Origin of the sequence: Paenibacillus herberti, from assembly GCF_002233675.1 — a bacterium.
Classification (GTDB): Bacteria; Bacillota; Bacilli; order Paenibacillales; family Paenibacillaceae; genus Paenibacillus_O; species Paenibacillus_O herberti.
Window position 1 is genome coordinate 701,901 of the sequence record NZ_NMUQ01000002.1, and the last position, 106,233, is coordinate 808,133.

The following is a 106,233-nucleotide window of genomic DNA, read 5'->3' on the forward strand; positions in this document are numbered from 1 at the left end:
GAAGCGAGCTACGGGAGCTGTTTCGGCGTGATCAAGTAACTTTGACTACTTGAAGCGAGCTACCGGAGCCATTTCGGCGCGATCAAGTAACTTCGACTACTTGAAGCGAGCTACGGGAGCTTTTTCGGTGCGCTCAAGTAACTTGGACTACTTGCTTTGGGCTGACGGGGATTTTTGACGCTTTCAAGTAACTTGGACTACTTGAGGCGAGCTACCGGAGCCATTTCGGCGCGCTCAAGTAACTTGGACTACTTGAGGCGAGCTACCGGAGCCATTTCAGCGCTCTCAAGTAACTTGGACTACTTGAGGCGAGCTACGGGAGCTTTTTCGGTGCGCTCAAGTAACTTCGACTACTTGCTTCGAGCTGTCGGAGCCATTTCAGCGCGCTCAAGTAACTTCGACTACTTGAGGCGAGCTACGGGAGCTGTTTCGGCGTGATCAAGTAACTTTGACTACTTGAAGCGAGCTACCGGAGCCATTTCGGCGCGATCAAGTAACTTTGACTACTTGAAGCGAGCTACGGGAGCTGTTTCGGTGCGCTCAAGTAACTTCGACTACTTGCTTCGAGCTGTCGGAGCTTTTTCGACGCATTCAAGTAACTTCGACTACCTGCCTCGAGCTGTCGGAGCCATTTTGGCGCGCTCAAGTAACTTGGACTACTTGCTTCGGGCTGCCGGAGCTTTTTCGGCGCGTTCAAGTAACTTGGACTACTTGCTTCGGGCTGTCGGAGCTTTTTCGGCGCGTTCAAGTAACTTGGACTACTTGGGGGCGCGTTGTGCAGCTACTTCTTGGCTGCAACATCCGGGGTTACTCTATAAAGCGCGGCTAATCGCAAACAAACCCCATCCCTTTAAGAGGGATGGGGCTCGTTATTAAAACAAATTCTAGCGGCAAGCCGCTAAGCAGCTACAAGCTCGCTTGCGCGGCCATGCCGCCTCGGCTCCGCTCGGCGCGGAACCTCCAGCGCACTGCCCGCGCTAGCCGCGGCGCCGTGCCGCGGCAAAAGCCGCCACCCCGCGCCTGCGCCTACCAGCTCTTGCGCGGCTGCGCTGTCGCTTGCGCGCTCTGCGCCGCGCCGCGGCCAGAGCCACCGTCGCCCCGGCGCCAATTGCCGCCGCCGGAAGCGCCGCCCTGCGGGCGCTGCTGCGCTGCGCCGCCACGTCCGGCGCCACCGCCATAGCCGCCGGCAGAGCGCGGACGGCCGCTGCCTTCACCGGCTGTGCGCGCCTGGCCAGAGCCAGACGGCCTTCCGCCGGATGGCCTCGCGCCGCCGCTGCCTTGGCGGCCTTGCGAGCCCGGCTTCCGCGGGCCGCCAGTCATTGCCTTGGCTTCCGCCGCAGCCGAAGCCGCTCCTGACATCGGGAACGGATGCTCCTTCACGACAGGCACTTTCTTTTTTGTAACCTTCTCAATGTCCTTGAGGTACGGAATTTCTTCCCCTTCGCAGAAAGAGATCGCCGTTCCACTCTTGCCCGCCCGGCCCGTACGGCCGATACGATGGACATAAGTTTCCGGAATATTCGGCAGGTTGAACTGCACGACATGGGACAGCTCGTCGATATCGATGCCGCGAGCCGCGATGTCCGTCGCCACGAGTACACGCGTCGCGCCGCTCTTGAAGTTGTTCAGCGCAAGCTGACGAGCGTTTTGCGACTTGTTGCCGTGAATAGCTTGAGCGGTGACTTTAGCATTGTTCAGAACGCGTACAACGCGGTCTGCGCCATGCTTCGTGCGGGTGAACACCAGCACCGACTCCATCGCAGGGTCCTGCAGAAGATGAATAAGCAAATTCGGCTTGTTATCCTTTTCCACGTAGTAGACGGACTGGTCGATCCGATCCACTGTGGACGAAACCGGCGTAATCTCCACTTTGACGGGATTGCGCAGCAGCGATTCCACAAGTCGGTTGATCTCCGGAGGCATCGTTGCAGAGAAGAACAACGTCTGTTTCTGGGCCGGGATGCGGGACATGATCTTTTTAACATCGTTGATGAAGCCCATGTCGAGCATGCGGTCAGCCTCATCCAGCACAAGAATCTCTACATATTGCAGATCAACATGCTTCTGGTTAATGAGGTCAATCAGACGCCCCGGTGTAGCGATCAAGATGTCGGTGCCGCGCGCCAGCTGAATTTCCTGGCCTCGCTGCGAAACACCGCCAACGATCGAGATACAGCGAATATCGGTGAATTGGCTATAGGCACGGATGTTGTCCTCGATTTGGATCGCGAGTTCGCGGGTCGGGGTGAGGATGAGGGAGCGAATGCGGCGTTTGCCCTGAGGTTTGCCGCCTTTAGCGGGTTGGCTGCTGAGCCGTTGGATGATCGGAATGGAAAATGCAGCCGTTTTACCGGTTCCCGTCTGGGCGCAGCCTAGGACGTCGCGTCCTTCAAGCGCTGCCGGAATGGCCTGAGCCTGAATCGGCGTCGGGTCCGTATACTGCTCTTTATCAAGCGCTTTAAGAATAGCGGGCATCAATTTTAAATCAATAAATTTCATTGGGTCTCCTATCGGTTGAATATCTATTTTCACGGTAGCTTAATTCTTCCTTCGTCTATTGCAATCCGCGAATGTTCCTTCCTATCATAACGCAAGGCCGACACGAAATATACTATCCTCCCGCCTATATCCCCTATTTGGCATAACAGGCGGTTTAATGGTCGTGCAACCTATAACGCAATCAAGGGCGCCCCGCATGCAGAGATAACTTCTGCTTTTGGGACACCCTTGGCTGAAAATGGATCAATGAACAGCAGCGCCTGAGCTTTCACCGTTATATTTATGTTCGCGTCGCTTACGGCAGAGCCAAGAACTCGTCCGTGTACAGTTTAAGCATATGATCCAGAGTAATCGGATCGCTGTAGCTATAAGATGCTGGATCGATGGTAATCACTCGGCCGCTCTTCACCGCAGGGATTCCCTTCCACGTCTCGGTTTGGAATACTGGATTATCCAGCCCTTTTGGCCGGCTCAGCACGATATAGTCTCCTGCGTATTCCGGCAGCGATTCACTGGAGATCGTGAACATACCTGGACCGAGTGCATCCTTCTTCGCATTCTCCGTCATCCCCAGGCCCATCGCCTGATACAGCACTTCGGTGCCACGCGCCCAATTGTTGCCGAAAACGTAGAAGCTCTTGGCATCAAATTCAATGACAGAAACGGTCGCGTTTTCGCCAATTTTTGCCTTAACCTGTTTACCCGCTTCTTCGGCGCGCTTTTTGAAGTCATCCGCCCATGTTTGGGCTTCCTTCTCCTTATTAAGCAGCTTGCCGATAGCCAATTGTTGCTCAATATAGTCCAGCTTACCCCAGGTGTAAACTACGGTTGGAGCGATCTCTCTCATTTTGTCGAGATTTTTCATATTTGTACCAGCAATGATCAGATCTGGGTCAAGTTCAATGATTTTCTCCAGATTTTCATCCGTCACCTCAGCTACGCCGCTCAGTTTCTCGGTGAACATCGAGCTTTTGTTCGACCATTGGTCGACACCAACAAGCGGGAGGCCGAGTGAAAGGACATTCGGAGCGTTTGTCAGAGCGACAATGCGCTGAGGATTCAGAGGCACTTCAACCTTACCCGTCTCGGATTCATAGGTAAATGTTCCAGATGCTGCGGGTGATGCCGAAGGTGCTACGCTTGCTGTCGGCTGACTGCCATTATTGCTGGCATTGTTAGTCGAACTATCGCCTTTGCTGCCGCAGGCGCTGAGCACGAGAGTCAGCGAAAGCACAAGCGGAGTAAGCCATTTTTTCATCTGTATAATCCCCTTTTATGTATAAATAATTTGATAATGATTATCAGTGTCAACAAATTCCACTATATCGGCCCAGCTTCGAGCTGTCAATAAAAAAACCAATCTAAAGAATGTTTAACTTCAACCTTCATAGTGGTAATACGGGTAATAGCCCCGCAATTCAAAAAATGGGCAATACGGAACCGGGAGTGGATGGGTCATGGCGGATACGACGGGTAATGCAGGGGATAGTTCAGCAGCAACACGTTGCCATAACAAAAAAGCGATGGTCATCCTCAATCCTTCCTCAGGGAAGGAGAAGGCGGCGGATTACGCACGTGACATTGAGAGCGTATTGCGCTCCAAAGGGTTTGAAGTCGACCTCCGTGAAACGGCGGGCGAGCTCGACGCGACCCGCTTCTGCGAGTCCGCCTGCGAGGAGTGTTACGAGCTGGTCGTATCCATGGGCGGGGACGGCACCTTGCATGAAACGATCAATGGGCTGATGAGTCAGGCTCACCGACCAAAACTCGGCGTTGTGCCGCTCGGGACGGTTAATGATTTTGCCCGTGCGCTGGGCATTCCACTGGAGCCGGAAAAAGCCATCCGCACACTCGCTTCCTCCCGCGTAGCAAAAGTCGATATGGGGCGGATGAACGATTGGCTTTTCTCCAATGTCGTAGCTGCCGGGTCCATCGCAGAAGCGGTGGCAGCGGTCACATCAGAGGAAAAGTCGCGCCTCGGGGCATTCGCTTATCTTAAAGAAGGACTCAAAGAGCTCATCGGCAGGCGCTCCTATCCTATGGAGATCAGTTATGACGGCCAGACATGGGAGGGTGACTCCCCTTTGTTCGTGGCAGCTCTGACCAATTCGGTCGGCGGCTTTGAAAATCTCGCACCGGACGCCTCGGTGGACGACGGGCTGATTCATGGCTTTATTTTTAAGGATTTGGGCGTTTTCAGCACGCTGACCGCCGGCTTGTCGCTTTGGTTCGGCAGCCTGAAAGACCATAAAGATGTTATCTATTTTACAGCCAAGGAGATCAGCATCCGCTCATCGGAGACAGTTCGCACGAATGTCGACGGAGAGGAAGGGCCGAATCTGCCGATCCACCTCCGCATCCTGCCGGGTCATGTACAGGTGATTGTACCGGAGTAATACCTTTCACCTAACTTTGCAGCACCTACTTCCTATAATTCGCAGCTTGAAGCAGTCCGGGGAGATATGCCACAATGAAGACGCAATCATTGTAGGGAACAAGGGCAACGGCATATTGCTTGTCCTATTAAATTGAATGGCCTAGTTCTCGTAGTTCCTGCGCATATGTAGCCGTCCATGAGGACGGCTCGTTTCTCAGAATCAGGTTTAGACCTTCATCATCTATCCGTGCCCGCGCGGCACGGCACACATTCTTATCCCTGGAGGAATCACAAATGAGAACGTTCAAACTGGGCAGCAGCGCCCTTGAAGTACCAGCCGTTGCGGTTGGCTGTATGCGTATCAATGGATTGGACAAGCCGGAGGCGGAGCGCTTTGTGCGGTCGGCGATGGAGCTTGGAGCAAATTTCTTCGATCATGCGGATATTTATGGAGCAGGCGAGTGCGAAGAAATTTTCGCTGATGCGATTGGGATGAACCCAACCGTTCGGGAAGGAATCATCCTGCAGTCCAAATGCGGCATCCGTCCGGGCCGCTTCGACTTCTCTAAGGAGCATATTTTGGACTCGGTGGATAAAATATTGCAACGGCTGCGCACCGATTATCTCGACGTACTGCTGCTGCATCGCCCGGATACACTCGTTGAGCCGGAGGAAGTTGCAGAGGCCTTCGATCAGCTAGAGAAGTCCGGCAAAGTGCGCCACTTCGGTGTTTCGAACCAGAACCCGATGCAGATTCAATTGCTCAAAAAAGCAGTTAAACAGCCGCTTGTTGCGAATCAGCTGCAGCTCAGCATTACGAACAGCAATATGATTTCCCAAGGCTTCAACGTCAATATGCACAATGATTCCGCCGTGAACCGCGACGGCAGCGTGCTGGACTTCTGTCGCCTGCATGACATCACTATTCAACCGTGGTCGCCGTTCCAATACGGCTTCTTTGAAGGTGTATTCCTCGGCAGCGAAAAGTTCCCCGAGCTCAATGCCGCCATCGACGAGCTCGCCGCCCGCTACGACGTCAGCAGCACAACAATTGCGATGGCTTGGCTGCTCCGCCATCCAGCGAACATGCAGCCGGTAACTGGCACGACGAACGTGCAACGGCTTCAAGACTGCATCAAAGCGACTGACATCCGCCTCACCCGCGAGGAATGGTACAGCATTTTCACGGCAGCTGGTAATGTGCTTCCTTAACTTACAGCCCGCTCGGGGATGTAACTTAAGGCTCGGCTCCGGTAGTCTGAAATGCTAACAGGCAAGCCAAGTTCCCTCTTCTCCGCCCTGTCGCCTCCCCTCAGGAGGCTGGAAGGGCGTTGTTGCTGTTCTGGAGCATTTCCCAGTTCAGGGGGTTATACAAAAACACATCCCCCGGTTTTCTGGAGGATGTGTTTCAACATAGAGACTATTTATCCTTTACTGTGGCATCAAACTTCACGATAAAATTCGCTATTTTTGCTTCCAGATTTGGATCTGCTTTAACATTCTTGTTCTGGTAGTAATAGAGAATCACATTGTTATTGTTTACGATGAAGGTGTTATATTTTGAATCCTTATATTGCTCCTGCGTTTTCTTTGCACCTTCCGCATCTTTTTCAAAAAAAAGCAAAAATTTCACCTTTTCATTCAATGTGTAGTCATAATATTCTTCATTCATTTGATCCCCATAAAAAACCTCTAACCCCTCGCTCTTCAACAGATCTCCAACTTCCTTTGCCGTGATCTTGTTTCCGCAAGCGGTCAGGGCTAACAACAAACAAATACAGATGATGAAGGACATGCTTTTTTTCATGATTTTATTTATAACTCCTATGGCTCAATTTCAGATAACAATTAGATTCTCAACGGAAGTAATTATATATAGTATCTCCATCGAGTTTCTAATGGGAATATTTTCTCTGAGCGCGGAGCCAACAGTCTGTTTTGACACCTCTTTCATTTACTTAGAACTAAACGGGTTACTGCTGCAAAATTCTAATGAATCCTCATAGCCTTAGGCGGTCTGAACTCCTCCTCGCAACTGTAATCGCACTAAGCAGCATTAAAAACCGTTCCACCCACATACACCGCAACTACAACTCTAATCGCACGAAACCGCATTAAAATATCTGTCTAGCCACATAAACAGCAACCGCAACTGTAATCGCGCTGAGCAGCGTCGTCAGCAGCACCGCTTCGGCGGCATAATCGGGATCATTGCCGTATTCCAGTGCGAACTGCGCCATGTTGCGCGAGCATGGGTAGGAGCCTGCGATTAGCAGCGCCTGAGCGGTCACACCTTGCAAATCGAGTACCAGGATGACCAGCAACGCAAGCGCCGGGGACACGAGCAGCCGGCCAATCACCGTCAGCGTGAGCGGCAATGAAGGGCGGCGCAGCTTCAGCGAAGCGACCTGAGCGCCGAGCGTGAACAGCGCAACCGCCAGGAACGCGCTGGCGACGTTGTCGATTGGCCGCCACAAGAATGGCGGCAGCTCCAGCCCGCTGGCGCGAAAAGCGATTCCGAGCGCCAGCGCGGCAATGATCGGATTGGTCGCGAGCTGGCGCAGCGCCCCCCATCCTCTCGTTTCGACGGACATGGCGGTAGCCAGGCCGTACGTGTATGTCACGAGATTTTGGAACAGTGTTACGATTACTTGGATTGACATACCGACCGGCTGAGCGGCAAAAACGAGCTGACTAACCGGTAAGCCAAAGTTACCGGAGTTGTTCAGCACAACGCTGTTTTTGAACGTGGATGATGTGCGGCGCTCCAATCGGAAGGCCCGGGAAGCTATCGCTGCGATGAGGATCATGCCAGCATTCTGCAACAGCAGAAACAGAACGACCTCTCCGATAAGCTGTGCCTCAAAGCGGCTTTCATAAATATTCACGAAAGCCAGCGCTGGAAGGAAAACCGAGCTCGTCAGCCGCGACAGCGTGCGGATGTCGAAGCGGTATTTGAGATGCAGGGCTGCACCGGTACCAAGCAACGCGAACACCGGGAAAATTACCTGCAGCAGGATAAGCAGCAAGATGGACATGACTTCCCTTTATCGGAAATCGCGAGGAATGCGCCGGGCCACACCCGTCTCGATAGCCGCGCGGATGACAGCCGCCCGCACTCGGATGACAACCTCCTCGTTGAACACACTCGGAATAATATACTGCTCGCTAAGCTCATCCTCACTCACAGCGGCAGCGATCGCTTCCGCCGCCGCGAGCTTCATCCGCTCGTTGATGGAACGAGCCCGGCATTCCAGCGCCCCGCGAAAAATACCTGGGAAACACAGCACATTATTGATCTGATTCGGATAGTCGCTGCGTCCGGTCGCCATCACCCGTACTAGCGGCTCCGCAAGCTCCGGGTCGATTTCCGGTTCGGGATTAGCCATGGCAAAAACGATGGGATCACGAGCCATGCGCCGCAAATGATCCGTAGTCAGCACGCCAGGACCGGAAACCCCGACGAAAACATCTGCGTCCACGATGACTTCGTCCAGCTTGCCGCGCTCTTGCCCAGGATTGCTGTTATCCGCCAGCCAGCTCCACATCGGATTGCTGTAGGTTTCACCCGCTACGATGGCGCCTTGCCGATCCACAGCGATAACATTGCGCACGCCTGCGGACAGCATCATCTTTGAGCAAGCGACGCCAGCAGCGCCGATGCCAACAACGACAACTTTGATGTCCTCCAGCCCTTTATCCACAATTTTCAGCGCATTGAGCAGGCCTGCTAGCATAACAACTGCCGTCCCGTGCTGATCGTCATGAAACACCGGAATATCGAGCTCTTCCTTCAGCCGCTCCTCAATTTCAAAACAGCGCGGCGAGCTAATGTCTTCCAAATTGATACCGCCGAAGGCGGGCGCGATATTTTTAATCGTACGAATGATGTCTTCCGTATCCCGGGTATCGAGACAAATTGGGAAGCCGTCTACACCTGCCAGCTGCTTGAATAACATCGCTTTACCTTCCATGACCGGCATAGCGCCGTAAGGTCCGATATCACCTAACCCAAGCACTGCTGTACCATCGCTTACAATCGCCACCGTATTACGCTTGATCGTAAGCGAGAATGCTTTGCTCTCGTCCTGATGGATCGCTCTGCATACTTTCGCGACTCCTGGAGTGTACACATGGGACAGTTCTTCGCGATTTTTGACCGGCATCTTGGGTGTGACCTCGATTTTGCCGCCAAGATGCACAAGAAAGGTTCGATCCGAAACGTTCACGACCTTGAGCCCATCCAAGGAAGAGAGATGCTCGATCAGCGCCATGTTGTTATCGTCCGGCACATGAACCGTAATATCCCGGATTGCCGTTTCCTGCGAGGTGCGGATGACATCGGTCGCGATAATATCGCCGCCGCGACTGCCAATCGCCATTGCGATTTCACCGAAGGTGATGGCGGACTTGCGGATTTCCAGGCGGATGATAATTGTTGAGCTGGATGCCATAGATGCTGACTCCTTCCACATGCGTTTATTCTTCCCGCTAGGATAAAAAAATAGGAGAGCGCAGGCCGCTCCCCTCCTTCGCCTCAAACCTTCTTCGCTGATCAACGCTCCTTGCTGCTATAACCTTCTTCGCTACCAGCACTCCTTACCGCTCTAGCCTTCTTCGCTAATCAGCACTTTTTTGCCGCGAAGCTTGAGCAGCAGCGGCACGATGAGCCACAGCACGGCGATGAGCAGAAAGGCGAGCGAGATCGGCTTCGTCAGGAAAATGCTGAAATCACCGTTAGACCCGGTCAGTGCCCGACGCATATTGTTTTCGATCATCGGCCCGAGCACGAGGCCAAGTACGAGCGGTGCCAGCGGATAATCATTTTGCACCAGGAAGTATCCCGCGATGCCGCATCCGATCAGCAGCAGCAAATCGAATGTGGTATACTGCACGGCGTACACGCCGAAGACCGAAATGGCCACAATAATCGGCAGCAGGTACTTGGGCGGCGTCTCAATGATTTTGGCGAATACTTTGACGAGTGGCATATTCAGAATAAGCAGCATCAGGTTGCCGATGAACATACTTGCGATAAGACCCCAAGCGATTTCCGGGTTATCCTCGAACAGAAGCGGACCTGGCTGAACATTGTACATGATGAGCGCGCCCATCAAGATCGCCGTCGTACCGGAGCCAGGAATGCCGAGCGTCAGCAGCGGGATCATCGCACCGCCGGAGGAGGCGTTGTTGGCCGATTCAGGAGCCGCTACTCCCTCGATGGCGCCTTTGCCGAACTTTTCAGGGTGGCGACTTAGCTTTTTCTCCATGATATAGCTGAAAAAGGAAGCAAGTGTTGCGCCAGCGCCCGGCAACACACCGATGAAAAAGCCGAGCAGCGAGCCGCGGGCGATTGGGCCCGCACTATCCTTCAAATCTTGGCGGGTCGGCCGAACGCGGCCAACCTTGACCACCTCTCCGTTCATATAATCCCGGTGGAGAATCGTCTTGAACACTTCACCGAGTGCGAACAAGCCGACGGCAACGGTCAGGAATTCAAGTCCCGTGTACAATACGGGAATATCATAGGTAAAGCGAGCAACACCAGACACATTATCCATCCCAATCGTCGCAATCAACAGCCCTACCACGGTCATGATAAGCGCCTTAGTCATCGACTTGCTGGCGAGACCGCTGACTGCGGCCAACCCAAGCAGCATGAGCGAAAAATATTCAGCAGGCCCGAAGCGAATCGCGATTTCAGACAGCGGCTGCGCCAGCAGTACAAGTCCGATCAGCGAGACAATGCCAGCTATAAACGAGCCAATTGCAGCAATCGACAACGCTGAACCTGCCCTGCCTTGGCGCGCCATTTGGTAGCCATCCAGCGTCGTTACAACGGAGGAGGATTCACCTGGCGTATTAAGCAGGATCGAGGTTGTCGATCCTCCGTACATCGCACCGTAATAAACACCAGCCAGCAAAATAATTGCGCTCGTGGCCGCCGAATCTGGATCCTGCCCGCTCGTAAGCGTAGCCGTAACCGGGATAAGCAGCGCCACGCCGCTCATCGGGCCGATGCCAGGCAACACTCCAACCGCGGTGCCGATAAGCACGCCGACAAAAGCGAAAAGTAGATTTTTCCATTGCAGAGCCGAAACGAAGCCGTCGGCAAGGAATTGCAATACGTCCATGGAGACAGCCTCCTTTTAGTGCGAGTTCAAAAGGTCGCCATTCAGCACCGAGAAGGTTGTGTGAACCAGAAGAAGGAGGAGCGGAGTGTAGGCAAACCTACATGAGCACCGGACTTCGAAGGTGAACACAAGATTCGATGTCGAGTTCGCTTCCTGCTTTACTTCGTGATCAATGGCGGCTTTTTGAACATCCTCTTTTAGCCGATATTCATCCAGACAGGGAAGCCGGGGAGGCTGCCTTCCAGAACTTTGACGAACAAATAGTAAACGCCTATGGAAAACAAGGATGCAACGATCACTGACGTCAGCCACTTGCCCCGTTCAATAACCTGGAAGCCAATCAGGAGAAAAACAAACGTTCCGAACACATAGCCGATGTCTTCCAGAAAGTAAGCATACAGGACAGCTGCAGATACAATGATGAGAAAACGCTTGTAGTCGAGTTTCACCTTCGTGGAAGGGCCGTTGTCCGATTTAGTGCGCATCACCTCATAAAAGAGACGCAAGGCGAGCACAATCAGAAGAAGGCCAAGCCCCAGCGGGAAGATGTCGGGACCGACATTGCTCCCGTAGGAGCTCTCCCCAATTTTGCGGCTTTCCCACACGAAGGCGGCGCCAATTAGCAGGAACGCTACGCTAGCGTATCGGTCGAATGTCTTGTTCATCATGCCTCACCTCGTGTCGGTAGAACCGGATTTATATTTATTTCGCCATGCCGAGCGCAGTCAGCATTTCTTTGATCAGCACTTCTTGCTCACCGAGGAATTTGGAGAAGTCCTCAGATCCTTTGAATTCGGGCTCCCAGGAATTTGCAGCGAGCTCTTTTTTCCAAGCCTCGGATTCATTCAGAGCTTTCAGTTTTTCAGCCCAGTAGGCCTTCTCGTTATCCTTCATTTCCTTCGGACCAAACACACCACGCCAGATTGTGAACTCCGCATCGATACCCGATTCCTTAATCGTAGGTATATCCTTGAAGTCACCGCCAAGCCGCTCAGAAGCGGTAATACCGAGTACTTTGACTTTGCCAGCCTTCAGATACTCGGAAGCACTGGAGATGTCGGTGCCGATTACATCCGCATTGCCACCGAGCAGCGCAGCGATCGCTTCACCGCCGCCATCATAGGAAACGTATTTGACCGACTTTGGATCGATCCCCGCTTTGAAAGCTGGCAGAACGGAAATCAGATGATCCATCGAGCCCGGAGCCGAGCCGCCGGCAAAGGTAATCTTTGTTGGATCTGCTTTCAAATCAGCCATCAACGACTGAATATCGGAGTATTTGGAATCTACCGAGACTACGATCGCTCCAAAGTCCTTCGTCAGTTGGGCTAGCGGTGTCGTATCCTTGTAGCCGTAAGGGGTGTTGCCCTCTTTTTTCAAGTTGTTAATCAAAATTGGAGGTGAACTGACGAACAGCCGATAAGGGTTCTTCGTATCCTGCGTGGCGTACTCCGCCATGAACACTGCACCGCCGCCACCTGGTTTGTTCTCTACGGTCATCGTTTTCTCGACCAGCTTGGACTCGCCAAGCACCTTGGTCAAAGAACGTGCCGTTTTGTCCCAGCCGCCGCCTGCGCCGGACGGTGCAACGACCACAATCGGCTTCGAAGGATAATTATCCGAGCTCCCGCTTCCGCCACCCGAGCTGCATGCCGTCAAGACTACTGCGGACAGAGCGGCAAGCGCGAAAGAGCTCCATTTACGATGTCTAGTGTTCATTCTGTTTCCCCCTTTTGATATCTGAGTTCACATATCGATCAAAATTGATAGCGTTTTCATATTTGGAATGTATCATGCCCAACTGCCGCTCGCCTAGATTGTGAGCATTCGTTGCATTAATCGCATTAGGCTCATTATGATCATTAAGTTCACGGCGATAGCTGCAAACACAAAAAAGGCCATGGCATCCGGGCGCTCGGATCGTCATGTCCTTTGGAGATTATATTTAAATAAGTTGAACTTAGAAGTAGTCATGCCAAGATCGAACGCGCATAAGTGAGAACCGTTTTGAAAAAGAAGGATTCCGTATCCACCTTGCCTACAACGACAGCATTAAGAGCGGCTAAATCAAGCGACTTGAGCTGATCTGTCAAAACCACTCCTGAAAGCTGTTCGTATCCGGCGGCTAGACTTGAATCAACTTTGATCCCGGCAGGCACTTCCACCTCGAAGGCATAACCTTTAGCCTGATTCGTAACAGGTACAACGACAGCAAAATTGGAATAAGACGGATCAATCAGCCCATCCGATAAAATAAGTCCTGGACGGTATCCGGCCTGTTCATTGCCAGCGTTCGGCCTGAATTGCATCCAGACTATGCTTCCACGTTCAACGTTTCCTATGATCGACATTAAATAATTTCATCCCCCATGGGCTCTTCAACATCTCCATGACTTCGAACATCCGATTTAGATGATCCCCGCAAGGAAAGGAAGAGTTCGCGTAATGATTGTTGGTCGTTACTAGCCGGAAATGCAGGCCGCAAAACCAATTCCCCATTATCGGCAACATGAAAGCCAATTTCTGTACCTTCGTTCAGCTTCGCTACTTTACTCACTTCTACAGGAATCCGAAGCGCCAGGCTATTCCCCCAAGTACGAATCGTACCTTTAGCAATAGGTTCAGCTGGAATAGTCAAATGGATCAGCTCCTCACTGCTTTTATGAGTCAAGTATATCATTCCCTTCCCAACATGTATATACATAAGTATATACATCAATATATACATTAGAAGGGGATTTATACCCATGACCTATACAAAGGTTCACGTTTTAAGCTGCGATACCGCAGCGGATCTTTTATCTACAGCATCCTTGGCTGCTGCATTTGCGTCCACATCATTAGTCGATGTGCTATTTTTATAATTGCCTGCGGCCACAATAGCCGACAACAACACTAGCCCAGCCATCTTTGCGGAGTAATTATTTTTCATAATAATCTACCTCTTTCATGGATTCCATTTATTTAACATTTATATTCCATCCGGTTTTGGTTTTCCTAGCGCTCTGCGCATCTGTGAAAGTGCTTGTCCTCGCCTTCCAATGTCTTAAGTATAGAGCCTCAATCTTTAGAGAAGCTTAAAACAACCTTCAATTAAGCTAAAGAATAGGCCCAATGAGTGGTAAGACGCGCTCGAAATGAGTTGTACTAACAAGGGGCCCTCCCCATAGTCAATCATAAAATGACTTAGGGACTGCCCCTTTATGAAAGTTCCTATCGCTGCGCTTTAACACCAGGGAAACTGGAAGCGCCTCTACTTGTCGACGCACATCCTTACGTAACTGAGAGAGCTTATTTCCCCTCAAAACAGGCTCCAAATTATGTAACGGAACTGAGAAGTGTTATTTGAGTCAAAATGATGATTTTCCCAAGAAGTACCCTCAATTAGCGTCTCTCAGTTTCGTTACGCCTCGAAAACCCTCCATTTTGTTGAAATAAGGCTTCTCAGTTCCGTTACGCTACACGAGGGAGGAATTCAAATGAATGGACAAGCGAAACTCAGAGCGCGTAGCTTGACCATTCATATATAAGCGAAAACTCAGAACCCCTCAGAATCGAAAACGATGCACAGCCATCCGTCTTCCGCCTATTTTCTACTGGCGGCCTAAATAACCAAAGGGCAGGCCCTAAATCATCCAAAGATGACTTAGGGCCTGCCCCTCGAAGCAATGCAATCAGCTTCTAGCTTCATCAGGTTGTACTCTGCGTTGTCCTGACGCATAGTCAGCGGCCAGCTCAATCGCAGGCAAAGGAGTCTCTCCCGCCTCCACCATACGGTTCAGCAGCCGAGCTTTCATCACATCGGCAACCTGGCGATGCGAAGCTGCTCCCGCCAGATTCGTCAGCTCATAAGGATCAGCATAAAGATCGTATAAGTACGTTTCTACATAATGATCGGAGCCGGAATATGCGAACGGATCTTTGCCTGGAGCGCCCACCCCATACTTCCACCTTTTTGTCCGCACGGCACGCGCAACCTCCGACTCGCTAATCTGCACAAAAACATCCTCTGGCCAATCCTCCGCTTTACCCTGTACCAAAGGCAGAATCGAACGGCCCTGCATATCTTCCGGAACAGGGATGCCAGCGGCATCAAGCAACGTAGGTGGCAAATCAATCAAGCTAACCAGCTCCTGGACTTGGCGTCCGCCAAAAAAGCCCGGTCCGGTAAACGCTGTTGGCACACGGATAGAAGCATCATGTACGGATCGTTTGTATTCGCCATTGCGTGTTTTGAAATGATTTCCGTGATCAGAAGTGAACAGTACGATGGTATTCTCGTCGAGTTGAAGCGACTTGAGTGCATCAAGAATCCGGCCCAGCGCTTCATCAAGCCGCTTCACCATGCCGTAATACCCGCCAATATGTTGATGCGTTGTTCCTCCTAGAGCGGCCAGGTCGGGCGGCAGCCAGGTGCTGGCATACCGCTCGGCATATCCGTCCGGAGCCGGATAATCGTCCCGATGATTCTGGTGATGAGGCTCCAGGTAGGAGACAAAAAGGAAAAATGGATCTTCCTTATGGCAATCAACGTAGCGAATCGCAGCATCAGTCAACGCATCCACCCGATAGCCGGGAAGCTTGACCGCATTGCCGTTATTGTCATAAAGCGTTGTGTCATAGGCATCCGAGCAAAATTCCAGCACGTCGGCAGCCAGCCATTCCTGATATCCGCCTCTTTTCTCAACCGGAACCGGCTCTTGATGAGCCAAATGCCATTTCCCGATGTAACCGGTATGATACCCGGCTTCGTTGAAGTAATGAGCCAATGTTTTGGAGCCTTCCGGCAAAGGAATGCCGTTCTTAAAACATCCAGTCGTTGTTGCATACTTGCCTGTCTGCAAGCAGGATCGCGCCGGCCCACACACCGGCTGACAAGTGAAAGAATGAGTCAAATGGGCTCCCTTGAGAGCCATTCGGTCAAAGTTCGGCATCAAGCCAAGCGGATTGCCATGCAATCCTGACGTATCCCAGCGTTGTTGATCGGTGAAAAATACGATGACATTCGGCTGCTTACTCAAGTACCTTTTCCCTCCATTAATCTAGGATGATTATTCTTTTACTCCACCTGCGGTCAAGCCCTCAACCATGTAGCGCTGAAGGAACATAAATACGATGAGCAAGGGAATCGTTGCCGCCGCTGCCGCTGCTGTGGCGCCAGACCAGTTGGCCGAATATTCACCAAGGTAGGTCAGGGACAGACCGGGACTAAGCGTTCTTTTGTTAATATCGCTAACAAGCGTTAGTCCGAACAAGAAGTCATCCCAGGCAATGAGGAAGGTATAAATGGCGATGGCCATAATGCCCGGCTTGGAGAGAGGTACGATGACAGCAAACAAAGTTTTGAAGCGGGATGCTCCATCGATCTCAGCCGCTTCCTCCAGCTCTCGCGAAATCCCGTTGAAAAAGGTGCGCATCAGCATAATGCTGAACGGCAGTGAGGCTGAAGTAGAAGCTAAAATGAGCACATAATGAGTGTTCAGCAGATTAAAAGCTTGGTACTGGGAGTAGAGGCCAATGACCAACGTTACCGTGGGGAACATTTGAGCAGACAAAAAGAGGAGTGTTAAAAGATTGCTGCCTTTGAACTTGAACCGCGAGAGTGCATATCCGGCAAAGATGGATACAAAGATACACAAGACGGTGGCGCCGGAAGCGACCAGAATCGTGTTTTTATAAAAGGTAAGAAAGACGGATGATCCTAATATTTCTTTGTAGCTGCTGAAGTCAGGATTTACGGGAAACCACTTAGGTGGAAGCTGCAGCAGGTCGGCGTTTGTATGCAAGGATGTTACGATGATCCAATACACCGGGAACATGAGGAACAGAAGAATGGCTCCTAGAAAGATGTAGCTCCCCAGCTCGGAGGTGCGCGGTGTTGAACTTTGAGGCCTAGTGAATTTGAGGAGCCGTTTAGCGATTTGATTCAAGTGAGAAACCCCCTATCTGTCGTCCCGGTTCATGATGCGGGTAAAGACCATCGAGAAGGCAAACAACAGCAGCAGCCAAATAACGCCGATTGCCGAAGCTTTTCCCATCTCATACTGCGAAAAGGCCGTAATATACGTATGAATAGCGAGTGATGTTGTGGCTCCTGCCGGCCCGCCGTTCGTAAGCGTAAAGAATAAGGTGAACATCTGGAAGTTATTCACGATCATAATGAGAGCAACGCTGCCGATTACGGGCTTCAGCATCGGAAGGGTAATCTTTCTAAATACCTGCCAGCCGTTGGCGCCGTCGATTCGAGCTGCTTCATACAGACTGCTTGAAATGCCCTGCAAACCTGCCAAAAGCATGACCGCAACCAAAGGCGTTTGCCGGAACACCGCCACCACAATGATGGACGAAAGAGCGTAATCCGTGCTGCGCAGCCAGTTGATATTGTCATCAATGATGCCTAAGTTAGTTAGCACATAGTTGAGCACGCCATAATCGCCTTGATAAATCCACATGAAAATAAGTGCGGAGACAATCGTTGGAATCGCCCACGGAATCATAATGATGCTACGGAAAAATCCGCGGAACCGAATATTCCGATTCAATACTATAGCAAGGGACATCCCGATAACTAAATCGAGTATGACCGTAATGACCACATATCTTAAAGTTACGGTTAAGGAATGATAAAAATCGGATGAGCGCAACAGTTCCGTGTAGTTGGCAAAGTTGTTCCAATTTTGTTCAGGAGCAAGCAAGGAGTAGTCGGTGAAGCTCATTAAAACAGACTTGATTAGCGGGCTAATAATGGTAAGTGCCAGCAGTGCAAACGCCGGTAACATCAAGACGGATGCAAAAATGATGTTTTTATGATGCCGGGTTAGTCTCACATTCAATTTCTCTCACCCCATCCAGTATCTTGTGACTCTAAGAAGAAAGGCGGAAGCATAGCGCCGCTCCCGCCACATGCTGATCTCTATTTTTTGTACAGCTCTTTAATTTTGGGCATAACAGTGGCAATGGCTTCATCTGGGCTTTTTCCACCCTCGGTTACCATCACGATCATATCGGTGGAGTTTTTCATCGCATTGTCGAACTTTGGATTTTTGGAAGGGAGCGGTGAAGCTGTTTTCATTTGAGTATTGAATATTCTGGAGTAATCGTCCTCGTTCATTTCTGGCAGCTCGGAGATCGACTTACGCGCCGACATAACCCCATTCAGCTTGTGATAAATGCCCATAGCCTCTTTGGATACGAGGTATTCCACGAATTTAGCAGCCGCTTCTTGCTTCTCACTACCAGCTGTTACGATCAACTGATGCTCCGTGAAGAACGTTTCGCTTTTGCCCGTTTTACTTACAGGTACAGTTGTTACGCCCCACTCTTTATCAAATTCAGCACCTTTGCCGCTCATATTGCGGAAGTTCGTGCGGCCGAAGTCGCCGTCAACCAGCATGCCGAGCGCTCCCGTTGCGAACATAGGTCTAAGATCAGCCATTGCAGCGCCTTGAGGGGATACTTTATTGTCGATGAGATCTTTCATGTATAACAGGGATTCTTTCAGCGCCGTTCCTTGATCGTAAACAATGTTACCTTGATCATCGACGAATTTGCCGCCGAACGAATAACTGATGCGAAGCAGCATATTGCCGGTGTAGGAATCAGAAGCTCCCGTTTCGCCGATGCCATAAATAGGAGTGCCGTTCTCATCTTTGCCGAGAGCTGCAATTTTTTTGGCGTTTTGGATCATTTCATCCCAAGTTGTCGGCGGTTTCTCCGGGTCCAGGCCCGCTTTGGTGTAAAGGTTTTTATTCCAGAACAATGCGCTCGGATGCGGCGCCCATGGCATTGCCATTACTTTTCCATCGAATGTGACACCTGCTTTGCTGGCATCCACGATGTCGTTGATGATCTCTGCATTGAGCAGATCTTGCGCGGGCGCTGCCACATTGGCTCCCACGAAGGCCGGAGTGAAGTTCTGATTGGACATGGTCACATCTGGCGGATTGCCGCCGGCCGAGCTGACCAGAACCTGGTCTTTAAACTGGGCAAACGGGATTCCGATTGATTTCACCTTGATGGATGGATTCGCTTTTTCAAACTCTGCGATCAATTGGTTGTAAGCTTCTTTCGTTCCGTCCTCAACGGAGATCCAGTTAGCAAACGAAATTTCAACAGGCTTGTCCGTTGTGCTTTGAGGAGCAGCAGATTCCTTAGTTGAGTTCGTATTGCTGGCCGTGTTTGACGCCGGACTGGAATTCGATCCGCAAGCCGCAAGCGCCGTCATCAAGCTTAACGCCGTAACGCCCATCGCCATTTTATTCCACTTTTTCATATTGACTCCCCCGCCTTTATGTTCATGATTGCGGCTGTATCTCTGTGCCGTGTTTTCATTATAAGAAAAGAAATGGATCATTTTTGTTCTTATTTTCGGCATCTTTGGTCATGTTTTCACAACAAAAAGCCCAGCTCTCGAAAGAAAGGCGGGCTGTATTCCTCATATTTTCTTACGTTTAAATTCCAAAGGCGTCATGCCGGTTACTTTTTTAAACACCTTGGATAGATAACTGCCGTCTGGATAACCGACGATTTCAGGCAATTGACCGATAGGGATATTCCCTTCTAAAATAAGAGCTTTGATTTTATCGATTCGCACCAGCGTGACGTAGTCATTGTAGCTGCTGCCCGTTTCTTTTTTGAACAGCTCGCTGAGATAGTTTTTGTTCAAATGCACATAATCCGCCGCTTGCTGCAAAGAGGCGCCGTCTGCATATTGTAGTTTCACATAATCACATACTTTGCGGATTGCCTCGCTGTAAGGATGCCGCAGCATGTCGGCGGTTGCAGTGACATCGGATGCACGAGCAAGCAACCAACTCGTCACATGTCCAAACGTAGGCAAGTTGACCATTTCCTCATGCGGGCTATCCCTATCGGGCGAGTGGCCGTTATCACCTGATGCAACGCTCAATCGGCGCAGCATTCGCTGCAGTAAAAAGACAGCTTCCACGCCAAAAGCCTTTACTTCTTTTTCGCTCCATACCATCTTCCTCCCCACATCCTCCAGCACTTCTTGAAGATAGGGAGAGATCATCTCAAATTGATTGGTGTCCAGCAGTTCCGATAGGGTTTGCAAATACTTCTGCAAAGGGGTATGGGCAGCATTCGGCGTCATCGGCTCATCGGAATGCCAGGAAATATTTTTCCTACCGTAAAATCGCTTATGACTCAGCACCGCTCTTGCCTCTTCCAATTGCTGACCTATAGAAGAGAATTGCAGGGCAGGCAAGCTGATCCCGACAGAAACCGATAATCCAAGATGATCCTGCAAGTAGTTAGAGATGCGCTGTGCATACTGCAGCGTCGTTTCCCGCAGCGACTTCTCGGACCAGTGCCCGTAGTTGAACAGCGCGACATAATACTCCTTTTCAAAAACGAAACAGCAGCCGCTCTCCGCCTCTGTAAGCAAAGTCTCATCGATTATGTTCATCACGGCGGAGTCCAGCAGCACAGAGTCCTGAATTTTCACTTGTTCCTTCCGATTAGCTGGATCATCGCTCCGAATGACCATCACCATCAAATGTTTGCTCCGCAGCGGAATACGCAGCGTCCCCATTTTCTCCTCAAACTCGTGAGCGCTGATCTTCTTCCCATACACCAAATCGCTGAAAAATAACGATCGCAGCGCCAATTGATTAACATTAATCGTGCTTTTCAAGCTGTACACTTCTCGGTCGCGCAGTCGTTCCTTCTCGATTTCTTGCTTGACCCTTCCCAAAACCTTGCTAAGATCGGAAGCGGTTATTTCCGCCTTTAGAATATAATCACTCGCGCCCGCTTTAATCGCTTCAGACGCATATTGAAACTCACTGTATGAGCTCAGAATAAGACTTTCAATCGCAGGCCGCTCTTGTTTCAAGATGCGGATGAAGGAGATGCCGTCCATGACGGGCATTTTAATATCGGTAATGACAACGTCGACATCCATCGTCCTGCAAACGTCCAGCGCCTCTTTCCCATTGCTGCATGACGCAACCAGATTTATTGGAAGCTCCGTTTTACTTAGTAGGATCTCCAGCCAGCGCCGGATTTGAGCTTCATCGTCGACAATTACGATATTCAAGTCTCTTTCAACTCCTCTACTCGAATGAAACAAGGCCAGCTAAGCAGAATACAGGTTCCTTCATTACCGGAATAGATCACTTCCAACCCGTATTTATTGCCAAAATGAGTTTGCATCCGGGTATGTACATTATGAATTCCTACCCCGCTTGCAGTAGCTAACAGTCTTTCCGTCAGTGAAGATCCATCCTCCGCCGCATCGGCTTCTATCGCAGAAATTCCGACGCCATTATCCGTAATCCGCAGCTTGATTGTATCCTTGTCCTGCCAGCCCTCAATCGTTATTTTCCCTGGGCCAGTCTTCGGTTCGATGCCATGGAAGATCGCATTTTCCACCAGCGGCTGCAGCAGCAGCTTCAGCGTTCGATAGGAACCTATCTGCTCTTCTACGTGGATATACACCTGCAATTTGTCGTATTGCCGCGCCATCTGTATGTTCACGTAATTTTGCAGGTTGTCGAGTTCCTCGGCAATCGTGATGTATTCACTTTCGTCGGAGAGAGTTTTTCTGAGCAGCTTCACTAGCGATACAATGACTTGATCTACTTTGTCCACCGGTTCTGTGACGAGCATCGAGCGGATTGAGGCAAGCGTGTTATATAAAAAATGAGTACTGATTTGCGATTGCAGATTTTGCATTTCGGTCTTTCTTTTTAACTCCTGCTCCATAATGACGCGGTCCCTTAAATCTTCGATATTCCCGACCATCCGATTGAATTTATAGGCTAGCTCACCAATTTCATCATTGCCCCCAATGTCCGTTCGCTCACTCAGATCGCCCATCTCGACCCGCTTCATGCTCGTATACAACCTGCGAATGGGCACCGATAATCGCTTGGCGATCCAGTAGGACATAAGCACGGAAAGCAGCATTAACACGGCAAGGACGATTAAAGTCAGCCATTGCGACTTGTTTACATCTTGAAGCAGCATATCTAGCGGTGTATAGGACACGAGGGTCCAGCCTGTGCTCTCTACTTTGTAATAGGTTACTAACATCGGTTTGCCGTCTTTGTTTACGTTGAAGTTACCCTCATTCCCAACAAAAGAGCTATAATACGCCGAGTCCAGCATGGAATCGCCGAGCCTTTGTTTATCCGTCGCGGAAATTACGGAGCCCGCTTTATCGAAAATAGTCATTTGCTCGTCTGCGGTAACGGCATCCGCATACTGCTTGTACAGAAAGCTTTCGCCAACATTAATCATCAAAAGGCCGATAGGTTTGTTGTTTTCGAAGTCTTTCAGCAGTCTGACCGCCGATACATATTGATCTTCATCGATCGTCGGTTCGAGACGTTGTGTAGCGTTGGACACCCAAGTAATTCGACCGTCCTGAGCAACGGCTTCTTGGTACCAAGGATACTCTTGCAATGTGTTTATGCCGATACGCGGGCCATTATAGAAGGTGTGCAGCTCCACGTTGTTGAATCCAAAAATGGAGGTGTAATACTCCAGCCACGTATATGCATAGCGATAAGTTACAATCAGCTTGGTCAGGAATTGCTTCTGCAGCCGTTCCTGGTAAGCTTTGTCGCCAGCTGGGCTTAGCAGCAAGGATCGCAGCTCTTCATTGGAAAAATAGATCGTTGAAATCGCATTCAAATCGGAAGCCATGATCCCGATTTTTTGGGAAATAAGTCGGAGGGAGTTCAGCTTAGCCGCCCCTGCTTGTTCTTCAATCGTGTTTCTTGAAATCGTTAAGGAAATATAACTGAATAAACCGAGGGGCAGGACGACCAGCGCCAGGAAGGAGAGGAGCATTTTCTGCTGTACGCTGCTTCGCTTGATGAATAACCACTTAAGCATGAAATTCCCCTCACCTTCCGAAAGTAACTCTAGCATTGGTTTCGGTTTTAATATGGACAATTATAATACAGTCGGATGGTGAGGACTTGCCTCGTTCAACTAACTGTTGTACAAAAGGCTCGCGCTCTCCAGGGTGATGGAATTTTATCGCTTCGTAAAGCTCTGACGTCTTCTCTTGATCAACCGTCGGATCATATATATTCACCTTATCGCTAGCCCTGCACTGTACATCCTTCAATCCTAAGCGGTGAAAATATAACGGGAGTTTCAAGCCGATATTCCCGTCTTTGCCTGTACGCCTAACATCCCGTTCGAATAGCTCTTGAAGCAATCCAAGCGGAATCGCTCGCGACTGCTCAATTCCCTCGAAATAGAAACTGGCATTATTGCTGATCCAATGCGTCTCAAATGCGACTAACATCCCTTCAGGCCTGACACAATGAATCATTTTTTCAAGCATTTTCAGCGGATCGCATTGATGAAGTAGAACCGCGTGGCAGACAGCGAGGTCATATTGTTTCTCTTAATCCGCAGCCAAAATCAATGATTTGGATCGGTTTCTCAATCTTCCAGACTTTATCAACAAGAAATTGAATGTAGTCGTCGTTATAATATAGGTCTACTGATTTCTTTAAATACTCGAATGACTATCCCAATAATACGTCTCCATCCTGCATCTCCTCTTCCTTTTATTACAAGCTGCGGTCGCTAAAAAAATGGTACTGAAAATTCCCATTTAAATATAGACTTATATGTAATTTTGTTCTATCTTATTGTTTATCCATGCCTTTAGCGATGATTCTGACTTGTTTATTTCATTGGTGATTGTTACAAGTATTCCTGAGAATCATCCAGTCCAAAGCGAAAAACCAATCAACATCCACTCCGGCGAGCCGTTTGAACAGCATCGCTTTTCCTTCATAACCGGCATCGCGCCGTACGGGCCGATGTCTCCGAGTCAAATCAGGCGCAGCGAGTTGAGCTTGACCGCACCGGCCTGCTCCTCAATCGTGTTGCGGCAGCTGGTGGGAATAGGAAGTATGGATGAGCCCGCACCATTCTAACGATCTCTCATATGATGCTGATATAGCTCTAATGGGAGGCTTCTTTATGAAATTAGGAACCGTATTAGTTTTGTTTATTTTACTAGTCATTGTTACGAGTGTTTTTTACAGTCCTGTCCAAGAGCGTAGTCCAGAGAACACAGGCCCCGGGATTTTGGCTTCGTCTACATTCTACGTTTATAATGAGACGGCCAACTTTACTATGGCAGGATACGATTTTTCTGGAAGTTTCGAGGAACCGCTTCCTGACCCCAGAAACCATATAATCGTACCGGGTCGTCGATCAATCTTTCAACTCATTGCGCCGAGATGCAGCTATCCCCCTCTTGTTGTCTGCACTGGGTCCGGTGTAGCACCTTTTTCAATAATTAATCCTCAAGGTAATCAATTAGGATACGTTCACGTAAAGTTATCCCTGTTAAAAATATCGGGGGGCCCTCTTACAGGCATTGGTGTGGATGTATTTAGCGCCCCGGTTGTCGCCGTAACGCAGAATGGAAACACCGCGATAATTAGGGATATTTGACCGTCAAATTTCATGCGAGATTTATGCCAAGAAACATTCTAGCTGTTCAATAGAAAAAAGCTCATATATAAGACAGAAATCACCCTGATCTGCACCCCTTGGAATAAACATTGGAACCCTTTTGGGTATGACAAATGCTATCCTAGGTGAACTACACACCACCTTCGCTAACGCTTAGAGGTGGGTGCTTCCTATTCAATAGAACTAACGTTCCAAGTTTTTCTAGGCTCTAAGGGATGTTCCATCCCCAGCATGTACCATTTACATGACTAATTTAAGCAAGTTTTGGCTGCGTTTATATCTCGGTCATGCACCGTTCCACATTCAGGGCATAGCCATTGTCTTACAGCTAAATCCTTTGTTCCAGCATGTTTGTATTCACATACATGAAACAACTGGCTGCTGGCATTTATCTTATTGTTTATCCATGCCTTTTTTATCAACCGGTTACAGCATTTAAGCATGCTGCTTTTTTATTTTCTCAATACCCAAAAGGAGGTGTCCCACAAGCCTATGGCCTGCGGGACACCTCCTTTTGAATCTTACATTTCAAACAGCTTACTTAACTAAACTCTTAAGTAGCTCATTTTTCACTTTCACGCGACGGGACTTGAACAAGAAATAATGAACGGGAGAGATCAAGACTATTATGCTACGCAGTATTATATTAATTATCCTATTATTAATGACAACGGGATGTGAGATGGGAATAAAAAGGGGTGACTTTACACAAGAAGCATTGAAAATTTTTGAAATATTAGAAATTAGTATTGAGCACATCGGATTTCCTCAATCTGAAATAGAAAATATAAACGCTTTTTACGATAAGGAATTTAACCCCAAAGATGAAGATTAAGAAGTTGATAATGCGGGTGCACGTTAATTTTCTTTTGGACATGAATCTTAAAGATAGAGACGACCCGAAAAATAAAAAAGTAGCGGAAGAGCTATCTAATGAACTTAAGAAAATCAGGAAACAACTGTCCTCATCCAGTAAAGAAGAGTAAGCAGCATGACATTGAACCTATTCTTCAATAATACTCAAAAAAAACAAGCTGGCCCCGGTAATCGACCGGGGCCAGCTTTCTTCTACACTAGTTAGTATCTACTACACGGGCTTGATTTATTTAGCAGCCGCCTTCAACCTCTCAAGAAGGTTCATCACAATCTGTGCCGCCTCCGCGCGAGTCGCTTCGCGCTGAGGTGCAAATTGGTTCTTGCCCATGCCTTGCATCAGCGACGCTTCCGACGCTGCCGCTACATAGGACTTTGCCCACGCAGGGATACTCCCAGCATCGGCGAAGGAACTAGTGCTTCCCTCTTGCACCGGAAGGCCAAGTGCGCGAACGGCCATAACGGCCATTTCGGTGCGGGTAATGGTTTCACTCGGAGCGAACTGATCGGCGCTTCGTCCCGATACGATGCCTGCCTTGACGGCGGCGGCTACGGCATCCGCATACCAGGAATCATTCGGCACGTCACTGAACGCTGAAGCTGTTCCACCCGTCTTTAATTGCAAAGCATTGACCAGCAGAGCTGCGAATTCTGCTCGCGTCGTTTGGCGATTAGGACTGAACAGATCAGCTTCTGTTCCCTGTACGATATGCTTCGCGGCAAGAATCTGCAGTGTGCGCTGGGCCCAATGTCCCGCAGGAATATCAGAGAAGCTTTTTTTGTATTCAAGGACAGCATAAGTGCCGGACTGCTCAACATTGAGTTCGACTTGCTTGTTGGCTTTATCGGATACGCCGCCGACGTACTCCCAGCTCTTGGTGTTGGTATCATAGGCGTAAATACCGATAAGCTCCGAATCTACTTCTTTGGAATCGTAAGGAAGCGCGAGTGTAACACCCTCGTTTAAAACTCCCGCTATTGACTGGCTCTTACCCGAAATCAGCAAATTGATGCTAACTTCATAGGCTTGTCCCGAGGCTTTCAGTCCGCTGGTCACACCAGGGGCCTTTGATGAATCCTTGATCGGATTAAGCTTCACCTCAACCGACGCATCACTGCTGTTGCCAGCCTTTTGCTTGAGCGCTTTGACTGCCGCTTCGCTCAGAGTGATGACAACGTCACCTCGTTTTACCTGAATCTCGACGTCATTCAGCTGAATCAGAGAAATGATTGCTTTTTGGTGCTGTGAATTAAGCTCAGCAACAGCTTTTCCTTCCTGAATCTGTACGTTACTTAAAACCGAAGGATCAGGAGTTGCTGTGGCTGCAGGAGTTCCAGTTGGTGTAGAAGTTCCTATTGGTCCTGGCGTTGCCGTTGGTTCTGGTGTTACCGTTGGTCCAGGTGTAGCTGTTGGCCCTGGTGTTACCGTTGGTCCTGGTGTTACCGTTGGTTCTGGCGTCGTTGTCGGCGTCGGGCTAGGCCCGGAAGCAACCATCAATGCCACTTCATCGGAAGAAACACTCTCGCCGTAAGCGTTGTGAGCTTTGACGGCGAAGTAATACGTTCCAGCTTCCAATGCAGCCGTCTCGTATTCCGTGGCGCTACCCGCGTTCAGTACATTCGGGTAAACACCGCTTTCCGTGCCGTACAGCATGCTGTAGCCAGTCGCATCAGCGGAAGCGGACCAGTTCAGCTTCGCTTTTTTGTTTTCAACGGAACCGCTCAAGGTCGGTACGGCGAATGGCGTACTTTTCAGCAGCAAGTAACCAAATTGATCCGGCGCCTTAATGGAGCCGATGCCGCTGTTGTACTCAATCCAGCCGTTGCGTACGTCGCTGTTGCCTGAATTCGGACGGCTGCTGTCGCTGTAGTTGGCCAGGAAGGAAATGCCGAGCTCGGAGCCCTCTTGCGCCGTCACTCCTGCAGGCAGCAGCTCATTCCAAGGAATGGACATTTCATAGACTGTTTTCTTCGTTGCTTCGTTACGGCTCACATGGAACGAACCGGCCGTGAATACACCTGCTTGACGTCCAGCAACAGCATTGAAGCGGTAAGCCAGCATTTGGCCCGTATTGGAGAGGCCAAACGCAATCTCGGAATAGCCTTTGGCTCCCGGCTTATTGCCTCTTTGCGGATCAATCGCCAGCTGAACGCTGGAGCCCTTCCACAGATCGGCTGCATTTGTAATCGCCAAGTTATGCTTTTCCTCGGTAATTTCCATCGCCAGGTAAAGGTTGTTGCTGTCCCAGCTCGTGTAGCCTTTGCCGGATAGCTTTTCAGGCGTCCAGCTTTCCTTGAAGCCCTTTTCCATTTCTTTGACCTGAGCAGCCTTGTTCATCTCAAAACCAACCGAAGTCCACTCTTCCAAGTTTCCGTCGATGGCAGGAGCTTTCGCAACGGAAAGGCTGCGCAATGCGTCATGCTGCTTAATAATGTTCATCGCCTTGGATTCCGTAACCGCGCCGGACTGCTCATGGACGCGGTATTGCAGCGTATGCTGACCTTTGCCCAGTCCTTTGACCGTATAGGTGTAAGGATGCTGAGTCAGCTCAGCCAGACGCTGTCCATCCCCGTAAAGCTCCACTTTGGCGATGTCTCCGAAATTCGCCAGATAAGGCGTCACCGTAAATTCCGCCGTCCGAACCATGTCGCCCTCACGCAGAATATTAAAGTCTACGACCTTCGCCGATGCCGGTGCACCAGGGATTTCTCCTGTTACAGCCGACAGAGCAGCCGATGCCGGACCGTTGTTACCATTGAAGTCTTCTGCTTCAACTTTGTAATAATACGTTTGATTCGACTCCGGACGCTCCCGATCAACGAAAGTGGCCTCTTTCGCTTCTCCCACCATATTGGCGTAGGACGGAGTGAACTCCGGCGTTGTGCTGCGATAAATGTTGTAATGAGCAATGCCGCTTCCCGTATCGGCAGCAGCAGACCAGCTCAACTGCACATATCCGTTGACGGTTGCTGTAACGTTTTGAACGGCAGCCGGCGCGGAATCGTCCAGCTCAGCCACTTGCGATCCCATATCGAATCCAGTTGCGGATTGCCATGAAGCGAGGCTCTCGTAAGCCGTGCCGAATTGGCTGGCGCGGAACGCGCTTCCCTCACTGTACACGCGGTTGTTGTTAATCTCGTTGATCAGCGTATCTTGACCAATGTTGAACACGGACGTGCCCGTAACGCCCGATTTCAAAACGATGTTATTACTGTGAATACGGTTGCCCGAATAGTAGCCGTAAGGGTTGGACGAGCTGTTGATGGCGTTAGTGCCTACTACATCGACAATAATCGTGTTGCCCGCTACTTCGATGTCGTGAAGCCCCGTGGACAGATCAGGACGGCCCGTGAAGCTGCCGAGCGCGATTTGGCCTTTGCCATTGCCTTGCTCGCCTTTGTTGCCTTCCACTTTGTTGTTGTTGATCTTCGCGCCGCGATTACTCATCGTCGTGAAGCCATTGCCCTTGTTGTCATGCGTATAGTTGTACTCGACGGTAATGTTATCGCAATACCAGTCGACATTGATTCCTGCTCCATCGTAGCCGGACTCGGAATCTTTCATCTCGGACACCTCATTGAAGCGAATGACCGAGTCGCGGGAGGAGATGTACCATAAACCGCCAGGCCCATAACCACTGGAGTTGGCTTGTCCACCGGCGCGCACGATGTTGCGCTCAATCGCGGAATCATGGGCGTTTTGCACGACGATGCCCTGGTTGCCCATGTTGTACACTTCATTGCTAACGACGTACAGATTTCCGTAGGACAACTGGGAGCGCAGCTCTTCTTGCTTGACGTTATCCCAGCCGGATGTCGTGATGCCATACCAGCCCAGATCATGCACCTTATTGTTGGAAATGACGATATCATTAGCGATTTCCTTGTAGTCGCCGCCCGGCACCTGTGCCGTAACGACGATTCCATTCGTGTTCGTATCCGGAGACGTGCTGAACACTTCGTTGCCGTCGATTCGCAGCCCCTCGTGAACGCGAGAATTATCGTACTCGATCTTAATGCCGTTCGTCACACTGCCCCAGGCAAGCTTTGAGGAAGGGACAGCTTCAACGGCCAGTCCTTGAATGAGCCAGTGACTCAGGTTGAGGCCAAGAACAACCCCGCTGCCCGGAGCATTCGCAGAGATTTTCGGCTTGTCCCCTGTACCGAAGGATGCAATTGTAATCGGCGTTTCTTTTGTACCCGAGCCCCTAAGCGTCAGCTTTTCATTCCAAGTGTCGCCGGATTTAAGCAAAATACGGTCGCCCGGCAGGAAAGTCATACCGCTGATTTTGCCCATCGTTTTCCAGGCTGCCGCTTCGGTCAGACCGTCATTGGCGTCATCGCCTGTGCTGGAGCTGACGTAATACGTGGTATTACCGTCCGAAATAGCCGGGGGAGCTTCTTTCGCAACGATCACATTGTCATAACTCGCTTTGGCGTTGGAAGTGCGCAGCGCGATATGGCCGGATGCAAACGCCGTATCCTGCGCCGTCACAAGCTTAGAGCCATTTACATAAAGCTCTAGAAACTTGCCTGTTGATACGCCTTTAAGTAAATAGGAGACGCCGCTGCTCATCGTAAACGATGCTTCCCCAAGCGTCGTTTCAACTCCGCCGTCGACTTTCACGATTTGCAGCTTGCCGCTTCCCGCATACAACATGCGGTATCCATCGCCGTTTGCTCCACGGCGCAGCGTTACTCCTGCCGATCCGTCCGCCGCAATTTCGCTTGGTTTAATCTGCGTCTGTACGGAGTAGTTCGTCCAGACATCCTGACCGTTACGCGATTCACCGCCGCCAGCATCCGTCTGGCTGTACAACTCATTGGAGTCGCTTCCCAACACCTTGACGTTGTCGAAGGCAACAACCGTCGCCCACGTAGCAAGGCCGATTTTGCCGGAAGGAAACGGCGCATTGTTGTCCGAAACGTTGAGCACTAGCTCACCGTCACGGTAAACCTTGAAGTTGCTGCCCTGCGCATCCACTTTGATGTTTACATATCTGGACGTATCCAGGGAAGGGCCATTGTACGAGCCGATCCAAGGCTGGTTCGACCCGTCCTGTTTGACCAAACGGATGTAGCTGTCGGACATGTACAGGAAGTAGAAGTGCTGCCCGTCCTGATAACGGAATTTGAGCATGGCCCCCGCGCCGCTGGTCAGCTTGATGTCGGATTCCAAGGAATAGTCCGCCCAGGAAAGCTCGCCTGCGAGCAACTCCGAAGCCCCTTCCTCCCTGGTTTGTTTGTAGGCTTTATACGTATTATCTGTAACGCTCGACCAATTGCCGGCGTTGTTCGTCCATCGATCCGCGTTACCGCTTTCAAAATCCTCCGAAAATAAAAGCCCTGCACCGCCGCTGTTTTTGCCCCATGCTCCGCTAACGGGAGTCCAGGAATTCGAGCCGGCATCATTAAAATCATCCTGGAACAGAATCGGATCGGGTGTTTCGGCCGAAACTACCGTCACGGCTCCAGCAACGCTCATCGTCATAAGCAAAAGAGCCATCATGACCAAAACGACCCGATGATAGATTGCTTTCCGCATCATTATTTTCCTCCATTCAAATTGGTTTAGGCAGATTACAACCCCAATATATCACCCAAATTCGACAATGCGACATGTGGTAAGCGCTTATCCTGTCATGTGGTTTTTGATTGACCTGGTCATGTATAAACAGCAAAAAAAACGAGCGGAAAGCGCGGGCCATGAGGGACTTGCTTTCTGCTCGAATGAAACCAGTGTTATGCGGTTAAGTGCTTCATGCGCTTCCTCTTTCAAGCGCGAGAACTTGAACCTTCCCCTTTAATCCTGGGGATTTATTTTTTAGGACCGCTCTTAAACTAATACAAGTTCAAGTAAGCAGGCCACATGCCTGAATTCCTGCCTGGTATCCTAGTATAACTCATTCCAGGCGGTAAACTGATTTGTGTGAATTGGAAGGGCTGTCCGGAATGATACTCCATTCTAAAACTCATACGACCCAATAAATCTCCAGTCTGGGAATAAGCATTGTATACGGCTGTGGTTTCCCCATACCTGGCATCGTTAATATACATGCGGGATCTACCGGGAAATGCTTTAATTGTCTCGTTATCTAGATCGCGCCGGATACCCTTATTGCTGAAACTTTGTAATATAAAACTATTAGCGGTGTAATTTTCAACTACGTAGCCGAACACAGCTAAGGTTCCAGGTTCAGTCGACTCAGGATCAATCTGGTCAAAGGGGTCTTTGTAGAACGTGTATACGATTACCACTAGTAAAATAAACAACACTAGAGTGATACCAAGACTGGAAACATGGAAACGATTCGAATTTACATCTTTGATACTCAAGCAAATCCCTCCTAAAATATATTTCCATATATTCTATGCAGGTGGAGGGATTTTGGAAGATTACATCTGTCCGTTTTTTATAGCTAAATAATAAAATTGGACTTGCCGCATGGATTGAATCCCAAGAGGCTACGGGATCAGTCCCATCACCGCCGTATGAGCGGCCTAAGCGGAGCCGTTGTTGCCGTTGCGGTCTTCCACCTTGTAGTAATAAGTCGTGTTGGACTTCGGACGAGCGCTGTCCCGGAAGGACGTTCCTGTCGACTCGCCTATCCTACGGGGTGATTGTGATCGGATTCGCTAACGTGCCGGAGCCCTTCAGCGTCAGCTTCTCATTCCAGGTGTCGCCGGATTTAAGCAAAATGCGGTCGCCCGGCAGGAAGGTCATGCCGCTGACTTTAGCCAGCGTTTTCCACGTCGTCGCCTCGGTCAGTCCGTCATTGGCGTCATCGCCTGCGCTGGAGCTGACGTAATACGCGGTATTACCGTCTGATATGGCCGGCGGCGTTTCCTTGGATACCACAACGTTGTCATAACTTGCTTTTGCATTGAAAGCATGCAGCGAAATATGGCCGGACGAATATGCCGTATCCTATGCCGTCACAAGCTTGGATCCGTTTACATCAAGCTCCAGAAGCTTGCCTGCGGATACGCCTTTAAACAAATAGGCCGATGCAATCGATACAGCTTGAGCAATGCTCATCGTCATAAGCAGAAGAGCCATCATAAACGTAAAGACCCGATGATGGATTGTGTTGTGCTCCGCATCATCATTTTCCTCCATTCAAATTGGTTTAAGCAGATTACAACCCCAATATATCACCCAAATTCGACAATGCGACATGTGGCAAGCGCTTATCCTGTCATTTGGTTTTTAATTAACATCAACGTCAAAAAATGAGTGGGTAGCGAAGTCCAAAAAGGACTTACTACCCACTCGAGTAAAGCTTGAATATGCATTTTCACATTTAATTCTGGAATATCTCTATTTTCAGGGCCACTTCTAAATAGATTGCAATCGCAATTGAGCGGGCGCTCCTGAACTACTGCCTTCCCGCGTAGTATATCTGCTATTTGGCGGCGTACTGATGCCTGAGAATCGGAAGGGCGCTCCGTAATCATAGTCCATCGTAAAAGTCAGTTGGCCTACCACAACTCCGGCTGTGTTAAGTGCATTGTATCTGGCAGTGGTATGTCCATACCTACTATCATTTATAATCATAGGGACTATCGGACCATATGAATAGATGGTTTGGTTTGTTGAACTGCGCAGAATCCCCCTATTACTGAAACCGTCGAGTATAAATGTATAAGGGGCTGAACTATCAATCAGAAAGGCTAGAAAAGCAGAGTTGACGGGGTCGAGCGGATCAGAATTAATAGGGTCAATGGCGTCTTGATAGCATGTGGTTACGATTACAACCAGCAAAATAAACAACACAAGAATAATACCGAGACTGGAAGCAGTGGAACGTTTCAAATTCACATCTTCATAACTCAACTAAATTCCTCCTGAAATATATTTCTCGTTTATTTTATGAAGGAGGAGGAAACTTGGAACCTTATATTTGTCCCTAGTATCTAGTGAACAATTACCAGTCAACTACACACCACCTTCGCTACGCTTAGAGGTGGGTGCTTGTAAGTAGTCCTTAGATAGCGACTCCTACGTTCGGCACGCTGACGAGTGCCCTGCTCCGAATATTCAGAGCAGCAACATTGTCGGCTGGAGCAGCGTACTCGCAAGCCTGACAACGGAACCAATCTCTCGTTTTGCGGTTCTCTTTGGCAATGTGCCCGCACTGTGGACATTCTCGGCTTGTGTTGCGTGGATCAACGAGAACGACTGGCACGCCTGCAATCCATGCTTTGTATTCGATATACGAGCGAAGCTGTGCAAATGCCCAAGCATGCTGGTTTCGACGCTGAGCCTTACGAACCGTTATCCGTTCACGAATGCCTGTTAAATCTTCTAGTGCAAGCAGCGAACGGTGCCTTTTGGCTTTCTCTACCATATGCTTGGATATGCAGTGATTTACGTCCCTGGAGAAACGGGCTTCTTTGTGTCTGCGGCGAGCAAGTAGACGTTTAGCGGACTTTGTTCCTTTTGCTTGGAGCTTGGCACGAAGTTTGGCATTCCGATGCCTTACCGCATTAACCGCATCGCCGGAGTGGGATTCTCCCATGCTGTCGGCAGCAATGTTTTTTATGCCTAAATCGACCCCTATAGCGTCAATTGGCTCGTAGGGCTCGTTTGCTGGACGCTCAACTACAAGTAACAGATAAAAAATACAATCATGCCAAACAAGTTCAGCTTGTCCTCGGATATTCTTGCCTTGCATGACGCCCTGATGATAAGGGCTAATCCCCATCGGCACCTTAATGCGTCCATCCAGCGTCAAGATCGAAGCAAGCTCTAGTCCAGTAAACGATAACGTTCTCGCGTCATAGCTCATTGCACCGGTTTCACGAAACGAAATCGTTTTCTCCACGTTTTTCTTGCCTTTGGGCTTCTTGTATTCCTTTTTCTTTTTAGCCTTATCAGCAGTATAAGCATCCGCTACTTTGCGTACAGCTAGAATGGCCATCTGAGACGATAACTGGAATTTATCGCGAACGTCATAGTAAACGAGCTTTTGTAGTTTGATGCGGTTATATTCGGACTGCTCAAAAGCGAACTGACTGATAAAGGTGCAAGCAGCGTTATATCGTTTCATGGTTTCTAGCAATTTTTCATGATGTTCTTGCTCCAACATGAGCTTAATCTTCGTTGTTATCAGCAATTTTCTTCACCTCCTTCATTCCTATGAAGCACGAAATGGGTGATCAAATAGGCGAACAGTCAAAGGAAGCTGAGCTTATCCTACAAGCATGTCATTCATCCCCCGCCTATAGAGGACGGGAGAATCCTGACACTAAGAGTGTTGAACTAATAAATAGATGCCCGCCTCTGAATCCATGGATTAGAAAGCGGGCATCTGCTAGTTCATCCTGAACTAATCGGCGTTGAACAAGTTAAGGAATTAGTCCAGTCACCGCTGTATGGGCAGCCGATGCAGAACCATTGTTACCGTTGTAATCTTCCGCTTCAACTTTGTAATAGTAGGTCGTGTTGGACTTCGGACGCGCATTGTCCATAAAGGATGTACCCGTCGACTCGCCTACCATACTGGTATATGCAGGCGTAAAACCAGCCGTCGTGCCACGATAAATGTTGTAGTGAGCAATGCCGCTTCCCGAATCCGTTGCCGCCGCCCAGCTCAGCTGCACATAACCATTGCTAAGCGTCGATGTCACGTTTGATACGGTGGACGGCAGAGCGTTGTCGAGCCCATATAATTGGGTTCCCGAATCATAACCGGTAGCCGTCTGCCAAGCCGACAGAGTGTTGTATGTCGTGCCGTTTTTACTGGCGACGAATGTCAGGCCATTGCTGCTGTAGATGCGGTTTTCCCAGCTGGAGTCAATGTTGGCGTTCAACGCGAAGCTGAAAACCGATGTATTCGCTACGCCGGATTTCAACACAATATTGTTTCGGTAAATACTGTTGCCCGTCCAGAGGCCGGCAATTGGCGTTACGCCATCATCCGAAAAAGCGGTGTTGATGGCGTTTGTGCCCGCCACATCCACGATAATCGTGTTGTTGGCCACCACCATGTTACGAGCTCCGGTCGAAAGGTCGCGCGCCCCGGTAAAGTTACCAAGCGCGATTTGTCCTTTCCCGTTGGATTGCTCGCCTTTGTTGCCCTTGGCCTTGTTGTTGAGAAACTTTCCGCCATTGTTGCTCATCGTCGTGAAGCCATTACCTTTGTTGTCATGCGAGTAGTTGTACTGGACGGTAATATTGGTACAGTACCAATCGATATTAATGCCCGCTCCATCGTAGCCGGACCCGGAATCCTTCATCTCCGACACTTCATTGAAACGGATGACGGAATCGCGAGAGGAGACGTACCACAGCCCGCCCGGTCCGTAGCCATTCGAATTGGCTTGCCCTGCGGCACGAACGACGTTGCGTTCGATGGCGGAATTGCGCGCATTGCCAACCACGATGCCCTGGTTGCCCATGTTCGTCACTTCATTACCAACAACATACAGATTGCCAAACGTCTCCTGGGAATTGAAGCTTTTGGAGTTAGCCGTATCCCATCCTCCCGTAATGATGGCATACCATCCCAAATCATGAATCTTGTTGTTTGAAATTACAATGTCGTTCGCGACGGCTCCGAAGGTCGATCCCGGAACATAAGCGACAATGTTGATTCCATACGTATTCGAATCTGGAGTGGTGCTATACACCTCATTGCCGTCGATCTGTAATCCCGAGTGGACCGCAGTTGTATCGTAATCTACCAGGATTCCAATCGTTTTGTTCGTATAAGTAAGATTTGCGGATGGTACAGCCTTCACAGCCAGCCCTTGAATTAGCCAGTTGCTCAAATTTTTGCCGTAAATGACCCCGCTGTTCGGAGTGTTGGCCGTAATAAGCGGCTTATTACCCGTGCCGAACGAAGTAATCGTAATCGGGCTGGCTTTTGTGCCGGAGCCTTTCAGCGTCAGCTTTTCATTCCAGGTATCGCCGGATTTCAGCAAAATACGGTCGCCTGGCTGGAATGTGATGCCACTCACCTTGGCCATCGTTTTCCAAGCCGTCGTTTGGCTCAAACCGTTATTGGCGTCGTTGCCCGAGCTGTTGCTGACGTAATACGTGGTGTTTGCGGCGAAGGCAGCTTGCGTCCCCAGTGTCAAAGCTCCGGGAACTGCGCTTGCCAGGAGCAGCAAAAGTGCTGTCATAATTATTACAGCACGTACTTGTAATACGCTCCTCATTCTTCATATTCCTCCATTCAAAGTTGGATTAGGGCGTCTGCCCGTTAAGAACATATCATAATGACATATAGATTCGATATGTGGTAAGCGCTTTCTTTTTCATGTGATTTTTGATTATTCTGACTTTTTAGACGAAAAAAAAGCCTGCGGCTCCCGGTAAGGAGCGGCGCAGGCCCTAGCTTATTGTTGCTTATTCAAAACCGGATAATCCTGCAGCGAGACGCTTGGGGATTCGCATCCATGAAGCTCGAATACGACGATTTCGTTGTTCCCTTTGCGCAGCAGCGGACCTGGGATATACAGCGTCTCTTGCGGAGCGATCTCCCAATAACGACCCAGGTTGAAGCCGTTAATGTAGGCGACGCCTTTGGTCCAGCCCTTCATGCTCAAAAACGTGTCCGCTGGCTCATCAACCGTAAACTCGCCCAGGTAGAAGGAAGGCTGGTTCTTTTCTGATTCGCCATCGACTGAGTCGAAATTCAGCTTGGACAAGTCGTCCAGCGGAAGTGGACGAACCGTCCAGTCGAACAGGAATTGAAGTCCGTGGCGCACGCCTTCCGTGATGCCTTTGGCATCTTTCATTTGCGGTCCGTAGTTGATCCGGCCCATGTTCTCCACGAGAATCGTCAGCTCAACGCCTCCCGCCGGAACATCGAACACAATGTCATGCTCCTTATCCGCACGTTCGATGATGCCTTTGAACTTCCCATCGATAAAGATATGCGCACGGTCGTGAACTTCCTGCAGGTTCAGGCGGCTTGCAGGACGCGGCCCGGATAGATGGGTCGTGTACATGATGAAGCCGTAGTTTTGTCCGAATTGCTCCATCGGTTCCGGGCAAACACTTTGAATCGGCGAGGAAAGCCCATCGAGGGAAGCCAGCAGCTTCGCCTGTCCCGTCATGTTTACGGTGCCGTAGCTTTTTTTGGCGATTGGAGCCGGCAGTTCAAGTGGTCCAAGATCGGTATACTTGCCAATAACTTCGCGAACGGCATGGTACTTCTCCGTGAGATCGCCGCTTTCGCTAAGCGGGGAATCGTAGTCATAACTCGTAATGGTCGGCTGCAGCTTGTCCGGGTAGTTGGCGCCGCTGTAAAAGCCGAAGTTCGTGCCGCCATGGAACATATAGAAGTTAACCGATGCATTCGCAGCCAGCATATCGTCCAGCACTTTGGCTACGTCTGCCGCGTCACGGGTATGATGCTGCTCGCCCCAGTGATCGAACCAGCCGTTCCAGTATTCCATACACATAAGCGGCTGATCGGGTTGGTACTCCAGCAACTTAGCGAAACCTTCTGCCGAGCGGGAACCAAAGTTAACCGTCTCCCACACGCCCTCAACCATGCCGCCTTGCAGCATGAAGTCCTCTGGTCCATCCGAAGTGAACAACAGTACATCCACGCCGCGCTCGATGAGCGCTTGTTTCAGATGGTTCAGGTACGCTTTGTCATTGCCATAGCTGCCATATTCGTTCTCGATCTGCATCGCGATAATCGGACCGCCTTTAGTCGACAAGAATGGCGTAAGGCGTGGAATCAGATCATCGAAATAAGCATCGATTTTGTCCAGGAACGGCTTGTGGTGGCAGCGGAGACGCATGCCCGGATCAGCAAGCAGCCAAGCAGGAAGTCCACCGAATTCCCATTCCGCACAGATGTACGGGCTTGGACGCACGATGACATAAAGCCCCAGCTCTCCAGCAAGCTGGGTGAACTTCTCCAGATCGGCCATACCTACGAAATTGAACTGGCCTTCATTCGCTTCATGCAGATTCCATGGTACATACGTTTCAACCGTATTAAAGCCGCAAGCTTTCAGCTTGAGCAGCCTGTCCTCCCAATATTGGGGCACCACCCGAAAATAATGAATCGCTCCCGATAAAATCCGAAAAGGTTGTTCTCCCAACATCAGCTGTTTTCCTTGAATGGTCAGTTGACTCAAGACTGTTTCCTCCAATACCGATCTATGATGCCCTTATAGTAGCCCCTGCGTTAGATACAGTGAATGCACAAACTCCTCATTTACTTAACCTTTTGTGCCGGAACAATCGTTTCACCAGTATGCTATAATTTGACCTAGAGCATGCTGTACAGGACTGTGCAGGAGGTAGGATCAGTGGATACTATATTTGTATTTCAGAATATTACCAGCACCTTGAAAATAGATGGCTGTCACTTCGGAGTTAAGCCTGAGGCATGGTCTTATCAAAAACATCATCATCATCTGTATGAGCTAATTTGCTGTATGGAAGGAGGGGCCGTTCAGGAAATCAACGGGGAGAAGGTCGAATTGAAAAAAGGAGACTGGATTCTGTTGAAATCCGGGGTCAGCCATACGGTCGCCAATTCCTCCCCTTCACATTATGCTTATTTCGTTATTCACTTTGACCTGGACGATCTGGATGCTCGGAGTCGGCTCGGAGCTGCGCCATTCCGCCTCATTCCAGCGACCCAGGCCAAACAGAGCAAGCTTCCCCATCTTGTCCCCGAGCTGGAGCGACTGATGCAGCAGAAGCTTCTTTCCGAAGAAACATCGTTTTCACCCGATTTTGTCCAGTTTTCTTTGCCGCTGCATCAACGGCTCGCTCTGCAGGCTTACGTCCTGCTGATCCTCCAGGAAATTCTACTCCTCCTGGAAGCTCCTCCGAGTATGGATGCCCGTAATCAGGTTTCGGCCTATGAAGCTGATGTCGCCCATTCCATTGAAGAGAAGCTTACGGCAGATTTTACAACGAATCCGTCGATTACCGCGATCGCATCCGATATGAATATGAGTCGCAGCCAGCTGTCCAAAGTTTTCGCCAAAGTGTACGGAGTATCTCCGCGCCAATATATTAGTCGAAGAAAATGGAGCAAAGCCAAAGAGCTGCTCGTCACCTCGAACCTCACGGTTTATGCGATTGCCGAGCAGCTCGGCTTCAGCTCCGTCAACCATTTTTCCCGCCAATTTCGCAAGTGGACCGGGGTGTCGCCCAATCAATACCGCCATATGCCTATCGAAAAAGGGATTGAGCCCTAACAGAGCTCAATCCCTTTTTTTCGCCACTTTTTTCGCCGCCCTCGCTCAAAACGCTCCTTGCTGGATTCCGCTTCTCGCTTTAACGGATTTGGCGTATTCGGATGGGCTCATCCCGGTAGCACGTTTGAACGCTTTGGAAAAATAATGCACGCTGCTAAAACCCAGCTGACGCGATATTTCCGTAAAATTATGCGCGTCCTCGCGAATGAGCAGCTTTGCTTTTTCGATTTTCATATTCGCGTAATATTCCATAATCGTCTTGCCGGTATGTCTCTTAAACAGCTCTTTGAGCTTCGTATTGGCGATATGCAGGGTGTTGCTAATTTCCGCCAAAGAAAGCTGCGACGATAAACGCTCCTCCATCAGCGCGACGATGGTGGACAGCAGCATCCCTTCATCCTTCTCTTTGGGCATCAATAGCGGCGCCCGTCCATGATCATTTGAAGCGCCATCGCGCAAGAGCAGAATAAGGAACGTCTCCAAGTAACATTTGAGCAGCTGCTCGGAGCCAATCGGTTGGTTAATTTTACGGATCAGCGGGTAGCCAAATGGAAAAGCAAAAGCATTCGCTCCCTCGCTTATAATACGAGCCATTTGGTTGCGCTGTTCACTATCAAGCTGGAATACCTTTTCGGCAAAGTTGTTCATCATGTTGGAATCACAATCAAACGTCAGGACAATGACATTCGGAGCCTTGCCATGCATCGTTGTAAAGCTATGGAATTCATTCGGCTTATGAAAGATAAGGCCGCCTTGCTTCAAGCTATATCGCTTCGTATCGGCCAAAACCTCGATTTCACCCTTGTCAACGTAGACCATCTCCCAGAAGTTATGCCGCTCTCCAGGAAAATAATAGTCCTTCCCGAACTCGAAGTAGTACATCGTAATGATGCTGCGAATATCCAGAAGCAGATTCAAATGGGTTCGTTCCAGATCTACAGTCACGTAGTCCTCATCCCCTCTAAATGACAAATAATGCGTCTATGAGAACAAAGCCAAAGGCAGTGGTTGTTTTTTATAATAGAGCCAGTTTAACAACCGCGCAAGGAGGCAGAGGTCATGAAACTTGGTGTTATCGGTTATGGTAACCGAATTCAGCATATGATCAGTGAAGTAATTGCAGTTGATCCGTCATCAGAGGTAGTTGCCATTGTTGATCCTCAAAGCTCACTCATTCAGGCACAGCAGCAGGAGCGTCTGGTTAACACCTCTTATTATGAAACGCCCGAGGAAATGCTTGCGTCCACCGCGTTTGACGGTATCTTGATCGGCACACGATGTAATCTCCACACCGAGATGGCGCTGAAGGTTTTGCCTACTCGCATTCCTTTGTTTTTGGAAAAACCAGTCTCGACAACGATGGAAGACTTGCGTCGCTTGAAAGCTGGTGCGGACGAGACGAAAGCGCCTGTTATAGTCTCCTTCCCGCTACGGGTGTCACCGATCGTTCAGCTCGTCAAGGAGATCGTTGATTCCGGCAAAATAGGCACCATCGAGCATGTGCAGGCCATCAACAACGTTTCATACGGTGCGGTCTACTACCATAGCTGGTACCGTGATGAGCAAATAACCGGCGGTTTGTTCCTGCAAAAGGCAACTCATGATTTCGATTATATCAATCATGTCCTTGGGCTAAATCCTGTCAGTGTCTGCGCCATGAAATCCAAGCAAATTTTTAAAGGTGATAAACCTGCCGGACTGAGATGCGTGGATTGCGCGGAGAATAAAATTTGCCCAGAAAGCGCCTACCACGATGAAACCGCAAAATGTGTTTTTGGCACCGATACCGGCAATGAAGATTCCGGCAGTGCCTTGCTCTACTATGACAGCGGAATGCACGTCTCCTATTCGCAAAACTTCTTTGCTCGCAGGGGCGCTGCTGCACGTGGTGCACGTTTCCTCGGGTTCAAAGGGACGATCGAGTTCGATTTCTATACCGATACCGTGAAGGTTTACATGCATCATACGGACCGAGTGGAGACTTATAAGGTTGGCGGAGTAGAGAACCATTCTGGTGGAGATAGAGTGCTGGCCGCCGGCTTTGTCAACATGATGCATGGAACGAGTCCATCCAGCAGTCCCCTTGAGGACGGATTAATCAGTGCACTGCAATGTATCAAAGCGAGAGAGTCGGCTGAAACGAGAACCTTCCAAAACATCGATTGGAACTAACCGTTTAGAATGCGAAACAAAGACGATCAAGACTCTGCACTCGGCAGAATTTGATCGTCTTTCTTGTGCGATAATCCTAAAGCCTATTCGCAGCCTACGGCCTTGCCTTAACGGCCTTCTGCCGCCGCTTGTTTGTTTGTTTCTTCGACGAGCTTAGTTCCGCCTTTTTTCAGCCATTCTTCTTTATACTTGGAAAAATCGGCTGGAACGTCCTTGGAGTTTACAATTATTTCTGCAAGCCGTTGATTGACGTAGTCGCCCAATTCCCCGGGCAGGCTTGAATCCAGAGCGTCCTCGGGGATGACCATATATTCCAGAGGGTTCGGCACGGCGTAATCGCCGGTCGATTTGGCCGCTGCAATGATCTCTTCTCGGTTTTCCAGGCCTTCCGGCAGGAAGTCCGTGTTCCAGGATACGAGCGACTTCAAGAGAAAGCCCTTATCCTTGTCCCTCTCTTCCGCTGCCATGATCGGAACCTTTTTGTCGCCTTCGACTTTGTAGTGCACGCCCTCAACTCCGTTCAACACCAGGTCCTGGCCTTCTTCGGATAACAAGTAATCCAGCAACTCAAGCGCCTTTTTCTTCTTATCATCAGGCAAGTCGGCTTTGACCGACGTTTGGAGCCAGAAATTGGGGGATCCGTCCATCCGCTGCTGGCCGTTCGCGCCCTTTAGCGTACCAACCCAGGTAAAGATTGACTTTGGATCCCTGTCCGGATACGCCTTCTTGAGTTTATTGGTAATATCCGTATAGAACCAAGAGTTCAGATTATTGACAATCATACCGACTTTTCCGGTAATGAATTTTTCCATCTTCTGTTCATCGGTATTCACCATAAAGTCCGGATCAAGAATTTTTTCTTTGTTCATTTTGTTCAAGAATGAAATACCTTGCTCCATTCCCGGTGAGATGACTTCCGGCTCGAATTTGCCGTCGGCCGTCTTCTTGAAGCGATCCGTACTGGCATCAAACGCGTTGAAAATCGGATAAAACCAAAAAACAGGATTTCCGCTGGAGCTTGAAGAGAAGCCATACGTATCTTTTTTGTTATTGCCGTCCGGATCGTTATCTGTGAATGCTTTCGCCACTTTGTAAAACTCGTCGATTGTCGTCGGCGCCTTCAGGCCGAGCTTATCCAGCCAGTCTTTGCGGATGAGGATGTTATGGCCGTTGATAGAGTTTTTGCCGCTGCCCGATTCGTTGAAAATTGGAAGCCCGTAGTGTTTGCCGCCGGTCGGCTTGGTCAGCACCTCGAAGTTGGCCAGCGATTTGCCGAGGTTCGGGTATTCCGTCGTGTAATCGGACAGATTCAGAACGAGGCCTTCCCTGATCCACTGGTTGTATTGAACAGGCCTGCCAATACCGCTGGAAACAAATATATCTGGCATATCTCCGGTGCCGATCATGACGTTGAGCTTTTCCTCCCAGTCGTTCCATGAAGCCACGATAGGTTTGAGCTTGATGTTCAGCTTCTCCTGCAGGCGCTTGTAGATCGCAGAGTCAGGTGAATCGATTCCCTCATAGTCCCATCTGAATACCGTCAGCTCGACCGGAGCGGCCGGCTCTTTAGACTGTACGCCACTGTTGTTCGCCGCAGGTGCAGGTTCTCCATTATTGCCGCCGGAGCAGCCGGCCAAGACGCCGGCAAGCAGCGGAACAATAGCCATGGAGGAAACCCATTTTTTCTTCGTTCTATTCATTTCGGTTCAGCTCCCCTTTTGATCATTGGACAATCACTATTGGATATCAGCATTTCGTGAAAAGGTCAGCTCTTGATAGAGCCGATCATCACCCCTTTCACGAAATGCTTTTGGATGAACGGGTAAACGATAATAATCGGAATAACGGAAACCATGACGATGGCATATTTAATCGTGTCCGCCAGCATGAACTGCTCGTTCATGGCGCTGAAACTCGCCGTTGCGTTCGTATTGTTATTAATCAGAATATCCCGCAGCACCATAGCCAGCGGCCATAAGTCCTTGTCGTTCAGGAACAACATCGGCTGATACCAGTTGTTCCATTGGCCAACCGCGATGAACAAGCCAATCGTAGCCAGAGAAGGAATCGACAGCGGCAAAATAATGCGGAAGAAAACCGTCATATATCCGGCTCCGTCCATTTTGGCCGACTCCTCCAGTTCCACCGGAATACTCTGGAAAAACGTTTTGAGTACAATCATATTGTACATGCTGAGCGCCGCCGGGATGATCATAACTGCAAGACTATTAACCATGCCTAGATTTTTAATCAACAGATAGTACGGAATCAGGCCACCGGAGAAGAACATCGTGAATACCATAAACAGAAAGATGGCCGAGCGTCCCGGAAGATCCTGTTTAATAAGCGGATAAGCGGTAATAGCCGTAATAAATAACTGGTACAACGTTCCAAGCACCGTGACCAAGACGGACACTAACAGCGATTGCAGAATTGTATCTTTGGAAAATATATACTCGTACGCTTCGAACGTCCACTTCGTCGGAAACAGGTTGAAGCTGGATTTGATTGCTTCCTCATAGGGCAGAACCGACCCAACAAGGACGTGCCAGAACGGATACAGCGTAATGATTGCGAGCAGAGCCAAGAAGACGATGTTCACCGCGTCGAAGATTTTGCCGGACAAACTGGTTGTTTTCATTGTTTGGGTTCACCACCTTTAATAAATGCCTTGGCCGCCCAGCTTCTTGGACGTGTAGTTCACAATCATGAGAAGCACGAAGTTGATGACGTTGAGGAACAGCCCAATTGCAGTCGCCATGCTGTATTTGCCCTGCGTCAAGCCTATCCGGTAAACGTAGGTGTCGATAACGTCGCCGCTTTCATATACCATCGCATTGTACATATTGAATACTTGGTCGAAGCCGCCGTTCATCATGCTGCCGAAATTCAGAATAAGCAAAATGGAGATAATCGGCAGCAAGCTTGGCAGCGTAATGTAGACGGCCTGCTTAAACCGGTTCGCACCGTCGACCGTAGCCGCCTCATATAGATCGGGATTGATGCCAGCCAGCGCCGCCATATAGATAATCGTGCCCCAGCCCACTTCTTTCCATATCCCGGATAAAACCAGCAACGGACGGAATAAGTCGTTGTTTGTCAGGAAATTGATCGGACTGCCTCCCAAAGCCACAATGATGCTGTTGACCAGTCCGTCGATAGACAAAACCGAGAAGATAATACCCGCAATCGTCACCCAGGAAATAAAGTGAGGCAAGTAAATGATCGTTTGAATGGAGCGCTTGAAAAACTTCAGCCTTACCTCGTTGAGCAAAAGCGCCAGCAAGATAGGCGCCGGAAACCCGAATACTAGCCGCAGCAAGTTGATTTCGATTGTATTGCGAAATACTTGCCAGAACTTATCCGTTTCGAAAATTTTCTGGAAATGTTCAAGACCTACCCATGGGCTACCCATAATGCCTTTGGTTATCCAGAAGTCCTTAAAGGCGATCGTCGCCCCGTACATCGGAATGTAGCTGAAAATAACAAGGAACACGATAGCTGGCAGTAACATCACATAGAGCATCTTATAGCCCATAATCCGCTTCCGCAGCTCGCGTCTGGCGTTTAATTTGGCATTGCCTGCATTTGCGTTCGCCACGCTTGCTTCCATAGTCTCGCTTCACCTGCTCTCTTTTGATGTTAAGAAACGCGTGAATGTCCGAAAGTTCGGGCTCTCTTGTGAGAGCGTCATTCTATTTCTTCTATTCTGGCACATGCAGAAAGAGCGTTATATGTACTCAGACTGGAAGCTTGTTTGTGGTTTTTTACGATGTTTTGTTTACGAGAACCTTCGCGGGGAGATTTTGCACATTGATTTTTTAAGTTTTTATCGGGTACACTATATATAGACCAGTTGTTATATAGGAGTTGAAAATGATGGAGACTAAGCTGAGTTCCAAGGATATCATTATAGCGACAGCGGCACGGCTGTTTGCCACGCAGGGATATCACGGCACAGGATTGAATCAAATCATTAAGGAAAGCGGATCGCCAAAGGGATCGCTATATTATTATTTCCCAAATGGCAAGGAGGAGCTGGCACTTGAGTGCATCAACCTCATCCGCCGGGACTTATACTCGATCCTTCAAGAGCTGATGGCCAGAATGCCGAAACCAGTTGACTTTATGCAGGCTTTTGTGCTTAACATGGCCGATGCCATCGACGCTTCCGATACGGATCCTTTTGTCCCGTTTAGCTTGTGGGTCTCTGCCGAAACCTCAGCGGTCAGTGATTCTCTGCGGGCTGCGTGTCAGGCCGCCTTCGCTGAATGGAAGGCTATGATAGCGAATAAGCTTGTGGAAACGGGGATCTCGCGGGAACGCGCGGATACAATGGCCGACCTTTCGGTATGTTTGATTGAAGGAGCTACTATTATGGCGATTGTCGAACGTCATTCAACAGCGATTCGTCGTGTAGCCGAGCATTTTCCAGTCATTCTGCAAGAGTAGAGGTATTGGAATGGGCATGTCCCATTTTCAACTTCAAATTATATAGAACGGTCTAATTAAATTATGATGCAGTTATGACTGCATCCTTAAATATTAAGGAGTGAAGAATCCATGCAGGTTTCAGCATCATCATCCGGCCCCGAACTGAAAGCAGCTAAGAAAGACATTAAAGTATTTCCTATCGTCCTTGCTTTTATGATTAGCGGTTTCGTAGGTCTTTTTAGTGAAACGGCGTTGAACGTCGCACTGACCGATCTAATGCAGGTCTTTAATGTTGGTTCGGCGACCATTCAATGGCTGACGACGGGTTATCTTTTAACAATGGGAGTTCTCGTACCATTATCAGGTTTATTAATTCAGCGGTTCTCGACGAGACAACTGTTTATTGCAGCACTCGTTTTCTCTAGTATTGGGGCTTTGATCGGGGCAGTCGCTTCTAGCTTCGGCGTATTGATGATATCGCGCATTATCCAAGCAATCGGCACCGCAATATTGCTGCCGCTTATGTTTAATACGATACTGGTTATTTTCCCGATCGAAAAACGCGGTGCGGCGATGGGTCTGATCAGCCTAGTCATCATGTTCGCCCCTGCGATTGGACCGACGATCGCCGGTCTTGTAATTGAAGAGCTGGGCTGGAACTATATCTTTGGGATCTCTTTCTTTGTGCTTATTATTGCCCTTATTATCGGGATTTTTAAGATGGAGAACATTTCTGAAACGACCAAGCCGCGCTTCGATGTGTTATCCATGCTGCTGTCCACGCTCGGCTTCGGAGGCGTCGTTTTCGGTTTCAGCAGCGCTGGGCACGGCGGATGGTCGAGCCCTACCGTGTCAATCTCACTTGCGGTTGGTCTGGTGGCTCTTATCCTTTTCTCGGTTCGTCAGTTGAGGATGCCAACGCCACTACTTGATTTGCGCGTTTTCAAGTACCCGATGTTTGCAGTCGGCTCTTTCATGGTGGCCCTCAGCATGATGATACTCCTGTCATCAATGCTAGTGTTGCCGATGTACTTGCAAACGGGTCTTGTTATATCCACACTTAGCGTTGGTTTAATTATGTTGCCGGGAAGCGCATTGAACGGGCTCATGGCCCCGCTAATGGGCAAATTGTTCGACAATTACGGACCGAAATGGCTCGTCATTCCGGGGCTTGCTTTGATGTCTGCCGCCCTCTGGCTATTCTCCGGTGTTACACTTACTTCATCGGTTAGTTTTATTATCGCCATCCATATTATGATGATGATCGGCGTTTCCATGATCATGATGCCTGCCTCAACGAATGGCCTCAACCAGCTTCCACCAGAGCTTTATCCGCACGGCACTGCAATTATAAACACGCTGCAGCAGGTGTTCGGCGCGATCGGCACAGCCCTTGCGGTCAGCATCATGAACAACGGATCAGAGAACTTTATAAGCCAAGCCGACAACCCAAACAACCCTTCGCTTCTCCCAGCTGCCTTAACAGCTGGTGTGCAAGACGTGTTCCTGTTCGGTATGATCATCAGTGTGATCGGATTCTTGCTCTCTCTTTTTGTTAAAAGGGTTGCATTGCCGAAATAATTAAAAAGCTACATCAAAAGCATAAAATCCATCGAGAACCGGTATACTATCGGTTGTTCAATGGATTTTATGCTGTATTTCGCTAAGCCTTCCTCCGCTGCTTGTACTCCAACGGCGATACGCCAAGATGCTTCTTGAACAGCTTGCTGAACTGGGCGTAATCGTCGTATCCGACGAGCTTGCCGACCTCATAAAGGGAAATATCCTTTTCCAGCAAAGACACGGCCGCCTCCAGCCTTTTGTGAATCAAATAATTAATAAAGCTTTTGCCCTTCTCCTGCTTAAACAGATGGCTTAAATAGTTCGGGCTAATATAGTATTTCTGCGCCATTTCCTTCAGTGAAATCCGATGTGCAAACATGCGATCCAGATCGCGGGTAATTTCCTCAACAATCGGCACGGCATTGATCTCGCCTGGCTTTTTCTTCTGCTCCTCGATCCGCAGCATCATCTCTTCCAGCAAATCTTGCGGCTTGCCGTAATAGATGACAAGATCCTGCGCGGTAACAAAGTCCTCTTCTCCTAAGGTACCAGGCGATATGAGGCCAGAAAGCGAAATAACGAATAGATTGTACAGCTCAGCCAAGCCGCTCAAATGAATGCGTCCGCGCTGAACGCCCTTCTGGATGTCGTATACTGCCGCCTCCAAATGCTCCACTCTTGTTGCTTTGCCGATTTGCGCCTTCAGTGCTGGTACGGCCGCATTGACGTTGGGACGATGCCGATAAATGCCGCTTTTTCCGTTCAAGCTCGACGTGTCCGCCATCCGGTTCGACTGCTGGTACAGCCGATGAACCCCATGATCGGCCGAACCGATGCTGCTGATGCCAACCTCCCAACTGCGTGCCGATGTCTCGCGTCTTGCTTCGTGATACAATTTGCGCAGCGTTGTGGCTGGAAGCAAAGGCAGGCTAAGCAAATACGTCGATTTAACCGGGCTGTTGCGGCATTTAAAATAATCGATCCGGTACGATTGGAGCAGGCCGTCAATGTCCTGTAAATCCTTCTCTGTCAGTGCCTCCGGACTTTTTACCGTCATAAATACATACTGCTCCCCCAGTTTGAAGGTCACGCCGGTGGATGTAATACGATCGATTATTTGACGAATCGTCACATCACTCTCGATCCATTCCAGCAGCATGACGGATTGGTCGTACACCTGCTGGAAACGGCGCTCTCGCTCCCGCTCCTGAAGACGCTGAGAGCAGTTCTCCAGCGTTTGCAGCAGCTCGTCCGTGTTGACCGGCTTTAGCAAATAGTTGAAACAGCCCTTTTCAATCGCTTGTTTGGCATACGTAAAGTCGCTGTAGGCGCTCATAAACACAACTAGCGTTCCCGGCGAAACCCGGTTTGTGAATTCGAGCAGGTCCAAGCCGGTTTTGCCCGGCATGCGAATATCGCTAATAATAACGTCGATTCGCTGCCTGCGAAGCAGGCTCTCGGCGATATTGACATCATTCGCCTTGGCGACAATGTTGAACCCCGCTTCCTGCCAATCGATAATCTGTTCCATATCTTTCAAAATCCAAGGTTCGTCGTCTACTAGAAGCAAATTATACATGGCTGACAACCTCCTTCTCTCTCAGAGGGACCGTAATGGTCACGATCGTACCCTTGTCTTTCCAACTCTTAATCGTTAGTCCATAGGGCTCGCCGTAATAGATTTGTATCCGCTTGTGGATATTAACCAGGCCGATTCCCTGACCGATCGCGCCGCTCTCCTTCTCTGCCGGAACAATAATGCCGGCAAGCTCCTGACGCAGACTTTCCAGCTTCTCCTCCGTCATGCCGCCGCCATTGTCCATCACTTTGATTTTCCACACATCATTCTCAGCATAAGCCCTAATACGGATAATCCAGCGTCCGCCTTTCTCCTCCAGACCATGCATAAGAGAGTTCTCGACCAGAGGCTGTAAAATCAGCTTCACGATCGACCGGCTGCTCAGCGAAGGCTCCATATCCGCCTTAAACTGCAAGCGGTCACCGAAACGAATCTTTTGAATCGCGATGTACCGCTCCAAATGCTCCAGTTCTTTCAATAGCAGAACATATTCACCGCTTCGGGTAATGTAACGGAAATACTGGACGAGATTGTCGATCGCTTCCGCAACCTCTTTTTTGGCGTTGGACATCGACATTCCCCGGATCGAATGCAGCACATTGTAGAGAAAATGAGCGTTGATCTGGCTCTGCAGGCCGTTCAGTTGAAACAGCTGCTTGTCCATCTCCGTCTGATGCAGCTGCTGCTGGGACTGCAGTAGATTCTCGGTCAGCTTCTTGATTTGCCTGAGCATATTGTTGAAATGATCCTGTATGACGGTAATCTCATTTTTATAGGTGAATTTGAGCTTGGCGTCTAGATCTCCGCTAGCAGCGCTGTCAAACGCGTCCACAAGCCGGGTGATGGGATGTGTGAGCCGTATATTAAACGACACCGCCGCCAGGCCAACGACAAAGATTGCGAGGGCTATCACACCGATGACCGAAAATTGAATGACATTCGCTTTTTCCAGCAATTTGTCCTTATCAATAAGAGCGACGAACTTCCAGTCCAGGCTTTTGATCGGAAGGGATTGATAGAGATAATTGACCCCATCCAAGCGGATATCCGACACGCTCTCAAGCGGCTGCCCCCCGATTATCGGCCTAACCAGCTCATAATTTAGCCGACTGGATGAGGAGCCGATTAAATCTCCCTCGCCATTGACGATAAATAGATTCGCTTTGCTGCCCATGCTGCCTGTCTGTAATATTTTCTGAATCCACTGCGTGTCTAGCAAAATGGCCCCAATATAGATGTTTTGCATATATTGCTTGGAATAAACCGATTTAACTTGCCTGAACGCGAGCAGACCTTGTTTTTTGTCCGTTCCTTCCATGGGGGGAGAGATCTGAATTTTGACGTTGACCGAATTCATTAAATTTTTGGAGCGCAAATAGTCCAGCTCGTCCCGGAACACCTGTCCTGTGGAAACCTCGTTATTGCTTTCAAAATTGATGAGCGAGATGGACTTAATGGTAGGATCAATCGACATGTAGGAACTTAGGTTTTTAAACTGGAATTGCGAAATCTGCCATGGCGTATTCGAGACGGCGATTTGCTGAATGTTGGGGTTGTAAAAGACCGCTTTGGACAACTGATCAATGCGGTTGAAGTAATCGTCGAAACGACTGTTCGCTTGGAGGACAAACTGCTCCATATTGTCCAGCGCATTCTGCTTCAACGTATGCACATAGGCGATGTAACCGGCAGTTCCCAACACACAGATGGGCAAGATGGCAATACATATATTGGTCACGATCATAAGGTAGCTCAGTCTATATTTTAATGTATACGCTATCATCCTCTTGTACATAGAAGCCTCCGCTAAAGAGATGATTAGGAATGATCACGTGAACTCCCCTTCTATTGTTGCAATTCTCCGATAGGGCGTACATGGACTTTTCAACGCAATTGCTTGTATTTTTATCCTGCATTTTGCCCAAATCGATTCTCTCCTGGCAAACGCCCGTACCAGCTCTCGCCTGATAAGTATACAATAACAGATCAAATTCGATCAGGAGGCGCAGCTATGACGGAAATACCGTCGCAACACTCTGCTCAATTGAGACAGACGCTTGGAGGCAGGCCCGTTTTTGAACTTAACGCCGGTCAAACGGATGACCAGGTCGCCTATCTTCTGCGGGGTGCGGATTCAACTCTGTATTTTACCCCTTCACATATTGCCATGCTGTTTAGCAAACCAGTCCATAGGGAGGACCTCACCGGAACCACAACGTCATCTTCCAAAAAACAGTGGGAAACATGGGGACTGCGCATGCGCTTTGCAGGCGCTCAAAAGCAGCCGCTTATTCAAGGACTGAACCAACTGGAAGCGACTAAAAACTATTTTGTCGGCAAGGATGCTTCCATGTGGCGCTCCAATGTTCCGACCTTTGATAAAATCCAATACAGCGAACTCTACTCCGGTGTTGATCTGGTATTCTACTGGTCCGGCGAGCAGTTGGAGTTCGACTTTATCCTCTCGCCGGGCGGAGATCCCAGCAGCATCGTGCTGGAATTTGATGATGCGGACGAAACAATCGTCGAAGACAACGGAAGCCTTGCCGTTACCGTAAGCGGGAATCAAGTTCGGCTGCGTCCTCCAATCATTTATCAGGAACGAAGCGGCGACAAAATCGTCATAAACGGCGGATATCAGGTGCTGGAGGGCGGCAAGGTCGGGTTTGAGCTGCAGGAAGAATATGATCCTGCCCTAGCCCTCGTCATTGATCCGGTTCTGGATTATTCGACCTATCTTAGCGGAGATCTGTTTACAGTAGGCAACGGGATCGCGGTGGATGCCAACGGCAACGCCTATGTGACGGGAAGAACGATGGCGAACAACTTTCCGACTCAAGGAGCGATCCAGTCTAGCTTGGGTGGGGACACGGATGCTTTTATTACGAAATTCAGCACAGCTGGGAATACATTGATCTATTCCACTTATTTGGGCGGCAGCAATTTTGACGAGGGTAACTCCATAACAGTTGACCGCTTCAATAACGTTTATGTAACCGGATTTACGACCTCAATAGATTTTCCAATAGCTTCCGCTGTGCAGCCTATCGCTCCTTTGAATGGGAACGCTTTTGTCACCAGTCTCGATCCTACGGGCGGTGTCTTGAATTATTCAACTTACCTTGGCGGCGACGGAGATGATTCTGGTTTTGGAATAGCGGTGGACAGCTCCCTCAACGCTTATATTACGGGAAATACAGATTCAACCAATTTCCCGTTGCAGAATCCACTACAGCCGACTTTGCCCGCAGCGATCAGCGCCTTTGTGACGAAGCTGGCTTCAACGGGCTTGACCCTTTTGTACTCCACCTATTTTGGAGGCCCAAATTCCACTACAGCAAGCGGCATCGCCGTTGACGGCTTCAGCAATATGTATATTGCGGGGACAACAAGCACGGGCCTGCCGCTCGCCAATCCCATTCAACCCCTGTACGGCGGGGGAATCAGCGATGCCTTTATTACCAAAATAGATGCAACCGGAGCCTCTCTGCTCTATTCGACCTATCTTGGCGGCAGCGGAGACGATACGGGTGCAGGCATTGCCGTCGACACCTTTGGAAACGCCTATGTGACGGGCTCCACGCCGTCCACCGATTTCCCGACGGCCAATGCGGTCCAGCCTGCTCTTGGAGGGGGCAATGATGCTTTTGTATGCAAAATCAACACGGCTGGCAGCGGATTTATTTTCTCCACCTATTTGGGCGGCTCCGCGGATGATTTCGGCTTCGGCGTCGCAACCGATCCATTTGCTAATACCTATGTGACGGGGGTTACAGATTCGTTTAATTTCCCGCTGGCCAATCCGCTCCAATCCACAACAGACGGAGCCGATGCTTTTATTACCAAGCTTAACCTGAACGGCGCCTTTATCTATTCCACTTATCTGGGGGGCTCTAATCCGGACGCGGGACAATCGATTGCGGCGGACTTTAGCGGCAACGCCTATGTGACCGGGGCAACAACCTCACTTGACTTTCCGGTGGTAAATCCGTTCCAGCCGTCGTTGGAGGCGATTCCGGCCGCATTTGTGTCCAAAATAACCGAGGTCGTCGCCGTCGGGCCCACTGGACCGACCGGTGCGACTGGAGCGACTGGAGCGACCGGCGCGGGCGGTGCGACCGGCTCCACAGGACCGACAGGGCCGATAGGACTTTCCGTTACAGGGCCGACAGGCGCTACGGGGCTTTCCATTACAGGATCGACAGGAGCGTCAGGCACCGAGGGGGCCACCGGGCCCGTCGGAGCGGCGGGGATGATGGGACTGCCGGGACTACCGGGAACGGAAGGTTCAACCGGTGCAACCGGGCTGACCGGCATGAAAGGCAGCACGGGATCTTCCGGCCCCCGCGGACAGAGAGGGCGCCGCGGTCCCGCCGGCAAAACGATTAAAATCGTTAAAATCATCCGAATCAACTGCCGCTGCCGACACAAGCGGCATAAATGCTGCAAGAAGCACCCGAAGAAGCGCCGCTCGGGACGGTAAAGGGCTCCGTCCCACCGCCTCTTCCCTTTAGGCAGCCCATTTTCAGAAATTGGTGTCGTTCGCCCTTGCCAGCTTCCACCTATAGAAAATACAATATCAAATCAAAAAAGGAATGGGAGGCGCAGCAATGACCGATTCAACGAGGCAGGTCGCTGCCCCATTAAGGTCAATACCGAACAGCCGTCCTGTGTTCGAACTCAATGCGGGCCAATCGGATTCGCAGGTCGCTTACCTTTTGAGAAGTCACGATTCAACCTTATACTTTACCCCTTCCCATATCGCCATGATGTTCAGCGAGCTGCTTCCGGACACGGCTACAGCCGCCAACAGGACAGGGATGGAATGGGAAACATGGGGGCTGCGCATGCACTTTGTAGGCGCCCAGAACAATCCGGTTATTAGCGGCCAGGAGCGCTTGAATGCCTTGAAACATTACTATCGCGGGCAGGATTCAGCCAAATGGCAGACCGGCATTCCAACCTACGATAAAGTAAAGTACAGCGGACTGTACCCCGGCATTGACATGTTATTCTATCGCAATCAGCATGAGCTGGAATTCGACTTTATTGTATCACCCGGAGCGAATCCGAATCATATTAGGCTACAATTCGAGAGTACCGGCGGAGTCGAACTCGACGAGGAAGGCAATTTGAACGTTCAGACCTTCAAATATCCGCTTCAACTGCGTAAACCCTTTATTTATCAAGAAATTAACGGGGAAAAAGTGGCGATTGACGGAGAATACGTCCTGCTGGGACTGGATACAGTCGGATTTAAGCTGAACGAGGAATACAATCGGTCGCTTCCGCTTATCATCGACCCCGTGCTGGGTTACTCCACTTATCTTGGCGGTACGGACGGCAGCTCGCAAGGCTTCGGCATTGCCGTTGACGCCGCCAACAACGCTCATGTTACGGGAGCAACGATGGCTACCGATTTCCCGACAGCAAGTCCGATTCAAGCTGCACTAGCCGGAGCCAGTGATGTTTTTATTACTAAATTCGACCCAACCGGCACTACCTTAATCTATTCCACGTATTTGGGCGGCTCGCTCACCGATATCGGACGATCCATCGCCATTGACCGCTTCGATAACTGTTATGTGACCGGCAGCACGACTTCAACCGATTATCCACTTACAACATTTACTCTATTCCCCGTTGCACCAAGCGGAACCAATGCGCTTGTATCAAGCCTTGATCCTACAGGGCTGCTGAATTATTCCACCTACTTGGGCGGGAGCGGCGATGATATCGGATTTGGCGTCGCAGTCAATTCAAACCGGAATATTTATGTAACAGGAAGCACCAACTCCACCGACTTTCCTACAGAAGGCCCTTTTCAAGGAACGCTTCCCGGATCGAGCGCCGCTTTTGTCACAGAAATATTCTGGAGCTTCTTTAATAATTTTATAATCTTCTCGACCTACTTTGGCGGCACGAGCACGACCGTTGGCCAAAGCATCGCTGTTGATGCAACCTTTGAATGTTTTGTTACGGGAACTACCTCCTCGCCGGATCTTCCTCTGGCTAGTCCTATTCAGCCTCTTTATGGCGGAGGAGCCAGTGATGCCTTTGCAACCAAATTCACTTCAGACGGGACCGCCCTTGTCTTCTCCACCTTCCTGGGCGGAAGCGCAGCCGACACTGGCGGCGGTATCGCAGTTGATACCTTCGGCTTCTGTTATGTCGCCGGAACAACCTTCTCCACCGACTTTCCTACGGCCAATCCGGCACAGCTGGCCAACGGCGGAGGCAGCGATGCCTTTGTTTGTAAATTGGACCCTACAGGAAGCACCTTCCTCTTCTCCACCTACCTGGGCGGAGTCGGCGCGGATACCGGGAACGATGTCGCTACAGACCCGTTCGGAAACACTTATGTGACGGGTGATACCGGTTCGGTGAATTTCCCGCTCGCCGATCCGTTTCAGGCTACTACCGACGGTGCAGATGCGTTTGCAGCCAAATTCAACGGCGCCGGCTCGTTTGTTTACTCCACGTTTTTGGGCGGCTCCGCTGTCGATTCCGGCCAATCCATTGCCGCCGACTCGACGGGTAATGCCTATCTTACCGGCTTTACATCCTCAACTGACTTTCCGTTAGCAAGCCCGTTTCAGTCAACCAATTCCTTTTTCCCAAGCGCGTTCGTGACAAAGCTGGTTCAGCAAGTCACTGGTCCGCCTGGACCGACCGGACCCAGCGGTCCGACTGGGCCGACCGGAGATACCGGCGGCCCCGGACCTACTGGACCGGACGGTCCACCGGGGCCGACGGGAGCCACCGGGCCCGCGATTCCGGGTCCCACTGGGCCGACCGGATTGACGGGACCGAATGGACCGACCGGAACGACCGGACCTAACGGAGGCACGGGAGCGACCGGATCTAGCGGGCCGGTGGGCGCGATTGGACCGGCAGGCTTCCCTGGCGCAATGGGACCGATGGGTGCAGTTGGCGCCGCAGGACCGATCGGCGCCATAGGAGTACCAGGGTCAAGCGGTTCGCCTGGAGCGGCCGGTTCCCCCGGAGCAGCCGGATTAGCCGGTATGACCGGGCCAGCCGGATTTCCTGGCGCCAGAGGCGGCTCCGGCCCCAAAGGTTTAACCGGAGCGACCGGACCACGGGGAGAAGACGGCGAGATGATCAAGGTCACGCGCGTCGTACGCATCGTCAAGGTTCTGCCATGCAAGCCCCGCAAAGAGCCCCACAAGGCGGAAGTGCTGAGGCTGGCTCGCGAGATTAAAGGGCTGCTGGGCTCCGACCCTTGTCTCGAATTCCTGGAAGGAACGCTCAAGCGGCTTATCGCCCACATTAAACAATGCAAGTTCAAAAGCGCTCTCCTGACGCTGAACAAATTCGAGGAGCAGTTCTTAATAGTAGCGGAAGACGGACAAATTTCGTCAGCCACAGCCAAAAAAGTTTTCCGCCTCAGCGGAGATCTGCATGATCTGCTCCTCAAGCTGAGACGGAGATCAACTAAGTACGGTTGATCCTTCCCATGGCACTCCATTGCGGCCGCCGATTCATTGATTTATTTCATAGCAAGGTCAAAGCTCCGTCGCTTTTCGGCGGAGCTTCGGCTACTGCCGGCAGAGCAGCTCTATACGCTCTCCCCTCTTTTCTTGAATCGCGCTTCGAAAAAAAGCTTATTTCCGAGCATCCGCTGATCCTGCGGTCGAAAACGCAGTGCCTGTTCGTTATGCTCCCAGGCAAGCCGCTCCTGACCGAGCCGGTAATAACAAACGCTTAGCTGAACATGAGGCAGCCAGGTCCAGCACTGCTCGTTGCGGAAGCCCCAATCCTCCTTGGGCTCCTCAAGATCCGTCGCAAGCTTATACCAGAATACGGCGATGGAAAACTGCTCTTTTTGCAAAAAATGATAGCCTAATCGGCAGCAAATTTCCGCTGTAGGTGTAGCGTATTCAAGCGCCTTCAGCGCCGCCTTACATTCCTTGTCATGCTCACCCAACCGGTAATAACAGTCCGACAGCTTGTCGCAAGCCGTGACTTTGTCCGCTACCCATCCCTGCTCCATCTCTAAAAACCTTTCATATTGCTGCGCGGCTCTCGCAAGATCGCCGTTGTCGCGCAGCTCATTGGCAAAATAATAGTGATCGCGGGGAGACAGCTCCGCTCCGCTGCGCAATTTATTTTCATAGATGGCCAGATTTCTGCCCTTCGCATCATGAACACGCTTATGCGTAACCGCAATATCGGTATCGATTACATTGCCCGACACATCCAAGTATTCATGGACCGCACCGTACCACTTGAACTGCAGGGAGCGTTTGACAAGCCTATTGCGCCTGAATTTGAGATTGACTTTGCCGTAATCGTCAAAAGAATAGTGATAGAACATCGAACAGGCGTCGGTTGTAGGAGCCAGCTCCGCTTTGAGAGCGAGCAGCTTGTTCCGATCCTCCTCCAGCAGCACATCGTCGGCATCCAGCCAAAAGATATAATCCTGGCTCGCTTGACTGAAAGCATAGTTTCGCGCCGCTGAAAAATCGTCTACCCACGCAAAATCAAGCACATGATCCGTATACTTACGGGCTATTTCCTTCGTCCGGTCGGTCGAGCCCGTGTCAGCGATAATAATCTCGTCAGCGACTCCCCGCACGGAAAGCAAACATTGTTCCAGCAGTTTCTCTTCGTTTTTCACAATCATACAAAGGCTGATCGTCGGCAGTGGATTCCCCGCCCTTCCATGATGTCTTATCTGCCCGGCATTCCCCTATTCCTACTGTATTCCAGCCCAGGCCCAGCTGTTCTAAACGCCATGCCTAATTATGAAGAGACCGGATAAACGCCGTTACCCGCCTTCACCTAGGAAGATACGATATAGATGAAAGATTCATTCCAGGGAGGTACAATGTTATGTCCATTCAATCCATGATTAATGACGCCATTACTTCGGGACAGCCCGAACTCGTTATCGCTCCTGGAGTTTACCCCCTTACTGCCACTTTAAGCATCCTCGGCGCCAACGGGCTGACCATCGTTGCGGATGGCGTTACCTTCCTCATGACGGTGTTTACCCGGGTGATGAATGTGGGCAATTGCACCAATTTCACCTTTCAGGGACTAACGATCAACTATAATCCGCTTCCCTTCACACAAGGCGTCGTTACGGCTACCAATTATGTCACGGTACCCAACACGATTACAGTTAAGCTAGATCAGGGGTACCCTGTCAAAGCTTACGGTCGGCTTGAGGTATACAGCCCCTACACCCGCAAAAACAAAGAATTCTCAGGGGCAAATAACGGCACATCCTCCGTCTTTAATCCTGCTGATCCGACATCGCTCATCGTCTCCGGAGTAAGCGCGGGCATCGATGTGGGCGACTTAGTCACGCTCTCAGGCGGACCTATCACTCCCCATTCCATTCAGGTGTTCAACTCCTCCTTCACAACTTGGCGGAATATTACTCTGTATACCTCGAGCGGCTTTGGTTACATTGAAGGCAGCGGTATATGCGGCAGTATCCTGGATAATTTCAACGTCATACCGGGCCCGAAGCCGGCTGGCGCTATTCGCCCTCCGCTGCTGTCCAGCATATTTGACGCCATGCAATTCAACAATATTCAACTCGGTCCAAATGTTCAGAACTGCACGATCAAAAACGCCGGCGACGATTCCTTCAGTATTCAGACTCCGGCTTATATGACGGTTCTTAACGCTTCAGGCAACTCCGCCTATATTGCTTTCCGCACCGCTGCCCCGCTTCCCCTTCCGGCCGGAGATACGCTAGGCCCGTTTTTTGCCGATCAGGCTACTATCGTCAGCGCAACTTTAGTCCCCTATGGCAGCTTTCCAATCGACCCTACCATTCAGATGGAAATCGATAACGCTCAGCCCGGAGATCCATTTTTCATTAACAAAAATCAGATTTATCTCATCGTGTTTACCGCTGTGCCGCCGTTCGGAGCAGGGTCCTTCGTGTTCAACCCCCGCTTTTGCGGAACCGGATTTATTTATAGCAACAATACGATTTACAGCAAAGGAAGACTGCTAATAAAAGGAATCAACGGCTTCATCGAAAACAATAGGATTACAAACTCCATACGCCCGATCGTCATGACACCGGAGGGCAATGCGGATACTCAATCGGGCTGCGCCCAAAACCTGCAAATAAGAGGTAACTATATTCTCCGAGCAGGCTACTACCAATCCGCTTTCACAACGAATCAGGCTGGCGCAATCTGTTTTGCCTCCTATGAGGTAGTGAGCGTAAAGGCTTTTGATCAAATGGTCATTGAGGACAATACCTTTGACAGCAATGAAGGGTTAAACCTGCAAGTCGTCAACTGCGAGGATATGCAAATAACGAATAATATCTTTCTCAACACGCATTGCAATGACAACGGCACCAACGGCGGAATGTATAATATCGACCAATCAACCGACATCTTCATTTTCAACTCCGACACCGTTGCGATAACAGGCAATACAATCGACCATATGGGTCCACAGGGCTCTATCCCGGTTGTGCTGTCGACCGGCGCCACCAATGTGACCGGCCTGCCTGGCGGGGCCCTGCTGCTAAGCAAAACCAACCCTCCGATCAATACGGCCCTAACCTATGCCATTATTAACCGCGGCTCGACCAAAGCGCTGCAAACGGTTTTGAACGGAGTAAGCGATAATACAAACGTCGAGCAGGAAACATTCAACGCCGCCGTTTTATCTCAGCACTGGCAGCTAATTCCGAATGGGTTTTACTTTAATATTTTACATGTCGCCAGCGGCAAATTCCTGGATATTGCCGGATCATCGCTTGCACCGGGAGCGAATGCCGTTATTTTCACACCCAACGGAAGCTTAAGCCAGCAGTGGGCGGTGTTTATATCCAGAATTAGCTTTCTTAAAATCAAAAACGTCAACAGCGGCATGAATTTGACGCTGAGCGGAAACGCCAATGGCGTGCTGTGCTTGCAGCAGATTGACAGTGTATCGGCTACCCAGGAGTTTCAACTCACAGTAGTCGTGTAATAGGGCCTAATTATGTCCCGGCATGGCACATGCCCGGACCTGCCTTTAGCGGAAGCGATACAATAACAGATCAAGTTCTTTTGTCAGGAGGCGCAGCCATGAACGCATCGTCAATGGAGCCATCAGCCCGGATCAGGCCGGTTCATCCGAGTCAGCCTGTGTTCGAGCATAATGCGGGACAATCAGACCCGCGGGTTGCCTATCTTCTAAGAGATCAGGATTCAACCTTTTACTTTACCCCCGCGCATGCCGATATGATATTCGGCAAACCGTTGCAGACCAGCGAGCCTGCATACGATGCAGCTTCTTTATCGCGGATGCAATGGGAAGCCTGGGGACTTCGCATGAACTTTATCGGCGCTAGCCCGGAAACGCGGATAGAGGGCTGCAATCTTCTGGACGGAATTAAAAACTATTTTGTCGGGCGGGATGCATACAAATGGCGTACGGGCATACGGACGTTCGAGCAGATAAAATATATGGGTCTTTATCCCGGTATCGACATGTTGTTCTATCTCAACGACTCCCAGCTGGAATTCGATTTTATTGTTGCTCCCGGGGCCGATTGGCGGCAAATTGCACTGGAATTTGAAGGCACGGATTGGCTGCGAATTGATGCGGAAGGCAACTTCCATGCTGGAGTAAACGAGCAATCCATCTGTTTACGGAAGCCGTTTATTTACCAGGTGGATGAGCAGGGAAAGCAGGTTCAGATTAAGGGCGGATATGTTGTTCGAAGTAAACGCCGGATTGGATTCGAGCCCGCCTCCACTTATGATGACTCTCTCCCGCTTATTATTGATCCGGTACTAACCTATTCGACCTACCTCGGGGGCAGCGACGTTACGACTGGACTTGGCATTGCGGTAGACGCCTCCGGAAGCGCCTATGTGACGGGGCTTACTTTCGCAACGGACTACCCCACTCTGGGTCCGATTCAGGGGACACTGGCAGGCGGGTCCGACGTCGTGATCAGCAAATTCTCTCCAGCGGGCAACACGCTCCTTTATTCCACCTATCTGGGCGGCAGCGATCTTGATTCCGGAAATGCGATCACGGTTGATGCGTTCAACAATGCCTATGTAACCGGGTATACGGATTCCGTGGACTTTCCGACAACTTCCGGTGCTTTCCAAACGACTCCTCTCCCTTCCACAAACGCCTTTGTTAGCAAGCTCGATCCTACCGGCGGCATCCTGCTCTTCTCGACCTATCTGGGCGGAAACGATGTCGATATCGGAAACGGCATCGCTGTCGACATTACAGGTGTCACTTATATTACGGGAACAACGCTATCAAGCAATTTTCCGTTGGTCGACCCGTTCCAAAGCTCATTTTTCGCAGTCAACACGGCCTTTGTAACCAAGCTTAATGCAGCGGGGAACGCCCTGCTGTACTCCACTTATCTAAGCGGGACCATCTTCACCAACGGGGCCGCTATCGCAGTCGACCGCTACGGGCAATTTTATGCAGCAGGATCAACGAATGTTAATTTCCCTACCGTAAATCCTTTTCAGCCTTCCTTCGGCGGCGGTACCAGCGACGCCTATGTCGTCAAGTTTGCTACAGTCGGCTCCGTGACCAGTGTGATCTATTCAACTTATGTTGGGGGCACCCAAGCCGATTACGGAACAGGCGTCGCGACGGATATGAGCGGGAACGCCTATGTCACCGGTTATACCAATTCTCTGAATTTCCCTGTGCTGGATCCCATTCAGGCTGCCAACGGCGGTCTTAATGACGCTTTTGTAAGCAAGCTGGGACCAAGCGGAACTCTGATCTATTCGACTTATTTGGGAGGCAGCGGCAACGATCAGGGGAACGGAATCTCGGCTGATAATTTGGGCAATGTCTATGTCACCGGTTGGTCGGCCTCAATCAACTTTCCGCTGGCCAATCCATTCCAAAACACGCTGTTCGGGAGTGCAAGCGCCTTTGTAGCCAAGCTTAATTCAAGCCCAGCGTTTATTTATTCCACCTATTTGGGAGGGAATAACAACAATCAAGGAACGGCAATCACATCCGATTCTTTCGGAAGCGCCTATGTGACCGGACTGACTTCCTCGATCAACTTCCCTTTGGCCAATCCATTCCAGAATAATCAGCCGGCCCCGGGTCTGCAAAGCGCATTTGTGTCCAAATTCGAAGATACCACCCAAGTCGGACCGACAGGGCCGTCGGGACCGGCAGGGCCGGCAGGGCCAACGGGCGCGACAGGGCCAACGGGGGGCTCAAGCCCCGGACCGAATGGACCGACTGGAGCGACTGGACCGACAGGCACAACCGGAGCTACGGGCGTGACGGGTCCGACCGGCATAGGCATAACCGGGCCTCAAGGGGCAACCGGTGTGACGGCTGGATCGACTGGACCGACAGGAGCAATTGGACCTTCCGGTCCGGCAGGCGCCATTGGCGCGGCAGGTGTTACCGGACTTACAGGACCGGCCGGAATGTCCGGCCCAGTCGGTCCAGCTGGTCCTGCAGGCGCGGCTGGCCCGGCCGGTTCTGCCGGTGTGCCTGGCTCGGCAGGAGCGACGGGGCCAGTTGGACCCGCCGGCACCGCCGGTCCGGCCGGGTCAAAAGGCGCTAAAGGACCCGAAGGCCCACCAGGGCGCAATGGAAAAATTATTAAAATCGTGGAAACGATCAAAATCGTCAAGCCATGCAAACGTAAGAGCGGCAAAACCAATTCCGCAGCCATTGCGCTGCTCCGCAAGCTCGCACGAATGCTGCGGGACGATGAGGAGCTCTGTTATCTGCTCTCCGACATAGCCAGAATCTCCGGATTCATCAAACGCAAAGCCTACAAAAGCGCGATGAAGTCCTTCTGCCAGCTGACCGCACATTTCAAAAAGCTCGTGAAAGAAGGAGAAATCCCATCCCGTAAAGGAAAAATACTGCTGCGCCTCTCGGACTGCCTGCTTAATGAGCTCATGCTGCTCTGCAGCCGACCGGGGCCGATCAGAATCAGCGCTGACGAAAAGGAGTGATGAGCATGAATAGCTCTGAAAAGTTATCCTCCGCCTCCGTAAAGCTGATTCGAGGCGGGTCGTATGTATTCGAGCAAAATATCGGTCAAACGAATCCGGAAGCAGCCTATGTGCTTAAAGGTTTTGACTCGGCCTTTTACTTTACCCCCGCCTACATGGCAATGACATTCAGCAGACGCATCAAAAAAGACAACAAAACCTTTTCACTTCCGGTATCAAACGAGTGGGAAGCCTGGGGTTTGCGTATGCGCTTTGCTGAAGCCCGCCCTGACGTTGCTCCGGAAGGACTCGATCCGCAAAAAGCCGTGACCCATTATTACCGCGGAAATGATCCCTCCAAGTGGTTCACCGATGTTCCGACTTTCGGGAGAATAAGTTATTCGGACATCTACCCCGGCATTGATCTCGTCTTTTATATAAACAACGGGTCTCTGGAATTTGATTTCATCGTGTCCGCCGGAGCTGACGCAGCGAATATAGCGCTGGAATTCGAAGGCTCCGATCGCATTGAAGTCGAAGAGGATGGCCATCTACTGGTCGTGACAAACAGGCAGCCTATCCGGCTGAAGCCGCCCTTTATTTATCAAGATAATAAGAGCAGAAAAGTTGGCGGCGGTTATGTCAAGCTGAGCAACACCAGAATCGCGATTCAAGTAGAAGAAGAGTATGACCGTTCGGCTCCGCTTATTATTGATCCTGTCTTGACCTATTCCACTTATCTTGGCGGAAGCGCAACGACGGATGCATTCGGGATTGGCCTGGACGCGAGCGGTAATGCCTATGTCACCGGGTTGACGACGTCGTTGGATTTTCCAACCCAGATACCTTTCCAGTCCACCTATGCAGGCGGCGCTAATGACGCTTTTGTTACGAAGCTGGCTCCTTCAGGCAGCACGCTCATTTATTCTACCTATCTGGGCGGCACAGGCGATGATCAGGGGAGAGGCATTGCGGTGGATTTCTCTGGAAACGCCTATGTCACTGGGTCCACAACCTCCACCGATTTCCCGGTAGCCAATGCCTTTCAGGGTGTCGCCCCTGGTACTACAAATGCATTTGTGACCAAGTTCGACGCCTCGGGCGGGACGCTGGCTTACTCCACTTACTTGGGCGGCGTCAATCAGGATGCAGGACTCGGAATTGCTGTCGACTCGGCGGGCAGCGCTTATGTAACCGGTCTAACTACCTCGCCAGATTTTCCTACTCTGAATGCTTATCAACCTACGCCAATTGCGATTGCCAACGCCTTTTTGACCAAATTCAGTCCTGCTGGGAATACGCTCGTTTATTCCACCTACTTTGGCGGGAATATTCAGATCAGTGCAGCGGAAGGAGCGGGCGTCGCGGTGGATACCTCTGGCCAAGCGTATTTAACGGGTTTTACCAGCGGTAATCTGACGCTCGTAAACCCGCTTCAGCCCGTATTCGGCGGAGGCAGCGAAGACGCTTTTATCGCCAAGTTTGATGCTTCCGGGGCGAATGTCATCTATTCCACCTATCTCGGAGGAAGCAGTCAAGAATTAAGCCAGGGCATTACCGTTGATCTGGCCCAAAATGTCTCGGTTGTCGGCCTAACGTCATCCACTAATTTCCCAACCTTTAATCCGGTTCAAGCGGCCCTTGGGGGTGGAAATGATTTTTTCGTGACCAAAATCAACGCTTCCGGCACGGGCTTTATTTTCTCGACCTACTTGGGAGGCAGCCAGGACGATAACGGCTTCGGAATTACGACCGATACCTTCGGCAATGTGTATGTTACCGGGGACAGCGCTTCACCCGACTTCCCGCTCGCTAACCCGCTCCAGTCCACTCTTATGGGAACGGCCGATGCCGTAATCATCAAATTCAATCCGACAGGAGCCCTGATCTACTCCACTTTCCTCGGCGGAAACGGCGGAGACGTCGGTCAAGCGATAGCGGCTTCCCCTTCGGGAAGCGCCTATGTGGCCGGCGGAACAACCTCTACCGACTTCCCCGTTGTGAACCCTTTTCAAGCTGATCTGCCAGGCTCTCCAAGCGGTTTTGTCTCGCAGTTGGAGGACAACACCTTGGTTGGTCCGACCGGACCGACCGGACCTAGCCCGACCGGGCCGACAGGCGCGACAGGACCGGCGGGATCTCCCGGTGAGCCCGGGCCGGATGGCATCCAAGGCCCGACCGGCGACACCGGGCCGACAGGCGCGAACGGTGCGACAGGAGCCGCCGGCATTACCGGCGCTATCGGATCGCAAGGGAGCACCGGCACAATAGGGCTTGCTGGACCGTCCGGTGCCGTCGGACTGCCCGGACCGGCCGGTATTCCGGGCGCAACAGGCTTTACGGGCCTCACCGGGCCGAACGGCGCGATAGGACCGGTCGGCGCCGCTGGTGCTCCGGGAGCCGCAGGAACGGCCGGCACGACAGGATCGCTTGGAGCCAAAGGGCCAGCCGGACCGAAGGGACGTTCCGGAGCTTCCGGACCAAGAGGGCCGCAGGGGGCTCAAGGACCCGAAGGACCTCCTGGCCGCAACGGCAAAATCATCGAAATCGTGGAAACGATCAAAATCATTAAGCCTTGCAGACGGCATGGAGACCGGCTTGATTTTGAAGCCATGGAACTGACGCGCAAGCTCGAACGAATGGCCAGGTTGGAGATGAATCTCTGTCATCTCATCCCTTCCATCCGGGACATCGCCAGACTCATCAAGCGGCGCAAGTTCAAAAGCGCGATGATGTCCCTTAGCAAGCTGATGAATCACCTGCGGGAGCTTGTGGAGCATGACGAAATCTCCATCATGAAAGGCAGAAGGATGCTGAAGGTGTCTGCCTTTTTGCTTAACGAGCTTATGAGACTGAACGACGGGGTTAAGTAGACTGGAAATCGCTCCATACGGCTAATCAGGACGATTGGAAGTGAAGGAAATGAACGCTCAATCCCCCGTTTCATTGCAATTGCTACGAGGGGCTTCGCTTGTATTTGAGCAGAATGTCGGACAGACGTATCCGGAAGCCGCCTATATGTTGCGAGACTTTGATTCAACCTTTTATTTCACGCCAAGTTATATGGCGATGACTTTCAGCAGGCGCATAGGCCCGCAGAACAAGGACACGTCTCTGCAAGATCCGCTGCCGAAAGCATCGGGCAAACGCGAGTCCTGGGGGCTGCGCATGCATTTTGCAGGAGCGCGGCCGGACGTCCGGCCAGAGGGCTCCGATCACCAGGCAGCAGTGACGCACTATTACCGCGGAAACGATCCTTCCAAATGGATTACCGATGTGCCTACTTTTGGCAAAGTCATCTATACCGGACTTTATCCCGGAATTGATCTGGTCTTCTATAAGAAGGAAGGACTCCTGGAATTTGATTTCATTGTGTCTCCCGGAGCAGATGCAACAACTATTGTGTTAGAGTTCGAGGGCGCCGACCGCATTGAACTGGAAGAGGACGGCCATCTGCTTGCCGTTACTAACGGGTCTCCCGTGCGGCTGCAGCTTCCCTTTATTTATCAGGACAGCGAGAAAGAGAGAAAAAAGGTCCGCGGCGGTTATATGAAGCTCAGCGATACTCGGATTGCCATTGAAGTTCAAGAAGAGTACGATCGCTCATCCCCGCTTATTATCGATCCCGTATTGGCTTATTCGACTTACCTTGGCGGAAACGGCCAGTCATCCGCAGCGGGAATTGCCCTGGATGCAAGCGGGAATGCCTTTATTACCGGCCGTACAACCTCGACCAATTTTCCAACCCAAATGCCCTTTCAGCCCAGCCGTTCGGGCATAGAAGACGCATTTGTCACCAAGCTGAACGCCTCAGGCAACGCGCTCATCTATTCCACTTATCTGGGCGGCAGCGGCGATGATCAGGGGCTTGCTATCGCAGTGGATCTGTCAGGCAGTGCCTACGTCACCGGCCTCACCGCATCGGCCAACTTTCCAACGGTTAATCCTTTTCAGAGCATACCCCCCAACAACGATGCGACCGTATTCGTGTCCAAGTTCAATGCTTCCGGCGGGACACTGGTCTATTCCACCTACCTCGGCGGCTCCGTAACAGAGGAAGGAACCGCAATTGCCGTGGATACGGCTGGAAGCGCCTATGTGACAGGTCAGACTTTCTCAAAAAACTTCCCCGTGCAGAATGCGTTTCAGCCCGCTCCTTCCGTTCAAGTCACCGCTTTTCTGACCAAGTTCAGTCCTGCAGGGAACACGCTCGTCTACTCGACCTATTTCGGCGGCGCCTCCAACACCACCGCAGGGCTCGGAGTCGCGGTAGACACGATGTTTCAAGCCTATCTAACGGGAGACACCACCGGCGGTCTACCGCTGCAAGCTCCTCTTCAGCCTGCTTTTGGTGGGGGAAACATCGATGCTTTCATCACAAAATTCGATACGTCAGGGCAGAATTTGATCTACTCCACTTACTTGGGAGGCAGTGGTGATGATGCAGGAACGGGTATTACGGTTGATCTGGCGCAAAACGTGTCGATTACTGGCCAAACGCAATCGACTAATTTTCCGACCTTTAATCCAGTTCAAGCGGCAAATGGCGGTGGCCAGGATCTGTTCATAACCAAAATCAACGCATCCGGCACAAGTTTCATCTTCTCCACCTATCTGGGCGGATCACAGAATGATACTGGCTTCGGAGTCGCTACCGACAACTTCGGCAACGTTTATGTCGCCGGACAAAGCCTTTCGCTCGATTTCCCACTGGCCGATCCGCTCCAAGTTCAAGCGGGGAACAATGCCGCTGTTGTCATCAAGTTTAATCCCACCGGCGGACTGATCTATTCCACCTATCTCGGCGGCAACGGCGTCGATATAGGGCAAGCAATAGCGGCGTCTCCCTCTGGAAGCGCCTATGTAGCGGGTGCGACAAGCTCGACCGACTTCCCTGTCGTAAATCCTTTCCAAGCGACTTTGCCAGGTGCTTCAAGCGGCTTCGTCTCGCAGCTCGCGGACACAACTTTGGTCGGGCCGACCGGGCCGACAGGCCCTAGCCCTACTGGACCGACGGGAGCGACTGGACCGGCGGGAAGCCCCGGCGAACCCGGACCGGATGGGGTCCAAGGGCCGACCGGCGACACCGGGCCGACGGGAACGACCGGTGCGACAGGAGCCGCCGGCATAACCGGTGCTAGCGGACCGCAAGGGAACCCCGGGACTACAGGGGCAACCGGTCCGGCCGGTGACATCGGCTTGCCCGGAGCAGCCGGTACTCCGGGCACGGCAGGCGTTACGGGCGACACCGGGCCGATCGGCGCGATGGGACCCGTCGGCGCGGCTGGCGCTCCGGGCACAGCAGGAGCGGCCGGCACGACGGGATCACCCGGAGCCGGAGGACCGGCCGGACCGACGGGGCGGGGCGGAGCTCCGGGGCCAAGAGGGCCCCGAGGGTCTAAAGGACCCGAAGGGCCTCCAGGTCGCAATGGCAAAATCATCGAAATTGTGGAAACGATCAAAATCATCAAGCCATGCCGCCGCAAGCACGGCTGCCGGCCGGAGCTGGAAGCCCTGAAGCTCGCCCGCAAGCTGGAATGCGCTTTGGCGGAAAATCCGCATCTTTGTTTCCTAGCTCCTTCAGTCCGCAAGATCGCTCGATTTATCAAACGTCAAAACAGTAAAGAAGCCATTATGAGCCTTTGTAGGCTGATCGATTATTTGAAAAGGCTCGTTGATGAGGGCGAAGTCTCCTCTCGTAAAGCCAAGCGCTTTTTGAATCTGGCAGCTAAACTGTTGAATGAATTGATGCGTTTGCAGGCTTAACCACCTTTTAATCCCTGAACACCTGGAGAGAATCGCCTCGTTCAGCCTATTTTGTCCCCGTCTTGACAGATGCCCTTACCAGCTTTGGCACGAAGAATATACAGTACGAAGTCTATATTTAGGAGGCACAGCTATGACCGAGCCATTCATGCAGCCCTCCGCCCGAATACGGCAGTTGCGCGGCGCTCATCCTGTGTTTGAGCAGAATGCAGGACAGTTGGATTCACAAGTCGCTTTCCTTCTAAGGGGTGCTAACTCCGCCTATTATTTTACCCCTTCGCATATCGCCCTTCTATTCTCCAAACTGGTGGAAGACAGCGAGGATAGTCCCTCTCGTTCGGTGAAGCCTGCCAGCAAACAGAAACAGTACGAGGCATGGAGCCTCCGCATGAACTTTGTGGATGCCGAGCCGAATCCGTCCATTGACGGGCTGGTGCCTTTAGAGAACAAAAACAACTACTTCAAAGGGTCCGATCCTTCTAAATGGCATACGAACGTCCCCACCTTCGGCCAAGTTAAATATACCGGCCTATACCCCGGGATCGACATGCTGTTTTATGAGAATGAAGGGCAGCTTGAGTTCGACTTCATCGTGGCGCCAGGAGCCGATCCCGGGCTGATTCAGCTGCAGCTCGAAGGCTGTGATGAAGTACGGATTGACGAAGCAGGGAATCTCCTTGTCGCGGCTGACGATCATTCTATGACGCTTAAGCTTCCCTTTATTTATCAGGAGCTTAATGGAAAGAAAAAGAAAATAGACGGCGGATATACCATCCTGCCCGATAACCGTGTCGCATTCGAGCTAAAAGGAAGCTACGATCCCGCACTCGTTCTCGTCATCGATCCGACACTGACCTACTCCACTTACTTGGGCGGTACATCCAGCACGATTGCCTATGGCATCACCGTAGATTCCAGCGGCAGCGCTTATGTAGTTGGAACGACGCTGGCCGCGGACTTTCCTACGACGGTAGGAGTGTTTCAAACCAGCCTTATCGGAACTTCCGATGCATTTGTCACCAAATTCAGTGCAGCCGGAAATACGCTTGTTTACTCCACTTATTTGGGCGGGACCGGCGTTAATGATGGCCGCGCCATCTCGATCGATCTTTCCGGTAACGCCTATGTGACCGGTTTTACCGACGCCACGGATTTCCCTACTTTTAATGCTTTCATAAACACCGCTCCAGGCGGACAAAGCGGATTTGTAACCAAGTTCAATTCCACTGGCAGCTCGCTCCTGTACTCCGGTTATCTGGGAGGCAGCGGAACCGACTCTTGCCTTGGCATTGATGTCAACTCAGCCGGCAACGCCTTTATTACAGGGACTACGGATTCGACAGACTTCCCGACGACCGCAGGCGTTTTTCAACCGACCTTCCCTGCAACCGCTCCGGGCGCTACATCCGCCTTTCTTACTCAGCTAAGCACGGTAGGCAGTACAGCTGTTTACTCCACCTACTTCGGTGGACTTAACGGCAATACGGGAACCGGAGTTGCGGTAGACAATGTGGGGCAAGCATACTTGAGCGGGCAAACCGCGACCGGACTTCCGATTGTAAATGGACTCTTCCCTATCTACGGAGGGGGAGCTACCGATGCCTATGCCGCTAAGTTCAATACTGCTGCAACTGCGCTTGTATTCAGCACTTATCTAGGCGGTAGCAACGACGATGTCGGTAATGGAATAGCAGTGGATCTGGCGCAAAATGTTTATGTTACGGGCTCCACTCAATCGGTGGACTTTCCGACCTTTAATGCCGTCCAGCCGACATTTGGCGGCTCCGAAGACGCCTTTGTCGTTAAAATTAATGGAGACGGCAGCAGTCTCGTCTATTCAACCTACCTGGGCGGCAGTGCCAACGATCTGGGGAACGGAATCGCAACCGACCCCTTTGAAAATGTATATGTCACCGGAACGACGGGTTCAACGAATTTTCCGCTGGTCAATCCGATTCAGCCTACCATTGCACTTGGGGCCATTAATGCATTCATTTCCAAGCTCAACCCGACCGGGTCGTTTATTTACTCCACCTATTTGGGCGGCACTGGGCCCGATATCGGCCAGGCAATTGCAGCCGACTCCTCTGGCAGCGCCTATATCGCCGGTCAAACCTTCTCAACGAATTTCCCCACCGTCAATCCTTTTCAAGCCACCTCAAATGGACTTCCAAACGCATTCGTCGCCAAAATTCTGGATGACATTCAACTCGGGCCGACGGGGCCGACAGGACCTACCGGGCCGACAGGACCGACGGGGCCGGCTGGACCAACCGGAACGACGGGGGACACTGGAGCTACGGGGCCGACAGGACCATCGGGACCAACGGGGCCAACAGGGTTCACGGGGCCGACGGGACCTGAAGGGCCAACGGGAGCAGCCGGTCCTTCAGGGGTACCGGGCGCAACCGGTCCTTCAGGGCCGACTGGCGCTACGGGTCCTTCCGGACCGAATGGAGCAATAGGACCAGCGGGTGCTGCCGGCGCTGCCGGAACGACGGGAACGACGGGGATTACAGGACCGGCAGGCGCGAATGGAGCGACGGGACCGAACGGCGCGATTGGTGCGGCAGGGCCGGCCGGACCGCGCGGTGCCAACGGTTCAAACGGGCCGAATGGGCCCCGCGGGCTTCGGGGGCCGGAGGGAGAGGAAGGTCCTCAGGGGAAAAACGGAAAGATTATTAAAATCATCAAAATCATCGAAATTATTAAGCCGTGCAACTGCTGCGTTCCTTGTCCAGAAGCGTTGAAGCTCGCCGCCGAGCTCAAAAAGCTGGTGATATTCGATCCATGTCTTGAGCCTCTGCTGCTCACGGTAAACAAGCTCATTCATCAAATCAAGCGCTGCCGGTACAAAAGCGCCGAAATCATTCTATGCAAGTTGGACCGCCAAATTGTACGCCTGTTGCGGGAAGGCCTCTTAACTCGACGCAAAGCCAGGGCGCTGCAGAAGATTTCAGCACATCTGAAGAGAGTACTGATCAAGCTGCAGAATAAATCCACAAAGCCTTGCCGCCAATGCGGCTCATGCAAGCAAAAAAGAGATTATTAACCTGTTCTACAGAAAACCCGAACCGGTCCGCAAGGACCGGTTCTTCTGCATTCAACCTAAGTTACAGGCTCTAACTAAAAGGCTGGACTGACTTGTACGGTTAAATGAGGCTTGCTATACAGGCTGACGCCCCCCGTACCAACCGTGACGACTCCGCCTTTTCTGAAAAAGACCCGTAACATCCTCCCATTAGTTTGCGTAATCTCGACCGAGGCTCTATCACGAGCGGCTATATAACTGACAAAGCCCGCAGGGCCGGCAACTGTTTTCCAGTTATTATCGAATTGGCCCTTTACAATCCGATTGGACCACGTTTGTGCTACAATCTCACTTGTGCCTTGACGAACAGATGCTTTTTTTTTAGCCATTTCATTCACCATTCCTTATTGTCTAGTAACGATTCTGCCAGCCATTCTAGCCGAGAGCGACCGTCCGATGCGGCTTGCTATAGATGCTGATTCCTTTGACCCCCAGCAGTACGGTCCCGCCTTTGTTGAAAAAAGTCCGTTTCCTTTGACCATTGCCCAATGTAACCACGACAGAGGCATTATTGCGGTTCGCGACCACCCGCAAAAATCTTGAATACTGGCCGGTAAACGTCCAGCCACTGTCAAACTGTCCCCATTCCACCTCGGTTGACCATGTCTGCGCCTGCTTGCTGCCTATGCTTGCCTGTTTGCCCATTTCACTCCCACTCCTTGCTGACGGCTGTGAATCTAACTGGTTAACAAACGAATAATCTGGTGTGGCTTGCCGTCTTCTTCAATTTTTATCAAAATCTCCATCCTTTGTGCTAGTTTTCCTACTCTATATTTCTATGCAGCGATGGAAGAATGCGTAATGGCTAGTAGTCTATTAATATGAAGTGTTTGCAATCTCTTATTGCCCCTTGTGGCGCAGAGACTGCTCGAATTTATTTCACCTTGTCAACGCCCTTTTTATAACCATGCTGACATATACCCGTACTCCCCGTCCCCCATTGAATATACAGTATCAAATCATAATCTAGGAGGCGCATTAATGAGCGGACCATCAGCCCAATTGCGACAGTTACATGGGAACCTTCCTGTTTTTGAGATTAATAAGGGACAGTCAGATTCACAAGTAGCTTACCTTTTGAGAGGTCATGATTCGACCTTTTATTTTACTTCTTCCCACATCGCGATGATGTTCGGCAAGCTGCTGGACCATCATGAATCAACTCACATAGAACAATCGTCTCGAAAACCCGCGCAAAAGCGCTGGGAAACCTGGGGCCTTCGCATGCACTTCGTTGGAGCGGATAAAAAACCCGATATTACCGGCTTAGATCAACTGCGAGGCACAAAAAATTACTACCACGGTAAAGATCCTCTCCAGTGGTATACCAATATACCGACCTTCGGTAAAGTGAGCTATACGGGACTTTATCCCGGCATCGACATGCTGTTTTATGGAAACGAACACCAGCTGGAGTTTGATTTCATCGTTGCCCCCAAAGCGAACCTTCAAAATATTCTACTGGAGTTCGAAGGAGCCGATGAGGTTCGGATTGACGAGGAAGGAAACCTTCTCGTTATAACGAACGGACATCCCCTTTTATTGCGCTTGCCCTTGATCTATCAGGAAAGCGAAGCCGGCAAGAAGAGAATTGACGGCGGATACGTGCTGAGGGATGACAATAGAGTGGCCTTCGAACTTAACGAGGAGTATGACATCTATTCCAAGCTCATCATTGATCCTGTATTGACCTACTCCACTTATCTTAACGGCACCGATGGCGCATTTGGGAATGGAATCACCGTTGATTCCCTTGGAAGCGCCTATGTTACGGGCGGCACATTTTCATCTGATTTCCCGACACAGGGACCGATCCAACCTACCTTCGGAGGCTTTGCGGATGCCTTTCTCACCAAGTTCACCCCATCTGGAACTGCACTCATCTACTCCACTTATCTGGGGGGAAGCAATTTCGACCAAGGCCAGTCTGTTGCTGTTGATGCTGCAGGCAACGCCTATGTAGCCGGCTTCACACAATCGACGGATTTCCCAACTGCTAACGCCTTTCAGTCTGTCGCTCCACCTGGTATGAATGCCTTCGTGGCAAAGATTAATCCTACTGGCGCTGCATTCCTCTATTCCACTTATCTGGGAGGCAACGGTGACGATATTGCAGCTGGAATCACTGCAGACCCAGGGGGCAATGCCTATATTACGGGAACGACGTCTTCCACCGATTTCCCTTTGGCAAATCCGCTCCAAGCCACCTTGCCAAGTCCCAGTTCCTCTTTCGTCACAAAACTGAACACGGCAGGAAATGCGCTCATCTACTCCACCTATTTTGGCGGGCCCAACGGTACTCAGGCCACTGGAATTGCCATAGATACCTCTACTAATGCCTACATTGTGGGTTCAACAACGATTGGTCTCCCAACGTCCAATGCTCTTCAGCCCATTTTTGGAGGCGGACTCTTTGATGCCTTTATAACAAAATTCAATACAGCGGGAACCGCTCTTGTTTACTCCACATACCTGGGCGGCAGCAATGAAGAGAATGGTCTTGGGATTGCAGTAGACCTGTCCGGCAATGCGTATATAACCGGCAACACAATATCCACGGATTTTCCAACCTCCAACGCTGTTCAAGCAACTCTTAGCGGTAACTTAGATTCATTCGCCACTAAAATAAATGCAGCAGGCAACGGCTTCATCTATTCCACTTATTTAGGCGGGATGCAAAACGATACAGGCAATGGCATTTCGGTTGATTCATCCGGGAACGCATATGTAACGGGGCAGACACTTTCAGCTGATTTCCCTCTAGCAAATCCGATCCAGGCTTCGCTCGCTGGGGACAACGATGTGTTTGTTACCCTGTTCAGTCCGGTCGGGGCTTTTATTTATTCCACCTACCTGGGAGGGACGGAGGATGATATCGGTCAATCCATTGCGGCAGACTCTAAGGGCGGCGCGTACATCACGGGAACCACTTCATCTCCTGACTTCCCGATAGTCAACCCGTTCCAATCGACATCGGCGATCTTTCCTAGTGCCTTTGTTTCCAAAATTACCGAGCTTATTGTGCCAGGCTCCACGGGGCCAACCGGACCAACGGGGCCGACGGGGTCGACCGGAAACACGGGGCCAACTGGAGCGACAGGCGCGTCTGGGCCCGCAGGACCAACAGGCGCTACTGGCGTTACAGGAGCTACAGGAATCCAAGGCCCGGCAGGAACGACAGGGGCGACAGGTGTAACAGGGGCAATCGGAGCGACCGGAATTACGGGAGCGACCGGACCGACCGGAGCTCAGGGGCTGACAGGGCCTATCGGAGTAGTCGGGGCTACCGGTGTAAACGGAATGACGGGAGCGACGGGGGGGGCTGGAGGGCCTGGCCCATCGGGGCCAAACGGAACAACGGGGGCCTCGGGCCCAGCCGGGGCGACTGGGACGGCTGGATCCGCCGGGCAAGCAGGATTACCCGGGCCACGAGGGCCAATGGGGACTAGAGGTGCGATTGGGCCGGAAGGCAACCGGGGGCCAGATGGCAAAACGATTCATCGGATTAAGGTAATTCGCATCGTAAAGGTTTTGAAGCCATGCAAGCCAGAGAAAGGATGTACTCCCTCTGCCCATGCTCTAGCTCTTAAGCTCGCTAGTGACATTAAAAAACAAGTGTCTCATGATATATGCTTCGATCTTATCCTTATTACAATCCGCAAGCTTATCCAACAAATCAAGCAGTGCAAGTACAAAAGCGCCTCCATCACTCTTTGCAAATTCGATGAACAATTCATCGAGCTGACGAGCATCGGAGAAATCTCAACTCATAAAGCCAAAAAGATTCTGAAGCTTCGCAATTGCTTGCTCGAGCAACTTTGCAGGCTGCAAGTCAAATCCAAAAAGAGCCGCTAAAAAAAGATCCCATCCATATAAAGGGGATATGAACCATGCCCACGGCAATTCAGATGTTAATTGACGCTGCAATCGCCTCGAATGCAAGCGATGTTGTCATCCCGCCCGGAACCTATTTTAATTCAGTACCAACTACTTTTGATAATGCTACGGATCTGACCGTTATCGCCGATGATGTTCTTTTCATCATGATCGCAGACGTTCGTGCTGTAAACTACAGCAATGCCACGAATTTGACCATCCAGGGACTGTCCATCAATTATGATCCGCTCGCTTTCACCCAAGGGGTGGTCATATCCATTGACCAGGCAGCTCTTACCATGAAAGTTCAATTGGATCAAGGGTATCCTGTGGCGGCATATCATTCACGGATCATTGCTTACGACTCGGAAACAAGAAAGCCCAAAGAGGGAACAAACGTAATGTTTACCTCGGCTGTCACCTTTGATCCCCTACTGACGAACGTATTGGATGTCACGGAAATAAGCGCCGGTATCAACGTGGGAGACAGGGTTACGCTGTCGTCTACCCCGAATACCACCAGCAGCATCTTTGTGACCAATTCTGCTTTTTCGATATGGCGAAACATTACTCTTTATAATGTCTACGGCGTCGGATATATCGAAAATGATGGTGTTTGCGGAACGATATTAGATAATTTCAACGTCGTGCCGGGCCCTAAGCCGGCAGGAGCCTTAGTCCCCCCGCTGCAATCATCGCTCATTGACGCCATCAACTTTTCTAATGTTGAAATGGGTCCGACCGTGCAGAACTGTACGATAAAAAGCCCGGGGGATGATTGCTTCAGTATTCAAACCCCCGCCTTTTTTGCCGTCTTGAATGCCAGCGGGAATTCGGAATATATCGCTTTCCGCTCTACGGTTCTGCCCCTGGATCCAGGCGATATAATAGCCCAATTCCTGGACCAGCCGGCTATAATCCAAAGTTTAACACTTGTTCCATACGGCAGCTTCCCGATTCCGCCTGCCATCCAGACGGCAATAAATAACGCCCAGCCGGGAGACCCTTACGACATCAACAAAAATGGAATTTTTCTGATGGTGTTCACCACCGTTCCAGCGTTCGGCGTAGGCGATTTTGTGTTTTCTCCCCGTTACTCTGCGAACGGCTTTGTTTTCCAGAACAACACGCTTTACAGCCAGTCGCGAGGGATGCTGATGAAAGGAAGCAACGGCATCATTCAAAACAACATGTTCACAGCTAACAGCCAAGCAATCGTTGTATCGCCCGAGGGCAGCACCGATACGCAATCAGGCTCCTCTCAAAATTTGCAGATTACAGGAAACTATTTTCTCCGAACCGGTTATGTTGAATTTTTGCCCTTCATCGATCAGGCTGGATCGCTCTGTTTTACCGCGACAAATGTCATTAGCGAAAAAGCGTTCAACAATATGGTCATCGAAAACAACACGTTTGACAGCATTCTGGGGCTAAACATCCAGATCAGCGAATGCCACAATGTGCAGGTGAACAATAATACTTTTCTGAACACTTTTTCCAATGGCAGCGGGACCAATGGCACCGGCTTGTTTATAGATCAAAGGGTTGTCGTTTGGGTCCACAATTCCGATAGCATCTCTTTTGAAGGCAATGTTATTAATCATATGGGACCGTCCGGCTCGCTCCCGATCGTGCTTGCACCAGGGACAACAACCAATATTACCGGACTCCCTGGCGGACTCATCCTCTTGAGCAAAACAAACGTCCCGATTGATACAACTCAAACGTATGCCATCATTAACCAAAACTCTGGCAAAGCTCTGCAAACCGTTGCAAACGGTGTAGCCAATGGAACGGAAATTGAGCAAGAAACATTTAACTCGGCCATTCTATCGCAGCATTGGCAATTTATCGAGAATGGCTTTTACTTCAATATCCTGCATGTGGCCAGCGGCAAATTTCTTGATATCAATGGGGAATCCACAGCAATTGGGGCAAACGCTGTCATCTTCACGGCTAACGGCAGCCTGAGCCAGCAATGGGCTCTTGCAGACGCGGGGAACGGCTTTCTCAATATCACCAACGTCAACAGCGGCCTCAATCTAAACATGATGAATTCGGGAACCGCCAACGGTGTTCTCGTCATCCAATCGTCTTCGGGTGTGATTACAAGTCAAAGATTTAGTCTTACAGTGGTCCCTTGAGAGCAAGAGGAGTCCGTCCCATCGTGATCGGATCATTGAGAGCAGTACTCCCATTCTACGCAAAGGGGAATATCGTACATGAGCATCCAGAGTTTGATCAACGACGCAATTGCCTCCCATCAAAGTGAACTCATCATCCCACCCGGAATCTATCTAAATACAGCACAAACGAATATTAATGGAGCCAATGGTCTGACCATAATCTTCGATGATGTCTTTATCGTTATGCAGAATTTTAGTCGCGTCTTTGAAATTACCAATTGCGTCAACTTGACGATTCAGGGAGTAACAATGAACTATGACCCGCTCCCTTTCACTCAAGGCGTAGTCATATCCATTGATCCGGTGGCGGGTTCGATGAAAGTCCGAATCGATCAAGGATACCCTGTGGCGGCGTATACGGCCCGGGTAATCATTTTCGATCCGGTAACAAGGAAACAAAAAGAGGGCGTATCGACGATGTTTTCAGCACACGCTACCTTAGATCCGATCCTGCCCAATACATTAGACATCACCAGTATCGGGTCAGGAATCAACGTTGGAGATTGGGTTACCGTATCGACAACCCCTGCAGTTCCTCATAGCATAGCGGTGAACACTAGTTCGTTTACGACTTGGAGGAACGCTACTCTTCATACATCCACCGGATTCGGTTATATAGAAGGCTCCGGCATTTGCGGAACGGTTATGGATAATTTTCGCATCGTGCCAGGTCCTAAGCCGGCGGGCGCCATAAAGCCCCCGTTACTGTCGACCATTCTCGACGGCATTCAATTCAATGATATTCAGATGGGGCCAACTTTGGAGAACTGTGTGATTCAAAGTACAGGGGATGATGCCTTCAGCATTCAAACACCAGGTTATTTAGCCGTCCTGAGTGCCAGCGGAACTTCGGAATACATTGCTTCCAGATCCCCCAACCCTCTCCCACTTCCCCCAGGGGATACCCTTTGCCAGTTTTACGATTTGCCATCTACGATCGTCAGCGCTACGCTTGTTCCATTCGGAAGCTTTCCGCTAGATCCGGCAATCGCAGCGGCAATTGCCGCCGCCCAGCCAGGTGACCCGTATGACATCAACAAAAATGCGATTTACCTCATTCAGTTCACAGATGTTCCCGCGTTTGGCGTAGGCGATTTCGTCTTCAATCCTCGTTATAGCGCCACCGGATTTATTTTCCGCAACAATACGGTATACAGTCAGTGGAGAGGAATGCTGGTAAAAGGGATCAACGGCCTCATTGAGAACAATATGTTTACTGCCGCCACCGAATCGATCGTGATTGCACCGGAGAGCAATACAAATACGCAAGAAGGATGTTCTCAGAACTTGCAGATTACAGGAAATTATTTTCTTAGATCAGGCTACCATTATGCGAATTTTGACGGCGATCAGGCCGCATCGCTCTGTTTCGTAGCGCCCAATGTAACCGGCGGCGAAAAAGCGTTCAACCAAATGTTAATTGAAAACAATATCTTCGACAGCATACAGGGGCTAAACATCCAGATTTCCAACTGCGGGGACGTGCAAGTGAACAACAACACCTTTCTCAATACACATTCTACCGTCAACGGAATCAATGGCCTCAGCACGAACATCGATCAAACAACCGTCGTTTGGATCCAAAATTCCGACAGCGTTTCTTTTGACAATAACATCATCGAATTTATGAACACATTCGGTTCAATTCCGGCTGTACTCTCGACAGACAACACGAATATTACCGGGCTTCCTGGCGGGCTTACCCTCTTAGACAAACTAAATATTCCCATCGATACAACTAAAACGTATGCCATCATTAATCGCAACTCCAACAAAGCTCTGCAAACGGTTCTAAACGGCGTCTCAGACGGAACAAATGTGGAGCAAGAAACGTTCAATGCAGCTGTAACATCCCAACATTGGCAGTTTATCGTAGATGGCTTTAACTTCAACATCCTGCATGTTGCCAGCGGCAAATTTCTTGATATAAGCGGGTCATCGATAACATCAGGAGCAAACGCCGTAATCTTCACGGGAAATGGGAGCTTGAGCCAGGTATGGGCATTCTCCGACCAGAGCGGCGGTTTTTTCAAAATTAAAAACGCCAACAGCGGCCTCAATCTCAATATGCAAGGTTCAGGAACGGCCAATGGTGTTCTCGTTGTCCAACTGCCTGACGCGGGTCCTTTAGTTCAAAGCTTTAGACTCATAGAGCTCCCATGAGCATTCAGAACATGATCGATACCGCCATTCTCTTAGGACAGCCTAATAGCCTAATCTTACGGTTTAGCGGCATACGCCCGTACCAGTCTTCACCTAAATAGATACACTATCAAATCAAAACCTGTTTAGGGGGCACGGTTATGACCGGATCATCGGTGCAAGCGTCTGTCCATCCAGTGCGGTTGAATGCAAGTCTTCCTGTTTTCGAGCTTAATGCAGGACAAACGGATTCACAAGTCGCTTACCTAATGAGAAGCCACGATGCTATCTATTATTTCACTCCTTCGCATATAGCGATCATGTTCGGCAGGCAGTTAAAAAATGATGAGCCATCAAATCCTCTAGCAGCAGCATCGCAAGCGCAATGGGAAACTTGGGGCCTGCGAATGCATTTTATCGGCGCTCACAAGGAGCCACAGATCGATGGCTTGGATCTTTTGCCGGGAAAGAAAAACTACTTTCGCGGTCAAGACCCGAACCAATGGCATAGCGGCATTCCAACCTTTGACAAAATAAAGTACACCGGGCTTTATAGGGGCATCGATATGCTCTTCTACCGCAACGGGCTGCAGTTAGAATTCGACTTCATCGTTGCTCCGGGAGCGCACACGCAGGATATCCTGTTGGAATTCGAAGGCGCTGAACAGGTTCGGATCGACGAAGAAGGAATTCTTCAGGCTGTAGTTGATGGGCAATTTATTACACTCCGGAAGCCTTTTATTTACCAGCATGATGAGCGTGGGAACCAGATTGAAATTGAAGGCGGGTACACGCTGCGTAATGCCAACCAGGCAGGATTGGAGCTTAAAGCAGCGTACGATCCCTCGCTCCCGCTTATCATTGATCCTGTTTTAACCTATTCTACTTATCTCGGCGGCAGCGATGTTTCGAGCGGACTCGGAATCGCCGTGGATGCTTCTGGGAGTGCCTATGTCACGGGTTTAACCTTCGATGTCGACTTCCCGACAGCAGTGCCGCTTCAAGGCTCCTTGGCAGGTGGATCAGATGCCTTTGTAGCCAAGTTCACCCCTACTGGTAACACACTTGTTTATTCGACCTATTTAGGCGGCAGCGATCTTGATCAAGGAAATTCGATTGCGGTTGATCCATCCGGCAATGCATATGTTACAGGGTCTACGGATTCAATGGATTTCCCGACAACAGCAGGTGTTTTTCAAACCTCAGCTCCTCCTTCGACCAATGCATTTGTGACTAAGATCGACTCATCCGGAGTGTTGGTCTACTCGACCTATCTGGGGGGCAATGATGTTGACATTGGGAATGGAATTGCTGTTGATACTGCAGGTGTCACTTATATAACAGGTACTACGCTCTCTTCCAACTTTCCCCTGGTGAGTCCATTCCAAAACCTCTTTTTCTCTATAAATACTGCATTTGTAACTCAGCTGAATGCGACCGCAAGTGCGCTCATGTATTCTACTTATTTGAGTGGAACGGTACGCACTAATGGAACAGGCATTGCTGTAGATACGGTTGGACAATTTTATGCGACTGGTACAACAAACATTAATTTTCCGAACGTTAATACCTTACAACCATACGGTGGCGGCAATAGTGATGCTTACGTCGTTAAGTTTGTTGTAGTGGTGGGGACTCCTGCTGTGGCCTATTCAACGTACTTGGGAGGCAGCGGAGATGACGCGGCAGCTGGCATTGCGGTAGATCTGGCAGGAAATGTATACGTTTCCGGCTCCACAACATCCATTGACTTCCCTACCTTGAATCCCATTCAAGCCGCTAACGGTGGAAATACCGATGCTTTTGTTACAAAAATAAACTCTGCCGGCACCAGCCTGACTTACTCCACTTATTTAGGTGGTACCTCCAATGATGCAGCTACGGGCATATCAGTAGATACACTGGGAAATGTGTATATAACCGGATCAACACAATCGGTCAACTTCCCCATAGCAAACCCGATTCAAGCCGTACTTACCGGGACGGCTAGCGCTTTCATTACCAAGTTAAATCCAACTCCGGCTTTTATCTACTCGACTTATTTGGGCGGAACGCTTAACAATCAAGGCCAAGCGATTGTCGCCGACGCCTCCGGAAGTGCCTATATTGCTGGACTGACCTCTTCAACCGATTTTCCATTAGCCAATCCTTTCCAAGCAACAATTGACGGCGCTCTTCAAAGTGCATTTGTATCGAAAATCGCAGACACAACCGTGATAGGACCGACGGGACCAACGGGACCAACGGGGCCGACAGGGCCAGCAACCGGACCACAGGGACCAACCGGGCCGACAGGGCCGCTCGTTCCGGGACCGACGGGGACGACAGGACCACAAGGACCGACAGGCGCAATAGGTATAACAGGAACACAAGGACCAACCGGGCCAACCGGTTCCCAAGGAGCTGCTGGCACAGCAACAGGTCCGCAAGGTCCAACCGGATTGACGGGAGTGATTGGAGCGATCGGGGCGGCAGGAGCAATTGGAAATCCCGGAGTTACGGGCGCGCCAGGAACGACGGGAACGACAGGAACGACAGGAGCAGCAGGAGCGAGTGGCTCAACCGGACCGGCGGGGACAGCTGGAGTCGCCGGGGCAAGCGGGATTAATGGTCCTCCAGGAACGACCGGGCCGAATGGATTGAAAGGGCCGATCGGGCCGGTAGGACCGAAAGGTAAAAATGGGAAATTCATTAAGATCGTGGAAACGATCAAAATTATAAAACCTTGCCATCGAACCTCTGCTTCGGAAGTACTTCGATTGGCGAGAAACCTCCGAAAACAGTTGATGGGCTGTTCAGACTTTGACCTTTTTGAAAGCTCAATCGATAAGCTGCTCATTCAAATCAAGCTGAATAAATTCAAAGGTGCGGTGATGACCCTATTCAAGTTCAAACAGCAATTCAATGGGCTTGTAGATGAAGGATTAATATCGGAACCATTCGCCAGAAAAACATTGAAGCTGGTTGATTTTCTGCTAAATGAACTGATGAAGCTGCAGGGTAGGTCCAACAAGCGGAGATGAATTAGCCATACCATTTACGAGGAGGCGCAAAAATGACCGATTCATTGGCGCGGCACTCAGCCCGGTTGCAGAAATTGCGTGGGCATTCCCCTGTGTTTGAATGCAATGTGGGGCAATCGGATGCACAAGTCGCTTACCTTCTGAGAGGTTCAAGCTCAACTCTGTATTTCACTCCAAGTCATATAGCCTTTCTGTTCGGTAAGACATCATCCCACAGACAGTGGGAAGCCTGGGGCTTCCGCATGCGTTTTGTAGATGCTTTGCACAATCCGGCCATCGACGGCTTGGATCGCTTATCCAGCACGAGCAACTACTTTAAAGGTAATGATCCTGTAAAGTGGCATAACACTGTGCCGAACTTTGGCAAAATAAAGTACTCCGGCCTTTATCCCGGTATTGATATGTTGTTTTACGGTACCGAGCATGAGCTGGAGTTTGATTTTATAGTGGCTCCTGGAGCAGACCCACAGCATATTGTGCTGGAGTTCGAAGGAGCGGATGAGCTAAGTATCGATGACGATGGTAATCTTCTTGTTGCAACCAACGAGCATTCTGTCATGCTTCGGCTGCCGTATATCTATCAGGAGCTGCGTGGAGAGAAAATAAAGGTCGCTGGCGGATATGCGCTGCGCAATGCCAATCAAGTTGCCTTTGAGCTGAGGGAAACATACGATCTATCCTCTACTCTTGTCATCGATCCTGTCCTGTCTTATTCCACTTATCTTGGCGGCACCGAAAGCACAATCGGGTACGGAATTACCGTTGACACCCTCGGAAATGCTTATATCACGGGCACTACGCTAGCGATAGATTTTCCAACTCAAACCCCATTTCAAGCCGCTTTAGCAGGAAACTCGGATGCCTTTGTCACGAAATTTAACCCAGACGGCATCACGCTCGCATATTCCACCTATCTAGGTGGGGGCGATCTCGATGACGCCCGTTCCATTGCCATTGACTCTTCGAGCAACGTATACGTAACCGGGTTTACGGACTCTACCGACTTCCCGGTTATGAACGCGTTCCAAGCAGTTGCCCCTACCGGCACCAATGCATTTGTCACCAAATTCAATTCTACTGGCAGTGCACTTCTGTACTCGACCTACCTGGGAGGCAGTGCTGCTGACTCTGCCATGGGCATTGCCGTTGATTCCGGGGGCAGCGCTTATATTACAGGGCAAACTGCATCCCTAGACTTCCCTACCATGAATCCGTTTCAGGGTTCCCTGACAGGTCCGAATGCAGCTTTCCTTACCAAGCTGAACCCGGCAGGCAATGCACTCGTGTATTCAACTTATTTTGGCGGGAGCCTTGGAACGAGCGGAGCAGGCGTTGCCGTTGACCCATCCGGTCAAGCGTACATTACGGGGCAGACTGGCAACAATCTTCCTACTCTGAATGCCCTTCAGCCTGTATTTGGCGGAGGCACCTCGGATGCTTATGCAGCTAAATTCAATGCCGCCGGATCTGCTCTCATCTACTCCACTTACCTGGGCGGCAGCGGTGCTGATCTAGGCACGGGTATTGCTGTAGATTTGGCTGAAAATGCTTATGTGACCGGTAATACTCCTTCCGCTGATTTCCCAACGTTCAACGCTGTTCAACCGACGTTTGGCGGCATCGTTGATGCCTTTGCGGTCAAAATAAATATAACCGGCAGCAGCTTCATTTATTCCACCTATTTAGGTGGTGTTGAGAATGAAGCGAGTAATGGAATTACGACGGATCCCTTTGGGAATGCCTACGTAATTGGGGCTACCTTTTCGACCAATTTCCCCTTATTGAATCCGATTCAATCCACCCTCAATGCGGTCGATGCGTTTATTACCAAGTTCAACCCAACCGGTTCCTTTATTTATTCAACCTATCTGGGAGGATCCAGCCTTGATGAGGGTCAGTCGATTGCGGCCGATGCCTTTGGAAGCGCCTATATTACAGGCCAAACCTTTTCGACAGACTTTCCGCTCATGAATCCGTTTCAGTCCACCCTGGCTGGATCTCCGAATGCTTTTGTGGCCAAAATTCTGGACCCTATGCAGATAGGACCCACCGGACCAACAGGGCCGACTGGCCCTTCAGGACCAACAGGGCCAACAGGTGCAACCGGAGCAACCGGAGGCATCGGGCCGACAGGAACGACGGGGGCGACCGGAGCTCAAGGACCCGATGGGCCGACAGGGACGACGGGGTCGAGTGGAGTGACAGGTGCAACCGGAGCCCAAGGATTCCCGGGAGCAACAGGGCTCCCGGGAATTACCGGAGCGATCGGCCCTAGCGGTCCGACCGGACCAGCCGGGGCTCCAGGCGCAGTAGGAACTACGGGCACGACAGGGGCGACAGGGACAGCTACGGGGGGCGCGGGATCCCCAGGGGGCCTTGGTGCGACAGGCGCAACTGGGTCAGCAGGGCCGAATGGGACGAACGGGCTTAACGGACCGATCGGGCCAACTGGGCCAAAGGGGCAGAGAGGTTCGAAGGGTCCCACAGGCGAGGAAGGAAATGAAGGTGAGATTCTTCATATTGTTAAAATAATCGAGTTCATTAAACCTTGCAAATGCAATCCTTGTCCCGATGCGCTGGAGCTAGCCGAGAAGCTCAAAAAGCTCCTGATGAGCCGAGCATGCTCTGACTCGCTCGTTATCCTCCTTGCCAATATAATCAGACAGATTAAAAAATGCCATTATAAAAGCGCCAAAATAACTCTTTGCAAGCTCGAGAGGCTGATCAACAAGCTGGCAATTAGCGGTGAGATTTCCCCTCTATTAGCTAGGCGAGCACACAAGCTTTTGTCTTCTTTGAAAAGGAGACTCATCCTGCTGCAAAACAGACCTTGCAAGCCATGCAAACATTGCAAATCTGGCTTTTCTAAAAAAGTAAGATAGCTGATATCCCTTAATGAGCTTAGACCGACCCTGGAGGTCGGTCTAAGCTCATTTTTGCTGTCCTTTACCTCAGAGACGTAAAAAAAGAACACCCTAAGGTGTCCTTGATGGGGAAATTACAGCGGCAGCATAATCCGCTCGCGCCGCTTGAAGGTTGCAATCTCTTTAACGCCGATCTCCTTGAGAAAGCCGGTTACGCCGCTCCAGTCGTGCAAGAGCTGGTCGGGACCGTGGGCATCGGAGCCGAATGTAAAAGGAACGCCGAGCCGGTGCAGCCGCTGAACGATGTCGGCGGACGGGAACCAAGAGCCGCATTTTTTACGTAGCCCTGACGTATTGATTTCAACCGCTATGCCAGCGTCCGCGATTATTTGTGCTGTTTCATCCCAGAGCGTATCAAGAGAAATCGAGCACGGAACGTTCAGGCCCTTAACGGCGTCGATATGACCGAGGATGTCAAATTTGCCGCAGCGCGCTGCGTCTTGAATGAGTCGAATGTAGTCTACGTAGGTTCCATCAACGTCCACGTTCTCCTGCCGCCACCGCTCTGAGGCGAATACGTGATACCCTCTGAAGTAATGCACGGAGCCGATGATATAGTCCAATGGATACTGCGCATAGATGAGAGCATACTGCTCCATAAGCCCCGGCAAATAATCGGATTCCACGCCAAGGCGCACATCGATTCGGCCCTTATACTCATTCCGCAGCTCTATCATCTCTTGCACGTAATTCGGAAAATCCGATTTGGCCATCGTCATGCCAGGGTTCGGATGGTCGTTCTCGTCGCAGAAAAACGGACTGTGATCGGACAGGCCAATCTGATCCATGCCGAGTTCAATTGCCGCTTTGATCATTGCTTCCATCGAACCTTGGGCATGCCCGCATCTCTCATGATGCGTGTGATAATCTACGAACACGGCTTGCTCTCCTCTCGGGTCAACCTTTGATGGCTCCAATCATAACACCTTTAACAAAGTATTTTTGCAGGAATGGATAAACGAACAGAATAGGAAGAGTAGCTACCATGATTATCGCATACTTGATCTGCATGATGGCGAGACTCTTCTCCTCGCTCGGCATGATGGAGTCTGCTAGACCTGTATTCTCCACAAGCACCTTTACCAAATAAAGCTGCAACGGCTGTAAATTCTTATCAGGCAAATAGATTAAGGCGCTGAAATAGCTGTTCCAATGCCCTACCGCGTAGAAAAGCACAAGTACGGCAATGATTGGTTTTGATAACGGAATGATCACGGTCCAGAATATCCGAATGTCATTAGCGCCGTCCAATTTGGCAGATTCAATCAGACTTTCCGGAATGGTCGTGAAGTACGTTCTAGCAATAATGACGTACCAGACACCGATCGCGCCTAAAATGATGAGCGCCCATCTCGTATTGTACAGTCCAAGGTCATTGACCAGAATAAATGTTGGGATTAGCCCACCGCTGAACAGCATCGTAAACACGATAAGAAACGTAACCGGACCGCGCAGAAAAAAGTTCCTGCGAGACAGCGGATAAGCAAGCGATATCGTCATAATGACGTTAAAGGCCGTTCCCCCTACCGTGTACCAGATCGTGTTCAGATAGGACGTCCAAATATCGGGATTTTCAAATACCAGCTTATAAGCGTTCAAGGAAAAGCCCTTTGGCAACAGCCATACTTCTTGGGCAGCAGCAGCAAGCGGATCGCTGATCGACATGCTGAACACAAATACAAGTGGGTACAAACAGATGATGATGACAAAAACCATGAAAACATTAATAGCCGCGTCCGCCAGTTTCCCCGAGAATGTATTAGAATGTACCATAATGCAGATTGCGTCCCTCCTCTACCATAGTGAAGTTTGGGTCAGCTTGCGGCTTAACCAGTTGAAGCTCACGATCAACACAAAATTAATCGTTGCATTCATGAAATCTACGGCTGCAGCAAAGCTGAATTCCCCTCCGACCAGTCCAATTCGATAAACATAGGAAGAGATGACGTCCGACACCTCGTACGTAGACGGGTTGTAGAGCAATATAATTTTTTCGAATCCAACACTCATCATACGACCGAGCGACAGGAGCAGTAATATGATGATCGTTGGGGCAATACCTGGCAAAGTAACGTGAATGAGCTGCCTGAATCTCGAAGCTCCATCAATGCGAGCAGCCTCGTATAACTGTGGATCTATACCCGCCAGCGCAGCCAAATAAAGAATCGAACTGTAACCGAAACCCGCCCAAATATCGGTGCTAATATAGATAGTGCGGAACCAGTCCACTTCGCTCAAAAAGTTGATTTTCTGAAAGCCTAATTTCTCGATCACGACATTCACAATGCCATCGTTAGGAGACAGGAACGTAATCGTCATGCCTGCAATGACAACGACAGATATAAAGTGAGGCATGTAGCTGACCGTTTGCACGACCCGCTTGAACGTATTTCTGCGAATCTCATTCAACAACAGCGCAAAAATAATTGGAATCGGGAAGCCCCATAACAGACTGTAAAAGTTGAGCAGCAGGACGTTTTTGATTAGCCGGAAAGAATAGATAGAGTTAAAAAATTCTTCAAACCATTTAAGTCCGACCCAAGGGCTATTCCAGATGCCGCGGGAAGGAGAGAAGTCCTGAAATGCCATAAGAATGCCGTACATCGGGAGATAGTGAAAAACGATGAAGTAAATCACGGCCGGCATAACCATCAGCACTAAGAACTTATCTCGGATCGCATTTTTTTTGAGAGTGTGAAGCGCAGTCCCCCGTCTTGTCTGTGCGGGTCCAATTGGGGGACTTAAGGGAGGGTTTGGCATGCTTCGGATTTCCTTTCCTGAGGCTCTTATAGGCATTCTTGGTCAAAAAGAAGGAGCACGCGGAACTGAGTCCCGCGCGCTCAGTTCCGCTTACTTCTCGCTCATTAACCTGTCATACTGGCTTTGACGAATTTGAATGACTTCATCAATTCCGATAGCCTTGATCTGCTTCGTGAACGTATCCCATTTGTCCATTGGCTCTTGGCCAAGAATGAATTTAGCGATCATTTCATCTTTATAGGTCGTAATGTCGGTCAATTTCCGGTTTATATTGGAGTATTCATCCTCCGTTGGCATCGCGAACTCCGCAGTGGGAACCAGATAAGATTGCACAAGCTTCGCTCGCTCCGTCAAAACTTCATCCGTCAGCTTGAGCTTTGATATATATTCCACTCGGCTCGCTTGGCTGAACGTCTGCCAGCCGCCGAGGGATCGAATGACCTCAACGGCCCCAAGTCCATCCGGATTTTTTGTGACAAAGTCGGTCATTTGCGGCTGTCCATCCTTCATGACGTACGTTTTGCCTTCAATGCCGAGCGTCATGCGTTTCGTATTTTCCTCGCTATAGATGACGTAATCCAGCCAGCGGAAAGCAACTTCCGCGTTTTTAGAATCCCTATTGATGACGGAATAACCGTTGGACAGCCCCGACTTCTCGATATGCCCCTTGTAGCCGTTCGGGCCTGCAGGCGGGGTGGTCATAACCCATTGTGCATCCGCTTGTCCGGCCTCCCGCAGCTTATTGGTCCATAACGTGTTGGATTCCTGCCAGGCAATTGTAGCCCCGGACAGACTGCGAATGATTTTGGATGTCATCTGATCCTTCTTGTTGACGGCGAACTCCATGTCCAGCAAGCCATCCTTAACCAGCTTGTTTAGGAAAGCGACCATCTCTTTGGCGCGAGGGTCAAGCCACTCGTACTGGATTTTCCCCTTTGCATCAGGATAAAAGCCATCGCTCGCACGCAGATGAAGCCCCCAAGCGTTACCCCAATTATAAAGCTGGGTTACCCCGTTATAGTTGGTCATTGGGATCTCGTCCGCCTTGTTGTTGCCGTTCGGGTCCTTCTCTTTAAACGCTTTCAAAACATTGTACCAATCGTCAACCGTCACCGGCTCCGGCAAGCTCAGCTTATCCAGCCAGTCTTTACGGATGAGCCAGCCGTAAGGACCGGCTGCTACTTCTTCATCCCTTGTTCCGGATAAATGAAACGTATTGCCTTCCGGCGTTTTCATGAGCGCGGGCAGCAACGGCTTCGTCTCGAATATTTTGGCGGCGTTCTCTCCGTACTTGGCCATTAAATCATCCAGTTGGAGCAGGAGACCATCCTTGGAATATTTGTATAAATCGAAGTTTGATAAAATGATGTCTGGCAAATTTTTACCTGAAGCCAAACGAGTCTGCATCGCCGTCTGGAACTGGCTGCCCGGCACAACATCCCATTTGATCTTGACGCCCGTCGCCTTCTCAATCTCCTGCCAAACAGGCAGATTCTGCGTCAGACTGGCTGCCGCGAACGGATTGTCTGGCGCCGCGACCGTTAAGGTTACCGATCCGTCTGTTACGATCGGCATTGGATTTTTCGGGCTTGTGGACGCCGTTCCAGGCGACCCCGATGTGCTTGGCTTTGGCGACTCCGCAGCGCCTTGATTGGAATTGTTGGTTGCCGGCCCTCCGCTGCTTTGACATCCCGTCATGGCGAGGGATGCAACTATTAATGCGCTTACAATTTTCGCCGATCCATTTGTCCTCTTTGTCATTCGCCCATCTCCCCTTTAATTTCGACTCATCCGAGTGATGGCCCCATTGTAGGAGAGCTTGGGCTCCGATGTATACGAACAATATGTGTTATCGTCATACAGAAATTGCTCTAAGGAGTGTTGGCGGCTCATTTATCCTTGAATTGGCTCGGTGTCATGCCCATATATTTTTTGAACAATCGACGGAAAGTGATGTCATTGTCAAAGCCGACCTGCTGCGCTACCTGCAAAATAGTGATCTCGCCGCCCTTGCTCAGCAACGGTTTGGAAACCTCGATTCTACGCCGATTTACATAGTCGATGAACGTAGATCCGGTCTGACCTTTGAAGTATCGGCTCAAATAGGAGGAAGAGATTCGGAACGCTTCCGCCACTTTGGTCAGGGACAAATTTTGATCGTTATAATGCGCATGGATATAACTCTTGATCTCTCGAATGAGCTGCACATCCTGCTGCTCATCCTCCCTCGCGAGCAGGCGTGAAGTCTCTTCATATAAACGGCCAATGGCCGATACCATCTCATCCATCGTATCCAGCTCCATAATATCCTTCAGCTTTATGGAAGGAGCTTGGCCGATATTCGCTTGCTCCAATGCTTTCAGCGCAACCGATGCGATGCTGTATCCTAAATAGCGCATGGCGTTGAGCGGCAATCGATTCTTCTCCAAATATCGATGCACGATAGCACCGGCCAGCTGCTGAGCTGATCTCACATCGCCGCCGCTGAGCGCCCCAATGAGCTGATTCTCCTCTGCCAAATAGCCGTTCCAGTGGCCGTCTTCTGTATATTCGTCGGCATAGAGAATGCTTCCGTCTCCCTTCAGGAAACGAAACTCGATCGCATGCACGGAAGCTTCGTACGAGCGGAACAACTCATGCAGATTGCGGCAGCTGCCGCCAACCCCGATCGCACGGTACGCGATGGAATAGGACCGCAAGCAGTCACCGATCGCCTGTAAAGCGGATGCGCGGAGCTCTTCCCGCTCCATGTTGAGGATAATCGCTTTATCCTTCTCGTCCATTTCCACCCAGAATATCGTCACGCCTTGTGCTACCAATCTGGAGCGGACCTGTTCATAGAAATCTTCGGGCAAGCTCTGTTCCTCACTCAGCAGCAGCGTCGCACATACGAAAAATTCATACGGAAAAGAAATGTCCAATAAGTCCATGGCGCGGATCAAGCTTTCATCGTTGGCTGAGTTTTTGTTCAGCAGCTTAGCCAAACAGGTATTCCTGGCCAGCGGTCGATAGAGGGAAATCTCATGCTCGTTGCGGTTAGCATCCGTCAGCATGGCGTAAATCGCATTTTCCACGTAGTGGAACTCATTGTTCACAGGAGGTTCCAGCATCAGCTTGGATCGGATCATCCCAATTAGGTTCGCAAGCGGTTTGTAATTTCTCATCGCCAGAATATAGGACAGTCCGAGCCCGAGACATAGATAAAAGAGGGAGAAACCAATAGCCACGTTGCGAATTACATGCAGCTTAGAAAGCACCGTGCTTGTGGGGACGCCAATATAGTAGGACCATCCGCGACTGTCGGGGTCAGAACGGTATACGGAATAATGCGAGCCATCGGCAAGCTGCACCGTATCAATGCCACCGCTCACAGCAGACCCATCCCTATGCTGATTCTCGATATAGGAGCTGAGCTTGGCATTGGGATTCACGTCCGTGACTCGATTTCCTTGAGCGTCCATAATGTATATGGCATGCTGCTCAGCCAAGGCCGATTTGCTCAGCATCTGCTGCAGTGCTTCTTCTCGAATGAACAATAGAAGCGTCGCCTGGAAGCTGGAATCGCCTGGAGGTAGGGATTGGATATAGGTGAGCAGACGGCGGGGCTGATTGGATATGCTGACTGGCTCGGGAAGGATGAGGCGATGATTATTGCGTGCAGCAAGAATTTGCTCCCATTGCTGCAAGTCGATATTGTCGAAGCGGAGAAGATCGATGAAGTAACGCTCGAAGCTGTCTTTGCCCAGCGTGGAGAGCACCGTATCCTTACCGTTAAAATAAATCGCAATTTCATCGACCAGTGGATAGGTCGATTTGTAAATGTTCAGCTCATTCATGCTATTGAGTAAATCCCCGATATCAACGCGATCGTAGCTGAAGTTATTCCCTTCCATATTCATCAGCTTGGAAATACGCGGCATATAAGACAGCTGTACAGCAAACGTATCCAGCGTATTGAAGTTACGCTCGACGTCCTTTTGAGTATCTTCCAGCAAACCAAGATAAGTACTGTTTGTCTGTGTCTCTATCGTGTTGGCTGCCCAATAATACGTTGAAAATCCGAATACGGCCATTGGAATCGTGAAAATAAGGATGTACGTAAACATGGATTTTATGAATATGGAGTTTCTCTGTTTCAGATAGGCAAGCCCTTTCAAGGGGAAGTCCTCCTAAATGGAACGAATGGTGTGTTCATACAATTCGTTCCATTCATTAGGGAATCCTTCATTGGGCTAATACTACCCCTAAGCCTACTTATTTAATCGCAATGAATAGATGTACTTCCGAGTCAGCAGACCCGGCACTTCCGGTATCATAAAGCTCGAAATCCCCAGTAAAAGCTCTGACTTCCTCCGGTTTATTTTCAAAGTAGGCCCAAATTTCTTCCCATGCCTGCGGCACCACTTCATACGACGGCCCACGCTCGGTGATGAATACAAGATACTTACTCGCAGGAATAACCGCGATATGAGTCTGATTATCTTCACCCGTTTCAAAATCTCCGCTAACTTCATGTCCGATCAACACCCGATAAGAGCCGCTTGCATCACTTTCGTAATCGGTGTATAGAGAATAGATAGGAGCATCCGTTTCTCTTTGGATCGCACGGCTGAAGTAGGTCTCCCATAGGCCAGGCAAGCGACCATCCGGTCCTGCTTCCGCTGCATTTGTCGTTCGGAGACTTATTCCTTGCAGCTTTATTTCCGGCTTTTCGGTTACATAGGTTTTTATCATGGCTCAGCCTCATTTCCTTGTCATTAAGTCAAGTATAGAGAAGAAAAGTGGACAGCATACTGTCCTACTTAGAATACTGTTCCATAATTTTTTGCGCCCGGCGTACCATCTCTTCCGCTACTTCATTCGGCTGCTCCACTTTCACCTCTTCCCCGTAACTTAATAGCATTCCGTAAAACCACTCATCCACAGTAAAGTTACCCTTTACTTGAACCCTTCCATCGGCCAATTCGGTCATCCAGCCGGCTGGAAAAGTTTCGTCGACACGATAGCGGGCTTTGGGTTGGAACAGAAGGATTAACTCCTGCTGAGCTTCCTTGAACCATTCCGGGTTCCAATCATAACGCTCTAACACCGGTGCCTCGCGAGGGATGAAAGGTTCCGCCAACAGCTGCAGCTGTTGAATGCGGGACACACGAAAAATACGGAAATCCTTACTTGCCTGACAGTATGCCTGCAAATACCACAGATTCGCCTTCATGATTAGCTTTACAGGTTCAATTATTCTCTCGCTCTCTGCCCCTTCCCGATCCAAGTAGTTCATTTTTACGCACATATAGGTTTTGGACGCTTGTCTCAAGGCATTGATTTTATCCCGTGCGGAGGCACTCTGTCCCCAAGGATTGAAATCAAACATAATAGCTGGTTTTTTGGCTTCGCTGTTTGTCGCACCTGTTTTCCCCAGGATCGCCTTAACCTTCTCCAGAAGATCCCCCAGCTTGCGGTCATCGAGCGCCGAGTTCATCCCTTTCACAGCAGATACAAGCGCGGTTAGATCATCTAGGGTGAGCAGTTGTCGATTCATCGTGTAGGATTCCATAATCTCAAACCCGCCCATGATCCCCTTATGGGTCACAATCGGAATACCGGATTGATTCAAGGTTTCCATGTCGCGATAAACCGTTTTAGTAGACACCTCGAAGTATTCGGACATTTCTTTGGCACTGATCCGCTTGCGGTTCAAGAGCAGTACGGTCATCGCCAGCAAGCGATCGATTTTCACTTCCCAACACCTGGCCTCTCCTAAACAACATCGTCTAAGCAGGGATTATTAAATGAAAAGTTGTGCCTGCACCCTGTACGCTATGGACTTCAATGGTCCCCTCTACTTTATTAATTGTGCCATAGACCATAAGCATGCCAAGACCCGTACCTTCGGCTTTTGTCGAATAATAAGGCTTGCCTAGACGCGAAATTTCTTCCTTTGTCATCCCAATACCCGTGTCCTGGATGCTGATTATAATCGTTTGTTTTCTCTCTGAAACCTCAATCGTTAGCGTACCACCGCCCTTTTCCTTCATCGCTTCAATACCGTTTTTATATAGATTAATTAAACATTGCTGAATTTGATTTCGATCATAGCTTTTGTTCAAAGTGTTATTGAAACTGAACTTAACTTCGACTTTATGGATGGACGCATACGGCATGATGATATTTTTCGTATACTCCAGCTCCGCGAACATATTGGAGTACACCATGTTTTCTAATTGCGGCTTGGCAAAAGAAAGATAATCGCTAACGATCTTTTCCGCTCGATTCAGCTCTTGCAGCGATAATTCCACAAACCCCTTTTCTTCCGGCGTAATCGATTTCGACTTGTTAAGCAACTGCAGAAACCCGCTCGTAACCGTAAGCGGATTTCTTATTTCATGAGATACGCTGGCCGCAAGCTCGCTGACGACATTTAATCTTTCTGATTGGATAATCCGTTCGCGATTTTTAAAATTGATGATGATTTTTTCGATTAAAGTCATAATGACGCTCATTACGCCAACATATGTCGTTAAAGCATTTAAGGTAAGCATCCAGAATTGTTCACTTAACTCCCCGATCATAAAGATCAATGTAATCAGATAGAATCCCATTGTCAGGAAAGAAATTACCGTTGCCGCGATGACCCGACCTCTAGAAGCCAGGTTCATAAAATGTTTACTGTACAGGGGTATAACAGCCGTCACCGCTGTGGAAAAAAGAAAGGACGGGACCGCTCCCTCCCCGCTCACATAGAATCGATATATATTTAAGATGATATATAACGGGAGAGCATATCTATACCCTCCAAATAGAGCCATAATAATAAACGGGATATATCTTAAGTCGAAAATAAACCCAGTTTCTAATTGAATTGGTTTGGCAATACAAAGAACCATTGTCAACGCAGCTAGTAAAATAAAAATATTTCTATGATAGGAACAAGATATATTTTCAAAGAAAATTAAAAATAGCATAACTGGAAATAGTAAGAATAAGAAATTCAAAAGTAATGTTTCAAACAATACATAACTTCCTCTCAATAATTTGTTGCTAAACGAAAACTTAAGAGCTTCATTTGGTTTCACTTCATATTATAGACATTACGCAATCAAATATTATATGTAAAGATAAACCTGTTCATTTGCAATCGGAATAAACAAAATAGCACCGACGATGTGTCAGCGCTTCCTTCAAGGTATGAATGCAGCATTATTCGTATCTTATTCCGTGTGATATCTTTATTACTAGGTAGAAATAAGGAGGTTGTACGATGAAATTTATTTTTGATTTGGATGGAACGATCTGTTTTAAAGGCCAGCCTTTAAGTGATGCGATGGTTCAAGCTCTAGACTTCCTTGTCGAAAAAGGACATGAAATTATATTCGCTTCGGCCCGGCCTATCCGCGATTTATTGCCGATATTACCGTCTCATATGCATCATTTTCCGATGGTTGGCGGTAATGGAGGTTTTGTTGCAACTGGTGGAACTATCCTCTCAACCATTGCTTTTGATCCAGCTACAGCCGCTTCCATTATCGGTCTAATTCGCTCATTCGAAGCCGAATATTTAATCGACAGCAAGTGGGATTACGCTTATTCGGGCAGTGAGGAGCATCCAATTCGGAGAAATTTGGACCCTCAGCAGAGAGCAACAAATATTGGCATCGATGAACTGACGGAGATCATTAAAGTTGTCATTTTACATAGTTTGGATGGGCAAAAAATGCTAGAGGAACTGCTGAAGTTGCCGATCGTCATTTATCGACATGCCTCAGAGGATATTATTGATATTAGCCCACTTGGGATTGATAAATGGACCGGTCTCCAAAAGCTAGGCATAATGCCGCAGGAATTTATTGCATTTGGCAACGATGCGAATGATGTTTCGATGTTCAAACATGCCAAACGCGCAATCTGTGTTGGAGATCATGCTGATTTATTATTGCTAACAGCTGAGCAGGTAATAAATAAAGAAGCGCATGTGATCAACAAAATAATCACTTTAATGGAAGGCTTGGAAATGGAAGGAACCCAGCACGAAGTTTCACTTCTTAAATGTTGACAACTATTTCAGTAACCGTTACAATTCTATCTTGTGAATATGATAATCATTATCAATCGTTGAATCGTGCTCGCGATTCCATTGCTTATTCCTAGATAGACGCGCAGCGATTCATAGATTATAGTCAGCACGAGATTGAAGGGAGCGTCATTTTGTGAAAAAGCTGTTTATTCCACTACCTCTGGTTCTAGTTTTACTACTGAGCGCTTGCGGCGGTAATTCTGCGAACACCGCCAACAATGCAAGCAGCCCGTCTCCAACAGCATCTCCAGCATCGGCAACAGCGGCCCCAGAATCCGGTACCTTTACGTACCAATCGGAGGGTGGACCTATTGAGGTTCCAGCCAACCCGCAGCGCGTCGTTGTTATTACTCGCTTTTTAACCGGAAACGTTATGGCACTCGGTGTACCAGTAGTCGGTGTGGACGAAATGTCCAAAGATAATCCGCAATTCAAAGAGCAGCTTAAAGACGTTGCAACCGTTTCGGACGAAAGCGTTGAAAAGATCCTCGAGCTGGAACCGGATCTTATTATCAGTCTAGACGGCATTAAAAACATCGATAAATTAAAAGAAATTGCGCCTACCATTACTTATACCTATGGGAAGCTCAATTACCTAGAGCAACAAGTAGAGATCGGCAAACTTTTGAACAAAGAAAAAGAAGCCCAAGCTTGGGTTGACCAGTTCCAAGTTAAAGTTAAAGAAGCCGGAGATAAAGTCAAAGCGAAAATCGGCGAAAACGCGACGGTTTCAGTCATTGAAACCTTCAATAAACAGCTCTATGTTTATGGCGATAACTATGGCCGTGGTACTGAAATCCTTTATGAGGGCGGCTTTGGTCTTGCCAAGCCAGCGAAAGTCCAGGCAGCGACGGAGAAAGAAGGCTATTTTGCCCTGTCGACGGAAGTTCTGTCCGATTACTCTGGTGACTACGTTATCTTCAGTAAAAACGCGGATGAGGATAATTCATTCCAAGAGACAGAAACGTACAAAAACATTCCTGCAGTTAAAAACAATCGTGTTTATGAAGCGGACGCTAAAGCATTCTACTTCAATGATCCACTGAGCATGGAATACCAACTGGAGTTCTTCATCAAAAGCTTCCTCGGTGAGTAATTCGATGTTCATTTAAAAAGGTAAAGCCCGATTAGCTCTTAAACAAGCTAATCGGGCTTTGCTTTTTGTATGGAGAACGTTATTCCAGATTGGCATGCCGACCAAACATTGTCGTTGAATCATAACCCTTTTTCTCCATCAAACGGAGGATAATAGCATCAAAGAATAACAAAAGGGTCTGCTCAAATAATGAGCCCATAGGCTGTATGGTGGAGTAATGACCTTCCGATTTATCTTTAGGCGAGCCAGATAATTTAACGACGATGTTGGCTAATTGTCCAATCGATGATTCCGGAAATATCGTCACGGCCGCAACGGAAGCTTGTAAGCTTCTGGCTTTCTCAGCCATCGACAGCAGACTCTTCGTTTCACCGGAACCAGATCCGATGATCAGCAAGTCATTTTCCGTTACATTAGGCGTGATTGTCTCACCTATCACATAGGAATCAATCCCCATATGCATCAGTCTCATTGCAAAAGCTTTGGCCATCAAGCCGGATCGTCCTGCTCCAGCTAGGAAAACCTTGTTGGACTGGATAACTTGCTCGGCAAGAAGATCAGCTTGTCCATTATCCAATTGAATGGCCGCCTGCTGCAGCTCCTCGAGGATTTTAACCGAATAGAGATCCACGGTCATTGGCTTTAAGAACCTTGGTTAATCAATTCTCGCATCTCGGCGGCAGCAGCCTTCTTGTCCGCTTGTCCGGTAATACCTCCGCCTACAATAACTAGATCCGGGTTCGCTTTGATTACTTCTGGCAGTGTGCTTAATTTAATACCGCCGGCAATCGCTGTTTTTGCATTTTTGACAACGCGCTTGATCGTCAGAAGATCTTCGAACGAATTTTTTCCGACAGCCTGAAGATCGTAGCCAGTATGCACGCAAATAAAGTCAACACCAAACGCGTCGATTTCTTGCGCACGCTGCTCGAGATTTTTGACCGAAATCATATCAACAAGAATTTGTTTGCCTTGTTTTTTTGCTTCCTCTACCGCGCCTTTGATCGTCATATCTTCCGAGGCCCCTAATACCGTAATGATATCGGCTCCTGCTTCGGATGCCTTCATAACTTCATAACCTGCGGCATCCATTATTTTTAAGTCAGCCAGAACCTTCAGGTTTGGAAAAGCTTCTTTAATTTCTTTGACGGCGCGAAGCCCTTCGTTAATGACAACAGGTGTACCGATTTCAACGATATCTATATAAGCTTCCACTTCTTTAATCAATTGCTTAGCTTGAGGAATGTCAACAAGATCTAACGCTAATTGCAACTTCATGGATAGTTCACTCCTTAACATTTTGTTGGGGTATTGCTCGTGGGGCTTATTGTACGATGACGCTTTCCGGAAAGGAAGTACGCACTATTCGGTGACGTAGTACCCTTTTCGAAACCATGGACGACAAAAAGACCGTCAACAAAATGTTAAAGGTCTTACTAAATTAAACTATTTGATGTTGTTTAAACTTCAGTCCGCTCGTGATGCTGCTGCCCCCAACCGGCCATTACATCCAGCACTTCCTCCATCGTACGGCCATATTCCGTTAAGGAATATTCGACTTTTGGAGGTACTTGAACAAAAACTTCGCGATGGATGATCCCATCATCCTCTAATTCGCGCAGCTGTTGGGTTAGCATTTTTTGCGTAATATCAGGCATTCCTCGTTTGAGCTCTCCGAAGCGCTTGGCGTCATCTAACAGATGGCATAAAATGACCAGCTTCCATTTGCCGCCGATTACTTTTAAGGTCGTTTCAACCGAGCTTTTAAATAATTGGTCCCCCATATTAATGACTCCTTACATGGCTATTGGATGATGATAGCTTGGTAATTAATAATTTGATTATACTACAACATAAGAAACGGCAAGTTTTGTTTTAATCGTCTTATCCGTTGACCAGGAACCACCTTGAATCTATAGTTAAATTAATCTACTTGAAAGTGAGTGATTCTCATGCAAATGTTTAACTCCGACGTGTTCATTAATAAGGTGCGGAAGGGATAATTCAACAGGATCCCCTTTCGTGTTAAATCCAACTCACGGAGGGAAAAGAGTATGTCTTTTAGTTATTACGGTGAGCTTTGTACCGAGGTTTATGACCTTACCAAGAAAATAGGTCAATCCTTTGATGGTGATATAGAGTATTACCGCGACCGGCTGAAGCATTGCAAGGGCCGAATTCTTGAGGCAATGGTCGGGTCGGGACGTGTAATCATTCCGCTTCTCGAATCAGGTCTTATTGTAGATGGAGTTGACTATTCCCCCAAAATGCTGGCTTCTTGCCGTCAACATTGTGAAGACCGCGGATTAGCCGCTCAATTTTATGAGGCAGATCTTCAGGAGCTGTCTTTACCGGACAAATATGAGGCTATCATTATTCCGGGCGGTTCATTTTTGTTAATTGAACAACGAGAGATGTCACTGAACGTCTTGCGGCGGTTCTACGAGCATCTACAACCAGGCGGACGGCTTATCCTTGATCTTTTCCTGCCTGATCCTAATTTTGAGTGTGGTCCGTTTGGTGGTGCATCAACATTCAACTTACCGAATGGAGACATCATCACAATGGAAGGCAAACTTGTCGAAGCAGATTTATACCATCAATACAAAGTCTCCTATTTAAAATATGAAAAATGGCGTAACGGTGCTCTTATCCAGACCGAGCTGCAACGGTTTGCATTACGCTGGTATGGTGTTGAGGAATTTAAGCTCATTTTGGAAAACATCGGATTTTCGGATGTGAATGTGTCAGCCGATTTCGAGTATGGCAAAGCACCGAGTAATGGAAAGCAGAAGTATGTATACGAGGCGATACGAAATTAGTGGTGGACTAAGGATTTTACGATTGCAAAGACCGGATATAGCCATTGGCTTCTCCGGTCATTTTGTTTTGTAGAAAAGTTACAAACAGCTATTAATTTCTCCAAGGAATCGGGCTTCAGAAAGAAGGAGAATATATGCGAATAACGGCTTCAAATTAATAGAAACTTGAACTCAACTATTATCCAATAAGGAGCTTATCGAAGAACAATGGGAGCTGAACTTCTAAGCTGAGACGTTAAACGTATAGCCCTTGGCCCGTTGAGCTCGAAATACGCTTGACAGAGTACGTTTACATGCGTAAACTCAAATAATGGTTTACAGCTGTAAACAATTAACCAGGAGGGTGAAACCTGATGAATGAATCCCCCCATATTACCGAAGCTGAAAGCGAAGTGATGCATCTCCTATGGCAGAAAGAGCCTTTGTCAGCTAACGAGATTATTGCCAAGCTGTCGCAACAAATGCAATGGTCGGATCAAACTATCAAAACCTTCCTGAACCGCCTACATAAGAAAAAAGCAATTCGATTCGAAAAGTCCGGAAGGAACTACCTATACTATCCCCTCGTTTCACATGATGATTATTTAAAAGCGGAGAACCAATCTTTCCTAAACCGGATATACAATGGGGCTGCTGGATTGTTATGTGCAAAATTTATTCAAGAGCAACCTCTCTCCGAGAAAGACATTGAAGAGCTTCAACTAATATTAGAAAACAAGAAGAAATCATGAAGCATCTCGAAACGATATTTTCGCTCCTTTTCACAGCTTCACTCGCATCGATGGTCGTTCTGATCTTACTGCTTTTGATTAGAAATTTTTTCCATAAGTATCTTAACCCTAAAGTCGTTTATATATTGTGGTTTCTTGTATTGATTAAGTTGTTGGTTCCATTCGCTCCGCAAAGTGCTTTCAGCTTATTCAATTTGCTGCCTCAGTCAACACCGGTTGAATGGATTTCAACTCAGAAAAGTACACTTCCCAATCCTTCTTCCAAAGCTAACTCCAATAAGTTGATTTCCGAATCCAGCTCGAACCTTGCTGAGGAACCTGCCTCAATAGCCGCACCACTTCCCCCTTCAGATCAATTGTTTGAGAGTGATAGGGATGGACTACAATGGCGGACGATCGTGGCGCTCCTTTGGTTTGCCGGAGTTCTATTTTTAAGTGCATATTACCTGTTTAGCTGGCTTGTATTTAGAAGAAGAATTGATGACTCCGTTAAGCTCAACAACGAAGAGGTACTTTCTGTTCTAGAAGCATGTAAAGAGAAATTGTCTATTCGAAAATCGATTCCCATTTATGAGACAAGCCGCCTCCGCAGCCCCTGTCTCTATGGCTTGATAAAGCCAGTCATTTATTTGCCTAGAGATATTGTTACAATTGCGGATTCAAGACAGCTAACGCATATCCTGCTGCATGAGTTAGTTCACTACAAACGCAAAGACTTATGGTTCAATTCTCTATGGATGCTGTGCACTGCGATGCATTGGTACAATCCGATTGTTTGGCTCGCCATGAATAAAATGAAAACGGATCTGGAAGTCGCCTGCGATGCGGCTGTGCTCGAAGTGCTGGATGAACGAGAAGCTGCTTCTTATGGCAAGACTCTGCTTATGCTGTCGCGTTTATTTGTCAGAGGTGGTTCGTCTCAAGTCAATCTGTCGCATTTCTTTAATAACAAACATGAAATGAAAAGGAGAATTACGATGATCTCCAAGTTCAAAAACGGGTCATACAAGCTATCTGCAGCCGCGATTCTCTTGCTTCTTACCTTAAGTATCATCTTACTCACCAATGCGTCGAATTCTGGAAAGAGCTCCGCGTCAGCGGAAAAATTCACAGAGAAAATCCCCTCTTTTAAGCATAATGAGTATTTCAGATGGTTCAACAGCCTCGATCGAGCACTCGATTTTCAAAAGTTCAGCTTGAAAGTACCCGATTATCTTCCTGAAGGTTACGAACTTAATGGTGTACATCTTAATACGAATTTTACTAAAGCCAATAAAGCTGATCTTATCGATATGGCAACCATTACTTTTGTATCTAACTTTGGAAAGAAAAACGAACGCCGAATTGAGGTTACCGCGTCTAGGGGTAAAGGGAATTTGTTGGAGCACAATCAATTGCTAGGGGCCCCTTATTCCAATTATGAAAAAGCTGAGACTGCTGAATACCGAGAGAGAGCGGTCAAGTTTGACAATGTTAAAGGCACTTTATTCACCGATACACGGCGCAATAAGCAAAGGGTCGAAACAGGACAAAGTTTCCTCTGGCAAGATAAAGACTTATCCTATGCAATTAATTACTATAGTGAGCATTTATCACAAAAAGAACTAGCAAAAATGGTGAAATCCTTTACTTTACCGCAGCAGGTTCAGCATGTTCGCTACGATGGCGAGAGAAACTCATTTCCTCTATATGATGAGAAAGATCTACTGGCAGCAAAGAGTGTTCTCGGCTTTAAGGTGAAAATCCTGAAAGGCTTTAACGGTACTGAGCTTTCGTTAATGGAATTGATTCTGTTGAGGGGGAATAATCAGAACACAGGATTCTCATTCAAACAAACCGAGGATGCTCTGTGGAGTACCTATTCTGCACCGGAGAAAGGCCGCTTAGAATTTTACCAGAGCAAATTCCCGCTTTTTGACAAAGCTAAGCTCACTTTCACTCGTACGCTGGAAGTTAATGGCGTCCAAATTTCGGCTTATGCCGATAAAGACAATCTTTACTTCAAACCTAGCCTCACCGGAAACACTGGAGAGCTATTGAGCTTAACTTATTACTTGTGGGAACAAGATGGTATTCAATATTCCGCTATTTTCAATGGATTGGATGATTACCATAAAGAACACCTGAATGCTTTATCAGTAGCTCCACCTGAATAGTGAAGTTCATTTGTAGCGGTTAAATAGCCATTTGTGATACACGCCAATGACCATCCAAAAGGAGAGTCATTGGCGTGAGCTGCTTTATGCTTTTGATGCTTTATAATATGTCTTTAAAAAAGTATAAATTCCCCTTTCAAAATCAAGCTTATTTCATTTAACCTACAGCTCTCCGCAAAATATCAATATTTTCCTGAAGAAATGCCTGGTTTTTTTCGATACCTCTGTTTTTGCACCAGACAACCGCACAGAAAGCATCGTAAAAATCATAAAACGGAAGCACTGCTTCCAGGTTTATCATAGGGCGAATCGTTTGGTACCCTTCCAAGTACGGTAACTTTGTGCTGGGGTTTACTGTCCAGATATATCTATTCATTTTAGTAAAATCTATTTCAGATGATCCGCCTCGAGCACTTTCGAAATCAATAATACCAGTGACTTTATTATTGTTCACCAATATATTTGCTGGTCTAAAATCCATATGAACAACGGAAGGTCCGTCAGGCTCTGGTAAAGCAGCAAAGACGCCATCAAAGTGAATCATACACCTTTCATATAAATCTGGATCGAGAATTTCTCTACAGGGCTCTTTCCATTTTTCAAAATTACTTTTCATATGTAATCTCCAATCGTTTTGATCAAGGAATTTAAATCCATTCTTTACATGCTGACCGTATCCTGGAGTTTGAGTGTCATGGAGCATCGCATGATACATGCCAATTTGAAAAGAAACTGTCTCATCAATATTCCCCGTACAAGGCTCACCTTCAATTTCTGAAAGAAGCAACGCCCCCGTAGTATTTTCATCCCCATCCCAAAGGTCCAGTACTTTAGGAACAGGTATTACGTCCTTTAATAGTTCAAGCACCTGAAATTCTCGAAATAGCTTGTCCTTGTTGTATGGAATTTTCACATAAACGTTTTCCCTGTTAGCTAGAGAAATTTTATATACCTCAGAACTAAATGACTCTGGGACATCTTCTATATTCAAGACGTTCAGCTTTAACTTTTCGATAACGTTCAGAATGACACTCATATTGCACCTCGCGTTATTTTATTAGTTCATTTCCTGGGCTTCCGTACTCATTTGCTGGCTTAATTGGGGTTCGCTTTACAATAATCTAAAGTTTCATGTGTACCCCCTGAGAGCTAATTCGCTTCCACTGTCCAATAGCCTTTTTTCGAACCGATTTCTTCCGCCAACATGGCTGTGGGGGCTAAAACCTTTCATAAGCAATAGCCCCCACAACCTAACTATTTAGCCCCCAAATGAACTTGGACAGTACACCCCTTACTTCGATGCAATGATGTTAAGGCGGAGGGGAACAGAATGAAGAGGAAGCTATTTAGCCCCCTAATGAACTTGGACAGTACACCCCTTACCCCGATACAATAATGTTGAGGCGGAGGGGAACGGAATGAAGAGAAAGCAGTACGATCTGAATTTCAAAAAGATGGTGGTAGCCCAAGGGAAAGAGATTGGCAACATGACCACCGTAGCCAGGCAACATGAATTGGATTCGAAGATGGTTATCAGATGGGCTAAAGAATTGAATCGTAAGGATCTCGATCAGTTGGACGGGAAAAGCGTCAAACAATCGAAGTTCGTTCCAACAGCGGAAGGTTATGTACAGCTGGAAAAAGAGAATGAAAAGCTTAAAAAGCTATTTGCTGAACAAGCCTTGGAGAGGGACATTCTCAAAGACCTACTAAAAAAAACAAACCCACAGTTGCGGATAAAATAGACATTGCCCGGACGTATATTGCGCTCGGACACAACATCAGCTTCGTCCTTCGTGTGCTCGAAGTGGAGCGATCCACCTACTACGCTCATGAAAGACGGGAGCAGCAAACAACGTCGGTAACTGCTTGCAGCAGCGGTCGTCCCCTGCCAGGCCTGTCGTACACACGAGATGAGAGTCCGGTTAGTGATGAACAAATCTGCGAGTGGCTCATGGAGTTTCTGGCTGGCGAAGGCGCGTCGTATGGCTACCGGAAGCTCACCGTGCTACTCCGAAGGCGGCATGGGCTACAGATCAATAAAAAGAAGGTCTATCGCCTATGCAAGCAAATGGATGTGCTCCGCCCGCAGCGACAGCTAAAGTTCAAGTATCCCAAGCGTCTGGCTAATAATCGCGTCCTTACGGGCTCTAATCAGCTGTGGGAAACAGATATTAAGTACGGTTTGATCCACGGCGAGCAGCGATTCTTCTTCTTGCTGAGTATCATCGATGTGTTTGATCGCGCGATAATTACGTATCACATTTAACCTGTGAGGCAAGACATCTGGTTCAGATCACGCAGGAAGCTTTGATGAAACGAAAGCTTTTTGACAATGTGAATTCGCTTGTCGTT

General features: G+C 49.6%; 79 protein-coding genes. 31 read left to right on the top strand and 48 right to left on the bottom strand.

Annotated features, from left to right (window positions below):
• Nucleotides 1-49: 49 nt before the first annotated feature.
• From CGZ75_RS26195 to CGZ75_RS24645, 3 genes are read left to right on the top strand one after another with little or no spacing between them, the layout of a single operon-like run.
• Complete coding sequence (locus CGZ75_RS26195) at nt 50-178, top strand: hypothetical protein (protein WP_281255115.1); 129 nt, start codon at nt 50-52, stop codon at nt 176-178.
• A complete protein-coding gene (locus tag CGZ75_RS24640) occupies nt 175-438 on the top strand; it encodes a hypothetical protein (protein ID WP_176444868.1) in 264 nt (87 codons plus the stop codon). Before CGZ75_RS26195 ends, CGZ75_RS24640 begins: the two co-directional genes overlap by 4 nt.
• A gap of 18 nt (nt 439-456) precedes the next feature.
• Nucleotides 457-876, top strand: coding sequence for a hypothetical protein (locus CGZ75_RS24645; protein WP_141136785.1), 420 nt, complete (start codon nt 457-459; stop codon nt 874-876).
• A gap of 150 nt (nt 877-1,026) precedes the next feature.
• Here the strand turns inward: CGZ75_RS24645 and CGZ75_RS15600 are convergent, their stop codons facing one another.
• Together CGZ75_RS15600 and CGZ75_RS15605 are read right to left on the bottom strand one after the other, a co-directional pair.
• A complete protein-coding gene (locus CGZ75_RS15600; RefSeq protein ID WP_089525195.1) occupies nt 1,027-2,499 on the bottom strand; it encodes a DEAD/DEAH box helicase in 1,473 nt (490 codons plus the stop codon).
• Nucleotides 2,500-2,794: 295 nt separating this feature from the next.
• Nucleotides 2,795-3,757, bottom strand: a complete 963-nt coding sequence (locus tag CGZ75_RS15605) for an iron-hydroxamate ABC transporter substrate-binding protein (RefSeq protein ID WP_089525196.1) — start codon at nt 3,755-3,757, stop codon at nt 2,795-2,797.
• 199 nt (nt 3,758-3,956) lie between these two features.
• Here CGZ75_RS15605 and CGZ75_RS15610 point away from each other — a divergent pair, with 199 nt between their 5' ends.
• Both CGZ75_RS15610 and CGZ75_RS15615 read left to right on the top strand, forming a co-directional pair.
• A complete protein-coding gene (locus tag CGZ75_RS15610) occupies nt 3,957-4,895 on the top strand; it encodes a diacylglycerol/lipid kinase family protein (protein ID WP_089525197.1) in 939 nt (312 codons plus the stop codon).
• Nucleotides 4,896-5,170: 275 nt separating this feature from the next.
• Entirely contained in the window at nt 5,171-6,088 is a 918-nt protein-coding gene (locus tag CGZ75_RS15615) for an aldo/keto reductase (protein ID WP_089525198.1), read from the top strand.
• A 208-nt stretch (nt 6,089-6,296) separates the two neighbouring features.
• Here the strand turns inward: CGZ75_RS15615 and CGZ75_RS15620 are convergent, their stop codons facing one another.
• The 16 genes from CGZ75_RS15620 to CGZ75_RS15690 all read right to left on the bottom strand — a co-directional run bounded on the left by CGZ75_RS15620 (nt 6,297) and on the right by CGZ75_RS15690 (nt 23,296).
• Nucleotides 6,297-6,683, bottom strand: a complete 387-nt coding sequence (locus CGZ75_RS15620; protein WP_089525199.1) for a hypothetical protein — start codon at nt 6,681-6,683, stop codon at nt 6,297-6,299.
• Between the two features lie 307 nt (nt 6,684-6,990).
• The gene (locus tag CGZ75_RS15625) at nt 6,991-7,914 is read right to left on the bottom strand and encodes an AEC family transporter (protein WP_089525200.1); all 924 of its coding nucleotides are present in this window, start codon (nt 7,912-7,914) and stop codon (nt 6,991-6,993) included.
• Nucleotides 7,915-7,923: 9 nt separating this feature from the next.
• Nucleotides 7,924-9,330: an NAD-dependent malic enzyme gene (locus tag CGZ75_RS15630; RefSeq protein WP_089525201.1), complete on the bottom strand. Its 1,407-nt coding sequence runs from the start codon at nt 9,328-9,330 to the stop codon at nt 7,924-7,926.
• Between the two features lie 153 nt (nt 9,331-9,483).
• The gene (locus tag CGZ75_RS15635) at nt 9,484-11,010 is read right to left on the bottom strand and encodes a tripartite tricarboxylate transporter permease (RefSeq protein ID WP_089525202.1); all 1,527 of its coding nucleotides are present in this window, start codon (nt 11,008-11,010) and stop codon (nt 9,484-9,486) included.
• A 197-nt stretch (nt 11,011-11,207) separates the two neighbouring features.
• A complete protein-coding gene (locus tag CGZ75_RS15640; protein ID WP_089525203.1) occupies nt 11,208-11,675 on the bottom strand; it encodes a tripartite tricarboxylate transporter TctB family protein in 468 nt (155 codons plus the stop codon).
• A 37-nt stretch (nt 11,676-11,712) separates the two neighbouring features.
• Nucleotides 11,713-12,729, bottom strand: coding sequence for a Bug family tripartite tricarboxylate transporter substrate binding protein (locus CGZ75_RS15645; protein WP_089525204.1), 1,017 nt, complete (start codon nt 12,727-12,729; stop codon nt 11,713-11,715).
• A gap of 251 nt (nt 12,730-12,980) precedes the next feature.
• A complete protein-coding gene (locus tag CGZ75_RS15650; RefSeq protein WP_089525205.1) occupies nt 12,981-13,361 on the bottom strand; it encodes a type II toxin-antitoxin system PemK/MazF family toxin in 381 nt (126 codons plus the stop codon).
• The gene (locus CGZ75_RS15655) at nt 13,361-13,648 is read right to left on the bottom strand and encodes an AbrB/MazE/SpoVT family DNA-binding domain-containing protein (RefSeq protein WP_176444869.1); all 288 of its coding nucleotides are present in this window, start codon (nt 13,646-13,648) and stop codon (nt 13,361-13,363) included. The genes CGZ75_RS15650 and CGZ75_RS15655 overlap by 1 nt, the downstream gene beginning before the upstream one ends.
• A gap of 126 nt (nt 13,649-13,774) precedes the next feature.
• Nucleotides 13,775-13,942, bottom strand: a complete 168-nt coding sequence (locus CGZ75_RS25380) for a hypothetical protein (RefSeq protein ID WP_176444870.1) — start codon at nt 13,940-13,942, stop codon at nt 13,775-13,777.
• Between the two features lie 742 nt (nt 13,943-14,684).
• The gene (locus CGZ75_RS15660) at nt 14,685-16,031 is read right to left on the bottom strand and encodes a sulfatase family protein (RefSeq protein WP_089525207.1); all 1,347 of its coding nucleotides are present in this window, start codon (nt 16,029-16,031) and stop codon (nt 14,685-14,687) included.
• A gap of 30 nt (nt 16,032-16,061) precedes the next feature.
• On the bottom strand, nt 16,062-16,940 hold the full coding sequence (locus tag CGZ75_RS15665) for a carbohydrate ABC transporter permease (protein ID WP_217900071.1): 879 nt from the start codon (nt 16,938-16,940) through the stop codon (nt 16,062-16,064).
• A 12-nt stretch (nt 16,941-16,952) separates the two neighbouring features.
• Nucleotides 16,953-17,837, bottom strand: a complete 885-nt coding sequence (locus CGZ75_RS15670) for a carbohydrate ABC transporter permease (RefSeq protein ID WP_245850942.1) — start codon at nt 17,835-17,837, stop codon at nt 16,953-16,955.
• 86 nt (nt 17,838-17,923) lie between these two features.
• Nucleotides 17,924-19,282: an ABC transporter substrate-binding protein gene (locus CGZ75_RS15675; RefSeq protein WP_176444871.1), complete on the bottom strand. Its 1,359-nt coding sequence runs from the start codon at nt 19,280-19,282 to the stop codon at nt 17,924-17,926.
• 162 nt (nt 19,283-19,444) lie between these two features.
• The gene (locus tag CGZ75_RS15680; protein WP_141136787.1) at nt 19,445-21,070 is read right to left on the bottom strand and encodes a response regulator; all 1,626 of its coding nucleotides are present in this window, start codon (nt 21,068-21,070) and stop codon (nt 19,445-19,447) included.
• Nucleotides 21,067-22,875 (bottom strand): cache domain-containing sensor histidine kinase, encoded by a 1,809-nt coding sequence (locus CGZ75_RS15685; protein WP_176444872.1) that lies wholly within the window; start codon nt 22,873-22,875, stop codon nt 21,067-21,069. The genes CGZ75_RS15680 and CGZ75_RS15685 overlap by 4 nt, the downstream gene beginning before the upstream one ends.
• Before the next feature lie 10 nt (nt 22,876-22,885).
• Complete coding sequence (locus tag CGZ75_RS15690) at nt 22,886-23,296, bottom strand: hypothetical protein (RefSeq protein ID WP_141136788.1); 411 nt, start codon at nt 23,294-23,296, stop codon at nt 22,886-22,888.
• 385 nt (nt 23,297-23,681) lie between these two features.
• Between CGZ75_RS15690 and CGZ75_RS24650 the strand changes: the two genes are divergently transcribed.
• The gene (locus tag CGZ75_RS24650; protein ID WP_176444873.1) at nt 23,682-23,939 is read left to right on the top strand and encodes a hypothetical protein; all 258 of its coding nucleotides are present in this window, start codon (nt 23,682-23,684) and stop codon (nt 23,937-23,939) included.
• A gap of 46 nt (nt 23,940-23,985) precedes the next feature.
• Nucleotides 23,986-24,465, top strand: coding sequence for a hypothetical protein (locus tag CGZ75_RS15695; RefSeq protein ID WP_089525213.1), 480 nt, complete (start codon nt 23,986-23,988; stop codon nt 24,463-24,465).
• Between the two features lie 269 nt (nt 24,466-24,734).
• Here CGZ75_RS15695 and CGZ75_RS26520 read toward each other — a convergent pair whose 3' ends face one another.
• Nucleotides 24,735-24,929, bottom strand: coding sequence for a zinc ribbon domain-containing protein (locus CGZ75_RS26520; protein ID WP_089525214.1), 195 nt, complete (start codon nt 24,927-24,929; stop codon nt 24,735-24,737).
• A 185-nt stretch (nt 24,930-25,114) separates the two neighbouring features.
• On the opposite strand from CGZ75_RS26520, the gene CGZ75_RS25385 reads away from it, so the two are divergent.
• Nucleotides 25,115-25,321 carry a hypothetical protein gene (locus CGZ75_RS25385; RefSeq protein WP_089525215.1) on the top strand — a complete coding sequence of 69 codons (207 nt, stop codon included), beginning with the start codon at nt 25,115-25,117 and terminating at the stop codon, nt 25,319-25,321.
• A 267-nt stretch (nt 25,322-25,588) separates the two neighbouring features.
• On the opposite strand, the gene CGZ75_RS15710 is transcribed toward CGZ75_RS25385, so the two are convergent.
• From CGZ75_RS15710 to CGZ75_RS15745, 8 genes are all read right to left on the bottom strand, one after another.
• Nucleotides 25,589-30,907: an S-layer homology domain-containing protein gene (locus tag CGZ75_RS15710; protein ID WP_089525216.1), complete on the bottom strand. Its 5,319-nt coding sequence runs from the start codon at nt 30,905-30,907 to the stop codon at nt 25,589-25,591.
• A gap of 293 nt (nt 30,908-31,200) precedes the next feature.
• Nucleotides 31,201-31,695 carry a hypothetical protein gene (locus tag CGZ75_RS15715; RefSeq protein WP_089525217.1) on the bottom strand — a complete coding sequence of 165 codons (495 nt, stop codon included), beginning with the start codon at nt 31,693-31,695 and terminating at the stop codon, nt 31,201-31,203.
• 274 nt (nt 31,696-31,969) lie between these two features.
• Entirely contained in the window at nt 31,970-32,218 is a 249-nt protein-coding gene (locus tag CGZ75_RS15720; protein WP_089525218.1) for a hypothetical protein, read from the bottom strand.
• Nucleotides 32,219-32,287: 69 nt separating this feature from the next.
• Nucleotides 32,288-32,479, bottom strand: a complete 192-nt coding sequence (locus CGZ75_RS15725) for a hypothetical protein (protein ID WP_089525219.1) — start codon at nt 32,477-32,479, stop codon at nt 32,288-32,290.
• Nucleotides 32,480-32,698: 219 nt separating this feature from the next.
• Nucleotides 32,699-33,196: a hypothetical protein gene (locus CGZ75_RS15730; RefSeq protein ID WP_089525220.1), complete on the bottom strand. Its 498-nt coding sequence runs from the start codon at nt 33,194-33,196 to the stop codon at nt 32,699-32,701.
• 151 nt (nt 33,197-33,347) lie between these two features.
• On the bottom strand, nt 33,348-34,478 hold the full coding sequence (locus CGZ75_RS15735; RefSeq protein WP_089525221.1) for an RNA-guided endonuclease InsQ/TnpB family protein: 1,131 nt from the start codon (nt 34,476-34,478) through the stop codon (nt 33,348-33,350).
• Nucleotides 34,479-34,710: 232 nt separating this feature from the next.
• A complete protein-coding gene (locus CGZ75_RS15740; RefSeq protein WP_089525222.1) occupies nt 34,711-36,525 on the bottom strand; it encodes a right-handed parallel beta-helix repeat-containing protein in 1,815 nt (604 codons plus the stop codon).
• A 180-nt stretch (nt 36,526-36,705) separates the two neighbouring features.
• Nucleotides 36,706-38,466, bottom strand: coding sequence for a glycoside hydrolase family 35 protein (locus tag CGZ75_RS15745; protein WP_425436499.1), 1,761 nt, complete (start codon nt 38,464-38,466; stop codon nt 36,706-36,708).
• Between the two features lie 174 nt (nt 38,467-38,640).
• Here CGZ75_RS15745 and CGZ75_RS15750 point away from each other — a divergent pair, with 174 nt between their 5' ends.
• Complete coding sequence (locus CGZ75_RS15750) at nt 38,641-39,543, top strand: AraC family transcriptional regulator (protein WP_089525223.1); 903 nt, start codon at nt 38,641-38,643, stop codon at nt 39,541-39,543.
• 45 nt (nt 39,544-39,588) lie between these two features.
• Here the strand turns inward: CGZ75_RS15750 and CGZ75_RS15755 are convergent, their stop codons facing one another.
• A complete protein-coding gene (locus CGZ75_RS15755; RefSeq protein WP_245850881.1) occupies nt 39,589-40,488 on the bottom strand; it encodes an AraC family transcriptional regulator in 900 nt (299 codons plus the stop codon).
• A gap of 114 nt (nt 40,489-40,602) precedes the next feature.
• Here CGZ75_RS15755 and CGZ75_RS15760 point away from each other — a divergent pair, with 114 nt between their 5' ends.
• Nucleotides 40,603-41,715, top strand: a complete 1,113-nt coding sequence (locus CGZ75_RS15760; RefSeq protein ID WP_089525224.1) for a Gfo/Idh/MocA family protein — start codon at nt 40,603-40,605, stop codon at nt 41,713-41,715.
• Between the two features lie 107 nt (nt 41,716-41,822).
• Here the strand turns inward: CGZ75_RS15760 and CGZ75_RS15765 are convergent, their stop codons facing one another.
• The 3 genes from CGZ75_RS15765 to CGZ75_RS15775 all read right to left on the bottom strand — a co-directional run bounded on the left by CGZ75_RS15765 (nt 41,823) and on the right by CGZ75_RS15775 (nt 45,328).
• The gene (locus CGZ75_RS15765) at nt 41,823-43,415 is read right to left on the bottom strand and encodes an extracellular solute-binding protein (RefSeq protein WP_089525225.1); all 1,593 of its coding nucleotides are present in this window, start codon (nt 43,413-43,415) and stop codon (nt 41,823-41,825) included.
• Nucleotides 43,416-43,480: 65 nt separating this feature from the next.
• Entirely contained in the window at nt 43,481-44,356 is an 876-nt protein-coding gene (locus CGZ75_RS15770; RefSeq protein ID WP_089525226.1) for a carbohydrate ABC transporter permease, read from the bottom strand.
• A gap of 18 nt (nt 44,357-44,374) precedes the next feature.
• Nucleotides 44,375-45,328 carry an ABC transporter permease gene (locus CGZ75_RS15775; RefSeq protein WP_089525227.1) on the bottom strand — a complete coding sequence of 318 codons (954 nt, stop codon included), beginning with the start codon at nt 45,326-45,328 and terminating at the stop codon, nt 44,375-44,377.
• 263 nt (nt 45,329-45,591) lie between these two features.
• Here CGZ75_RS15775 and CGZ75_RS15780 point away from each other — a divergent pair, with 263 nt between their 5' ends.
• Nucleotides 45,592-46,167: a TetR/AcrR family transcriptional regulator gene (locus CGZ75_RS15780; protein WP_089525228.1), complete on the top strand. Its 576-nt coding sequence runs from the start codon at nt 45,592-45,594 to the stop codon at nt 46,165-46,167.
• A gap of 111 nt (nt 46,168-46,278) precedes the next feature.
• Nucleotides 46,279-47,730, top strand: coding sequence for an MDR family MFS transporter (locus tag CGZ75_RS15785; protein WP_089525229.1), 1,452 nt, complete (start codon nt 46,279-46,281; stop codon nt 47,728-47,730).
• Nucleotides 47,731-47,812: 82 nt separating this feature from the next.
• On the opposite strand, the gene CGZ75_RS15790 is transcribed toward CGZ75_RS15785, so the two are convergent.
• Together CGZ75_RS15790 and CGZ75_RS15795 are read right to left on the bottom strand one after the other, a co-directional pair.
• Complete coding sequence (locus CGZ75_RS15790; RefSeq protein ID WP_089525230.1) at nt 47,813-49,291, bottom strand: response regulator transcription factor; 1,479 nt, start codon at nt 49,289-49,291, stop codon at nt 47,813-47,815.
• Nucleotides 49,284-51,086 carry a sensor histidine kinase gene (locus tag CGZ75_RS15795; RefSeq protein ID WP_089525231.1) on the bottom strand — a complete coding sequence of 601 codons (1,803 nt, stop codon included), beginning with the start codon at nt 51,084-51,086 and terminating at the stop codon, nt 49,284-49,286. The genes CGZ75_RS15790 and CGZ75_RS15795 overlap by 8 nt, the downstream gene beginning before the upstream one ends.
• 216 nt (nt 51,087-51,302) lie before the next feature.
• Between CGZ75_RS15795 and CGZ75_RS26200 the strand changes: the two genes are divergently transcribed.
• Complete coding sequence (locus tag CGZ75_RS26200; RefSeq protein WP_089525232.1) at nt 51,303-53,774, top strand: SBBP repeat-containing protein; 2,472 nt, start codon at nt 51,303-51,305, stop codon at nt 53,772-53,774.
• Nucleotides 53,775-53,901: 127 nt separating this feature from the next.
• The gene (locus CGZ75_RS26205) at nt 53,902-56,760 is read left to right on the top strand and encodes a DUF7948 domain-containing protein (RefSeq protein ID WP_176444875.1); all 2,859 of its coding nucleotides are present in this window, start codon (nt 53,902-53,904) and stop codon (nt 56,758-56,760) included.
• Nucleotides 56,761-56,870: 110 nt separating this feature from the next.
• Here CGZ75_RS26205 and CGZ75_RS15810 read toward each other — a convergent pair whose 3' ends face one another.
• The gene (locus tag CGZ75_RS15810; RefSeq protein WP_089525234.1) at nt 56,871-57,938 is read right to left on the bottom strand and encodes a glycosyltransferase family 2 protein; all 1,068 of its coding nucleotides are present in this window, start codon (nt 57,936-57,938) and stop codon (nt 56,871-56,873) included.
• Between the two features lie 209 nt (nt 57,939-58,147).
• On the opposite strand from CGZ75_RS15810, the gene CGZ75_RS15815 reads away from it, so the two are divergent.
• From CGZ75_RS15815 to CGZ75_RS26220, 5 genes are all read left to right on the top strand, one after another.
• On the top strand, nt 58,148-60,265 hold the full coding sequence (locus CGZ75_RS15815) for an RICIN domain-containing protein (protein ID WP_089525235.1): 2,118 nt from the start codon (nt 58,148-58,150) through the stop codon (nt 60,263-60,265).
• A gap of 98 nt (nt 60,266-60,363) precedes the next feature.
• Nucleotides 60,364-63,255, top strand: a complete 2,892-nt coding sequence (locus tag CGZ75_RS26210) for a DUF7948 domain-containing protein (protein WP_176444876.1) — start codon at nt 60,364-60,366, stop codon at nt 63,253-63,255.
• A gap of 5 nt (nt 63,256-63,260) precedes the next feature.
• Complete coding sequence (locus CGZ75_RS26215; RefSeq protein ID WP_176444877.1) at nt 63,261-66,107, top strand: DUF7948 domain-containing protein; 2,847 nt, start codon at nt 63,261-63,263, stop codon at nt 66,105-66,107.
• A gap of 49 nt (nt 66,108-66,156) precedes the next feature.
• A complete protein-coding gene (locus tag CGZ75_RS15830; RefSeq protein ID WP_089525238.1) occupies nt 66,157-69,000 on the top strand; it encodes a DUF7948 domain-containing protein in 2,844 nt (947 codons plus the stop codon).
• A 133-nt stretch (nt 69,001-69,133) separates the two neighbouring features.
• Entirely contained in the window at nt 69,134-72,052 is a 2,919-nt protein-coding gene (locus CGZ75_RS26220) for a DUF7948 domain-containing protein (RefSeq protein WP_089525239.1), read from the top strand.
• Between the two features lie 74 nt (nt 72,053-72,126).
• Here CGZ75_RS26220 and CGZ75_RS15840 read toward each other — a convergent pair whose 3' ends face one another.
• Both CGZ75_RS15840 and CGZ75_RS15845 read right to left on the bottom strand, forming a co-directional pair.
• A complete protein-coding gene (locus tag CGZ75_RS15840) occupies nt 72,127-72,420 on the bottom strand; it encodes a hypothetical protein (protein ID WP_089525240.1) in 294 nt (97 codons plus the stop codon).
• Nucleotides 72,421-72,466: 46 nt separating this feature from the next.
• Nucleotides 72,467-72,736, bottom strand: a complete 270-nt coding sequence (locus CGZ75_RS15845) for a hypothetical protein (RefSeq protein WP_089525241.1) — start codon at nt 72,734-72,736, stop codon at nt 72,467-72,469.
• Nucleotides 72,737-73,072: 336 nt separating this feature from the next.
• Here CGZ75_RS15845 and CGZ75_RS26225 point away from each other — a divergent pair, with 336 nt between their 5' ends.
• From CGZ75_RS26225 to CGZ75_RS26235, 5 genes are all read left to right on the top strand, one after another.
• Nucleotides 73,073-75,946: a DUF7948 domain-containing protein gene (locus CGZ75_RS26225; RefSeq protein WP_089525242.1), complete on the top strand. Its 2,874-nt coding sequence runs from the start codon at nt 73,073-73,075 to the stop codon at nt 75,944-75,946.
• A gap of 35 nt (nt 75,947-75,981) precedes the next feature.
• Nucleotides 75,982-78,111 (top strand): RICIN domain-containing protein, encoded by a 2,130-nt coding sequence (locus tag CGZ75_RS15855; protein ID WP_089525243.1) that lies wholly within the window; start codon nt 75,982-75,984, stop codon nt 78,109-78,111.
• Between the two features lie 78 nt (nt 78,112-78,189).
• A complete protein-coding gene (locus CGZ75_RS15860; RefSeq protein WP_089525244.1) occupies nt 78,190-80,316 on the top strand; it encodes an RICIN domain-containing protein in 2,127 nt (708 codons plus the stop codon).
• A 140-nt stretch (nt 80,317-80,456) separates the two neighbouring features.
• Nucleotides 80,457-83,318 carry a DUF7948 domain-containing protein gene (locus CGZ75_RS26230; protein WP_089525245.1) on the top strand — a complete coding sequence of 954 codons (2,862 nt, stop codon included), beginning with the start codon at nt 80,457-80,459 and terminating at the stop codon, nt 83,316-83,318.
• A 32-nt stretch (nt 83,319-83,350) separates the two neighbouring features.
• A complete protein-coding gene (locus CGZ75_RS26235; protein WP_089525246.1) occupies nt 83,351-86,200 on the top strand; it encodes a DUF7948 domain-containing protein in 2,850 nt (949 codons plus the stop codon).
• Between the two features lie 116 nt (nt 86,201-86,316).
• Here CGZ75_RS26235 and CGZ75_RS15875 read toward each other — a convergent pair whose 3' ends face one another.
• The 8 genes from CGZ75_RS15875 to CGZ75_RS15910 all read right to left on the bottom strand — a co-directional run bounded on the left by CGZ75_RS15875 (nt 86,317) and on the right by CGZ75_RS15910 (nt 96,012).
• Nucleotides 86,317-87,120 carry a histidinol-phosphatase gene (locus tag CGZ75_RS15875; RefSeq protein WP_176444878.1) on the bottom strand — a complete coding sequence of 268 codons (804 nt, stop codon included), beginning with the start codon at nt 87,118-87,120 and terminating at the stop codon, nt 86,317-86,319.
• Between the two features lie 19 nt (nt 87,121-87,139).
• Entirely contained in the window at nt 87,140-88,015 is an 876-nt protein-coding gene (locus CGZ75_RS15880; RefSeq protein ID WP_089525248.1) for a carbohydrate ABC transporter permease, read from the bottom strand.
• Between the two features lie 21 nt (nt 88,016-88,036).
• Nucleotides 88,037-88,888 (bottom strand): ABC transporter permease, encoded by an 852-nt coding sequence (locus CGZ75_RS15885; RefSeq protein WP_245850882.1) that lies wholly within the window; start codon nt 88,886-88,888, stop codon nt 88,037-88,039.
• A 204-nt stretch (nt 88,889-89,092) separates the two neighbouring features.
• Nucleotides 89,093-90,763 carry an extracellular solute-binding protein gene (locus CGZ75_RS15890; RefSeq protein WP_089525250.1) on the bottom strand — a complete coding sequence of 557 codons (1,671 nt, stop codon included), beginning with the start codon at nt 90,761-90,763 and terminating at the stop codon, nt 89,093-89,095.
• A 128-nt stretch (nt 90,764-90,891) separates the two neighbouring features.
• Complete coding sequence (locus tag CGZ75_RS15895) at nt 90,892-93,159, bottom strand: helix-turn-helix domain-containing protein (RefSeq protein WP_089525251.1); 2,268 nt, start codon at nt 93,157-93,159, stop codon at nt 90,892-90,894.
• Between the two features lie 97 nt (nt 93,160-93,256).
• A complete protein-coding gene (locus CGZ75_RS15900; RefSeq protein ID WP_176444879.1) occupies nt 93,257-93,736 on the bottom strand; it encodes a GyrI-like domain-containing protein in 480 nt (159 codons plus the stop codon).
• 64 nt (nt 93,737-93,800) lie between these two features.
• Nucleotides 93,801-94,739: a helix-turn-helix transcriptional regulator gene (locus tag CGZ75_RS15905; protein WP_089525252.1), complete on the bottom strand. Its 939-nt coding sequence runs from the start codon at nt 94,737-94,739 to the stop codon at nt 93,801-93,803.
• 34 nt (nt 94,740-94,773) lie between these two features.
• Nucleotides 94,774-96,012 (bottom strand): ATP-binding protein, encoded by a 1,239-nt coding sequence (locus CGZ75_RS15910; protein ID WP_089525253.1) that lies wholly within the window; start codon nt 96,010-96,012, stop codon nt 94,774-94,776.
• 248 nt (nt 96,013-96,260) lie between these two features.
• On the opposite strand from CGZ75_RS15910, the gene CGZ75_RS15915 reads away from it, so the two are divergent.
• Both CGZ75_RS15915 and CGZ75_RS15920 read left to right on the top strand, forming a co-directional pair.
• On the top strand, nt 96,261-97,052 hold the full coding sequence (locus tag CGZ75_RS15915; protein WP_089525254.1) for an HAD-IIB family hydrolase: 792 nt from the start codon (nt 96,261-96,263) through the stop codon (nt 97,050-97,052).
• 154 nt (nt 97,053-97,206) lie between these two features.
• On the top strand, nt 97,207-98,169 hold the full coding sequence (locus tag CGZ75_RS15920) for an iron-hydroxamate ABC transporter substrate-binding protein (protein WP_089525255.1): 963 nt from the start codon (nt 97,207-97,209) through the stop codon (nt 98,167-98,169).
• 79 nt (nt 98,170-98,248) lie between these two features.
• On the opposite strand, the gene hxlB is transcribed toward CGZ75_RS15920, so the two are convergent.
• The 3 genes from hxlB to CGZ75_RS15935 form a co-directional block, all read right to left on the bottom strand.
• On the bottom strand, nt 98,249-98,806 hold the full coding sequence (gene hxlB / locus CGZ75_RS15925) for a 6-phospho-3-hexuloisomerase (RefSeq protein ID WP_089525256.1): 558 nt from the start codon (nt 98,804-98,806) through the stop codon (nt 98,249-98,251).
• Nucleotides 98,807-98,811: 5 nt separating this feature from the next.
• The gene (hxlA, locus tag CGZ75_RS15930) at nt 98,812-99,447 is read right to left on the bottom strand and encodes a 3-hexulose-6-phosphate synthase (protein WP_089525257.1); all 636 of its coding nucleotides are present in this window, start codon (nt 99,445-99,447) and stop codon (nt 98,812-98,814) included.
• Between the two features lie 182 nt (nt 99,448-99,629).
• Nucleotides 99,630-99,953, bottom strand: a complete 324-nt coding sequence (locus CGZ75_RS15935) for a winged helix-turn-helix transcriptional regulator (protein WP_089525258.1) — start codon at nt 99,951-99,953, stop codon at nt 99,630-99,632.
• Nucleotides 99,954-100,223: 270 nt separating this feature from the next.
• On the opposite strand from CGZ75_RS15935, the gene CGZ75_RS15940 reads away from it, so the two are divergent.
• The 3 genes from CGZ75_RS15940 (at nt 100,224) to CGZ75_RS15950 (ending at nt 103,878) form a co-directional block, all read left to right on the top strand.
• Nucleotides 100,224-100,991 carry a class I SAM-dependent methyltransferase gene (locus CGZ75_RS15940; RefSeq protein WP_089525259.1) on the top strand — a complete coding sequence of 256 codons (768 nt, stop codon included), beginning with the start codon at nt 100,224-100,226 and terminating at the stop codon, nt 100,989-100,991.
• 353 nt (nt 100,992-101,344) lie between these two features.
• Nucleotides 101,345-101,722: a BlaI/MecI/CopY family transcriptional regulator gene (locus tag CGZ75_RS15945; RefSeq protein ID WP_089525260.1), complete on the top strand. Its 378-nt coding sequence runs from the start codon at nt 101,345-101,347 to the stop codon at nt 101,720-101,722.
• The gene (locus CGZ75_RS15950; RefSeq protein WP_089525261.1) at nt 101,719-103,878 is read left to right on the top strand and encodes a M56 family metallopeptidase; all 2,160 of its coding nucleotides are present in this window, start codon (nt 101,719-101,721) and stop codon (nt 103,876-103,878) included. The genes CGZ75_RS15945 and CGZ75_RS15950 overlap by 4 nt, the downstream gene beginning before the upstream one ends.
• A gap of 157 nt (nt 103,879-104,035) precedes the next feature.
• Here the strand turns inward: CGZ75_RS15950 and CGZ75_RS15955 are convergent, their stop codons facing one another.
• Nucleotides 104,036-104,914, bottom strand: coding sequence for a phosphotransferase family protein (locus CGZ75_RS15955; protein ID WP_089525262.1), 879 nt, complete (start codon nt 104,912-104,914; stop codon nt 104,036-104,038).
• A gap of 382 nt (nt 104,915-105,296) precedes the next feature.
• Here CGZ75_RS15955 and CGZ75_RS15960 point away from each other — a divergent pair, with 382 nt between their 5' ends.
• Both CGZ75_RS15960 and CGZ75_RS15965 read left to right on the top strand, forming a co-directional pair.
• A complete protein-coding gene (locus CGZ75_RS15960; protein WP_089525263.1) occupies nt 105,297-105,623 on the top strand; it encodes a transposase in 327 nt (108 codons plus the stop codon).
• Between the two features lie 62 nt (nt 105,624-105,685).
• Nucleotides 105,686-106,147 (top strand): IS3 family transposase, encoded by a 462-nt coding sequence (locus CGZ75_RS15965; RefSeq protein WP_176444880.1) that lies wholly within the window; start codon nt 105,686-105,688, stop codon nt 106,145-106,147.
• Nucleotides 106,148-106,233 lie beyond the last annotated feature (86 nt).

What these genes read in the sequence shown, in the direction of transcription:
- CGZ75_RS15950 (WP_089525261.1), top strand. Translation starts at nt 101,719, where the DNA reads ATGAAGCATCTCGAAACGATATTTTCGCTCCTTTTCACAGCTTCACTC.
- CGZ75_RS26205 (WP_176444875.1), top strand. Translation starts at nt 53,902, where the DNA reads ATGACCGATTCAACGAGGCAGGTCGCTGCCCCATTAAGGTCAATACCG.
- CGZ75_RS15625 (WP_089525200.1), bottom strand. Translation starts at nt 7,914, where the DNA reads ATGTCCATCTTGCTGCTTATCCTGCTGCAGGTAATTTTCCCGGTGTTC.
- CGZ75_RS15695 (WP_089525213.1), top strand. Translation starts at nt 23,986, where the DNA reads ATGAAATTAGGAACCGTATTAGTTTTGTTTATTTTACTAGTCATTGTT.
- CGZ75_RS15790 (WP_089525230.1), bottom strand. Translation starts at nt 49,291, where the DNA reads ATGTATAATTTGCTTCTAGTAGACGACGAACCTTGGATTTTGAAAGAT.
- hxlB (WP_089525256.1), bottom strand. Translation starts at nt 98,806, where the DNA reads ATGACCGTGGATCTCTATTCGGTTAAAATCCTCGAGGAGCTGCAGCAG.
- CGZ75_RS15725 (WP_089525219.1), bottom strand. Translation starts at nt 32,479, where the DNA reads ATGGAGGAAAATGATGATGCGGAGCACAACACAATCCATCATCGGGTC.
- CGZ75_RS15885 (WP_245850882.1), bottom strand. Translation starts at nt 88,888, where the DNA reads ATGCCGGCCGTGATTTACTTCATCGTTTTTCACTATCTCCCGATGTAC.
- CGZ75_RS15840 (WP_089525240.1), bottom strand. Translation starts at nt 72,420, where the DNA reads ATGGCTAAAAAAAAAGCATCTGTTCGTCAAGGCACAAGTGAGATTGTA.
- CGZ75_RS15810 (WP_089525234.1), bottom strand. Translation starts at nt 57,938, where the DNA reads ATGATTGTGAAAAACGAAGAGAAACTGCTGGAACAATGTTTGCTTTCC.
- CGZ75_RS15935 (WP_089525258.1), bottom strand. Translation starts at nt 99,953, where the DNA reads ATGGGGGACCAATTATTTAAAAGCTCGGTTGAAACGACCTTAAAAGTA.
- hxlA (WP_089525257.1), bottom strand. Translation starts at nt 99,447, where the DNA reads ATGAAGTTGCAATTAGCGTTAGATCTTGTTGACATTCCTCAAGCTAAG.
- CGZ75_RS15955 (WP_089525262.1), bottom strand. Translation starts at nt 104,914, where the DNA reads ATGAGTGTCATTCTGAACGTTATCGAAAAGTTAAAGCTGAACGTCTTG.
- CGZ75_RS26220 (WP_089525239.1), top strand. Translation starts at nt 69,134, where the DNA reads ATGACCGAGCCATTCATGCAGCCCTCCGCCCGAATACGGCAGTTGCGC.
- CGZ75_RS15690 (WP_141136788.1), bottom strand. Translation starts at nt 23,296, where the DNA reads ATGTTAGTCGCATTTGAGACGCATTGGATCAGCAATAATGCCAGTTTC.
- CGZ75_RS15620 (WP_089525199.1), bottom strand. Translation starts at nt 6,683, where the DNA reads ATGAAAAAAAGCATGTCCTTCATCATCTGTATTTGTTTGTTGTTAGCC.
- CGZ75_RS26200 (WP_089525232.1), top strand. Translation starts at nt 51,303, where the DNA reads ATGACGGAAATACCGTCGCAACACTCTGCTCAATTGAGACAGACGCTT.
- CGZ75_RS15760 (WP_089525224.1), top strand. Translation starts at nt 40,603, where the DNA reads ATGAAACTTGGTGTTATCGGTTATGGTAACCGAATTCAGCATATGATC.
- CGZ75_RS26235 (WP_089525246.1), top strand. Translation starts at nt 83,351, where the DNA reads ATGACCGATTCATTGGCGCGGCACTCAGCCCGGTTGCAGAAATTGCGT.
- CGZ75_RS15600 (WP_089525195.1), bottom strand. Translation starts at nt 2,499, where the DNA reads ATGAAATTTATTGATTTAAAATTGATGCCCGCTATTCTTAAAGCGCTT.
- CGZ75_RS15740 (WP_089525222.1), bottom strand. Translation starts at nt 36,525, where the DNA reads ATGAGGAGCGTATTACAAGTACGTGCTGTAATAATTATGACAGCACTT.
- CGZ75_RS15815 (WP_089525235.1), top strand. Translation starts at nt 58,148, where the DNA reads ATGTCCATTCAATCCATGATTAATGACGCCATTACTTCGGGACAGCCC.
- CGZ75_RS15845 (WP_089525241.1), bottom strand. Translation starts at nt 72,736, where the DNA reads ATGGGCAAACAGGCAAGCATAGGCAGCAAGCAGGCGCAGACATGGTCA.
- CGZ75_RS15685 (WP_176444872.1), bottom strand. Translation starts at nt 22,875, where the DNA reads ATGCTTAAGTGGTTATTCATCAAGCGAAGCAGCGTACAGCAGAAAATG.
- CGZ75_RS15780 (WP_089525228.1), top strand. Translation starts at nt 45,592, where the DNA reads ATGATGGAGACTAAGCTGAGTTCCAAGGATATCATTATAGCGACAGCG.
- CGZ75_RS15605 (WP_089525196.1), bottom strand. Translation starts at nt 3,757, where the DNA reads ATGAAAAAATGGCTTACTCCGCTTGTGCTTTCGCTGACTCTCGTGCTC.
- CGZ75_RS26215 (WP_176444877.1), top strand. Translation starts at nt 63,261, where the DNA reads ATGAATAGCTCTGAAAAGTTATCCTCCGCCTCCGTAAAGCTGATTCGA.
- CGZ75_RS15630 (WP_089525201.1), bottom strand. Translation starts at nt 9,330, where the DNA reads ATGGCATCCAGCTCAACAATTATCATCCGCCTGGAAATCCGCAAGTCC.
- CGZ75_RS15635 (WP_089525202.1), bottom strand. Translation starts at nt 11,010, where the DNA reads ATGGACGTATTGCAATTCCTTGCCGACGGCTTCGTTTCGGCTCTGCAA.
- CGZ75_RS15775 (WP_089525227.1), bottom strand. Translation starts at nt 45,328, where the DNA reads ATGGAAGCAAGCGTGGCGAACGCAAATGCAGGCAATGCCAAATTAAAC.
- CGZ75_RS15795 (WP_089525231.1), bottom strand. Translation starts at nt 51,086, where the DNA reads ATGTACAAGAGGATGATAGCGTATACATTAAAATATAGACTGAGCTAC.
- CGZ75_RS15940 (WP_089525259.1), top strand. Translation starts at nt 100,224, where the DNA reads ATGTCTTTTAGTTATTACGGTGAGCTTTGTACCGAGGTTTATGACCTT.
- CGZ75_RS15960 (WP_089525263.1), top strand. Translation starts at nt 105,297, where the DNA reads ATGAAGAGAAAGCAGTACGATCTGAATTTCAAAAAGATGGTGGTAGCC.
- CGZ75_RS15860 (WP_089525244.1), top strand. Translation starts at nt 78,190, where the DNA reads ATGAGCATCCAGAGTTTGATCAACGACGCAATTGCCTCCCATCAAAGT.
- CGZ75_RS15915 (WP_089525254.1), top strand. Translation starts at nt 96,261, where the DNA reads ATGAAATTTATTTTTGATTTGGATGGAACGATCTGTTTTAAAGGCCAG.
- CGZ75_RS15770 (WP_089525226.1), bottom strand. Translation starts at nt 44,356, where the DNA reads ATGAAAACAACCAGTTTGTCCGGCAAAATCTTCGACGCGGTGAACATC.
- CGZ75_RS15890 (WP_089525250.1), bottom strand. Translation starts at nt 90,763, where the DNA reads ATGACAAAGAGGACAAATGGATCGGCGAAAATTGTAAGCGCATTAATA.
- CGZ75_RS25380 (WP_176444870.1), bottom strand. Translation starts at nt 13,942, where the DNA reads ATGAAAAATAATTACTCCGCAAAGATGGCTGGGCTAGTGTTGTTGTCG.
- CGZ75_RS15785 (WP_089525229.1), top strand. Translation starts at nt 46,279, where the DNA reads ATGCAGGTTTCAGCATCATCATCCGGCCCCGAACTGAAAGCAGCTAAG.
- CGZ75_RS15645 (WP_089525204.1), bottom strand. Translation starts at nt 12,729, where the DNA reads ATGAACACTAGACATCGTAAATGGAGCTCTTTCGCGCTTGCCGCTCTG.
- CGZ75_RS15765 (WP_089525225.1), bottom strand. Translation starts at nt 43,415, where the DNA reads ATGAATAGAACGAAGAAAAAATGGGTTTCCTCCATGGCTATTGTTCCG.
- CGZ75_RS15855 (WP_089525243.1), top strand. Translation starts at nt 75,982, where the DNA reads ATGCCCACGGCAATTCAGATGTTAATTGACGCTGCAATCGCCTCGAAT.
- CGZ75_RS26520 (WP_089525214.1), bottom strand. Translation starts at nt 24,929, where the DNA reads ATGCTTAAATGCTGTAACCGGTTGATAAAAAAGGCATGGATAAACAAT.
- CGZ75_RS15880 (WP_089525248.1), bottom strand. Translation starts at nt 88,015, where the DNA reads ATGGTACATTCTAATACATTCTCGGGGAAACTGGCGGACGCGGCTATT.
- CGZ75_RS15675 (WP_176444871.1), bottom strand. Translation starts at nt 19,282, where the DNA reads ATGAAAAAGTGGAATAAAATGGCGATGGGCGTTACGGCGTTAAGCTTG.
- CGZ75_RS15945 (WP_089525260.1), top strand. Translation starts at nt 101,345, where the DNA reads ATGAATGAATCCCCCCATATTACCGAAGCTGAAAGCGAAGTGATGCAT.
- CGZ75_RS15640 (WP_089525203.1), bottom strand. Translation starts at nt 11,675, where the DNA reads ATGAACAAGACATTCGACCGATACGCTAGCGTAGCGTTCCTGCTAATT.
- CGZ75_RS15710 (WP_089525216.1), bottom strand. Translation starts at nt 30,907, where the DNA reads ATGATGCGGAAAGCAATCTATCATCGGGTCGTTTTGGTCATGATGGCT.
- CGZ75_RS15830 (WP_089525238.1), top strand. Translation starts at nt 66,157, where the DNA reads ATGAACGCTCAATCCCCCGTTTCATTGCAATTGCTACGAGGGGCTTCG.
- CGZ75_RS15610 (WP_089525197.1), top strand. Translation starts at nt 3,957, where the DNA reads ATGGCGGATACGACGGGTAATGCAGGGGATAGTTCAGCAGCAACACGT.
- CGZ75_RS15615 (WP_089525198.1), top strand. Translation starts at nt 5,171, where the DNA reads ATGAGAACGTTCAAACTGGGCAGCAGCGCCCTTGAAGTACCAGCCGTT.
- CGZ75_RS26210 (WP_176444876.1), top strand. Translation starts at nt 60,364, where the DNA reads ATGAACGCATCGTCAATGGAGCCATCAGCCCGGATCAGGCCGGTTCAT.
- CGZ75_RS26230 (WP_089525245.1), top strand. Translation starts at nt 80,457, where the DNA reads ATGACCGGATCATCGGTGCAAGCGTCTGTCCATCCAGTGCGGTTGAAT.
- CGZ75_RS15650 (WP_089525205.1), bottom strand. Translation starts at nt 13,361, where the DNA reads ATGTCGATCATAGGAAACGTTGAACGTGGAAGCATAGTCTGGATGCAA.
- CGZ75_RS26225 (WP_089525242.1), top strand. Translation starts at nt 73,073, where the DNA reads ATGAGCGGACCATCAGCCCAATTGCGACAGTTACATGGGAACCTTCCT.
- CGZ75_RS25385 (WP_089525215.1), top strand. Translation starts at nt 25,115, where the DNA reads ATGCTACGCAGTATTATATTAATTATCCTATTATTAATGACAACGGGA.
- CGZ75_RS15900 (WP_176444879.1), bottom strand. Translation starts at nt 93,736, where the DNA reads ATGATAAAAACCTATGTAACCGAAAAGCCGGAAATAAAGCTGCAAGGA.